Below are 115,343 nucleotides of genomic sequence, written 5' to 3'. Positions count from 1 at the left end.
GGTCAGATCCGGTAGCCGGAGCCCGGCACCGTCACGATGACGGCCGGCTCACCGAGCTTGCGGCGCAGGGTCATGACGGTGACCCGGACGACGTTCGTGAACGGGTCCGTGTTCTCGTCCCAGGCCTTCTCCAGGAGCTGCTCCGCGGAGACGACCGCGCCCTCGCTGCGCAGCAGCACTTCGAGGACGGCGAACTCCTTGGGGGCCAGCTGGATCTCCCGGCCCTCGCGGAACACCTCGCGGCGGTTGGGGTCGAGCTTGATCCCGGCGCGCTCCAGGACGGGCGGCAGCGGCACGCTGGTGCGCCGCCCGAGGGCACGCACGCGTGCCGTGAGCTCACTGAACGCGAACGGCTTGGGGAGATAGTCGTCCGCGCCGATCTCCAGACCCTCGACGCGGTCGCTGACATCGCCCGACGCGGTGAGCATCAGGACGCGGGTCGGCATGCCGAGCTCGACGATCTTGCGGCAGACGTCGTCGCCGTGGACGAGCGGGAGATCCCGGTCGAGCACCACCACGTCGTAGTCGTTGACACCGATGCGCTCCAGGGCGGCCGCTCCGTCGTACACGACGTCGACGGCCATGGCCTCCCGGCGCAGTCCGGTGGCCACCGCATCGGCGAGCAGCTGCTCGTCCTCGACGACGAGTACGCGCACGTGGCTGTCCTTCCTCTGTGCCCCTGCGGGCAGATCCGTCTTGGGGTAGGCCTCCATCCTGCCCCTTTCGGCCATAAACCGGCTGTAAGGCGGCCTGGCTCCGGGATCGGCACCCGGGAATGCGGGATTTTCTCCGCCGGTTGAGGTTTCTGCGGAACGGAGCAAGGGGAGGACGGCCTTACACCCGCGATCACGCTTTGTATGTGGCGCGCCACGAACCGCTTTTCCCGGAGCGGCTTGAGGACGTGATCGCCCCACTCCTTTGAGGGCACACCCCCGTGCCATCGACCCACGACCCAGCCGAGGGGGCGCAACCATGGACGCATTCACCGCAGGTCTCCTGCAGCGCATAGAGGCCACGGAGTCCGACCTCACGAAGGCCCGTGAGACGGGAGACGACTTCCTGGCCGAGGTCGAGCTGGCGGAGCTGGAAGATCTCCACCGCCTGGCCGCCGAGCACGGCGTCGAGGTGGGCGCACTCCACGCCTGACCGACGCCTCAGGACATGAGCGGAGGGGCCCCGGCACCTGTCACAGGTGCCGGGGCCCCTCCGTGTGTGCGGGCGACTCAGTCGTGCCAGGCGCCGAGGTCCTCCAGGAGGCCCTGGAGCGTCTCGAAGAGCGCGGGCGGGGCCGCGATGGCCAGCTCGCCCGAAAGGGCCTCTCCGGGGCGGCCACCGGTCAGGGCGCCCGCTTCCCGCGCCACGAGGTCACCGGCCGCGAAGTCCCACGGGTTGAGCCCTCGCTCGTAGTACGCGTCGAGGCGGCCCGCCGCCACGTCGCAGAGGTCGATGGCGGCCGACCCGGCGCGCCGGATGTCCCGCACCTTCGGGATCAGGTGGCGCGCGACCTCGGCCTGCTGGGCGCGGCGCTCGGCGACGTACCCGAAGCCGGTGCCGATCAGCGCCTGGTCGAGCGGCGGCGCGGGACGCACCCGGACCGGCAGGTCGTTCAGGTGGGCGCCCTCTCCCAGGACCGCGCGGTACGTCTCCCCGCGCATCGGGGCGTGCACGACGCCGACGAGCGTCTCGCCGTCCTTGCGGGCGGCGACGGACACCGACCAGTCGGGGCGTCCGTAGAGGTAGTTGACCGTGCCGTCGATGGGGTCGACGACCCACTGGACACCGCTGCTGCCCTCGGAGCTCGCGCCCTCCTCGCCGAGCACGCCGTCGGCCGGCCTGTGCTCGGCGAGGAAGTCGGTGATCAGCTTCTCGGAGGCGATGTCCATCTCGGTCACGACGTCGACAGCGCTGGACTTGGTGGCGGCCACGCCCAGGTCGTCGGGCCGGCCGTCGCGCAGGAAGGTCCCGGCGCGGTGCGCGGCCTCCAGGGCGACGGCGAGGAGCTCTGCCTTGAGGTCGGTCACGTCACTCACTTCGGGTCCTTACGCGTACGGGCTGTCGGCGCCCGCGGCGGCGGGCTTCGGGGCGCGGGCGGGGCAGCAGCCCACCGGGCACAGGTCGTGGCTCGCGCCGAGGGAGCCCAGGGCGCACGGGGTGCCGGGCACACCGCTCTCCGTGGCGGCCCGCTCCAGGACGAGCTCCCGGATCGCCGCGGCGAACCGCGGGTCGGCGCCGACGGTCGCCGAGCGGCGCACCGGCAGGCCGAGCTCCGCCGCCTTGGCCTCCGCCTCGGTGTCGAGGTCGTACAGGACCTCCATGTGGTCCGATACGAAGCCGATGGGGACCATGACGACGGCGGGGGCCCCCGCCGCGTGCCGCTCCTCCAGGTGGTCGCAGATGTCGGGCTCCAGCCACGGGATGTGCGGGGCGCCGCTGCGCGACTGGTAGACGAGCTGCCAGGGGTGCTCGACGCCGGTCTCCTCGCGGACGGCGTCGGCGATGAGGCGGGCCACGTCCAGGTGCTCCCGCACGTACGCACCGCCGTCGCCGTGCTCCCCGACGGGGCCCGAGGTGTCCGCCGCGGAGTTCGGGATCGAGTGCGTGGTGAAGGCGAGGTGGGCGCCCTCCCGCACGTCGTCGGGGAGGTCGGCGAGGGACTTCAGGACGCCGTCGATCATCGGGCGGACGAAGCCGGGGTGGTTGAAGTAGTGCCGGAGCTTGTCGACCTTCGGCAGCTCCAGGCCCTCGGACTCCAGGACGGCGAGGGAGTCCGCGAGATTCTCGCGGTACTGACGGCAGCCCGAGTACGAGGCGTACGCGCTGGTGGCCAGGACCAGGATGCGGCGGTGGCCGTCGGTGACCATGTCGCGCAGGGTGTCGGTCAGATAGGGCGCCCAATTGCGGTTGCCCCAGTAGACCGGCAGGTCGAGGCCGTGCTCCGCGAAGTCCTTGCGCAGGGCGTCGAGCAGGGCGCGGTTCTGGTCGTTGATGGGGCTGACCCCGCCGAACAGGAAGTAGTGCTGCCCCACCTCCTTGAGCCGCTCCTTGGGGATGCCGCGGCCACGCGTCACGTTCTCCAGGAACGGGACGACGTCGTCCGGGCCTTCGGGGCCGCCGAAGGAGAGCAGCAGCAGGGCGTCGTACGGAGTGGGATCCAGCGCATCGGACATGTCTCCGATCCTGCCACCCGCCACTGACAGGCGGAAAACGGCCTCCGCCGACCGGAAAAACCCGGTGCGGTCGGCCCTTCCGGAGCCGTAAGCTGTATCGGCCATCTTTACGCCTTACCGGAGCCCCCTCCTCCCGGGAGCCGCTCCGGCCCCTCAGCGGAGTCCCACGTGCCCAGCCCCTACCGCGCCCTCTTCGCCGCCCCCGGCACCAAGGCCTTCTCCAGCGCCGGGTTCCTCGGCCGCATGCCGCTGTCGATGATGGGCATCGGCATCGTGACCATGGTGTCCCAGCTGACCGGGCGGTACGGCCTCGCGGGCGCCCTGTCGGCGACCGTCGCGCTGTCCGCCGCGGCGATCGGGCCGCAGATCTCCCGGCTGGTGGACCGGCACGGCCAGCGCCGCGTGCTGCGGCCCGCGACGCTGGTGTCCCTGGCCGCCGTCGCCGGGTTGCTGCTCTGCGCGAAGTTCGAGGCGCCCGACTGGACGCTGTTCGTCTTCGCCGCGCTGGTCGGCTGCGTGCCGAGCGTGGGCTCGATGATCCGGTCGCGCTGGGCCGTCCTGTACCGCGGCACTCCGCAGCTCCACACCGCGTACTCGTTCGAGTCGGTGGTGGACGAGGTCTGCTTCATCTTCGGACCGATCATCTCGATCGGCCTGTCCACGGTGTGGTTCCCCGAGGCGGGACCGCTGCTCGCCGGCGCCTTCCTCGCCGTCGGCGTCTTCTGGCTGACCGCCCAGCGGGCCACCGAACCGGTGCCGCACCCGCGCGAGCACCACACCAAGGAGTCGGCGCTGCGCTCCGTGGGCCTGCAGGTGCTCGTCCTCACCTTCGTCGCGACCGGCGCGATCTTCGGGTCGATCGACGTGGTCACCGTGGCGTACGCGGAGGACCAGGGCCACAAGTCCGCGGCGAGCCTGGTCCTCGCCGTCTACGCGCTCGGCTCCTGTCTGGCCGGCGCGGCCTTCGGGCTGCTGCACTTCAAGGGGGCGCCCGCCCCCCGGTGGCTGCTGGGTGTCTGTGCGATGGCCGTGAGTATGATCCCGCTTCAACTGGTCGGGAACCTTCCGTTGCTGGCCGTGGCGTTGTTCGTAGCGGGCCTCTCCATCGCACCGACAATGATCACGACGATGGCCCTCGTCGAGCAGCACGTACCACGCGCGAAACTGACCGAGGGCATGACGTGGGTGAGCACAGGACTCGCGGTGGGCGTCGCGCTCGGCTCCTCCGCGGCCGGCTGGGTCATCGACGCCGCGGGTCCGGAGGCGGGGTATGCGGTGCCGGGGGTCTCCGGAGCCGTCGCGGTCGCGGTCGGGTTCCTCGGGTACCGCCGGCTGAAGAGGCCGGTGCCGCAACAGGGAGGGACCCATGAGCACGGGCACGGGCAGCGGGAAGAGCACAGCGACGTGGCGTAACTGGGCGGGCAACGTCACCGCACGACCGGCCCGGGAGGTCACCCCCGCGTCGGTCGGCGAACTGTCCGCCGCCCTGCGCCGGGCCAAGGAGGACGGCCTCAAGGTGAAGCCGGTCGGCTCCGGGCACTCCTTCACGGCGGCCGCCGTGACCGACGGCGTCCTCATACGCCCCGACCTGCTCACGGGCATCCGCGGCATCGACCGTGCGGCGGGGACGGTCACCGTCGGGGCGGGCACCCCGCTGAAGCGCCTGAACGCGGCGCTGGCCCGCGAGGGCCTGTCGCTCACGAACATGGGCGACATCATGGAGCAGACCGTGTCCGGAGCCGTCAGCACCGGCACGCACGGCACGGGCCGCGACTCGGCCTCGATCGCCGCCCAGATCACGGCACTTGAACTGGTCACCGCGGACGGCACGGTCCTGACCTGCTCCGCCGAGGAGAACCCCGAGGTCTTCGCCGCGGCCCGGGTCGGACTCGGCGCGCTCGGCGTGATCACCGCGATCACCTTCGCCGTGGAGCCGATCTTCTTCCTCACGGCCCGCGAGGAGCCGATGACCTTCGACAGGGTCACCGATGACTTCGACGCGCTCGTCACCGAGAACGAGCACTTCGAGTTCTACTGGTTCCCGCACACCGGCAACTGCACCACCAAGCGCAACAACCGCAGCCCAGGGCCGGCGGAGCCGCCCGGCAGGATCAGCGCCTTCGTAGAGGACGAACTGCTCTCCAACGGCCTCTTCCAGGTGGTCAATTCCCTCGGCCGCGCCGTCCCCGCGGCCATCCCCGGCATCGCCAGGATCTCCAGCAAGGCGCTCTCCGCGCGTACGTACACGGACATCCCCTACAAGGTCTTCACCAGCCCGCGCCGCGTGCGCTTCATGGAGATGGAGTACGCCGTCCCGCGCGAAGCCCTCGTCCCCGCCCTGCGCGAGCTGCGGGCGATGATCGAGCGCTCGCGGCTGCGGATCAGCTTCCCCGTGGAGGTCCGCACGGCACCCGCGGACGACATGGCGCTCTCCACGGCCTCGGGCCGGGAGAGCGCCTACATCGCCGTCCACATGTACCGGGGCACGCCGTACCAGGCGTACTTCACGGCCGCCGAGCGGATCTTCACCGCGCACGAGGGGCGGCCGCACTGGGGCAAGGTGCACACGCGCGACGCGGGGTACTTCGCCGAGGCGTACCCCCGCTTCGGCGAGTTCACGGCCCTGCGCGACCGCCTCGACCCGGACCGCCTGTTCGGCAACGCCTACCTGCGGCGGGTCCTCGGCGACTGAACCCTCGCTCTACGGAGTGGGTGTCCCGCCCTGCGGGGCGCCGTCGTCCGTGCCGGTGCCCGTGCCACTCGACGGAGTGGGCGCCGGGGGCGGCGTGGGCGTCGGGTCCGTCTTGGAACCGTCGTCTCCGGAGTCGTTGCCCTGGTCCTTGTCGGGGTCCGTGCCGGTGCCGGTGTCCGGGTCGTCCTTGGAGCCGGAGTCATTGCCGTTCCCGGTGCCGTTACCCGTGCCGTTGCCCGGGGTGGGGGTACCGGTCCCGTTCGGGTCCTGGGTGGCGCCGCCGTCCTTCCCCGAACCGTCGCCCGTCTCCGGAGTGCCGTTGTCCGAGGGCTGCCCGGAGGGTTCGACGGAGGGCGTGGACGGCTTCTCCGGAGAGGAGTTGCGGCCCGAGATGCCGTTGCCGATCGTGGTGCCCTTGCCGCCGCTGAGGTCCTTCCCGGAGACCACTTCGTACGTGGTGATCCCCGCCATGGCGACTCCGAAGACGACGGCCGCGGCGATCACCGGCCGCTTCCAGCTGCGGATCTGCGAGCGGTGCGTGGTGCCCTCGGTGAACTCCTCCGACGGGAGCGGCGGTTCGAAGGAGGGCGCCGGGTCCTGGCCCGTGGCGCGCAGTACGCGCGTGGCGTCGTCCCGGGGCACCAGCTGCGTGGCGTCCAACTCCGCGGGGTTCACCGAGTCGAGGAGCTGGGTCCTGTCCGCGTCGGGCTCGAGCCCGGCCGCCACGGAGGGCAGCACCGTCGTGGGATCCGCGTCTCCCGCCGTGGGCAGCACCGTGGTCGCGTCGGCGTCGACGTTGGCGTCGGTGCCCGCGTCGGTCGGCTGTGGTCTCCCCCATGTCGTGGTCACGGGGCCCGTCGCGCCGACGGCTCCCTTATAGGCGGCTGTTCCGCCCGTGTAGGGGGCGGTTCTGAACGTCTCGGGCACCTGCTTCGCCGCCGGCACCGGCACCTGCCGCGCCCTCGGCTTGGCCTGCACGGTGACGTCACGTATCTGCTCGCCCGTACGCTTGAAGAAGTGCTGGAAGACGGTGCCGCCACAGGTCGCGATCGCGCTGACGACACCGGCGCCGAGGATCGTCCCGTAGACCCCGAGGTTCGAGGCGAGCTTCGCCGCCACGACCGCGGCGATGGCGCTGCCCGCCACCTGCGGCACGCTCAGATCGAGGCGCCGCTTCTCCTCCGGCTCCTCCTGGTCCTTCGACTCCTTGCCGGAATCCGGCTTTTCACGCATCTCCGACCCTTGCCTGCTTTCTCGCTGTTCTCAACCTTTTCTCGGCCGACTACACGAGACAGGGACGTATGGGCGAAGCGATTAGTTCCGTTTCTGCCTTTTCCGTGAAGTGCGCCACGCGCACGCGGGCGCGGCAGGGCGGGGCGACCGCCAACTCCCTTCCGCCACGAGAACTTCGGCGGCGCGGCGGTCCACCCGCGTGGCCCGAATGGAGTACTGTTGCGAGCCCTGGGTCCGGTCTCCCGCCAGGGTGCCCGGGGCCTTCCAGAACCGCCGGGTGGGGGGCTGGCCGCACAGGGTGGCGAAGGTCGTCACTTAGCGTTGCAAAATGGTAACCGTGCCATAACGGCGATCCAGGGCCCCTGCCCGACACGCCGGGCAACTCGGCAAGGTTGTGGCAGGCTGCACCCGGGCAGGCCACACTCGACTAGCGGAAGCAGCGACGCACGTGACGTCGGCAGGCACCACCCGGGAGGTCCCCATGCCCGAACTGCGTGTCGTGGCCGTCAGCAACGACGGCACACGGCTGGTGCTGAAGGCTGCGGACAGCACGGAGTACACGCTTCCGATCGACGAGCGGCTGCGTGCGGCCGTCCGCGGCGACAGGCCCCGACTCGGCCAGATCGAGATCGAGGTGGAGAGCCACCTCCGACCGCGCGACATCCAGGCGCGGATACGGGCGGGTGCCAGCGCCGAAGAAGTGGCCCAGCTCGCGGGCATCCCCGTCGATCGCGTCCGCCGCTTCGAAGGACCCGTGCTCGCCGAGCGCGCCTTCATGGCGGAGCGCGCCAGGAAGACGCCCGTGCGCCGCCCCGGTGAGAACACCGGCCCCCAGCTCGGCGAGGCCGTGCAGGAGCGGCTGATGCTGCGCGGCGTCGACAAGGACACCGTCCAGTGGGACTCCTGGCGCCGGGACGACGGCACCTGGGAAGTCCTCCTCGTCTACCGCGTCGCGGCCGAGCCGCACTCCGCGTGCTGGACGTACGACCCGCCCCGGCGGCTCGTCCAGGCCGTGGACGACGAGGCGCGCTCGCTGATCGGCGAGACGGACGACATCTCCGCGCCCGAGCCCAGCTTCCCGTTCGTGCCGCGTATCGCGCGCCTCCCCAGGGACCGGCCCGCGGACCGGCCGCTCGACCGCGCCCTGGACCGTCAGCTGGACCGCCCGAGCATCCCCGCCCCGCCCGCCGACCCCGCCGAGGAAGGCACCGGGGCCGGTGGCGCGGTCGCCGAGCAGGAGCGCGACTCCCTGACCAGCCTCCTGGAGGCGGTGCCCAGCTTCCGCGGCGACATGGTCGTGCCCGAGCGCCCCTCGGCCGCGACCCCCACGGAGCTGCCGCCGCCCGCCCAGGACGAGCCCGAGCTGGAGCCGGACGCCGAGGAGCCCCCGGCGGCGTCCGCCGGTGCCGGCGCGGCCTATGCGGACGTCCTCATGCCGCGCTCGGTGGCGAGCCACCGCGACCGGCTCGTCGGCTCCACGGACCGCCAGGCCGAGGCCGACGGGGTGCGGCCGGGCCGCCGCGCGGCGGTCCCCAGCTGGGACGAGATCGTCTTCGGCACCCGCCGCAAGAAGCAGGAGTAACCGTCGGACGGCCATGGTCCCCGCGCCCTCCGGGTGCGGGGACCGGCCGCTTCCTACTGCGGGTCGGGGCCCGTCGCCACGGGCCGCGAGGGGTCGGCCGACCACTCCGACCACGAGCCGACGTACAGCGCGGCCGGAATGCCCGCCACCGCGAGGGCGAGCACCTCGTGGGCGCCCGAGACGCCCGAGCCGCAGTAGACGCCGACCTCCGAAGTGCCGGACGTGCCGAGCGCCTTGAAGCGGTCCGCCAGCTCGTCGGCCGACTTGAAGCGGCCGTCCGCCGCGACGTTCTCCGTGGTCGGCGCCGAGACCGCGCCCGGGATGTGGCCGGCCACTCGGTCGATCGGCTCGACCTCACCGCGGTAGCGCTCGGCCGCCCGGGCGTCCAGGAGGAGACCCGAGCGCGCCAGGGCCGCGGCGGACTCCGCGTCCAGCAGGTCCTTGCTGTTGGGGGCCGGCTCGAAGGACCCTTCGACCGGAGCCGTGCCGGCACCCTGCTCCAACGGGCCCGTCCAGAAGCCGATGCCGCCGTCGAGGACACGGACGGACGCGTGCCCCGTCCAGCGCAGCATCCACCACAGCCGGGCCGCCGCCCAGTTCTGGCCACCGTCGTAGACGACGACATCACGGTCCTGGGAGACCCCGGCCGCCCGCATCACGGCACCGAACCGGTCCACGTCGGGCAGCGGGTGCCGACCACCGGCGCCCGCGGGACCGGCCAGGTCGGCGTCCAGATCGACGAAGACAGCCGACGGAATGTGCCCCTCCTCGTATGCGGAGCGCAGGGAGCCCTCGTGCTGCCAGCGGACGTCGAGCACGACAGGCGGATTCTCGCCCGCCAGCTCGCTCGCGAGTTCGGATGCGGAGATGATGGCGTTCATGGCCCCATCCTTGCGCACGGGGTGGCCGTCCCGCCAAGGTCCGGCTACCCTGCCCGCCGGATGCCGCCTGACCACGGGGCGTACGGAACCATGCACACCCTGTTCGGTTGATGGTCACCGGCGCACGGTTACGTGTTCACGGATGAGAAGCGGGAAATCGGGCATCTACCGCGGGAAGCCGGACAGCGCGGCGCCGTCGGGGCGCGTGAGGCGGCAGGCGGTGCGAGCATCTGCACGGGCACGGGTCCGCGCGGCATCGTACGCGCATTCGAAAATGAAGCTGAGCGGTCGCACGAAGACCGAGGAGAGGTTGACGATGACCGAGGCGCGGGCGAATGGGGTCTCCCCTGAACAGAGCTCGTCGGAACAGAGCTCGTCGGAGCCCTTCGGGAAGGTCCGGCGGGACGGTGCGTGGACCGGCCTGCGGGACAAGCCCGGAACGCCCTGCTGGGTGAGTCTGATGACACATGACCTGCGCGCGACCCAGGAGTTCTACGGGTCACTCTTCGCCTGGGAGTTCCGGCCGGGCCCGCAGCAGCTCGGCCCGTATGTGCGGGCCCTGCTCGACGACCAGGAGGTGGCGGGCATCGGCCAGCTGCCCGCGGGACGGCAGCTGCCCATCGCCTGGACGCCCTATCTGGCCACGGACGACGCGGACGCGACGGCGGAGGCGGTGCGGCACTGCGGCGGCACGGTCGGCGTCGGTCCGCTCGACGCGGGCGAGGCAGGGCGGCTGGTCATCGCGTCGGACCCGATGGGCGCCGTGTTCGGCGTCTGGCAGGCGGCGGCCCACCTGGGCACCGCGGTGATCGGCAGGCCCGGCACGCCGACCTGGAACGAACTGGTGACGCTGGAGACGGCGAGCGTCGTCAAGTTCTACCAGCGCGTCTTCGGCTGCACCGTGGAGGCCGTCGTCTCGGCCGACTTCGACTATGTGACGCTGTGCGTGGACGACCGGCCGGTGGCGGGCGTGCACGGCGTGGGCCAGGCACTCCCCCGCGACCGGGGCCCGCACTGGATGACGCACTTCGCAGTGGCCGACGTGGACGAGGCGGTGGAGCGGGTCGTCGACCTCGGCGGCCAGGTCATCAGACCCGCCTGGGCCGGCAACTACGGCCGGATGGCGACGGTCGCCGACCCGGACGGCGCGACCTTCACTCTCGTACGCTCACACACGGACGGCTGAGTCGGGCGCGGCGGCCGCCGTGTCGACCGGCAGCACGTCCGGCGACAGGGCTCCCGCACGCGCGGTCGCCGCCGTCGTCCTGCGCCGGTGATGGCGGCGGCACAGCACCTCGTACCCCACCTCGTCCGCCGACTGGTTGACGTCGCCGACGACGACCTGGGCGCCCTCGACGACCATCTCGCCGCCTATGGTGCGGGCGTTGTGCGTGGCGCGGGCGCCGCACCAGCAGAGCGCCTCGACCTGGAGGACCTCGACGCGGTCGGCGAGTTCGACCAGGCGCTGCGAGCCGGGGAAGAGCTTGGAGCGGAAGTCCGTCGTGATGCCGAACGCGAAGACGTCCAGGCCGAGGTCGTCGACGACCCTCGCGAGCTGGTCGATCTGGTCCGGCGCCAGGAACTGCGCCTCGTCCGCGATCACGTAGTCCGCGCGGCCGCCCTGCGAGAGGTGGTCGACGAGGTGGGCGTAGAAGTCGAAGTCGTCCGCGGCCTCGACCGCGTCGGTGACGAGCCCCAGGCGGGAGGAGAGCTTGCCCTCGCCCGCGCGGTCGTCCCGCGTGAAGATCATCCCCTGGAGTCCGCGTGCTGAGCGGTTGTGCTCGATCTGCAGAGCCAGCGTGCTCTTTCCGCAGTCCATCGTTCCGGAGAAGAACACCAGCTCGGGCATGGGGGGTCGAAGACCTTTCGAGGCTTGGGGAGGGAGGGTGGACAGGGGGCGGTCAGGAGCGTACTTCGAGGAGCGGGACGAGCTGCTCGACAGGGGTCATGGAGCCGTGCATACCGACAAGGGCGGACTCCTTGGGCTCACGCTCGGAGGCAATGATCGCCACGTCCGCGTGGGCCGCCGCGACCACATCGCCGATGCGTCCGTACACACGTTGATCAATGTGTGGACCGAACCAGCCCGCGGCGATCGCCTCGTCACGTCCGGCCACCCAGAACTGCTCGCCGAGGACCTCGCGCCAGACCGTCAGGACGTCGTTCTCCGCACCCGGCACCGCGTAGACATGCCGGGCGCGCCCTTCGCCGCCGAGGAGGGCGACGCCGGCGCGCAGCTCCCAGTCCGCGTCGAAGTCGATGCGGGACTCGTCGTCGAAGGGGATGTCGAGCATGCCGTGGTCCGCGGTGACGTACAAGGCGCTGCGCGGGGGCAGCTGCTCGGCGAGGCGCTGGACCAACCGGTCGACGTACATGAGCTGGCCGCGCCAGGCGTCGGAGTCGACACCGAAGCGGTGGCCCTTGCCGTCCACTTCCGCGTAGTACGTGTAGACCAATGAGCGGTCCCCGGCGGCCAGTTGCTCCGCGGCGAGGTCCATGCGGTCCTCTCCGGAGACCCTGCCCCGGAAGGAGCCGCCGCTCAGGGCGACCTTGGTGAGCGGGGTGTGCTCGAAGGTCGGCGAGGAGACCTGCGCGGTGTGCACACCGGCGTCGTGGGCCCGCTGGAAGACGGTGGGGTACGGCTGCCACGCGTGCGGGTCGGTCCATGGATTCCAGCGGAGCTGGTTCATCAGCTCGCCGGTCGCGGGATCGCGGACGGTGTAGCCGGGCAGGCCGTGCGCGCCGGGCGGCAGGCCGGTGCCGACCGAGGCGAGCGAGGTCGCGGTGGTGGCGGGGAAGCCCGCGGTGACGGGCCGCCCGGTGCCGCCGCGCGAGCTCTGCAGCAGCGAGGTCAGGAAGGGTGCCTCGTCCGGGTGCGCCCTGAGCTGCTCCCAGCCGAGGCCGTCGATCAGGAAGACGCAGTTCCGGTCGGCCGGGGCGAGTTCGGGGATGACGGGCGTGAAGCCGTCGACGCCTTGATGGGCGACGAGCGTCGGCAGCAGGTCGGCCAGCGAGCCGGCGCCGTACGCGGGCACGGGGGCGGTGTCGAGGGCGAGCGGTTGCACGTCGTCCCAGGCGGGCAGCGACATCAGCGGGCGGTGTCCGCGGTCGCCTCGGACAGGGCCTGGGCGAAGGCGAGGGTCTGCCGCACGGCGTCGGGGCCGTCGCCCGCCTCGCTGACGCGCAGGCTGAGGTCGTCGGCCGTCGAGCTGCCCGTGTACCCGTGGTCCGCCTCGCAGTTCGGGTCGCCGCAGGCCGCGGGCTCCAGGTCGAGGCGCGCCACGGCGCCCCAGCCGATGGTCAGGACGACCTCGCGGGGCGGGGTTCCCGGAACGTACTTCTCGGGGTTGGCGACGACGCGGCTGACCACGACCGAGGAGATGCGGCCGATCTTGACCGACTCGGTGGAGGTCGTCGCGTACGGCGCGGGGGACGTGCTGTCCGCCGCCTGCTCGTCGGTGTGGCTGACGATGAAGCGCGTGCCGGTCAGGACGAGGACGGTGACGTGCCTGCGCACTTCGTTGGCGTCGAACGTGGTCTCCTGGTGGACCAGGTACGACCCGATGGCCTCGCCGCCGATCGCGGCCTCCACCGCCTCGGCCACGAGGGCCGGGTAGTAGCCGCTGCGCTCGATCGCCGCGCGCAGCCCCTGGGTCGTCGTACCGGTCTTTGCCATGCCGTCCATCCTACGGCCCGGCGCGGGGCGCACGGTGCCCCGCGGCCTCAGTACCCGGGAAGGGTGCGCGGGCCGAGGTCGTCGCGGGCGGGCGGAGGCGCGAGCCGCACCGAGGCGTCGAGCACGGACAGGCCCCGCTGGGCGACGACCACGGGCTCCAGGGAGACGGTGACCACTTCGGGGTGGTCGTCGACGAGCCGGGAGACCCGCTGGAGCAGTTCTTCGAGTGCCGGGGTGTCCACGGGCGCGGAGCCCCGCCAGCCGAACAGGAGCGGCGCGGTCCGGATGGACCTGACCATGGAGCCCGCCTCGCGGTCGGTGACCGGGACGAGGCGGTGGGCGGTGTCGCCGAGCAGTTCGGAGGCGGCGCCCGCGAGGCCGAACGAGAGCACCGCTCCGGCGGCCGGGTCGATGACCGCGCGCACGACGGTGTCCACGCCGCGCGGCACCATGCCCTGCACGACGGGACGCAGCTCGGCGGGGCTGCCGAAGGCGTCCGTCAACTCCTGGTACGCCCGGCGCAGTTGCTCCTCGTCGGCAAGGTCGAGGCGCACCCCGCCGAGGTCGGCGCGGTGCCGCAGGTGCGGGGCCGTGGTCTTCAGGGCGACGGGATAGCCGAGGGTGCGCGCGGCCTCCGTCGCCGCGTCGGGACCTGGGGCGGGCAGGGACTGTCGTACGCGGATGCCGTAGCGCCCGAGCAGTTCGTGGGCGTCGGCCGGGGCGAGGGTGAGTCCGCGCGGGTCGCCGTCCTCGGCGAGCAGCTCCGCGATGCGGTCGGCGGCCCCGCTCTCGTCGATGTCGTCGTACTCCGGCACCCGCCCCGGCTCGGCGGCCTCGCGCCGCCACTGCGCGTACTTGACGGCTTCGGAGAGGGCACGGACGGCCCGCTCGGCGGCAGGGTAGGCGGGGATGCGGTACTGCTCGGAAGCGGGTGGCGGCTCCTCCGGGGTGTCCGGGGCGTCCGCGGTGTCCGGTGCGTCGGATGCGTCCGGTGCTTCGGATGTGTCCGGTGCGGCTTTCTCGGTGGGCGGCCGGCTGGTGGGCGGCGCTGGGGCGTCGGGACGGGTGCTTGCGGCGGCGGCCAGCGCCTCGGCGAGCCCGCCGAGCTCGACGTGGACCACGGCGACGGGCTTCGCGGGGCAGCCCGCGGCGGCGGCCCGCAACTCCGTGGCCAGCGTCTCGGGATCGGTGGCTGCCCCGTCCTCGCCCACCCAGGGGATCGCGTTGACGATCACCGCGTCGCAGCCGTCGTCCGACAGTGCGTCGGCGAGCGCGGCACGGAAGTCGGCCGGGGTCGCCGCCGTCGTGAGGTCGCAGGGCGGCAGCGGCCGCAGTCCGTCGGCGACGCAGGCGTCGTACGTGAGGAGGCCGAGGGACTCGGAGTTCCCGAGGATGCCCACGCGGGGTCCGGAGGGCAGTGGCTGCCCGGCGAGCAGCAGCCCCGCGTCGACCATCTCCGTGACGGTGTCGACGCGGATGACGCCCGCCTGGCGCAGCAGTGCCGAGACGGTGGCGTGCGGCAGGCGGGTGGCCTGCACGGCGTGGCCGGTCGGCGTGATGCCGCTGTGCCGGGCGCCCTGGACGACGACGAGGGGCTTGGCGGTGGCCGAACGCCGCGCGAGGCGCGTGAACTTGCGCGGGTTGCCGATGGTCTCCAGGTACATCAGCGTGACATCGGTGTCCGGGTCCTCGAACCAGTACTGGAGCAGGTCGTTGCCCGACACGTCCGCGCGGTTGCCGGATCCGACGAACGTGGAGAGGCCCGCGCCCCGCCGGTGCAGTCCGGACAGCAGGGCGATCCCGATCGCGCCGGACTGGGTGAACAGGCCGATCCGCCCGCGCGCGGGTGACTGCGGGGCGAGTGAGGCGTTGAGCCGTGTCTCCGGAGAGGTGTTGATGACGCCGAAGGCGTTCGGGCCGATGATGCGCATGCCGTAGGACCGGGCCTGGCGCACCAGTTCGCGCTGCCGCTCGCGGCCGAGTGGGCCGCTCTCTCCGTAGCCCGCGGAGAGCACCACGAGGCCGCGCACGCCGCGCTCACCGCACTCGGCTACGGCCTGGGGGACGCGCTCGGCGGGCACGGCGATCACCGCGAGGTCCACGGGCTCCTCGATGGCCGCTACGGAGCGGTGCGCGGGCACCCCGTCGACGCGGGCCCCCTCGGGCTCCTCTTCGAAGGCGCTGTTCACCGCGTACAGGCGTCCGGTGAAGCCGGACTCCCGGAGGTTGGCCAGCACGCTGCGGCCGACGCCGCCGGGGGCCCGGCCCACGCCGATCACCGCGACCGAGCCGGGGGTGAGGAGGCGCTGCACGGACCGTCCCTCGGCGCGCTGTTCGCGGGCGCGCTGCACGGCGAGCGAGCGGGCGGTCGGCTCCAGGTCGAACTCCAGGCGTACGACGCCGTCCTCGAAGCTGCGCTTCTGCTGGTAGCCCGCGTCCGTGAACACCTTGATCATCTTGGTGTTGGCGGGCAGCACCTCGGCGGCGAAGCGCCGGATGCCGCGCTCCCTGGCGACGGCCGCGATGTGCTCCAGGAGCGTGGAGGCGACGCCGCGGCCCTGGTGGGCGTCCTGCACGAGGAAGGCGACCTCGGCCTCGTCCGCGGGCGCGCTGGCGGCCATGCCGCGCTCGTCGATGCGGTCGTAGCGCACGGTGGCGATGAACTCGCCGCCCACCGTGGCCGCGAGGCCCACCCGGTCCACCTGGTCGTGGTGGGTGAAGCGGTGCACGTCCTTGGCGGACAGCCGTGGGTAGGGCGCGAAGAAGCGGTAGTACTTCGACTCGTCCGAGACCTGTTCGTAGAAGCTGACCAGGCGGTCCGCGTCCTCGGCCGTGATGGGCCTGATCCGGGCGGTGCCTCCGTCGCGCAGCACCACATCGGCTTCCCAGTGGGAGGGGTAGTCGTGCCGAGTCTGCTGATCCGACGGGGTCTGCATGGGGCCAGGGTACGGGTCGCGCGGCCGTCGGGGCCGGGGCAAGCTGGGACGGGTCGAGGGCGGCCGGGGCCCCGGACGCGGGTCCGGCGGAGCACCCGTGACGGCATGAGACACTGGTCTAGACAAGTGTGAGACACCTGGAAGGGCAGCAACACATGGCTGAGCGCCGCGTCAACGTCGGCTGGGCCGAGGGCCTTCACGCCCGACCCGCCTCCATCTTCGTCCGTGCGGCCACGGCCGCCGGCGTCCCCGTGACGATCGCCAAGGCCGGCGGCAACCCCGTCAACGCCGGCTCGATGCTCGCGGTGCTCGGTCTGGGCGCCCAGGGCGGCGAGGAGATCGTGCTCGCCTCCGACGCCGAGGGTGCCGACGCCGCTCTCGACCGCCTGGCGAAGCTGGTCTCGGAGGGGCTCGAGGAGCTTCCGGAGACGGTCTAGGACACGTTTCCCGCATTACGTGGATGGGGTCGCCCGGAATTCCCGGGCGACCCCATCGACGTATGCGGGCGTATCCATTCGAAGAAATAGCTTTCTTCTTGTATACGGAATATACGGAGCCTCCGTTAATTCCGGAGGCTCACTGTGTTTACGGCATGTTGCGAATCGCTCACACGGGCGGCCCTGCGTGCGGGGCGCAATCGGTGGGCGGCCGCGGCCCGTTCGGCGTGCGCGGCGGTGAGCGCCTTGGCCCGCTCCGGGTCCTTGCGGGCGACCGCGTCGAGGATCGCGGCGTGCTCCGACCAGGATTCGCCGGGCGCCGCCGGGGTCTCCACGACGTACATCCAGGCGATCTTGTGCCGGAGCTGGGTGAGCAGCGCGCTGAGGCCGGGGCTTCCGGAGGCCTGGGCGAGCGTCTCGTGGAACCAGCCGCCCAGGGAGCGCAGATCCTCTCCCAGGCCGCCCCTGGAGCGCTCCTGGCCCAGCCTGACGAGCCCGCGCAACACCTTCAGGTGCGCGTCCGTGCGGCGCTGCGCGGCGCGCGCCGCGGCGAGCGGCTCGAGCAGCGTCCTGACCTCAAGGAGGTCGGCGGCCTCCTGCTCGGTGGGCTCGGCGACGCAGGCGCCCGCGTGCCTGCGGGTGACGACGAAGCCCTCGGCCTCCAGCGTGCGCAGGGCCTCGCGCACGGGCACCCGGGAGACGCCGTAGCGGCGCGCGAGGAGTTCCTCGGTGAGCCGGCCGCCCCTTTCGTGGACACCGGCGACAATATCGTCCCGAATGGCCGTGCATACCGAGTGCGCGGGCACGCGCATGATCGGACCTCCGCCTTAATCCCCGCGAAACGCGGTCGACCGACGCTCATTCAGTGACTCTATTGCAGAGCACCGGAATTTCCGACGGCGGGCCGGAATCCATGGATATCTTTTGGCCAAGAGCGGAACGGGCCAGGGCCATGGGCGGCGCGAGGGCAACGCGAAAGCCCCGGCTCTGGGCGAGCCGGGGCTTTCGGAGCTGTGCGGGGGGGCGTCCGTCAGACGTTGACACCGTGCGAGCGGAGGTACGCGACCGGGTCGATGTCCGAGCCGTACTCCGCGCCGGTGCGGGCCTCGAAGTGGAGGTGCGGGCCGCTGGAGTTGCCGGTGGAACCGGAGAGGCCGATCTGCTGGCCCGGGGTGACCGTCTGACCCACGGTGACGCCGAGGGACGACATGTGGCCGTACTGGGTGTACGTGCCGTCGTTCATCTTGATGACCACGTTGTTGCCGTAGGCACCGCCCCAGCCGGCCTCGACGACGGTGCCGGAGCCGACCGCGTGGACCGGGGTGCCGGACGCTGCGTGGAAGTCGACGCCGGTGTGGCTGCCGGAGGACCACATGGCGCCACCGGTCTGGTAGCCCGTGGAGACGTACGAGCCGCTGATCGGGGAGACGTAGGTGTTCAGGCGCTTGCGCTCGGCCTCGCGGGCGGCGCGCTCCTTGGCCTCGCGCTCCTTCTTGGCCTTCGCCTTCGCCTCGGCGTCGGCCTTGCGCTTCTCCTCGGCGGCCTTCTTCATGGCGGCCTCTTCGGCCTGCTTGGCGGCGGCCGCGTCGTCGGCGGCCTGCTGCTGCGCCGCGGCCTGCGCGTCGATGCTCGCGGCGAGCGAGTCGCCGACGGATATCGCCTGGGTGAGGCCGGTGTGCTCCATGGCGGCTTCGTCGGGGGCGGCGAGCGCCGGGGCGGCGAGGCCGCCGATGACACCGGTGGTGGTGAGCGCCGCGACACCGGCGACGTTCGCGGTGGTACGCGTGAGGCGGCTCGGACGACGGTGCTTCCCGGTGGCACGGGTGAACGCCATGTGGCGGGTGATCCTTTCCTTCCTTCTCGCCTACCGGGTTAGCTGACGGGTTCGGAGCAGGAAGGTCTCCTACGGATCCCTCACCTCGCGGCAAGGTGCCCGATTCACCCCAGGGGACATGTGGGTCCCCGGCTCCCCTGGCTCGCGCCGTACGGGGACTCGGCGATGACTGTCCGGTGCCGCGGATGCGGCGTACTGCGCGACGAACAGCCGGGTCGACGCTAAACGCGCCGACTTCAATCGACAAACAGAAGTCGTCTTTTGTAGCGCACGCCACACGGCAGACAGGCAACCACCATATGAATTCGGACATATGGGGACCCCGGCGCCTGAAGCGGTCACCGGGGTCCCGATATGTCCTGACTGTGACTCAGCCGTCACTCAGCCCGTGACGACACTCACTTCACCGATGCCGAGCGCCCTGACGGGCTCCTCGATCTGCGCGGCGTCCCCGACCAGGATCGTCACCAGCCGGTCCGCCGGGAAGGCGTTCACGACGGCGGCGGTGGCCTCCACGGTGCCGGTGGCGGCCAGCTGCCGGTACAGCTGCGCCTGGAAGTCGTCCGGCAGGTTCTGCTCGACCTGGTCGGCGAGGGTGGCCGCCACGGAGGCCGCCATCTCGTACTTCAGCGGGGCGACGCCCACGAGGTTCTGCACGGCCACGTCGCGCTCGGCGTCCGTGAGGCCCTCGGCGGCGAGGACGCGCAGGACCTGCCACAGGTCCTCCAGCGCCGGTCCCGTGTTCGGGGTGTCCACGGAGCCGCTGATGGCGAGCATCGCGGCGCCCGAGCCGTCCGGCGCCGAGCGCAGGACCTGGCTGAACGCCCGTACGCCGTAGGTGTATCCCTTCTCCTCGCGCAGGACACGGTCGAGACGCGAGGTGAGGGTGCCGCCCAGGCAGTACGTGCCGAGGACCTGGGCCGGCCAGACGCGGTCGTGCCGGTCGGCCCCGATGCGGCCGATCAGCAGCTGCGTCTGGACCGCTCCGGGGCGGTCCACGATGACGACGCGGCCGCGGTCGTCGGCGGTCACCGGCGGCACCGGGCGCGGCTCGCCCGGGGAGCCCGTCCAGGCGCCGACCGTGTCCGCGAGGACGGCGTCCAGGTCGGTCCCCGTCAGGTCGCCGACCACGACGAGGGTGGCCGTGGCGGGGCGGACGTGCTTCTCGTAGAAGGCGCGCACCGCCGCCGAGTCGATGGCCGCGACCGTCTCCTCGGTGCCCTGGCGGGGGCGCGACATGCGCGAGGTCACGGGGAAGAGCTCCTTGGAGAGCTCCTTGGCGGCGCGCCGCGCCGGGTTGGCGGCCTCGTGCGGGATCTCGTCCAGGCGGTTGCGGACGAGCCGCTCGATCTCGCTGTCCGCGAAGGCGGGGGCCCGCAGGGCGTCGGCGAGCAGGCCGAGCGCCTTCGGGAGCCGGGAGACCGGGACCTCGAGGGAGACCCGCACGCCCGGGTGGTCGGCGTGCGCGTCGAGCGTGGCGCCGCAGCGGTCGAGCTCGGCGGCGAACTCCTCGGCGGAGTGCTTGTCGGTGCCTTCGTTGAAGGCCCTCGCCATGATCGTGGCGACGCCGTCGAGGCCCTCGGGCTCGGCGTCCAGGGGCGCTTCGAGGTTGATCTCGACGGCGACGACCTGCTGACCGGGGCGGTCGCAGCGCAGCACGGTGAGGCCGTTGGGCAGGGTGCCGCGCGCGGGCGCCGGGAAGGCCCAGGGCCTGGCCGGTCCTGCCTGGGGCTGGGGGTGGAACTGCATCGTCGCGGCCTCGGTCACTTCGCCGCCTCCTCTTCTTCCTCGGCGGCCTCTGCGCCCTCGTCGGCGGCGGTCACGGGTTCGTACACGAGCACGGCGCGGTTGTCCGGGCGCAGGCGGGCCTTGGCGACCTCCTGAACCTCTTCCGCCGTGACGTCGAGGACGCGCTGGACGGCGGTGAGGGCGAGCTGCGGGTCGCCGAACAGGACGGCGTACCGGCAGAGTTCGTCGGCGCGTCCGGCGACCGTGCCGAGCCGGTCGAGCCACTCGCGCTCCAACTGCGCCTGGGCGCGCTCCATCTCCTCCGGAGTGGGGCCCTCGGCGGCGAAGCGGGCCAGTTCCTCGTCGACGGCCGTTTCGATCACGGGCACTTCGACGTCACCCGACGTCTTCACGTCCAGCCAGCCGAGCGAGGGCGCTCCGGCGAGGCGCAGCAGGCCGAAGCCCGCGGCGACCGCGGTGCGGTCCCGGCGCACGAGGCGGTTGTAGAGCCGGGAGGACTCGCCGCTGCCGAGGACGGTGAGGGCGATGTCGGCCGCGTCGCACGCGCGCGTGCCGTCCTCCGGGAGGCGGTAGGCGGCCATCAGGGCGCGGGCCGGGACGTCCTCCTCGACGACCTCGCGCAGCTCCTCGCCGATGCGCTCGGGCAGGGATCCGTCGCGCGGCGGCTGCTTGCCGTCGTGCCCGGGGATCGACCCGAAGTACTTCTCGACCCAGGCGAGCGTCTGCTCCGGGTCGATGTCGCCGACGACCGAGAGGACGGCGTTGTTGGGCGCGTAGTACGTGCGGAAGAACGCGCGCGCGTCCTCCAGGGTGGCCGCGTCCAGGTCGGCCATGGAGCCGATCGGCGTGTGGTGGTACGGATGGCCCTCCGGGTACGAGAGCGCGGTCAGCTTTTCGAAGGCCGTGCCGTACGGGACGTTGTCGTAGCGCTGGCGGCGCTCGTTCTTGACGACGTCGCGCTGGTTCTCCATGGACTCCTCGTCGAGGGCGGAGAGCAGCGAGCCCATCCGGTCGGCCTCGAGCCAGAGGGCGAGCTCCAACTGGTGGGTGGGCATCGTCTCGAAATAGTTGGTGCGCTCGAAGCTCGTCGTGCCGTTGAGCGAGCCGCCCGCGCCCTGGACCAGCTCGAAGTGGCCATTGCCGTGCACCTGCTTCGAGCCCTGGAACATGAGGTGCTCGAAGAGGTGCGCGAGGCCGGTTCGCCCCTTGACCTCGTGGCGCGAGCCGACGTCGTACCAGAGGCAGACCGCGGCGACGGGGGTCAGGTGGTCCTCGGAGAGCACCACGCGCAGGCCGTTGGCCAGCCGGTGCTCGGTCGCTGTCAGGCCGCCGGAGCCGGCCTCGGCTGTGGCCGTGTGACCCATGGGCATGTACGTCCCTTCGATCGCTAAAACATTGCTGGTTCTGCCAGTCCTGCCACTGTATGCAAGCGTGTGGACACCTGACGAAGTTCCCGGTCCGCCCTCGGCGTAGTCGCGCGTGACACCGCCGGTGCACGGGTCGTGGTCGGCGTTGTCAGTGGGACAGTCCACAATGGTCGGCGTCAGAACCCGCACTTGCTTGGTGAAGGAGCCGCAGCAGCGATGGCCCGCCGCAGCACGAAGACCCCGCCGCCCGACGACACGTACGAGGAGAAGATCCTCGACATCGACGTAGTCGACGAGATGCAGGGCTCCTTCCTCGAGTACGCGTATTCGGTCATCTACTCCCGCGCCCTGCCGGACGCCCGCGACGGCATGAAGCCGGTGCACCGCAGAATCGTCTACCAGATGAACGAGATGGGCCTGCGCCCCGACCGCGGCTACGTGAAGTGCGCCCGCGTCGTCGGCGAGGTCATGGGTAAGTTGCACCCGCACGGAGACGCGTCGATCTACGACGCGCTGGTCCGCATGGCCCAGCCCTTCTCGATGCGCCTCCCCCTGGTGGACGGCCACGGCAACTTCGGCTCGCTCGGCAACGACGACCCGCCGGCCGCCATGCGGTACACCGAGTGCAAGATGGCCGACGCCACCTCCCTGATGACGGAGTCGATCGACGAGAACACCGTCGACTTCGAGCCGAACTACGACGGCCAGGAGATGGAGCCCTCCGCCCTCCCGGCGGCGTATCCGAACCTCCTGGTCAACGGCGCGTCGGGCATCGCGGTCGGCATGGCGACGAACATGCCGCCGCACAACCTCGGCGAGGTCATCGCCGCCGCCCGCCACCTGATCAAGCACCCGGGCGCCGACCTCGAGACGCTGATGAAGTACGTGCCGGGCCCCGACCTGCCCACAGGCGGCCGGATCGTCGGGCTCAACGGCATCAAGGACGCGTACGACACGGGCCGCGGCACCTTCAAGACCCGCGCGACGGTCTCCGTGGAGAACGTGACGGCGCGCCGCAAGGGCCTCGTCGTCACCGAACTGCCCTTCACGGTCGGCCCCGAGAAGGTCATCTCCAAGATCAAGGACCTGGTCGGCTCGAAGAAGCTCCAGGGCATCGCCGACGTCAAGGACCTCACCGACCGCGCGCACGGCCTGCGCCTGGTCATCGAGATCAAGAACGGCTTCGTCCCCGAGGCCGTCCTGGAACAGCTCTACAAACTGACGCCGATGGAGGAGTCCTTCGGCATCAACAATGTGGCGCTGGTGGACGGCCAGCCGCTCACCCTCGGCCTCAAGGAGCTCCTCGAGGTCTATCTCGACCACCGGTTCACCGTGGTGCGCCGCCGCAGCGAGTTCCGCCGCGGCAAGAAGCGCGACCGCCTGCACCTGGTCGAGGGCCTCCTGGTCGCTCTCCTGGACATCGACGAGGTCATCCGCCTCATCCGCTCCAGTGACAACTCCGCGCAGGCCAAGGAGCGCCTGATCGAGCGCTTCTCGCTCAGCGACATCCAGACGCAGTACATCCTGGACACGCCGCTGCGCCGCCTGACCAAATACGACCGCATCGAGCTGGAGTCCGAGCGCGACAAGCTCAACGGCGAGATCGACGAGCTGACCGGCATCCTCGACTCGGACGCGGAGCTCCGCAAGCTGGTCTCCTCCGAACTGGCCGCCGTCGCCAAGAAGTTCGGCACCGACCGGCGCACCGTGCTCCTGGAGTCGGCCGGCTCCCCGGCCGCCACGGTCTCCCTCCAGGTGGCGGACGACCCGTGCCGGGTGCTCCTGTCGTCGACGGGCCTCCTGGCCCGCACGGCCAACGGCGACCCCTTCGCCGACGGCGACACCAAGCGCGTCAAGCACGACGTGATCGTCTCGGCGGTGCCGGCGACGGCGCGCGGCGAGGTGGGTGCGGTCACCTCCCAGGGGCGGTTGTTGCGCCTCTCCGTAGTGGACCTTCCCCAGCTGCCGGAGACGGCGAGCGCGCCCAACCTCTCCGGAGGAGCACCCGTCGCGGAGCTGCTCACCCTGGAGAAGGACGAGAAGCTGATCTGCCTGATGACGCTCGACGAGTCCTCGCCGGGCCTCGCGCTCGGCACCGAGCAGGGCGTCGTCAAGCGCGTGGTCCCCGACTATCCGTCCAACAAGGAAGAGCTGGAGGTCATCACCCTCAAGGACGGTGACCGGATCGTCGGCGCGGCCGAGCTGCGCACCGGCGAGGAGGACCTGGTCTTCGTCACGGACGACGCCCAGCTCCTCCGTTACCAGGCCTCCCAGGTCCGCCCGCAGGGCCGCCCCGCGGGCGGTATGACGGGCATCAAGCTCGCCGACGGCGCGAAGGTCATCTCCTTCGCGGCGGTGGACCCGGCGGTGGACGCCGTGGTCTTCACGGTGGCGGGCTCGCGCGGCACGCTCGACGACTCGGTGCAGACGACGGCCAAGCTCACGCCGTTCGACCAGTACCCGCGCAAGGGGCGCGCCACGGGCGGCGTGCGCGTCCAGCGGTTCCTGAAGGGCGAGGACTGCCTGAGCTTCGCCTGGGCGGGCCCCACGCCGCCGCGCGCGGCCCAGCGCAACGGCTCACCGGCGGAACTGCCGGAGATCGACCCGCGCCGCGACGGCTCGGGCGTCTCGCTCGGCAAGCCGGTGACGGCGGTGGCGGGACCGGTGTAGCTACGGGCCGGTGTAGCCGCGGCGGCTACGCCGGCTCGCCCGGCTCGTCCGGTTCCTGCACGTACCGCAGTACGCCCCACATGCCCCGCTCGTCAGCCTGTGGGGCGTATTCGCGACACCCCTCCAGCTCCTTCTCCAGGGCCGGTACGTCGATGTGTGACCCGATGAGCACGAGCTGGGTCAGCCGCGGCTCGTCCGGAGCCCACGGCTCCGGGTAGAAGCGGAGGAACCGCCCCACGGCGTGCACCTCGTACCGGTTGCGCGGGTCGGCCGGGCCGAAATCGACGTACCCCTTGATGCGGTAGAGCCCTTCGGGACGGCTGTCGAGCAGGGCCATCAAGGGGCGCGGCCCCATGGGCACGTCCGAGGTGAAGGCGAGGCTTTCGTAGGCGGAGTGCAGGTGTTCGTGATGCCCGCCTTCATGGTCCTCACCGTCTGCTTCATGGTCATGCAGATCGTCGAAGGAGAGCTGCCCGACCCGCTCCCCCACCGGCGCGCGGTCGAAGAACAGCTCGACGTCGACGCGACCGTAGGAGGCGGCGACGACGGCCGCGCGCCCCGCGAGCCCGCGGACGAGATCGAGGACGCGCTCACGCTCCTCCGCGGGCACCCGGTCGGTTTTGTTGACCACGACGAGGTCGGCGATGCCCAGGTGCCGGTCCACCTCGGGGTGCCGCTCCCTGGTGGCGTCGAACTCGGCCGCGTCGACGACCTCGACGAGCCCTCCGTAGACGATGTGCGGGTTCTCGCTGGCGAGCAGCATCTTCACGAGCTCCTGCGGCTCGGCGAGCCCGCTCGCCTCGATGACGATGACGTCGATGCCGGCGGCGGGCCGGGCGAGCCGCTCCAGGTACTCGTCGAGCTCACTGGCGTCCACGGCACAGCACAGACATCCGTTGCCGAGGGAGACGGTCGAGTCGCCGAGCTGGCCCGCGACCGACATGGCGTCGATCTCGATCGAACCGAAGTCGTTGACGATCGCCCCGATCCGGCTGCCGCCGCTGCGGTGCAGCAGATGGTTGAGCAGGGTGGTCTTGCCCGAGCCCAGGAAGCCGGCGAGGACGACGACCGGAATCTGCTGCTTGTTCAACGCGGACCTCTCGTGTCGACGCTGGTACGGACCGCGACGGATCCCGCGTCGGCTCCCGTACGACGAATGAAGACCGGCCAAGGATAGGCGCGCGTGGCCGGGCCGCGAAGTGAACGATTGTTAGCGGCGCTCGCGGGGCACACGTCAGACACGGCGCCGGGATGCGCGACCGCTTCTGCTCCCCGTGCGCCGCCGTGCCACCTCCCCGCCGATCAGAGCCGCTCGGCACTCTGGGAGACGGCAAGCGCACCGCCCACCGCTCGCCGGTCCGCTCCCCGTCGACCCGCACCCGACGACCGGCGGACGGTCGCCCGAATCGGGGGTTGACATGTTCACAAAGATGCACGCGGCAGAAATGCTGCGCTGCGTTGTCACAGCAGGGCTTGGCATCGCCGCGGGCGCCGCCGCCACCTCGGCCGCGCAGCGACGCGCCTTCGACGCGCTCGACGAGCGTCTCAAGTGCTTGGAACGGTCGGCGCGGACTCAGCGCCACACGAATCTGACCTGCCAGCAGCGGCTCCACTGGGAGTTGCTGAGCAAGGCCATGGACGACGCCGACCTCGCCGAGGTCCTCGACGCCTATGGAGAGGGCGTCTCCGCCAAGCGGCAACGGCAGTACCTCTACGCCAACGCCATGTACACCAACATGGTGCTCAACTACCGCCTCGGGAACTTCACCCGGGAGCAGTTCTACGGTTACGCCCGCGGCATGCTCCAGAACCCGATCGTCCGGGAGTACTGGCACGCGACGCAGCCCCACCGGGCGACGCTGGACAGCGCCACGGAAGAAGCCCAACTGGGCCTGTTGGTCGACGACCTCCTACGGCAGCTGGAGGAGGCGGACATCGACGATTGGTGGGTCGTGGGCGAGCCACCGCCGACCGATCCCGCCTGAGTCCACCTCCTGAACCCACCTTCCTGAGCCCACCTGGGGGAACGCGGACGTCCCGCTCGTGTCGCGAACACTGCGCGTAACCAAATTTGGCACTGTGCGTTTTGCAGTGCCAGACGGTGAACGCAGCTTCACGCGCGTTCATCCGCGCGGGACTTCACCACCACAAGAGCGCCGGTGTTCCACCCGTTTGTCTGCGAGCCCTTCCGACCCGGGTCTCACGGCGCGGCAAGACGCGTCGGCCGCGAGATCAAAGGGAAACAACATTGAGCCAGATCATCCGTCGGATCGGGGCGTCTCCTCGTGCGCGAGGCTGCGCGACAGGCCAGAACTGCCCCGACATCTTCGAGCTGTCCGACGGAAGTTTCGCTGTGATCGGCACCGACGTCACAGCCACACTGGATGCCGGTCTCCCTGCCGACGCCTCGCGAGCCGACTACGAACGCATCGTCACGATCTCCCGCGAGACGCTCATCCGGGCCAAGGCCGAGATCCCCGACGTCTGACAGTCGGTCCTGCGCCTTACTCCTCCGGTGCCGGCGCCGGCACCGGAGGAGCCACCCCCACATACCGTGCCGCAGGCCGGATGATTTTTGAGTCGCGGGCCTGTTCCAGGATGTTGGCGCTCCAGCCGACCACGCGTGCCGAGGCGAACGTGGGCGTGAACATCTCGCGGGGCAGCCCGCACAGCTCCATGACCACGCCCGCGTAGAACTCCACGTTCGTGTGCAGTTCGCGCCCCGGTTTCAGTTCCGCCAGGATCGCCTCGACGTGCCGTTCGACCTCGACCGCGAACTCGACCATCTCGCCGCCGAACTGCTGGGCGATGCCCCGCAGCATGCGCGAGCGCGGGTCCTCCGTGCGGTAGACGGGGTGACCGAAGCCCATGATGCGATCTCCGGCCAGCACGCGCTCACGGATCCAGCCGTCGATGCGGTCGCGTGTGCCGATCGCGTCGAGGGTGTCGAGGGCGCGGCTCGGCGCACCGCCGTGCAGCGGGCCCGACAGCGCACCGACCGCACCCACCAGGCAGGCCGCCACATCGGCGCCGGTCGAGGTGATGACCCGGGCGGTGAACGTGGACGCGTTGAAGCCGTGGTCAATCGTTGAGATCAAGTACTGCTCGATGGCTCGGGCGCGGGTGGCGTCCGGTTCCGAACCGGTGAGCATGTAGAGGTAGTTGGCGGCGTACGACAGGTCGTCGCGGGGCTCGACGGGGTCGAGGCCCTGGCCGAGCCGGTACAACGCGGTGAGCAGTGTCGGTACGACGGCGGACGCGGCCAGGGTGTCCGCGCGGCGCCGGTCGTCGTCGATGTCGTACACCGGGCGGAAGCCCTTCGACGCCCCGAAGAGCGACAGGGCGGTGCGGAGTCCGGAGAGCGGACCCGACAGCACGCTCGCACGTGCCACGGCGGGCAGCGCGGCGCTCACCTCCGCGGGCAGGTGGCGCAGCGACGCCGTGTGTGCGGCGAAGGCGACGCTCTGGCCGGCGTCCGGCAGCTCGCCGTGGACCATCAGGTGCCATACGTCCTCGAAGCTGCGGCTCTGCGCGAGCTCGACGGCCGAGTACTGGCGGTAGTGGTAGAAGCCCTCGTACCCCCTGACGTCTCCGACTTCGGTCTCGGTGACGACGACACCCGCGAGTCCTCGTGGGACCTCCACAGGATCGGTGGGGGTGGCGGCGGAGCCATTGATCGGCATGTTGTTCCTCGACTTCCTCCCTGGACTTGATTCGACTGTCCATGCTTGACTGAAACTCTGTCAATATTGATTGGATCAATGTACGCATACAGATGTCGGGATGCGGATACGGTGACGCCTATGACGGATCAAGGAGCCACGCACGAAGGTCGGCGGCTCAGCACCAAGGAAGCCGCCGAGCTGCTCGGCGTGAAGCCCGAGACCGTGTACGCGTACGTGAGCCGCGGCCTGCTCAGCAGCCGCCGCGGCCCGGGATCCCGGGGCAGCACGTTCGACGCCGGGGAGGTCGAGGCGCTGGCGCGCAGGAACAGACGGGACCCCGCGACGCCGACCACGGGCAACGAACTCTCCGTGCGCACCCGCATCACGCTCATCGACAAGGACCGCTACTACTTCCGCGGTGTCGACGCCGCGGAGCTCGCTCTGAACCACTCCTACGAAGAGGTCGCCGAGTGGCTGTGGACCGGTGTCCTGCGGCCCGGCGTCAGCTTCACCGCCCCGAAGGAGACCGTCACCGCGGCCCGTCGCGCCGTCAACGCGCTGCCCGAGCACAGCGGACCCACCGACCGGCTCCGCGTCGCCGCCATCTCCGCCGCGGCCGCCGACCCGCTCCGCTTCGACCTCTCCGAAGAGGCCGTCATCGGGACCGCGCGCACGCTGATCCCCACCCTCGTGGCCGCGCTGCCCCCGGTCCTGTCCGGCCACCGCGACGAGGGCCCCCTGGCCCGCCGCCTGTGGGCACGGCTGACCGGCGGCAAGCCCCACGAGGCCGCACTGCACGCACTGGACACGGCACTCGCGCTGCTCGTCGACCACGACCTGGCCGCTTCGACGCTCGCCGTCAGGGTCGCCGCCTCGGCGCGCGCCCACCCCTACGCCGCGGTGTCGGCGGGGCTCGGCGTCCTGGAAGGCCCCCTGCACGGCGCGGCGAGCGGCCTCGCCCACCGCATGCTGCTCGACGTGCTCGACCGGGGCAGCGCCGGCCCCGTCGTCGCCGACGAACTCCGTGCGGGCCGCCGCGTCCCCGGCCTAGGCCACCGCCTCTACCCCGGTGAGGACCCGCGCGCGCAGGCGCTGTTCGCCCTCCTGGAGGTGATGCCGAAGGCAGGGCCCGCCCTCGCCGCGGCCCGCGACGTGGTGGCCACCACCGCCCGCCACACCGATCTGCGGGCCAATGTCGACCTGGCGCTCGCCGTCTTCACGGTCTCCTCGGGCATGCCGGCAGCAGCGGGCGAGACGATCTTCGCGGTGGCGCGCACGGCGGGCTGGATCGCGCACGCCCTGGAGGAGTACGAGGAACGACCGCTGCGCATGCGCCCCAGCGGCCAGTACGTGGGCCTGCGTCCGCCCCGGCCGATGCCCTCCCCGGAGGGGTGAATCGGCCTACGTGAAGCGCAGGTTAGGCTCACCTGCGTGAGTACGTGCGCGACCGCCTCGCGGGACCTGGCCGAACCTCTCGCGGGGACCGCCGCCACCGCCAGGACATGGCTGCTGCTGGAACAGCCGGGACCCTGGGGCGCCAAGGCGCTGAAGTCCAGCCATCTCGACCCGGAGGTCGGCCGCGCCCTGGAGAAGGCCGCTGAGGGAACCGGCGTGCGCGTCGCCCTCATCCGCCGCCCCGGACGCCACGCGGACTGTCACGCGCCGCGCCGGCACCAGGTGTACGTGGGACACACCGTCCCCGGGCGCACCTGGCTGCGCGGCGCCGTGCTCGACGATCCGCGGCGACTCCTGGACCTCGACTTCGCGGCCCTCGGCACGGGCGACCACGGCGGCTTCGGGGCCCCGCACACCGGCGCCCCACTCGCACTCGTCTGCACGAACGGCAAGCGCGACCGCTGTTGCGCCCTGCTCGGCAGGCCGCTCGCCGCCGCACTCACCGACTCGGGTGAGGAGGGCGTCTGGGAAATCACTCATCTGGGCGGTCATCGGTTCTCCCCGACTCTGCTCGTGCTGCCCCACGGATACGCGTACGGCCGGATGGACGTGCCGGCCGTCAAGGAAGTCCTCGAGGCGGCACGCGCGGACCGCGTCGTCACCGAGGGCTGCCGGGGCAGCTCCGCCTGGGAGCGGCCCGGACAAGCCGCCGAGCTGGCGGTGCGCACGTCGACCGGGGAAGACGCGGCCGGGACGCTGAATGTCATCGCCACGGAAAGCTCGCGGCCGGGCGGGACAGGTCCGGACGGCGCGGATGCGGAAGGCACGGATACGGAAGGCACGGGCCCGCGGCTGGAGGTGACCGTCGCGCACACCGACGGCCGCCGGTGGCGGGTCACCGTCGAGCAGGGCGCATCCCTGCCGCCCCGCCCGGAGAGCTGCGGCGCGGCCCTCGCGTCGCCCGCGCGGATGGACGTGGTGGCGATCCGGGCGCTCCCGGGCGGCCCCGGCGGACCGGGGGACGAGATCCCCGCCACAGTGACTTCGGAGTAGCCCGCTCACGGCCGTACCGTTCGTACACATGAGCCCCACCTCCCCTGCGCGACGCCTCCGCCTCGGTCTGCCGCGGCGCGTGTTCTCGCAGGTGCTGCTGATGCAGCTGGCCATCGCCGCCGGGGTCGCGGTGCTCGCCACCGGCCTCTTCCTCGCACCGCTGAGCGACCAGCTCGACGACCAGGCGATGCGCCGCGCGCTCGCCATCGCCCAGACGACGGCCGCCCAGCCGGAGATCGCCGAGGACCTGTCCGCCTCACGGCCCACGGCCGACGGGCCGGTCCAGGCGGCGGCCGAGCGGATCCGTCGGGCCAGCGGCGCCGAGTACGTGGTGATCATGAACAAGGAGGGTGTGCGCTGGTCCCACACGGACCGCGCCCAGATCGGCAAGGTCGTCTCGACGGACCCGAGCGACGCCCTCGCGGGCCGCGACGTCATGGAGATCGACAACGGCACCCTGGGCCGCTCGGCCCGCGGCAAGGTGGCACTGCGGGACGCGCAGGGGGACATCGTGGGCGCCGTCTCCGTAGGCATCGAGTACGACAGTGTGCGGGCCCGCCTGGTCCACTCGATCCCGGGACTGCTCGCCTACGCGGGCGGTGCTCTCGCCGTCGGCGCGCTGGCGGCGTACCTGATCTCCCGCAGGGTGCAGCGGCAGACCCGCGACCTGGCCTTCTCGGACATCTCGGCCCTGCTCGCGGAGCGCGAGGCGATGCTGCACGGCATCCGTGAGGGCGTCGTCGCCATCGACCGCACCGGACGGATCCGGTTGCTCAACGACGAGGCCCAGCGCCTCCTCGGTCTCGGCACCGAAGTGATCGGGCAGCCGCTCGACGGGGCGCTCGGCCCCGGCCGGACGACCGACGTGCTCGCGGGACGGGTCACCGGCACCGACCTGCTGACGGTGCGCGGGCAGCGCGTCCTGGTCGCCAACCGCATGCCCACCGACGACGGGGGCGCCGTCGCCACCCTGCGCGACCGTACGGAGCTGGAGCAGCTCGGCCGCGAGCTCGACTCCACCCGCGGCCTCATCGACGCCCTGCGCGCCCAGGACCACGAGCACGCCAACCGCATGCACACGCTCCTCGGCCTGCTCGAACTGGAGATGTACGAGGAGGCGGCCGAGTTCGTCGGCGAGGTGGCGGGGGCCCACCGGGTGACCGCCGAGCAGATCACCGAGAAGATCCACGACCCGCTGCTCGCGGCCCTGCTCGTCGGCAAGGCCACGGTCGCCGCGGAGCGGGGCGTCGCGCTCTCCGTACGGCGCGAGACCGCTCTGCCGGACCGGCTCGTCGATCCGGGCGGGCTCGTCACGATCGTCGGCAACCTCGTCGACAACGCGCTCGACGCCGCCGCGGGCACCCGCCACGCGCGCGTGGAGGTCGATGTGCGCGCCGAAGAGCGAACCGTGGTCCTCCAGGTCTGCGATTCCGGCCCGGGAGTCCCCGCCGAGCAGCGCGAGACGATCTTCACCGAGGGCTGGACCACCAAGGAGCCCCCGGCGCACGGCAAGCGCGGCATCGGCCTCGCACTGGTCCGCAGGCTCGCCGAACGCCAGGGCGGCACCGCGCGGGCCGGTGAAGCACCGGACGGGGGCGCGGAGTTCACCGTCGTCCTGCCCGAGGCGCTCACGCGGCCCGAGCTCGCCGCGCCGGAGGAGCACGATGACCGCGCGCACGAAGGAGCGACGATGACCACGGCCCCGAAGGAGCCACGATGATCGAGGTTCTCGTCGTGGACGACGACGTCCGTGTCGCGGACGTCAACGCCGCCTATGTGGCGAAGATCCCCGGTTTCCGGGTGGCGGCGAAGGCGCACAACGCCGCCGAGGCCCTGCGGCTCGTCGAGGACGTCCCCGTCGATCTGGTGCTGCTGGATCACTATCTGCCGGACGAGACGGGCCTCTCGGTCGTACGCAGCCTGCGTGAGCGCGGCCATCAGACCGACGTGATCATGGTGACCGCGGCGCGCGACGTCGCCACGGTGCAGGCGGCGATGCGGCACGGCGCGCTCCAGTACCTGGTCAAACCGTTCTCCTACGCGGGACTCCGCGCCAAGCTCGACGCGTACGCGACGCTGCGCCGCACCCTGGACGGCGGTGGCGAGGCGGAGCAGGCCGAGGTGGACCGCATCTTCGGTGCCCTCTCGGCCACTCCGGCGCCCGATCTTCCCAAGGGCCACTCCCCCACCACGGCGGAGCTGGTGCGGCGGGCCCTGATGGCCGCTGAGGGGCCGCTCTCGGCCCAGGAGCTGGCGGACCGCACGCGGCTCAGCCGGCAGACGGCACAGCGCTATCTGAAGCTCCTGGAGCGCACGGGCCGGGTCAGGCTCAGCCTCAAGTACGGCGACATGGGCCGTCCTGAGCACCGCTACGAGTGGGCGGCCAGCGTCTGAGCGCACCGGGAGCCGTCCGGTGGCCTCCCGGTCGTCGGCGGAACCGTTACGCCGCGCCCGCGCCCGTGAGCGACCGCACCTCCGTCTCCGCGTGCTTGGCCTCGTCCGCCTCCTCGCGCGAGGTCACCGTGCCGAGCCACCCCGCGAGGAAGCCCAGCGGGATGGAGACGAGGCCGGGGTTCTCCAGGGGGAAGTACTGGAAGTCCACCCCGGGGAACAGGGAACCGGGCCCTCCGGAGACGACGGGCGACAGGATCACCAGCGCGAGAGCGGGCAGCAGTCCCCCGTACACCGACCAGACCGCGCCCCGCGTGGTGAAGTTCCGCCAGAACAGGGAGTAGAGCAGCACGGGCAGGTTGGCGGACGCGGCGACCGCGAAGGCGAGGCCCACCAGGAACGCGACGTTGAGGTCGCGGGCCAGCAGGCCGAGGCCGATCGCGACCACGCCGACCCCGGCCGCGGCGAGCCGGGCGACCGCCACCTCGCTGCGCGGCTTCGCGTCCCGCCGCCGCAGGGAGGCGTACAGGTCGTGGGCGACGGATGCCGATGAGGCGAGGGTGATGCCGGCGACCACGGCGAGGATCGTGGCGAAGGCGATGGCGGCGACGACCGCGAACAGAACCGTTCCGCCTGTGGTGTGGGCGCCGCCTCCCAGGTCGAGCGCGAGGAGCGGAACCGCCGTGTTGCCCGCGGTGTTCGACCCGCGCAGCGCGTCCGGGCCCACCAGGGCAGCCGCGCCGAAGCCGAGGACGATCGTCATCAGGTAGAAGCTGCCGATGAGGCCGATGGACCAGACGACCGAGCGGCGGGCGGCGCGCGCGGTCGGCACGGTGTAGAAGCGGGACAGGATGTGCGGCAGACCGGCGGTGCCGAGCACGAGCGCGAGCCCGAGGCTGATGAAGTCGAGGCGCGCGGTCCAGTCGCCGCCGTACTTCAACCCGGGTGCGAGGAACCGGTCGCCGTGGCCGCTCCGGTCCGCGGCGGTCCGCAGCAGTTGGTCGAAGTCCCCGTGGAAGCGCACCAGGACGAGCACGGTCAGCGCGATCGCCCCGCCCATCAGCAGGACCGCCTTGACGATCTGGATCCAGGTGGTGGCCCTCATTCCTCCGAACGACACGTAGAACACCATGAGCGCGCCGACGCCGACCACTGTCCAGGTCTGCGCCGCGCCGCTCGTCCCGCCGAGCAGCAGCGCCACCAGTGAGCCCGCCCCCACCATCTGCGCCACCAGATAGAGAACGGACACGGTCACCGAGGAAGTTCCCGACGCGATCCGCACCGGCCGCTCCCTCATCCGTGCGGCGACGACGTCCCCGAGCGTGAACCGGCCGCAGTTGCGCACCAGTTCGGCCACGAGGAACAGCACGACCAGCCAGGCGACGAGGAAGCCCACCGAGTAGAGCAGCCCGTCGTATCCGAAGAGGGCGATCAGGCCGGAGATGCCGAGGAAGGAGGCGGCCGACATGTAGTCACCGGCGATGGCGAAACCGTTCTCCATGGGGGAGAAGAGCCGGCCGCCCGCGTAGAACTCCTCCGCGGTGCCGTGCCGGTTGCGGCTCGCCCAGGTGGTGATCGCGAGGGTGACGGCCACGAAGGCCGCGAACAGCAGCAGGGCCAGGCCCTGGTGATTCCCCGTCATCGGCCGGCCCCCTGCTCCCGCCGCTGCTCCTGTTGCCTCTTCTGCTCCTGCTGCCTCTTCTGCTCGAAGACGGCCCAGCGCAGATCGAGTGCCGCCCGGTCCCGGCGCAGCCTCGCGTGTCGCGCGTACGCCCAGGTCAGCAGGAAGGTGGTGAGGAACTGTCCGAGCCCCGCCAGCATCGCCACGTTCACGGCTCCGGCGACGGGGCGTGCCATCAGGGCCGGTGCCGAGGTCGCGGTCACGACGTACGCGACGTACCAGGTGAAGAAGACGGCGCAGGCCGGGACGACGAACCGCCGGTACCTGCCGCGCACCTCCTGGAAGGCGTCACTGCGCTGCACTTCCAGGTAGATGTCGGCCGGGCTCATGCTCCGCTGCGGCGCGTCGTGCCAGGGGTCCCTCAGGTCTCCGGACCTGCCCCGGCCGGCGTCGGCCCGGACCGGCACCACATCGTGCCCGTCGTGCTTCTCCACCGAACTCTCCTTAGCCCGCGGCCCTGTTCGGCCACGTGCCCAAGGATGGGCAGAACGGGAAGATCCGTGACTCTCCTCCCAGCCCTCTTCACCCCATCAGGTGAAGCCGCCCAGCCGCCCCGCGGGAGCGGCCGGGGAGCCGTGCCGTCCACCCGTGGGTGGAGAGCGCGGCCCCCCAGGACGGCGCTACGCGTCGATGCGGGAGCGGTCGAGTGTCGCGGCGGAGCTGGTGATGAATTCCTTGCGGGGCGCGACGTCGTTGCCCATCAGGAGGTCGAAGACCTGCTCGGCCGAGTCCAGGTCCGAGATGTTGATCCGGCGCAGGGTGCGGAACCGCGGATCCATCGTCGTCTCGGCCAGCTGGTCGGCGTCCATCTCACCCAGGCCCTTGTACCGCTGGATGGAGTCCTTGTACCGCACGTTCTTCCGCTGCAGCTCCAGGAGGGTCTCCCGCAGCTCCCGGTCGGAGTACGTGTAGATGTACTTGTCCTGGCCCTTCTTCGGCTGGCTCAGCTCGATGCGGTGCAGCGGCGGCACCGCCGCGAACACCCGGCCCGCCTCCACCATCGGCCGCATGTACCGCTGGAACAGCGTCAGCAGCAGGATGCGGATGTGCGCGCCGTCGACGTCGGCGTCCACAAGCAGGATGATCTTTCCGTAGCGCGCCGCGTCGATGTCGAAGGTCCGGCCCGACCCGGCTCCTATCACCTGGATGATCGCACCGCACTCGGCGTTCTTCAGCATGTCCGTGACGGACGCCTTCTGCACGTTCAGGATCTTGCCCCGGATCGGCAGCAGCGCCTGGAATTCCGAGTTCCGCGCGAGCTTCGCGGTGCCGAGCGCGGAGTCGCCCTCCACGATGAACAGCTCGCTGCGCTCCACGTCGTCGCTGCGGCAGTCCGCCAGCTTCGCGGGCAGCGACGAGGACTCCAGGGCGGTCTTGCGGCGCTGGGCGTCCTTGTGCTGGCGCGCCGCGATACGGGTCCTCGCGGCCGCGACCGCCTTGTCCATGACCGCGCGGGCCTGCGCCTTCGCGTCCCGCTTGGTCGACGTCAGGAACGCCTTCAGCTCCTTGGCGATGACATTGGCGACGATGCGGTTGGCCGCGGAGGTGCCGAGCACCTCCTTCGTCTGCCCCTCGAACTGCGGCTCCGCCAGACGCACCGTGACGACCGCCGTGAGCCCCTCCAGGGCGTCGTCCTTGACGATGTCGTCCTCGGCGACGCGGAGCACCTTCTGGGCGCGCATCGCCTCGTTCATCGTCTTGGTCAGCGAGCGCTCGAAACCGCTGACATGGGTGCCGCCCTTCGGGGTGGCGATGATGTTGACGAACGACTTGATCGTCGTGTCGTAACCGGTGCCCCAGCGCATCGCCACGTCCACGCCGAGCTCGCGGGTGACCTCGGTGGGCGTCATCTGGCCGTGGTCGTCCAGAACGGGGACGGTCTCCTTGAAGCTGCCCTGTCCGGAGAACCGCAGGACGTCGCAGACCGCCTTGTCCTGCGCCAGGTACTCGCAGAACTCGCTGATGCCGCCGTCGAAGCGGAAGGATTCCTCACCCTTCGTGCCGCCCTCGCCGAGACCGAACTCGTCGCGGACGATGATCGTCAGGCCCGGCACCAGGAACGCGGTCTGCCGCGCCCGCTGGTGGAGGTTCTCCAGGGAGAGCTTGGCATCCTTGAGGAAGATCTGCCGGTCCGCCCAGTAACGCACACGGGTGCCGCTGCGGGCCTTGGGGATCTTCTTGACCTTGGTCAGCTTGGCGGAGGGGTCGAAGGGCGCGTCGGGCCCGGTCTTGGCGAAAGCGCCGGGGACGCCGCGCCGGAAGCTGATCGCGTGGGTGTGCCCGGCGCGGTCGACCTCGACGTCCAGCCGCGCGGAGAGCGCGTTCACCACGGAGGCGCCCACGCCGTGCAGACCGCCCGAAGCGGCGTACGAACCGCCGCCGAACTTTCCGCCCGCGTGCAGCTTGGTCATGACGACCTCGACTCCGGAGAGACCGGTCTTGGGCTCGACGTCGACGGGGATGCCCCGGCCGTTGTCCCGGACCTCTACGGAGGCGTCGTCGTGGAGGATGACCTCGATGTGGTCGCAGTACCCGCCCAGGGCCTCGTCGACGGAGTTGTCGATGATCTCCCAGAGGCAGTGCATCAGGCCGCGGCTGTCCGTGGACCCGATGTACATGCCCGGACGCTTGCGGACCGCCTCGAGCCCCTCCAGGACGAGCAGGTGCCGCGCGGTGTAGTTGGAACCGTCCCGGTCTGCTCCTGTCAGCAATGCTGTGGACGGCACGGACGTCTCGGCGGTCACGCGGTTCGCTCCTCGCTGAATTTCAAGGGGAGTCCTTTGGGGTAAGGACGCGGCTTCGGTTGCCGGTCCGAGGGTACCGAGGCCTGGTAGAGCCGTTGTAACGCCACCCTCGTCTCAACTCAGACTAGTCCAGGCTCGCATACATGTTCGATCCCTCGATGGAGTGAAGCGCACGTCACGTTCCCTTCGAGGCATGAACCATTTAGGCTCCGGGCACGTCCTCATGAACAACCGGCAAGCCAGCCGGGGAGGATCCGACCCTGACAGACAGCGCGAAACCGTAAGACACGTAAGAGACGCAATACGGCACATTCGCCGCCAACCGGCAACGGACAACCTCCTCGGAAAGAAAATTCGAGGAAAAGCCACGAGCGGGAACGTTTTCGGCCTGGTTGGATGTTGACCCTGGTACGACAGCTCGTCGAGCTAGAGAAGAGGCGACGTGACTACTGTTCTGACCCCCGCGAGCCCCCTGACGGCCGCTGATCGCTGCGACCGCTGCGGCGCCCAGGCATACCTGCGCGTCGTCCTGTTGAGCGGCGGTGAACTGCTCTTCTGCGCCCACCACGGACGCAAGTTCGAGCCGGAACTCAAGAAGATCGCCGCTGAGATACAGGATGAGACGGAGCGACTGACCGCCGTTCCCGACAGCAGCACCGAAGAGGAACGCTGACACTTCGCATCCACGACGAGCCAGCTCCGGCACACCAGGCCGGTGAACGGGCGGCCGCTCCTGCCGACAAGCAGGAGCGGCCGCCCGCTCTCGTCACAGGGCCTCTCAGGCCCCTTCATGGGCCTCCTGGGACCCTCTGGACGTCGATCTCGGCCCCCGGGACCTGGGGCCGCCTGAGCCTCAGCCGCGGGCGTTCAGCGCGTCGACGAACTCGGAGATCCGCGTATAGACGCCCGGCCTCCCGGGGCGCCCACAGCCGCTCCCCCAGGACACGAGCCCGATGAGCCGCCCCCGTGCGACCAGCGGCCCGCCGCTGTCCCCCTGGCAGGCGTCCCGCCCGCCACCCGTCACACCGGCACAGAGCATGCTGCGGGCCACGTACCGCCCGTCGGCACTGCCCGGATACGCCTTCTCACACTCCGCGTCGGCCAGGACCTCCACGCGCGCCGCATGGAGCGTACGGGCGTAGTCACCGCTGCCCGTGGTGTCCCCCCAGCCGTACACGGCGGCGCCCGTCCCCGCCTCGTACGCAGGATCGCCCCGGCCCGCCATGCGGATCGTGTGCGTCTCGGGAAGCGGCTCGGCCAGGGTCAGCGCCGCCACGTCGCCGGAGTTCGTGTAGCCGTCGTACTCCGGGTTGATCCAGACGTCGCTCACCCGGACCTCCTCGCCCTCCGACGACCCGAGGTCGCCGCGGCCGACGATGACCCTCAGGTCCGGCACCTGGCCCAGCGGCACCCCCAGGACCTCCTTGCTCATGCAGTGGGCCGCCGTCAGGACGGTCGAGCGCCCGGTGACCACACCACCGCAGAACTGTCCGGAGCGGTCACCGCCGAACCGGTCACGACTGGCGATCGCCACCACCCACGGACTCTGGGACACCTCGACCGGGCTGCCCCCGACGATCACGCTGTCGGCCGTCGCGGGCGTCGGTGCAGCCAGCGGCAGGGCGGCGGCGGTGGCCGCCGCGACCAGCGCCCCGGTCCACGCTCGGGCGAAGGGACGACGCATGCGATCTCCTCACTCTGGGTTGCCAGTTAGTACCCCAGAGTCATGCAGTATCACCCACCCCGCACCCGCACCCCGCGCACGCGCGCGAAAGGCCCGGAGCCGCGCGCTGCGGGCTCCGGGCCTTTCGTGGAGTGCTGCTACGGCCGCCGGGGCGACCGGGTGTGGCTAGTCGAGGTAGTCGCGCAGGACCTGCGAACGCGACGGGTGACGCAGCTTCGACATCGTCTTCGACTCGATCTGACGGATGCGCTCACGCGTCACTCCGTAGACCTTGCCGATCTCGTCGAGGGTCTTGGGCTGGCCGTCCGTGAGACCGAAGCGCATGGAGACCACGCCCGCCTCACGCTCGGAGAGGGTGTCCAGGACCGAGTGCAGCTGCTCCTGGAGGAGCGTGAAGCTGACCGCGTCGGCCGGCACGACCGCTTCGGAGTCCTCGATGAGGTCACCGAACTCGCTGTCGCCGTCCTCACCCAGAGGGGTGTGGAGGGAGATCGGCTCACGGCCGTACTTCTGGACCTCGATGACCTTCTCCGGGGTCATGTCGAGTTCCTTGGCCAGCTCCTCCGGAGTGGGCTCGCGGCCCAGGTCCTGGAGCATCTGGCGCTGGACACGGGCCAGCTTGTTGATGACCTCGACCATGTGCACCGGGATACGGATGGTGCGGGCCTGGTCGGCCATGGCGCGGGTGATCGCCTGACGGATCCACCAGGTGGCGTACGTGGAGAACTTGTAGCCCTTGGTGTAGTCGAACTTCTCGACCGCGCGGATCAGACCGAGGTTGCCCTCCTGGATGAGGTCCAGGAAGAGCATGCCGCGGCCGGTGTAGCGCTTGGCCAGGGAGACCACCAGGCGGAGGTTGGCCTCCAGGAGGTGGTTCTTGGCGCGGCGGCCGTCCTCGGCGATGATCTCCAGCTCGCGCTTGAGCTTCGGGGCAAGCTTGTCGGCGTTGGCCAGCTTGTCCTCGGCGAACAGGCCGGCCTCGATGCGCTTGGCGAGCTCGACCTCCTGCTCGGCGTTGAGCAGCGGGACCTTGCCGATCTGCTTCAGGTAGTCCTTGACGGGGTCGGCGGTGGCGCCGGCCGCGGCGACCTGCTGGGCCGGCGCGTCGTCCTCGTCCTCGTCGGACAGCACGAAGCCCTGGGCGCCCTCCTCGGCGGGCTCGCCCTCGCCGGGCTTGCCGGCGGCGGGTGCCTCCTCGGTGACCTCTTCGTCCAGGAGCTCGTCGGCGTCCTTCTTGGAGGTGGTCTTCTTGGCCGCCGTCTTCTTGGCGGTGGTCTTCTTGGCGACGGCCTTCTTCGCCGTCGTCTTCTTGGCTGCGACCTTCTTCGCGGGCGCGTCCTCGGAGGCACCGTCCGCGGTCGGTGCCTCAGTGGCGGCGGTGGCGGTGGGCTTCGCCGTGGCGGCCTTGGCGGCGACCGTCCTGGTCGCGGTGCGCTTGGCCGGGCTCTTCGCTGCGACGCTCTTGCGGGGGCGCTTGGGCTCCGCGGCACTGACCATCAGCGTCACACCCTCTTCCTCGAGGATCTGGTTGAGGCTGCGCAGAACGTTCTTCCACTGGGTGGCCGGGATCTGGTCAGCTTCGAAGGCACGACGCACGTCATCGCCGGCGATCTGCCCATCAGCCTTTCCCCGCTCGATGAGCGCCATGACAGAGACGGATTCGGCGATCTCCGGCGGGAGCGTACGGGATGTGCTGGCCGACACGAACAACCTCTCGGAACGTTGGAAAACGGCTTCCGGCCCCGTCCATTGTGGACCGGAGCCGACGACCGGCGGCTGGGGATTGTGCCGACGGCGCGGGCGGGGGCCGGGGAGCTGCACAGCGTCGCGGACGACGTCTGTATTCCCTCCTCGACTATCACCTCTTAGGTCATCGCGCTGTTCCTTGGAGCGTTACGCCCAATCTACGTGGCCCGAGTCACACCACGTAAGCGCACAAAAGCATCCAGACACGGTCAGAAGCCACCTATACGCATGCACGAATGATCCCCGGATGCCCGGCGAAGAAACCCCCACATTCGAGTCGCCGGACTCCGTCGGGCTCCTGGGGAGCCCGTGGAGGTCCGGCGACACGGGGCAGCGGCGGCGGGAGTCGTCGACGGTCGCGGAGTGGCGTACGCGACGGCTCAGCGCCGCCGCGGGGCACGCGCACGACAGCGGCGCCGGGGTGGCCGCGCGGTCAGTGCTCGCGCGGGGCGGGCACGACGCGCTCCACGTCGGGGTGGACGACGAGCAGCTGCCGCATGGCGGCCTCGGCGCCGGCTCCGTCGCCCGCCGCGAGGCCCTCGACGACGCGGGAGTGGTGCACGAGGGAGGCCTCGCTGGGACGGTCGCAGCCGGTGATCGGGCCGCCCGACACCTGGAGGGCGGCCGAGACGATGCCGGACAGGTGCTCCAGCATGCGGTTGCCCGCGACCTGGATGAGCAGCGAGTGAAACTCCGCGTCGGCGCGGGAGAAGGTGATCACGTCGCCCTGACCCATCGCGTGCCCCATGATCTCGACCATGTCGGAGAGGCGCTGCTGCACCTCCTCGCGGCCGTGGCCCGCGGCGAGGCGGGCGGCGAGGGGCTCGATCATCCAGCGCAGCTCGCCGAGCTCGCGCCGCTGGTCGTCGCGCTGCGGGCCGAAGGCCCGCCACTCGATGATGTCGGGGTCGAGCAGGTTCCAGTCGCTGACGGGGCGCACGCGCGTGCCGACGTTGGGCCGGGCGCTGACGAGGCCCTTGGCCTCGAGCACGCGGAGGGACTCACGGACGACGGTGCGGGAGACCTCGAAGCGCTGGCCGATCTCCTCGGGAACGAGGGGGCGGTCGGCTCCGAGGTCGCCGGAGACGATCATCTGGCCCAGCTGCTGGACGAGTTGGCCGTGCAGCCCGCGGCCGCGACTTCCGGCGGCGCGCCGGCCCATGCGCCCCAGATCCTGGTCGGGGCCGTCCCACACGGGGGCGACGACGCGGTCGCCACCGGCGGGCTCCGCGTACGGGTATCGGTCGAGGTCGCCCGGTCCTGCGAGGCCGGAGTCGGCGGAGCGGGCGGTGGTCATCATGGTGTGCGCAAGGGTACTCACGGATCAGTTGTCGGCGCTGCCTCCAACTCCCTTGAGGTCTTTGGTGAAAAGCACACGAAAGGGTGATCGCTTACCCCGCCGCAATTGACGCCTTATCGGAAAGAAACGGACGCCCTCCGGGGAGTTGCCCACAACGCCTCGGCAGAGGGCCCCGGACGCCCCTCAGCGGACCCTGGCACGCGTCGCCGTGAACAGATACGTGCAGAGCAGAGCGGTCAGCGACAACATCAGCGCGCCGCCCACGGGTTGAGCGATCATGCGCACTCCCGCCGCCAGATACCGCTCCGCACCGAACGGCCACTGCACCAGAGCGAGGTCCCTGAGCCGCGCCGGAAGTCCGGCCGCGGATCGCACAGACGGTCCTTCGACGGCTCTCTGTACGAGGGGTACGACGACGATCGGCACCGCGAGTACGGCGGCGAGGCCGGCCGCCGTGGACCGGAAGACACCCGCGGCCAGCACCCCGGCCCAGGCGCACCCCGTCACCAGGGCAACCCAACTCGCGCCCAGCGAAAGCCAGTCGGCGGGAACCTTTGTGAGCTCGTCTCCGTATACAAGGTGGAGCAGCGCGGCGTCGGAGGCCACCGCGACGATGCTCAGCAGCAGTGCGGTGGCGGCCGCGACGAGCAGTTTGGCGCCGAGCAGCCCGAGGCGGCGCGGGACCGTGCCCCGGTCCGCGGCGAGCGCGGGATGGCGGAACTCGTCGCCGAAGGCGAGGGCTCCCAGCAGCCCTGCGCCAAGGGCGGCGGGCGGCAAGGGAAGTTCGTGCGGCCAGGCCGCGAGGAGGCGCGGCTGCGGCGTGTGCCCGGTCCGCGCGAGGAGCACGCAGAGCAGGGCGGAGCCGGCGAGGACGGCGGCCAGGGTGAAGTAGCCCGCACCGACGCCCAGCAGACGACGCACTTCGTAGCGCAGGGGGTTGAGGGGGCTTCTGCTGGGACGGACGGTGATGGGGGGTGGCAGGGGGGACAATGCGCCGCGGGGGGCGTGGGGGGCCTCGGAGAGGGGGCCAGGGCGCGCCGCTTCTGGGTCTCCTGTGGCGAGCGGGACGGTGTCGTCGCCTGCGAGCGGGAGCGGAAGCGGAAGGGTTTCTTGCGGGTCTCTGGCGGGGGGCTCGGGGTGGGGTTCGGCGCCGTGTGCGGTGTCGCCCTCGATGGCGAGTTCGGTGGAGGCAGCGATCGTGATCGCGGTGCGGGGTGGCTCCACGGGCTCCGGCTGCTCCCGCTGCGGCGGCTGCGACTGCTGCGAGGGACCCGTGTCGCCGATCTCGTCGGCGAGTTGGTGGACGAGGATGCCGTGCCGGTACGCGGTCTCGCCCACCTCGGCGCAGTTGCTTCCGTACACGGAGAGCCTGTTGCCGTCCTCCGTGACCACCTCGATCGAGCGCCGGCCCGCGCGTGCCTCTTTGGCGAGCAGGGTGCCGAGGCGGGCGGCGTGCGGGCTCCGGACGGCGACGCGGGGGCGGAGCCTGGTCCGGGCGAAGTCCGCGGCCTCTTGGTCGGCGATCAGCCGTCCCGACTCCAGAGTGACGACGCGGTCGGCGTTCCGGGCGGCCTCCTTGGAATCGTTCGTGGTGAACAGGACCGTGCCGCCCCGGTCGGCGTGGGCCCGCAGGATTCCGTGCAGCCACGCGCTCTCGCGGGCCGAGAGGCCGTCGCCCGGCCCGTCCAGGACGAGCGCGTGCGGGTCGGCGAGCAGCGCACACGCGAGCCCCAGACGGCGGTCCATGCCGCGCGAGAGGGTGCCGAGGCGCTCCTCCCTGAGGCTGACGAGTCCGACGACCTCCAGGACGTCGTCGGCGCGCCCGGCGGGCACGCCCACGGCCGCGCAGAGCATGCGCAGATGGCCGCGGACCGAACGCGCGGGGTGCCCGGGGACCTCGCCCAGGAGGACGCCCACCTCGCGCGCTGGGCGGGCGATGCGGTGCAGTGGGCGGCCTCTGAAGTAGGTGATTCCACGGCCCTGTTGGAGTTCGAGCATCAGCCGCAGCACCGTGGTCGCGTCGGCGGTGTCGGCGTCGAGCAGCGCCGTCACGCGGCCGGTGCGTGCCTCGAAGGACACGTCGTCCACGGCGGGCGGGAGCTCCTGGCGGGGATTGCTGGTCAGTCCGATGGCCTGGATCATCGCTTCTCTCGCAGGATGTGCGACCGCTCGGCGGCCGGGGCCCGTCCGCCGGATCGGGGACGGACGAACCCCGTGGGTACTGCAGCAAGATAACGCGACATTTACGGCTTTTCGGTCAGGGCTTGGGCCAGTTGTGTCCTGCCGGACCGCCGTCGGACTGCACCGTCAGACTTCGGGGCGCAACATCGGCGGGTTGAGGAGCGTCGCGCCGCCCGCGCGGAAGAGCTGGGCGGGGCGGCCGCCCTGCCGGGTGGTGGTCCCGCCGGTGGGCACGAGGAAGCCCGGCGTGCCGGTGACCTTGCGGTGGAAGTTGCGCGGGTCGAGGACGACGCCCCAGACCGCCTCGTACACCCGCCGCAACTCGCCGACGGTGAACTCCGGCGGGCAGAACGCGGTGGCCAGCGAGGAGTACTCGATCTTGGAGCGGGCCCGCTCCACGCCGTCCGCGAGGATCTGGGCGTGGTCGAAGGCGAGCGGCGCCGCCTGCTCGTCCTCCCGGCCGTAACCGCCCTGCTGGAGCAGGGCCTCGACCGGGGCCCAGCGGGCGCTGTGCGCGTCGCCGCCGGCCCGGGGCGCGGGCAGGTCGGGCGCGAGGGCGAGGTGGGCCACGCTGACCACGCGCATGCGCGGGTCGCGCTTGGGGTCGCCGTAGGTGGCGAGCTGCTCGAGATGCGCTCCGTTGGCCTGGGCGGGGGCGTCGGGGTCGTGGGCGCACAGGCCCGTTTCCTCGATCAGCTCGCGCGCGGCCGCCGCCGACAGGTCCTCATCGGCTCGTACGAAACCTCCGGGGAGCGCCCAACGCCCCTGGAACGGCTGTTCACCGCGCCGCACGGCCAGTGCGCAGAGCGCGTGCCGGCGCACGGTCAGCACGACCAGGTCGACGGTGACTGCGAAGGGCGGGAAGGCCGACGGGTCGTAGGGCGACATGCCGCGATCATAGTCGTCTGCCTGACGATAAACACCTCCTTCGCCCATAGCTGCACGGTTCGGGGCGCCGGGCCCACCCGGCCGTTCCGCCGCCGCGCGCGGTTCGCGGGGTCACACCCCCAACTGCAGTCCGTCGGCCGCCTCCTCGACCATGGCGAGGCCGAGTCTGGTGACCCGCACGGAGAACGGGGCGCCCGCGACGCTCAGCCCGCTCAGCCCCAGCTCGCCCAGCGGGGCGCTGCGGACCGGGCTCAGTTTCACCGCGCGGGCGGGCGCGTCGGGCCGGATACCGGCGAGTGTCACGAGGACGTGCACCCCCGCGGCCGCGGCGGTGGCGGCCGGGCGGCAGGCGGCCGGGTGCGGCAGCGGAGCCCCGCCTTCGGTGCGCTGCTCCCCCGCGTACATCTCGGGCAGCCGGTGGCCGAAGGACTCGGCCGCGGAGAGCAGGCCGCGCAGCAGCGAGTCGGCCTCCTTCTCGTATCCCGCCGCGGCCAGCCCCGCGACGGCGATCGCCGTCTCGTGCACGCGGACCGCTCCTCCCCGGTGTCCGAACGGGTTGTACGCGGCCTCCTTCGCGCCGAGGCTGCGCAGCCCCCACCCGGAGTCCATGGCGGGGCCGCCGAGCAGCCGGGCGAGCTGTTCGGTCCGAACCTTGTCGAGCAGACCGGGGGCGTGGGTGCCGGATCCGAGCAAACCGGTGTCCAGGAGGTGGGCCGCTCCGCCGGTGAGGTGCGGCACGGGCCGGCCGTCGGCGAGGCGGGCGGCGGCGGGTCTGCCACCGGCCCGGTCCTCCACCCAGAACTCGTCCTGGAACGCGGACCGCAGCTGTGCGGCCCACTGCCGCAGGCCGGTGGGGTCCGCCCGGCTGTGCGCGTCGAGCAGGTCGGCGCCGAGGAGCGCGGCGCGATGGGCGTGGGCCTGGATCTCGGCGCGCGCGAGCCCACCCGGGCGGGCGTCGGACAGGAACGTGCCGTCGCCGACCGAGGTGCGCAGCCACCGCAGGCACCGCTCCGCGACGGGCAGCAGTTCCTCGACCTCCGGCTCGGGCAGCCCCCACCGCCACGCCTCCGCGAGGAGCACCGGGAAGAGGAGGGTCGCCTCGGTGCCCGTGCAGCCGGGCGGCAGGTGCGGTCCCGCGTCCCGCAACGGTCCGGGGAGCATGCCGGAGCGGGGGCCCGATTCCGTGAGTTGGCTGCGGGCGAGGGTGCGCAGTGTCCCGACGGCGATGCGTGTGCCCAGCGGGAGCGCCATGCGGGCGGCGGCCAGCGCCTCGGCCGGCGCGAGTCCGCAGCGCCACGGCGCCCCCGCGGCCGGATACAGGTCGGTCGGATGCCGGGGGTCGCGGAGCAGCAACGCCTGCAGATCCTCGACGGACCGGGCGAGGAGCGGCTGCACCCGAGGGTCGTCCCCGACGGCCCGTGCCCCGGAGCCCGAGCCCGCGCGCGACGCGCCGTGGCCCGCGGCCCGGACCGGCCCGGCGCCGTCGGGCCGCACTCTCAGCTCCACACTGCGGGAGGCGCCCGGCGGCAGGTTCATCTCCCAACGCAGCAGGCCGGCGGAGGCCAGGGCGTCCGCGGGCGCCGGGTCGGCCGTGACGAGACAGTGGGCCGTGGCGGAGGACCAGCGCATGCCGGAGTCGTGCACGGTGGCGGGCAGTTCAGGTCCGGCTCTGCCCGAGGCAACCGCGCCGACCTCGGCGAGGTCCGTGCCGAGTGAGACTTCGAGGGGCAGCCGCAGGGGGCGTCCGGACGCGCTGTGCAGCGTGATGCGCTCCGTGCCGTCGGCGTGGCGGATCCGCTCGACGACGATCTCGGGGTCCGGTCCGGCGTCCGTCGGCAGGCGCAGCGTCGCGACGAAGCGGGCGCTGTCCGCGGACAGCATGCGGGCCTGCACGGCGACCGGCTCGCGGCCCGCCACCCGCACCTGGCAGCGGGACAGGGTCCGGCGCCCCGCGCGGTAGAAGCCCTCCAGTCCTCGGCCGGTCAGTTGTCCCTGGTCCGTCGAGATCGCGAGGGCGGGCAGGGCGACGCAGGTCAGCACGGCGTGCGCGGGCGGGAGCTCGCCGGTGCCGCGCGGCACCGGGGCCGGGGGCAGAGCCGGTGCCGGTGCCGGTCCGCCGGAGAAGTGGGTGGGGGCCGACGCGGCTCGCCGGCGCCCCTCTCTGTCGAAGACGGAAGACGGAGCGGGAAGAGACATGGGCAGCTTCTTCTGCGTTGTCTGCGCTACGGGAGGTCGGGGGAGGTACGGCGGCGCGACCATCCTGCGGGTACCGCCACTCAGGTGAACGGGCCGACCCGGGTCCAAGTAACGCCTCCTGGCGGGAAGCCGACCATCTGGCCCAGCACCGGCACCGTGCGCTCACTGGTCGTCCCCCGCGCCGCGCCTGCTGGCGTGGCGACGATTTCGTGGGCCAGTGCCCGGGCCAGGGCCGCCGGGGGTGCGTGGGCCGCCGACCGTCCGAGGGGCGCCGGAAGTCCGGGGGCCCTCGCCCGCCGCCGAGCGGTGCTGCCGTCGGCGGCGCCGCCGCCGAGAAGCGCCTTCCGGTGTCTCGGGGGACGCCGCGCCCGGCACCACCTCGCCGCCGCGTTCGTCGCGCCTCCTGCGCAGGCAGCGGCGGATGGACTCCGGGTCCAAGTCTTCGTTGCAGGCGCGGTTGAGGAGCTGGGCGAAGGTGTAGTCGGCGTCGGCGCGCAGTGCCATGTCGAGGGCCTCCTGGCCTTCCGCGAGGTCTCCGAGGGACCAGGCGACCCAGCCCGCGAGAGCCAGCGGTGCGGCCGCGTGCTCCGCGTACGCACCGACGCAGCGCCTGGCCAGGGCCCTCCAGAGGCGCAGCGCGGGCGGCCCGTCGGCGCCCTCCATCCATTCCGCCGCGCGATCGCGGGTCACCCTGTCCTGGAGGCCGAGGATCAGGGCGGCCGCCTCGTCGTGCGCGATCAGCTCGTCGTCCCTGTTGTCCGCGTCGAGGGGATGGGGCAGGGCGGGAGCGGCCATCAGCCGTGCCATGATCCGGCGGGCCAGGTCGAGTGTCTCGGCGGCGACTCCATGGACAGCCTGAGCGTCTCCGTCGTCTTCGAGGTCCTCCTCGCTCAGCATTCTCGGAACGAGTTCGAGAGCTGCCGCGTCGAGCGCTCGCTCCTGGTCCGTCGCCGCGGCGGTGTGCCAAGGGGTCAGCCGTCCCCTGATCTCGCTCTGCGTGACGCTCGCCCGGACGCCCATGTAGGTCGCGGCGGCGGCCAGGACCGAGGTGCCCGGCCTGAGCAGCGGGGTGCCCTCCGGCGGGCAGCAGCGGGTGTCCGGGCAGCAGTACGTCCAGAAGCGGCCTGCCGAGATGCACACGACTTCGAGCACCGGCACGTCGAGGCGGCCGCACGCCGTGCGCAGCACCTGGGCCAGCGGCCGCAGGCGCGCCACGACCTGCTGTCCGGTCTCCGCGCCGACGGGCTCCTGGCAGAGGAAGGCGACGATCCCGTCGGGGCGCTCTCCCCTCCTCTCGCATCCGCTCACCAGGCACTGGGCCAGCTGCTCCGCTACGCAGGGCCAGTCCCCCGGGCGCTCGGGGACGCCGAGGCGCACGCGGCCGCCGAACCGCCCCCGCTCGCCGTGCAGGGCGATGAGCACGACGCTCTCCTCGGGCTTGAACCCGAGCAAGTACGGCAACGCGTCCGCCAATTCGGCGGGGGTGCGCAGGGTGACCACCGGGTCGTCGAGCGGGCCGGCTGCTTCGCTGTGATTCGTCATGCGCCGACTCTCCCGCGGATCGCAGGATTCCTGTTGGCCCTGTGGATAACCCCGGTCAGGGGCACGCCAATGGTTGTCCACAGGCTCAGCGAACTCGCCCGCTCCGGCGTCAAGATGTGTCTCACACCAGCGCTCAGCTGACCGGCCGACCCAATCAGCCGTAGGGCTATTTAGGTTAGGCTAAGCTAAGGTCAACTTGCAGTTCGGACCCAGCGGTGCGCGCGTCTTCAGGGGAGGGAAATCACCCATGGGCCTACCCGCCATCGGCTCCTACCCGATGCCGGACCGCACCGCCCTCCCCCGGTCGCATGTCTCCTGGAGGCTCGATCCGGTGCGTGCCGCGCTGCTGGTCCACGACATGCAGAACCACTTCGTGGGCGCGTTCCCCACGGGGCGTTCCCCGGTGGTGGAGCTCGTCGACAACATCGCGACGCTCCGAGAACTCGCGGCGACCCTGGGCATACCCGTGGTCTTCAGTGCGGAGCCGGCCGAGCAGGGCCCCGGGCAGCGAGGACTCGTCGCCGACATGTGGGGGCCGGGCATCGGCGACGAGCCGGGCGCCGCCGCCATCGTCGCGCCCCTCACCCCCCGCCCCGGCGAGCACCTGTTGTCGAACGTGCGCCACAACGCCTTCCTGCGCAGCCACCTCGGCAGGCTGCTGCGGTCGAAAGGCCGCGACCAGCTGATCATCTGCGGGGTGTACGCACACCTGGGTGTCCTGCTGACCGCGGCGGACGCCTTCATGAACGACATACAGCCGTTCGTCGTCGCCGACGCGGTGGCCGACCTCTCCGCCGAGGAACACACGTTGGCGCTTCGCTGGGCGGCACGCACCGGAATGGTCTGCACGACGGGCGGTCTGCTGCGCGGCCTGCTCCTGCACAGGGAGCCGAACCACGCCTGAGACACGCCGATGACACGCAGGGCGCACGGACAGACGGACAGACGGACACCACGAGAGACGGAGATCATGACAGTACGGGCCGCGGTGGCCGGAGCCAGTGGCTATGCCGGCGGGGAGATCCTCCGCCTGCTGTTGTCGCATCCGGAGGTCGAGATCGGCGCGGTGACCGCGCACAGCAGCGCGGGGCGGCGACTCGTGGACGTACAACCGCACCTGGCCGCCCTCGCGGACCGGGCCCTGGAGGAGACGTCGGCCGCGTCCCTGCGCGGCCACGACGTGGTGTTCCTCGCGCTGCCGCACGGCCAGTCCGCCGCACTGGCACGCCAGTTGGAGGCGAGCACCCTCGTCGTGGACTGCGGGGCGGATTTCCGGCTGCGCGACCCGGCCGACTGGGAGCGGTTCTACGGCTCGCCGCACGCCGGGACCTGGCCCTATGGACTGCCCGAACTGCCGGGGGCGCGGGACGCGTTGAAGGGCGCCGACCGCATCGCCGTGCCGGGTTGCTATCCGACGGCGGTGACCCTGGCGCTCTTCCCTGCCTTCCTCGCACGGCTGGTGGAGCCGGAAGCCGTCGTCGTCGCCGCCAGCGGCACGTCGGGGGCGGGCCGGGTGGCCAAGCCCCATCTGGTCGGCTCCGAGGTGATGGGCTCGATGACGCCCTACGGAGTCGGCGGCGGCCACCGGCACACCCCGGAGCTGACGCAGAACCTGTCCCACGTCGCCGGTGAGCGCGTGACCGTGTCCTTCACCCCGACCCTGGCACCGATGCCCCGGGGCATCCTGGCGACCTGCTCGGCCCGCCTGCGCCCCGGCATACCGGCCGACACCGCCGAGGACGAGGTGCGTGCCGCCTACGAGAGCGCCTACGCCGACGAGCCCTTCGTACGCTTGCTGCCGCCCGGCGCCTGGCCGTCCACGGGTGCCGTCCTCGGCTCCAACACCGCCCAGCTGCAGGTCGCGGTGGACACGGCCGCCCGTCGGGTCGTCTGCGTCAGCGCCATCGACAACCTGACCAAGGGCACCGCGGGCGGCGCGGTCCAGAGCATGAACATCGCCCTCGGCCTTCCCGAAGGGACGGGCCTGCCCATGAACGGAGTGGCTCCGTGAGCGTGACCGCTGCCCGGGGATTCCTCGCGAGCGGAGTCTCCGCCGGGATCAAGGAGTCCGGCGCCCCGGACCTGGCGCTGGTGGTGAACCGCGGGCCTTCGAGCGCCGCGGCCGCCGTCTTCACCTCGAACCGCGTCCAGGCCGCACCCGTGCACTGGTCCCGGCGCGTGATCGCGGACGGCGCACTGTCCGCGGTCGTCCTCAACTCCGGTGGCGCCAACGCCTGTACGGGCCCCGCGGGCGAGGACGACACCAGGGCGATGGCCGAGCGCACGGCGCGTGCTGTGGGCACCGAGCCCGGGCAGGTCGCGGTGTGTTCCACCGGACTCATCGGCGTTCGGCTGCCCATGGAGCGGGTGACGCCGGGCATCGAGTCTGCCGCGGCACAACTGTCGGAGGACGGCGGCGAGGCCGCCGCGGTGGCGATCAAGACGACCGACTCGGTGCACAAGACGTCGGTGGCGTCCGGTCCCGGCTGGACCGTGGGCGGCATGGCGAAGGGCGCGGGCATGCTGGCCCCCGGACTCGCGACCATGCTGGTGGTCCTCACCACCGATGCCGACGTGAGCGCCGCGGTGCTCGACTCCACGCTCAGGGAGGCGGTGCGCACCACCTTCGACCGGGTGGACTCCGACGGCTGCATGTCCACCAACGACACCGTGCTGCTGCTCGCTTCGGGGGCCTCGGGGGTGCGGCCGGACCCGGACCGGTTCGCCGAGGCCGTGCACGGCGTCTGTCTCGACCTGGCACTCCGGCTCGTCGCGGACGCGGAGGGCGCCTCCAAGGACATCGAGATACGAGTGGTCGGCGCCGCGTCCGAGCAGGATGCCGTGACGGTCGGCCGGTCGGTGGCCCGCAACAACCTCCTCAAGTGCGCCCTGCACGGCGAGGACCCGAACTGGGGCCGGGTGCTCTCGGCCATCGGTACGACCTCCGCCGTCTTCGACCCGGACCGCCTCGACGTGGCGATCAACGGCGCATGGGTGTGCCGGGACGGTGCGGCGGGTGAGCCACGGGACCAGGTGGACCTGTCGGGGCGTCAGGTGACGGTCACCGTCGACCTGCGCTCGGGCGAGGCGGCGGCGACGATCTGGACGAACGACCTCACCGCGGCGTACGTCCACGAGAACAGCGCGTACAGCTCGTGAACGGAGTAGGGGCAGACATGCGAACGGTCGTCAGGGAGCACGCGGATCTCAGCTCCGAGGAACCGCGGGGCTCCGGGGACCCGCAGGCCTCCGAGGAACTGCGGGGCAGCGTGGTCGTCGTGAAGTTCGGCGGGCACGCCATGGTGGACGCCGATCTGCAGCAGACCTTCGCGCGTGACGTCGTGGACCTCTGGCACGCGGGCCTGCGCCCCGTCGTCGTACACGGCGGCGGCCCGCAGATCAACGCGATGCTCGACCGTCTCGGCCTGGAGACCCGGTTCGCGGCGGGCATGCGGGTGACGACGCCGGAGACCATGGAGGTGGTCCGCATGGTGCTGACCGGCCGGGTCCAGCGGGATCTGGTCGGCCACATCAACGCCCATGGACCCTTCGCCGTGGGCATGACGGGCGAGGACGCGCACACGATGACGGCCGTGCGGCGGTCCGTCCGGGTGGACGGCCGGTCCGTGGACATCGGTCTCGTCGGCGACATCGTGGACGTGAACACCGGCGCAGTGCGCACGCTTCTGGAGCAGGGCCACATACCGGTCGTCTCCCCCGTGGCACGCGGCGAGGACGGTCAGGTCTACAACGTCAACGCCGATCTCGCGGCGTCCGCCCTGGCCGTGGCTCTCGACGCCGAGCGCCTGGTGATGCTCACCGACGTGGAGGGCCTGTACGCGAACTGGCCGCACAGCACCGAGGTGATCGAGCGGCTGACGGCCGATGCGCTGGACGAGCTGCTGCCGGAGCTGGCGAGCGGGATGCTGCCGAAGATGGAGGGGTGCCTGCGGGCCGTCCGCGGCGGCGTGCGCAAGGCGCACGTCCTCGACGGGCGGGTGCCGCACGCGGTGCTGCGGGGCGTCCTGGACAGGACCAGCCCCGGCACGACCGTGGTTCCCGACAACAGTCCTGACCTCGCCGAGTGCGCTGTCTGAGCGCGTCACGGACGCAGGAAACGGGCGAAGGCGCGGACGAAAGAAGCAGACGAAGGCTCCCGGCCCGGGGGTGTGATCCGGGACGGGAGCCGTACGTGTCGCGACGTGTCAGAGACTCCGCGCGAGTATCCGCGCGTTGCGCCGGGGGTCGAGGGAGCGTGCCCAGGACGGGGGCGCCAGGCGCGCGTCCGCGGGGGCGAAGCCGTACCGGAGGAAGAGGTCGCCGCCGCCCGTCGTCGCCGTGAACAGGGCGTCGAGCGATTTGGCGTGCGCCACGGTCAGGACGGCGCGCAGCAGCCCCGCGCCCACTCCGCGGCCCTGCCGGTGCCCGGCCACGCAGAAGTTGTACAGGACGCCGGCGGCCCCGCGGCCCTCCGCCGGATCGGCCGGGTGCACGCGGAGGCCCACGCAGCCCTCGAGGGGGCTGCCCGGTACGTCCATCACGAGGAAGTCGGCGGCGTGGGCCGCGTAGAGCGAGGGCGGGCGCTCCCGCAGCGCACCGGAGCGCACGAAGGGCCGGGACAGGGCGACGAGCGCGGCGGCGTCCTCCTCACGGGCGGCGCGCACGGTGGGCATCCCCTCGGGGAGCTCGTGCCGCAGCGGGGCCGAGTGCTCGTGCAGCGGCGGGGCAGGGCGCGGCGTAGCCGTGATCAAGGCTGTACCTTCCTCGGTGTTCCACGGTAGGAGAACGGCTCGTCGCCGTGATTCACTGCCGTGTCACGTCAACGGGACAAGCGAGATAAGGCTAGCCTTACCTAACTAGCGAGTCCAGTTGGGGTGATCTTCCGCACCGGCGGGCACGGGCCGACCGGGAAGCGCGGGGGCAATCCGGCAATCTGGCAATCCCCGACGGGGAGCGCGGGGGCATCGAGGAGCACAGGTCCGAAAACAACAAAGGGCAAGAGGGGATACTCACCTCTTGCCACTCTCAACTTATAGCGCACTGGGGGGCTTGCGGCAAGGCCCCGGTCGTCCCTCACAATCACTGGCCTAAGCCTGTTCCTGGGCCTAGGTCTGATCCTGCGGATATCGGAGACCCCCCTGACCACCAGTGCTTTCAACCTGCCCGCCAACCTTTCGGCCAAGGTCGACCCGGCGCTGATCGGCCGCGACGAACAACACTTCGCCGCCATCGCGGAGAGCCTCGACCAAGCCATCGGCGAACTCTCCGGCCGTCTCGACGTCCTGCGCAAGGCGCCCGGCGGCATCGGCCGGGAGGCGATGGACCGGGACTCGGAGATCCACCGGCTGAGCAGTCGGCTGCGCACCCTGCGCCGCTTCGGTCTCGACCTGTGTCTGGGGCACGTCGTCACCACGGACGACGCCGACGCGGAGCCGCTCTACATCGGACGTCTCGGTCTCACCGACAGCGAGGGCAACCGGCTCCTCGTCGACTGGCGTTCGCCCGCGGCCGAGCCGTTCTTCGCGGCGACCCACGCCAACCCGATGGGTCTGGCGAGCCGCCGCAGGTACCGCTGGACCAGCGGCCGGATCAGCGACTACTGGGACGAGGTGTTCACCGCCGACGGCCTCGAACACCACGCCGCGCTCGACGACCAGTCCGCCTTCATCGCCAGCCTGGGCGGCAACCGGTCGGCCCGGATGCGCGACGTGCTCGGCACCATCCAGGCCGACCAGGACGCCATCATCCGCGCGAGCTCCCGCGGCGCCCTCGTCGTCGACGGCGGCCCTGGCACCGGCAAGACCGTCGTCGCCCTGCACCGCTCCGCGTACCTCCTCTACTCCGACCCCCGCCTCGGCAAGAACCGCCGCGGCAGCGTGCTCTTCGTCGGCCCGCACGAGCCCTACCTGGGTTACGTCGCCGACATCCTGCCCAGCCTGGGCGAGGAGGGCGTGCAGACCTGCACGCTGCGGGACCTCGTCGCCGAGGGCGCCGCGGCGGGCCCGGAGGCCGACCCCGCGGTGGCCCGCCTGAAGTCGTCGGCGGACATGGTGAAGGCGGTCGAGAAGGCCGTCGCGTTCTACGAGGAGCCGCCGACCGACGCCGTCACGGTCAGGACACCCTGGTCCGAGGTAAGGGTGAGCAAAGCCGACTGGGCCGAGGCGTTCCGGGCACCGGGTCCTGCCACCGCGCACAACGAGGCGCGTGAGCTGATCTGGGAGGAGCTGGCCACGATCCTCATGGACAAGCAGGGCATGGACGAGGAGGAGGACGGCGTATCCCCCGAGATGTTCCTGCGGACGCTGCGGCAGGACAGGGAGCTCGTCACGACCCTCAACCGCGCGTGGCCGCTGCTCGAAGCCGCCGATGTCGTCTCCGACCTGTGGACGGTCCCCGCGTATCTGCGGATGTGCGCGCCCTGGCTCGACCGCGACGACGTCATGAGGCTGCAGCGCAAGGACGCCCCGCAGGCCTGGACCGTGTCCGACCTGCCGATCCTGGACGCGGCGCGGCAGCGGCTCGGTGACCCCGCGGCCGCGCGGCGCAGGCGGCGGCACGACATCGCGGTCGCCGCCGAACGCGAGCGCATGTCCGGTGTCATCGACCAGATCCTGGCGGCCGCCGACTTCGCCTCGGCGGGTGACGACAGCGAAGGCGCCGTGCGGATGCTGCACGGCAAGGACCTCCAGGACAGCCTGATCGACGAGAGGGCCCTGCCCACCGAGGACCCGGATCGGCTCGCGGGCCCGTTTGTGCACGTCGTCGTGGACGAGGCGCAGGAACTGACCGACGCGGAGTGGCAGATGCTGCTGCTGCGCTGCCCGTCGCGCAGCTTCACCATCGTCGGCGACCGCGCCCAGGCGAGGCACGGCTTCACCGAGTCGTGGGAGGAGCGCCTGGCGCGGGCCGGGATCGACCGGATCACGATGGCTTCCCTGAGCATCAACTACCGCACGCCGGAAGAGGTCATGGCGGAGGCCGAGCCGGTCATCCGCGCCGAGCTGCCCGACGCGAACGTGCCGACGTCCATCCGCAGCAGCGGCGTCCCCGTCGTGCACGGGGCGGTCATGGACCTGGAGTCGGTCCTCGACGACTGGCTCGCCGCACACGAGGGCGGGGTCGCGTGCGTCATCGGCAACCCCGCGTTCCACGAGAAGTACCAGGCTCCGCCGCGGGTGAGCTGCCTGACCCCGGAGCTGTCGAAGGGCCTTGAGTTCGACCTGGTCGTCCTCGTCGAGCCGGACACGTTCGGTGCGGGAATCGAGGGGGCGGTCGACCGCTATGTCGCGATGACGAGGGCGACCCGGCAACTCGTGATCCTGACGGGCTCCTGAGCCCCCCGGGGGGGGCGGTGCGCCTACTGCCCCGTCGCCGTGCGCCTACTGCCCCGTCGCGCGTCCGTCGACGTAGGTCGCCGCCACCTCGATGGCGCCGATGCGCGACGTGTCGACGCGGCGGGGGTCGTCGCCGAGCACGACGAGGTCGGCGCGCTTGCCCGGGGTGAGGCTGCCCAAAGTGTCCTCCCAGTGGCAGGCGTGGGCGCCGGCGACCGTGTAGGCGTGCAGGGCCTCGTCGACGGTGATGGCCTCGTCCGGGCCGATCACCTGGCCCGAGGCGGAGGCGCGCTCGACCATGAACTGGACGGCGCGCAACGGGGAGCCGTCGGTGACGGGGCGGTCGGAGCTGCCGACGAGAGGGATGCCTTGGTCGAGGAAGCCTCGGCCTCGGTAGAGCCAGGGTGCCCTTTCCTCACCCATGATCGCCGCGTAGTCGTCACCGAAGTGACGCAGGAAGTTGGGCTGGACGACCGCGGTGACGCCGAGCCGTGCGAAGCGCGGGAGCTGGTCGGGGCGGATCAGTCCGGCGTGCTCGACACGGTGCCGGGCCTTCGGGCGCGGCCGCAGGCGCTGGGCGCGCTCCAGGGCGTCCAGGGCGAGGTCGGCCGCGCGGTCGCCGATCGCGTGGACGGCGAGCTGCCAGCCCGCGAGGTGGCCGTCCACGATCGTGTCGGCGAGCACCTGGGGGTCGTCCTGCAACTGGCCCGCGTGGTCCAGGCCTTCGTACGGTCGGGTGAGCGCGGCGGTACGGGCCATCATGCCGCCGTCGGTGTAGATCTTGAGCGCGCCCACGGAGAGCCGGTCGTCGCCGAACCCGGTGCGCAGGCCGAGGTCGAGCGCCCTGGGGATGCCGTCGGCCGGGTGCGCGGCGACCCGGTTCAGCCGGTCCGCGGACACCATGAGCTGGACGCGCAGCGGCAAAAGCCCTTCGTCGCGGGCGAGTTGGTACGCGCCCAGCTCGACCGGGCTGTGACCGAAGAGGGTGCCGCCGATGCCTGCCTCGGCGCAGGCGGTGACGCCCTCGGCCAGACAGGTACGGGCGGCGCGCCCGATCGCTTCGGCCAGCTCGCTCTGGGAGTACGGCAGCCGCAGCGCGCGGGCGGCGCCCATCGCGCCCTCGGCCAGGAAGCCGTTCTCGTGCGGGACGCCGGCGGGGAGCAGGTCGAGTACGGCGGAGTTGACGACGCAGCCGTGCCCGGAGTCGTGCAGCAGGAACACCTTGCGGCCGTGGCTGACCCGGTCCAGTTCGGCGGCGGTCAGATGGCGGCCGAGGGCTCGCTGGTCGTAGCCGGCGATGCTCAGCCAGGAGCCGGGGGCGCCCTCGCGGGTGGCCGCCGCGTCCACCGCGGCGAGCACGTCGTCGATCCGCGTGCGGCCCGCGATGCTCGGGGTCGTCTCCTTGAGCCCGGTCCAGGCCAGGTGCACATGGGCGTCGACGAAGCCGGGCAGCACGGTGGCGCCCTGCAGGTCGATCACCTCGCGCGCGGGAAGCGAGGCCACAGCCTCGTCCTGGCCCGCAATCCGGCCCCGCCAGATGCCCAGCTCGTGGGCGACGGGGTGGTCCGGATCCATCGTGAGGAAGCGCGCGTTGGTCAGTCTGGTGCAGAGCATCGACGGGGTCCCTCCGCGGTGCGGAACGCGTGCGGGGCCTGCGGGGCGCGCAGGGCTTGCGGGGGCGTGCGGGGCGCCGGGGGGTCAGCCGTCCACGGAGGTTACGAGGGAACGCGGGCGCAGGTCGGTCCAGTTGGTCTCGATGTACGCCAGGCAGGCGTCCCGCGTGTTCTCCTCGAAGGCGATGGTCCACCCGCCGGGGACCTCGACGAAGGACGGCCAGAGCGAGTGCTGCCCCTCGTCGTTCACCAGGACCAGGAAGCGGCCATCGGGGTCGTCGAAGGGGTTGGTGCTCATGTGTCGGTGCCTCCTTGGGCGTGACAGAGGAATTAGGTTAGGCTCCCCTAAATTAATGCGAGCTTAGCCTTTCTTCCTTCCCTCTCACAAGGAGACGTTCATGCGCCTGGCGGCCGACACGGACAGCGCCTTCGCCGAGTTCGGACTGCCCGGCGAACCGGGCACCGAGGCGTTCTGGGCGGCGGCTCGCACCCCGGTGTGCGTCCGCGCCGACGAGGACGGGGATGGGGGCGGGGGCGGCGAGCGTGGCTGGCGGACGCTCTTTCTGTGGCGTGGTTCGGACGCGAGTGTCGTCTTCGAGAGCTGGTCGGAGCCGGTGCCCCTGCGTCGGTGGGCCAATACGGACTGCTGGTACGCGGAGGTGCGGATGCCCTCGCGGTTGCGGGTGACGTATCAGATCCTCGTGGACGGGGAGGCGCACGCCGACCCGTTCAACCCGGACGGCGCGGGCGGGGACCGGTCCATCGCCGCGACCCCGGACGCCCCGGCCCAGCCCCACTGGCCCTCCGTGGGCGCCGACGACATCCTGCCGCTGCCGAGCACCCGGATCCGGTGGGCCAGTCAGCGGCTCGGTGGGCGGCGGACCGTGCGGGTCCACGCGGTGGGCGGTGGCGGGCCGTTGGTCCTGCTGCTCGACGGGGACGACTGGCTGTACCTGCACCCGGCCATGACCGCGTTCGACTCGGCCGTCGCGGCCGGTGACATGCCTCCCGTCACCCTCGTCTTTCTGCCGGCCAAGGACCGGGAGGCCGAATTCGCGTGCGAACCCGCGCTGTGGGAGGCCGTCCGGGACGAACTGCTGCCGCTGGTCGCGGAGTGCGGTGTGCACGCCGACATGGAGCGGTTGGTGGTGGCCGGGCAGAGCCTTGGCGGGCTGAGTGCGGTGTACGCGGCGCTCGAGTTCCCGGAGTTGGTGTCTCGGGTCGCCTGTCAGTCGGGGTCGTTCTGGTGGACGCCTGACGCGGTGGGGTCGGCGGATCCGTTGGGGGGGCCGGTGGGGGGTGCGGTTGCCGCGCGGCTCGCGGAGGGTCGGTTCGACCTGTCCGGTCTGCGGGTTGCCTTCGAGGTCGGGGAGCACGAGGCGCGGATGTTGCCTCACTGTGAGCTGACCGAGTCGCTGGTTCGGGGGGCCGGGGCGGGGGTCAGGGTCTCTCGGGGGGCGTATGGGCATGATCGGGTGGGGTGGCGGGGGGCGTTGGTGAGGGATGTGGCGTGGGTACTGGGCGCTTCGCTGGAGGGTGGGGGGACACTCGCTGGCCGGTGAGGTTTTTGCGTGGTTCCCCGCGGTTCTCTGGGTGCGGTGCGTTGCCCGGCTGCGGGTCGGTGGGGGGTTTGCGCAGTTCCCCGCGCCCCTGGGACATACGCACCGCCGTCGCTCGACTGCGGGCCGTGGGGGGTTTTGCGCAGTTCCCCGCGCCCCTGGAGATACGCGCACCGCCGTCGCCCAGCTGCCGGTCCGTGGGGGGTTTTCGCGCAGTTCCCCGCGCCCCTGGGACACACCCACCGCCGTCGCCCAGCTGCGGGCCCGTGGAGGGTTCTCGCGCAGTTCCCCGCGCCCCTGGGGCACACACCCACCGCCGTCGCCCAGCCGCGGGCCCGTGGGGGTTTTCGCGCAGTTCCCCGCGCCCCTAAATACACGCACCGCGCCGTCGGCCGGCTGCCGGCGCCTGCTGCGTGAGGGTGCGGTCACCCGCGCCCTCACCCCCCACGAGCCCCTACCGAGCCACCGCCGCGCAATAGGTCTTGTCCGTGGCCAATAGGTTTCTGTGGGTGTCTTCCGCTGTGATCGTGCCGTCCTCGAGGATCAGGACGCGGTCGGCGGCGTCCAGGAGGGGTGGGCTGCTGGTGATGACCACCGTGGTGCGGCCCTTGCGCAGCTTGGCGATGTTGCGGGCGATGAGTTGTTCGGTGACCGCGTCGACGGCCGTCGTCGGGTTGTGCAGGACGAGTACGTCCGTGTCGGCGGCCAGGGCGCGGGCCAGGGAGAGGCGTTGGCGCTGGCCTCCGGAGAGGTTCGCGCCGCGGTCGCGGACGGCGTAGTCGAGGCCTTCGCGGTGCAGCGCGACGACGTCGGTGAGCATGGACGCCTCGACCGCCTCGGGGACGGAGACACTCGTCCCCGACGGGTCGATGTTCGTGCGCAGGGTGCCGGCGAAGATCTCCGCGTCGTACGGGTTGACCAGCATGTGCTCGCGGACCGCCTCGATGGAGAGGGAGGCGAACTCCTGGCCGCTGACCCGCACCACTCCCTCGTACGCGTCCGGCGGCACGTTCACCGCCAGGATCGACGCCAGGTCGGCCACCGCGCGCGGCTGGTAGCCGGCGATCGCCACGAACTCTCCGGCCGCCACCGTGAACTTCAGGTCGCGCAGGGAGCCGTAGCTGACGCGGTCGATCTCCAGGTCGCCGCCCGTGGCCGGGCGTTCGGGGCCGGGGGCGGTGACCGGGGGCGCCGAGAGCACCAGCGCCATCCGTTCCGCCGACGCCCGCGCGATCATCACGTACTTGGGCATCTCCGAGAACATCTTGAGGGGTTCCATGATGAACTGGGCGAGGCCGACGGCCATGACCAGTTCGCCGATGGTGATCCGGCCCTCGAAGGCCAGCCAGCCCGCCGTCAGGGTCACCGCGGCCGCGAGGACCGCGTTGAGGGCCTGTGCGGTGCCCGCGTACACGCCGTTCACCTTGGCGACGGTGATCGCCTGGCGCTTCGCCTCCGTGCTGACCGTCCGGTAGGAGCGGAACGCCGCGTGGTTGCCGCCGAAGCCGTGCAGCGGGCGCAGGCCGCTGATCAGGTCGGCGACCTTCGCCCCGGCCCTGGCCACCCGGGCCTGCTGCTCACGCGTGCTGGACCCGATCCGCTTGGACATCACGCTGAGGATGGAGAGGATCGCGACCGTTCCCACGATCACGAGCAGACCCAGCCGGTAGTCGGCCATGCCCAGCGCGACCGCCGCGACGAGCACCGCGACCATCGAGCTGATGAGCAGCGGCACCACCTCGATGATGTCGGCGGTCTGGTCGGCGTCCTCGGTGGCGATGGTGAGGACCTCGCCGGACTTGAGGTCGACGTCCCTGGCCACGGGCTGGAGGCCGCAGCCCGCGACCTTCACCCGCCAGCGGTGCGCCTCCGTCGTGTTGGCCTTCTGCAGGATGCGCATGCCGAACCGCCACGACAGCGACACCGTCGTGATGATCACGGCCAGCGCGCCGATGGACAGGGCGAGCGCGGTGAGCGTGCGGTCGTCCCGCATCGTGTGCTCGACGATCATGCCGAGCGCGATGGGGAAGGCCGTCTCGCCCGCCTGGTACAGGCCCATGAGGACGGTGCCCCAGACCATCGCGCCGACGTTGCGGCGCAGGGCGGTCCTGAGGATGTCGGACCCCGGGTGGGGCCGGCGGGGCCGCTTCGCGTCAGGGCTTTTCGGAGGTGTCGCAGTCTCAGTTGTCATCGAGGTGGCGGGCAATCGCTTCCGGGGTTCGCAGGGTGAACAGGTCTCGGATCGTGATCACGGGACCGTACTCGCGGCGGAGCAGGCCGATCAGCCGTACCGCCAGCATGGAGTGTCCGCCGAGGGACACGAAATCGCTCACCGCGCTCACCTCGTCGTCGTCGAGGTCCAGGGCTTCGGCGAAGAACTCGCAGACCACCGTCTCCGTCTCGGTCTCGGGGCCGCGCTCCCCCGCCGTGGTCAGCGCGCCGAGGGGCTTGGCCTCCGGCAGCGCCTTGGTGTCAGCCTTCCCGTTCACGGTGAGCGGGATGCTGTCCACCTCGGCGTAGTGGGTGGGGCGCAGGAAGTCGGGCAGTCCGGTGCCGACCTCGGCGGCGACGGCGGCCAGGTCGGCGCCGTCGAGCACGAGGTAGGCGGCGAGGCGGTACGCCCCGTCGACCTGCGGGTCGGGCTGGGCGACCGCGGCGGCGAACGTCACCGCGGGGTGCGCCGCGAACGCGGCCTCGACCTCGCCCAGTTCGACCCGGTGACCGCGGATCTTGACCTGCTGGTCGGTGCGGCCCAGGTAGGTGAGGTTCCCGTCGGGGCGGCGGAAGACCAGGTCACCGGTGCGGTACATGCGCTCGCCCGGCGCGCCGAACGGGCACGCCACGAAGCGGTGCGCGGTCTGCGCGGCCTGGCCGAGGTAGCCGCGGGCGATGCCGATGCCCGCCACGTACAGCTCACCGGGGACACCGTCCGGCAGCGGCCGCAGCCACGGGTCGAGGACGTACACATCGGTGTTGTCGATGGCGACGCCCACCACCGGGTCCTGGCACTCGAAGGTGCCGACGCCGAGGGTGTTGATCGTGTACTCGGTGGGGCCGTACAGGTTGTAGCCGACGGTCCCCTCCGTCTCGGCGAGCCGCTGCCACAGCGTCGGGGTGACCGCCTCGCCGCCGAGGAGGACCAGCGCCGGGCGCCGCGCCGGGTCGGCGAGCAGGCCCTCGGCCACCAGCTGCTGGGCGTAGGTCGGCGTCACGTTGATGACGTCGATCGCGTGCTCCAGGCAGTACTCGACGAGGCCGGGCGCGTCGCGGCGCAGCTCCTCGTCGCAGATGTGCACCTCATGGCCGTCGGCGAGCCACAGCAGCTCCTCCCACGACATGTCGAAGGCGAACGACACGGTGTGCGCGATCCGGAAGGTCCGGTGCCCGTGCTCGGCGAGGACCGGCTCGAAGATCCGGCGCTGGTGGTTGATCAGCATGTTGGTGAGTCCGGCGTACTCGGTCACCACGCCCTTGGGCTTGCCGGTCGAACCGGAGGTGTAGATCGTGTACGCGGGGTGCCGCAGCCGGTCCGGGTCGTCCGGCGCGAACGTCACGAACGGCTCGGCCTCGGGCAGCGGACGGTCCAGCTCGATCAGGTCACCGGCTCCGAGGAGGCCGCCGGTGAGCCGGGGCGACACCGCGCTCACGGTGAGGATCACGTCCGGGCGGGCGTCCGCGACGATCGCCGCGATCCGCTCGTCGGGGTGGTCCAGTTCGAGGGGTACGTACGCGGCGCCGACGCGCAGCACCGCGAACAGCGCCACGATCGAGTCGAGGGAGCGCGGGATCGCGAGCCCCACGGTCGTCTCGGGGCCGAGCCCGCGCCCGGCGAGCACACCCGCCACCGCGCGGCTGCGGTCCCGGAGCTGGGCGAAGGTCATCGTCGCGCCGTGGGCGACCAGGGCGACCCGCTCCGGGTCGCGGTCGGCCGCCCGGTCGAAGCGGTCGACGACGGTGTCCGTGCCGACGTCCGTGCGTGCGGCGGGCTCGGGGAGCCGGCCGAGGCCGGGCAGCGCGCCGACCGGGCCGGTGGAGCGGGCCAGGTCCGCCAGGACGCGCACGTAGTCGTCGAGGAGTCTGCGGGCGCTGTCGGTGTCGCCGTAGCGGTGCTCCAGCTTGACCGTGAGCCGGTCGCCGGGGGTGACGACCCAGGTGTACGGGTAGTGGGTGGAGTCGTCGGCCTTCACCGAGGTGATGCCGTGCCGGGAGTTCATCTCGGCGAAGGCGTCCATGTCCAGGAAGTTCTGGAGCACGAACAGGTTGTCGAACAGCGTGTCGTGGCCGCTGGCGCGCTGGATCTCGCCGAGCCCGAGGTGCTCGTGCTCCATCGCCTCGACACGGGCCGCCTGGACGGCCGTCAGGTAGTCGCGGACGGTCTCGTCCGGCCTGGCCTTCGTCCACTGCGGCACGGTGTTGAGCAGCACGCCGACGATGTCGGACAGGCCTTCGCCGTCGCGGCCGGAGACGGTCACGCCGAACACGGCGTCGCCGCGGCCGGTGTGCGCGCCGAGCAGGAGGCCGAACGCGCCGGTCAGCACCGAGTTCAGCGTGACGCCGTGCGCCTTGGCGGCGTCCCGCAGCAGCTCCGACTGTTCGGCGGAGAGGGTGTGGACGAGCGCGGGCGGCAGGTCCTGCGAGAGGGCCGGTGCCGGGCCTGCGAGCAGGGTCGGGCCGGGGAGTGCGGCCAGGTGCTCCGCCCAGAAGCGCTCCGACGCGGCTGCGTCCTTGGCGTCGAGCGCCCGGGCGTACTCCTCGAAGCTCGGCGTGGCCGGGGCGTCGTCGAGCGGCTCGCCCGCGACGACGGACTCGTAGGCGTCGAAGAGGTCGCGCAGCACGATCTCGCGGGACCAGCCGTCCCACAGCAGCAGGTGGTAGCTGAGCAGCAGGCCGTCGTGGCCGCCGGGCAGGCGGACCACGGTGAGGCGGATCAGCGGCGGCTCGGCCGGGTCGAATCCGGCGTCGCGGTCGCGGGTGCGGAACTCCTCGACCTCCGCGTCGTCCGTCAGCTCGACCGTGCGGACGTCGACGCGCCGTCCGGCCTTGAGGACCTGGACGGGGTTGCCGTCGTCGTCGGTGGTGAAGCCGGCGCCGACGACGGGGTGCCGGGCGATGACGTGCGCCATCGCCTCGGCCAGCGCGTCGGTGTCCAGCCGCCGGTCGAAGGTGAACCAGCTCTGCGCGACGTAGTGGCCGGCCTCGCCCGCCATCTGGGCCTGGAAGAACAGGCCCCGCTGGAGGGGCGTGACCGGTGCGGTGCGCTCGGCGGTCGTGGCGGCGTCCGCGATGCGCTCCAGGGCGCGTCGCCAGTGCTCGGTGATCGTGTCGGGGATGCCGTCGGCGAGGGTGAAGGCCGCGTGCAGGCTGCCGGTGGCGTCGTCGATCCAGGCGTTGACCTCGACGGCGTACGGGCTGCCCTGGTCGCCGCCGGTGAGGTGCACCGCCTGGGACTCGCTGCCCCGGCCGAGGTAGTTGAACAGGACCTGCGGGCGGGCGGTCAGGAGCGGCGCCGTCTGCGGGTTCAGATACTTCAACTGGCCGTACGCGACGTGCCCGCGCTCGTCCGGCTGGCGCTCGGCGACCTCGCGCGCGGCGGCGACGGGGTCGGTGTGCGCGGTGAGCCGTACGGGCGCGATGGAGGTGAACCAGCCGACGGTACGGCTGTAGTCGTGCTGTTCGAGTACCGGGACCCGGCCGTGCCGCTCCAGCTCGACCGCGAGGTCGGTGGGCGACTCCTGTACGTGGGTCAGCGCGGTGCGCAGCGCGCCGCACAGCAGCTCGGTGAGGGCGACGCCGAGCGCGGCGGGCGCGGTGCGGGTGACGCGGTCGCTGGTCGCGGGCGCGAGGACGACGGTGGTCTCGCGTGGGTTCCGGACCGCGGGCAGCAGGTCGGGCGCCTGGAGCGTGGTGATCCAGTGTCCGAGGTCGTCGATCGCGTCGGCGGCCCCGAGCGTCAGCGCCTCGGCGTACTCGGCGTACGACGTGGTCGGCGGGGCGAGGTCCGCGCCGCCCATGGCGGTGGCGAGGTCGTCGAGGAGGATCAGCCAGGACACCGCGTCGACGGCGAGGTGGTGCACGACGACGACCAGGGTGCGGCTCGCCGCCAGCCAGGAGAACGCGATGACGTCCCCGGCCTCGGGGTCGAGCCGTCCGGCGGCCTCGTTCGCGGCGACGGTCGCATCGGTCGTGTCGGCGCGTACGACGCTGACCTCGCGGGCGGGCTCGGTGCGCAGCGCCCACACGCCGTGCTCCACGCGCAGCCGCAGCCGGAGCGCCGGGTGCGCGGCCACGACGGCGTTCGCGGCGCGCTCGACGTCGGCGAATCCGGCGCCTTCGGGCGCCACCAGCGTCCTGGCCTGGGCGAACCGGTCGAGCGAGCCGCCCAGTTCGCGCTGGCGCAGGACGATCGGCGTCGGTGCCAGCGGACCGTCCTCGCGGCGAGCGGGGACGGGAGCGGAGGCGGCTGCGGATACCCCGGCCTGCGGTGCGTTCGACCCCAGGTGCTCGGCGAGCGCGCGCGGCGTCCTGAACAGGAACACGTCCCGCGGCGCGATCCGCAGGCCGAGCGCCCTGGCCCGGTTGATCACGGTGATGGCGACGATGCTGTCGCCGCCGGCGGCGAAGAAGTCGGTGTCGGCGTCCGCGGCCGTGTCGCCGGGCAGCGTCTCCGAGAAGATGCCGACCAGTTGGGCCAGCACCGAATCGCCCGCGACGGCCGGGGCGGCGTCGTCGCGCGCGGCACGCTCGGCGAGCGCCTTGCGGTCGAGCTTGCCGTTGACCGTCAGCGGCAGGGCGTCGACCGGGAGGACCCGGCCCGGCACCATGTGCACGGGCAGCTTGGCGCCGAGGAGGCCCGCGAGGTCGGCGGGCGCGCTGCCCACGACGTGCGCGACCAGGTGGTCGCCGCTGTCCGCGACGGTGACGGCCACGTCCACCACGCCGTCGAGTTCCCGGACCGCGGCCTCGACCTCGCCGAGCTCGATGCGGAAGCCCTTGAGCTGCACCTGGTCGTCGGCGCGCCCGGCGAACTCCAGCTCGCCGTCGAGCGTACGGCGAGCGAGGTCGCCCGTGTGGTACATGCGGGAGCCGTCGTCCGCGAACGGATTCGCCACGAACCGGCCCGCGGTCAGGCCCGGCCTGCCCAGGTAGCCGAGCGACACCTGGTCGCCTGCGACGTAGATGGCGCCGACCCGGCCCGGCGGCACCAGCCGCAGCCGGTCGTCGAGCAGGTAGGTGACCAGTCCCGGGATCGGTCCGCCGATGGGGCTGACGTCTTCCCCACGAGTGAAGTCGTCGTCGGTCAGGACGCGGTGGGTGACGTGCACGGTGGTCTCGGTGATGCCGTACATGTTGACCAGCTCGGGCGACGCGGTGCCGTGCCGCTCGACCCAGCCGCGCAGCCGCCCGAGGTCGAGGGCCTCGCCGCCGAAGACGATCCGGCGCAGCGCGGGCAGCGGCTCGCCCGCGTGCCGGTCGGCCTCGATGAACTGGTAGAACGCCGACGGCGTCTGGTTGAGCACGGTCACGCCGCGCTCACGGACAAGCCGGTGGAAGTCGACCGGGGAGCGGGTCAGCCCGTACTCGGGCACCAGCAGCTCACCGCCGTGCGCCAGCGCGCCCCACAGCTCCCAGACCGCGAAGTCGAAGGAGAAGGAGTGGAACTGGACCCACACGTCGTGCGGTCCGAACTCCATGTCGGGCCGGGTGTTGGCGAGCAGCGTCACCACGCTGGAGTGCGGGACGACGACGCCCTTGGGGCGGCCGGTCGATCCTGAGGTGTAGATGACGTACGCGGGGTCGTGCCAGCCTGCCTCCGAGGTCTGCGCCTGCGCCTCGGTGGGCGACGTCGGCGGCTCCTCCCCCTGGACGAGGACGCGGGCCGGGATGCCCGTGCGGTCGAGGAGTGCGGTGAAGCGGTCCCGCTGCTCGCGGTCGACGAGCACGACCTGCGGTGCGGCGTCGGTGAGGATGTACTCCAGGCGCTCGTCCGGGTACGCCAGGTCCAGCGGTACGTAGGCACCGCCCGCGGCGACGATCGCGACCAGGGCGACGACCTGCTCGACGGAGCGCGGCACGGCGACGGCGACCCGCTTGCCGGGGCCGACGCCGGCCGCGCGCAGCGCCGAGGCCAACTCGTCCTTGGTGGCAGCCAGTTCGCCGTACGTCAGGGAGCGGGTGGAGCCGTCGAGTGCACACTGGGTGACGGCGGTGGCCGCCGGGTCGCGCCGGGCCGCGGCGCCGAACAGGCCGCCCAGGGTGGTCCGTTCGACGGGCGCGGGGCGGCGGGCGGCCTCGGGTGCCAGGTCGGCGACCGGGGCGTCCGGCCGCGTGAGCAGACCGGTGAGGGCCGAGGTGAAGGTGCGCAGGATCTCCCGGGCGGTGTTCTCGCCGAGGAGTTCACCGTCGTAGATCAGGTTGAAGCGCGGGCGGCCGTCGAGCGCGCGCTCGACGACGAGCGTCAACGGATAGTGCGGGGCGCCTTCGTTGACGACGTCGGCGATGACGAGTTCGGCGTCGGCGGTGCGCAGGCTGTCGAGGTCGGTGGCGACGTCGAAGACGACGAGGGTGTCGAAGAGCGAGCCGACGCCCGCCTGCCGGCCGATGCGCGCGAGCGACACGTGCTGGTGGGGCAGGACGGCGCTCTGGTGCTCCCGCACCGACGCGAGGAGTTCGCGGGCCGTGGTCGAGGCGGACCAACGGGCGCGTACCGGAACCGTGTTGATGAACAGGCCGACCATGTCGCCGATGCCGGGCACGTCGGCGTCGCGGCCGGACACGGTGGAGCCGAAGACGACGTCGTCGCCGTGCAGGATGCCGCCGAGCGTCACCGCCCAGGCGCTGTGCACGGCCACGCTCAGGGGAACGCCGGCCGCCCGGACGGACGCGTCGATGTCGTCGTCCACCTCGACGGCGGTGTCGGCGAACCGGTCGGAGGGGGTGTGCCCCTCGGCGACCAGCGAGGGCCCGGGCAGCTCGGCGAGCTCCTCGCGCCACACCCGGTCGCTCTCGTCGTCGTCGCGTCCGGCGAGCCAGTGCACGTAGTCGGGGAAGCCGCCGATCGGGTACACGGTCCCCGGCGCGTGGTACTCGGCGAGGAGCGCGCGCAGCATCGGCGGGACCGACCAGCCGTCGGCGATGATGTGGTGCACGGTCTGCACCAGGACGTTCCTGCCGTAGCCGGCGCGGACGAGCGTGTACCGCATCAGCGGCCCGGTGGCCAGGTCGAACCCGGCGCGGCGGTCCCGCTCGGCGAGGTCGCGTATCTCCTCGTCGGTGATGCCGGGGCGGTCCACGGTGGTGAAGGGCGCCTGGACGCCGTTCTCCAGGACGGAGACGACGCGGCCGTCGGCGAGGGCGGTGAACCGCGCCGCCAGGTTCGGGTACAGCGTGAGCAGCCGGGTGGCCGCGGCCGCGAGCCGGTCGGCGTCCACCTCGCCGTCCGGCGCGTCCAGCGTGAGGAGTTGCTGCTCGACGTACGCGCCCGCCGAGTCGTCGTCGAAGACCGAGTGGAAGTAGAGGCCTTCCTGGAGCGGCGTCAGCGGCAGTACGTCCCGCAGGGCCGGGCCGTCCAGGGCGTCGACGTCGGCCTGGGTGAGCGGCACCAGGGGGAAGTCACTGGGTGTGTGGCCGCCCTCGTCGAGTGCGGCGAGGCCGGCCAGGGCCACCCGGAAGTAGTCGCCGAGCGTCGCGATGTCCTCGTCGGTGAACATGCCGTCGGGCCAGGAGACGGTGGTGACGAGTTCGTACTCGCCGCCGGTGGAGGCCGGTTCGGCGATGGCGTTGAACTCGAGGGCGCGCGGCAGGCGCATGTTCGGGTCGCGCTTCTCGCCCAACTGGCCCGTGGTGCCCGCGAGTTGCCAGTCGCCGGCGGCGCCCGCGTCGAAGCGGCCCAGGTAGTTGAAGAGCACCTGCGGCGCGGGGGCGTCGAACTCGGTGTCGGCGAGGTAGCGCAGGGCGCCGTACGAGATGCCGTTGCTCGGCACCCGCGAGAGGTCTTCCTTGACCGCCTTGAGGGCGGCGGCGAGGTACTCGGGGGCGGTGAGGTCGGCGGCGGTGCCGGGGTCCACGGTCACCGGGAACAGGGTGGTGAACCAGCCGACGGTGCGGGACAGTTCGGGCTCGAAGCCGGCGGTGTCCGCCACGAAGCGGCCCTCGCGGCCGTGGCCCTCCAGCTCGATGTGCGCGAACGTCTGGTCCTGGCCGAGGTCGCGGCGCCACCGGGCGAGGGCGACGGCGAGCGCGGTGAGGAGGACGTCGTTGACGCCCGCGTGGAACTTCGCGGGGATCTCGCCGAGGAGCGCCGCGGTGACCTCGGGGCCGACCGAGACGGTCTGGAGCCGCTCGCGTGCGACGGTGTCGGCGGCGGTCAGGGCCCGCCTGCCGACCGGCTGGTCCGTGCCGGGCAAGGGCTGCTGGAAGTAGTCGCGGTCCGCCTCGAAGCCCGCGCGCTCCAGGAGCTGCGTCCAGCGGCGGAACGACGTGCCCACCGGGGGCAGTTCGACGGCCGCGCCCGAGGTGAACTGGCGCCACGCCGTGGCCAGGTCCTCCATCAGGACCCGCCAGGACACGCCGTCGACCACGACGTGGTGGGCGACCATGACCAGCTGGCGCGCCTCCCGGCGCCAGACGGCACGCAGCATCACGCCGTTGTCCGGGTCGAGGCCGTCGGTGGCGAGAGCAACGCAGTCGTCGAGCGGCAGGTCGCTCTCCTGCCACGCCGGGGCGGCCGGGGCCGCCGCCGGGATGTCGAAGCTCCAGCGGTCGCCGCGGACCAGCCTGGCGCGCAGCATGTCGTGCCGTGCGAGGACGGCGCCGAGTATGCGGTCGAGTGCTTCGGCGGTCAGCTCCGCCGGGGTGTTCAGGACGACCGACTGCACGAAGCCGTCGATCGCGTCCGTGGTCTCGCCGAGCCACTGCACGATGGGCGAGCCCGCCACGGCGCCGGTGGCGACGTCACCGTGATCGACCGTGGAGACGTCCTCGCGGCTCGCCACCGCGGCGAGCGCGCCCACGACGCTGTTGGTGAAGATCTGCCGCGCCGTGACGTACAGACCGGCGTCGCGCAACGCGCTCAGCAGCGAGATCGTCAGGATGCTGTCGCCGCCGAGCTGGAAGAAGTCCTGGTCGACGCCGACCTCGTCGAGCTGGAGGACCGCCGCGACGGCGGCGCAGACCACGCGCTCGTTCTCGGTGGTGGGCGGGGCGACGGTCCCCTTCGGGGTGGCGGGTTCCGGCAGCGCGTTCCGGTCGAGCTTGCCGTTCGCGGTGAGGGGGAACGCGTCGAGGACGACGATGTGGGTGGGCACCATGTACTCGACCATGTGGTCGACGGCCCACGCCTTGACCTCCTCGGCCCGCAGCTCCTCGTGGCCCGCGGCCGGGATGACGTAGCCCACGAGGTAGGTGCCGCCCGCCGTGTTCTTCTTGGCGACGACGCAGGTGTGGCGTACGCGGGGGTGCTCGGCGAGGCCGACCTCGACGTCCTCGATCTCCAGGCGCATGCCGCGGATCTTGATCTGGTTGTCGGCCCGGCCGAGGAAGTCGAGGGACCCGTCGGGGGCGAACCGGGCGAGGTCACCGGTCCGGTAGAGCCGGGACCCGTCCGAGGCGAAGGGGTTGGCGACGAAGCGGGAGGCCGTCAGGCCCGGCGCGTTGACGTAACCGCGCCCCAGGAGGAAGCCGCCGACGTACAGCTCGCCGCCGACGCCGACCGGGACGGGGCGCAGCTCGTCGTCGAGGACGTACAGCTGGGTGTTGGGGTTGGCCTTGCCGATCGACGTCGACAGGCGCTCGGCCTCGCCGCGGTAGATGACGTGCGAGACGCCGATCGTCGTCTCGGCCGGGCCGTAGCCGTGGTACATGGGGATGTCGAGCCGGTTGCGGAACCGCTCGTACAGCTCGGGGGTGAGCACCTCGCCGCCGCACCAGACGTGGCGCAGGCTGTCGAGCCGGCCGGAGTCGCCCGCCATCTCCAGGAGCACGTCCAGCATGGACGACACCAGGTACGTGAAGGTCACGCGCTGTTCGGCGATCACGCCGAGCAGGTGGTGCGGGTCGCGCTCGCCGCCGGTCCGCAGGACCACCACGCGGCCGCCGCAGACCAGCGGCAGGAAGATCTCGTTGATGGAGATGTCGAAGGACAGCGGCGCCTTGAAGAGCGACGCGTCGTCGGGGCCGAAGTGCAGGATCTCGTCGACCTGCCAGAGCAGGCGCTCGCTGATCGCCTCGTGGCGGATCATCGCGCCCTTGGGCCGCCCGGTCGAGCCGGACGTGAAGATCACGTACGCGAGGGCGTTGCCGGGGACGGTGATCCCGGTCGGCTCGGTGGGGAGGGAGTCGAAACGCCAGGCGCCGAGGTCGACGGCGACGGCTCCCGGCTCCGCCGGGTCGTGTTCGCCCGATGCGTTGAGCTGAAGCACGACGCGGGCGTCCTCGATGACGACGGACCGGCGCGCGGCGGGCCACTGCGGGTCGAGCGGCACGAACGCGCAGCCCGCTTGGAGCACGGCGAGCAGCCCGACGACCATGTCGGCGGAGCGGCTGAGCGAGATGCCGACGACCTGTTCGGCGGTGAGGCCGCGCGCGACGAGGTGGTGGGCCAGCTGGGCGGAGCGCTCGGCCGCCTCACGGTAGGTCAGGGAGCGGTGCTCGTCGACGATGGCGACGGCGTCCGGCCTGAGCCGGGCCTGCTTGAGGAACATCTCGACGATGGTCGGGCGGACCCGGTCGGCGTGGGTGTCGTTCCACTCGGCGAGGGCCTTGAGCCTGGCGGCCTGGCCGGACGGACTGATGGTGCCGAGGGGCCGGTCGGGGAAGTCGGCGAGGTCGTCGAGGGCGAGCTGCGCGTCGGCCTGCTCGATCCCGTCGGGGACGGGTATGTGCCAGCCGTCCGCGCCGGCGTCCCGACTGCCGGGCCCGGTACCGCCGTTGTCGACCCAGCCGAGGACGTCGGCGAAGAGTGTGCCGGGGGTGAGCTCGATGCCTTCGGGGCTCCGGCCGGTCGCCCAGTACGAGAGACCGATGGCGCACGCCTCGGCGACGGTCCGGTCGGAGTAGTCGCCGGCGCGCCGACGTACATCGGCCAGGCGGGCGGGGGAAAGCAGCACGAGGCCGGCGCTCGGTTCCATCATCGAAGACTCAGCGTCCCTTCCAGGTAATCGCAGTAAGGCTAACCTAAATTAGGCTTGCCTAACTACCCTCTCGCCAGGCCCGCCACAGTCGTGCGTACCGGCCACCGAGCGCCACCAACTCGTCGTGCGTGCCCAGCTCCACCACGCGCCCCGCGTCCAGCACGGCGATCCGGTCGGCTGCCATCGCCTGCGTCAGCCGGTGCGCCACGAACAGCGTGGTCCGGCCCGCGCACGCGGCCAGCACGGCGCGCTCCAGTTCGGCGGCGCCCTCGCTGCCCGCCTCCGCGGTCGACTCGTCGAGCACCACCACCGGTGTGCGGCTCAGCACAAGGCGGGCCAGCGCGATATGGGCGATCTTGGTGACGTCCAGGCGCTCGCCGCCCTCGCCGACCATGGTGTCCAGCCCCTCGGGGAGGTGCTCCACCCACCCGTCGGCGCCCACCGTGCGCAAGGCGTCCATCAGTTCGGCGTCGGTCGCCTCAGGTGCGGCGAGCCGCAGGTCGTCGGCGAGCGGGCCGGAGAACACGTGCGTCTCCTGCGTCAGGATGCTCACCAGGGCGCGCGCCCCCGCCTCGTCCAGACCGCCGAGGTCGTGCTCCCCCACACGCACCGAGCCGGCCTGCGGCGTCCCGATGCCCGCGATCAGCGCGGCAAGGGTCGACTTGCCCGCACCCGTCGCCCCGACCAGGGCCAGCGAACCGCCGGCCGGGATCGTCAGGTCGACGTCCCGCAGAACCGGTTCGTCGGTGCCGGGATAGCTGAACGTCAGCCCTTCGACCGTCACTTGGTGCGGCACGGCGTCCGCCACCTTCACGGACGCGTCGCCCACCAGCCGCTCGTCCCCGGACTCCCCGAGGACACCGACGAGACGGGTCAGGCTCGCGCCCGACTTCTGCGCCTCGTCGAAGGTGAACATGATGGCGCCCAGCGGCGTGAAGAGGCGGTGGAACATCAGCGGGGCCGCCGACACCTCGCCCAGGCTGGCGGCGTCGGCCTCCAACAGGGCGTAGCCGACCACGAGGATGAGGACGAGGCCGATGAACTCGGCGCGGTTCTCCCGGCCCACGAACCGGCCGAAGAACCGGAACACGTCGATACCGAGATTGCGCACCCGCCAGGACTCCTGGGTGACCTTCTCCCGGACGGAGTCCTCCAGGCGGTAGGCGCGGACCGTGTCGATCCCGTTGAGACCGCTGATCAGCGCCTGCGCGCGGTCGGCCTGCGCCACCCGCTGCTTGCGGTAGAGCGGGGCGGACCTGGGGAGGTACCAGCGCAGGGCAAGCGCGTACGCCGGCAGCGCGCCGGCACCCGCGAGGCCGAGCCGCCAGTCGAGGCCGAACATGCCGACCGTGGCGATGAAGACCAGCACGCCGGCCGAGAACACGGTGGGGATGGCCGTCCGGATGCCCTTGGACAGCACGGCCACGTCGTCACCGACCCGGGAGAGCACGTCACCCCGGCCGACCTGCTCGATCCGTGCGCTCGGCATGCCGAGCACGGCACGGACGGCGCCCTCCCGCAGCCGTGCGAGGAGGTCGGCGCCGAGCCGGCCGATCAGATAGGTCGACGCCGCGGTGGCCGCCGCGCCGAGCAGCGCGGCGGCCCCCATCAGGACCCCGATCGTGACCAGGACCGAACGCGAATCGCCCTCGACCACCCCGTCGACCACCCGGCCGAGCAGGAGGACCGGGAGGATCTGGAGCGCCGCCCCGGCCACCGTCGACGCGACGGTCGCCGTGGTCAGCCACGGCACTTCGCGGCAGTGCGCCGAGACCCACCTCGTGGCCTCGCGTCCGGTCGCCGTGCGCAGGGTCGCCGGGGCGACGCCGATGTCGGTGGGTGTTTCGGTGGTGCTCACACGTTGGCCAAGTCGGGACGGGGACGGGACGGGTTGAACGGCATCTCTATTCGACCGACTTGACGAGCTCGTCGATCGCGTACGGGAGGGACAGCGCGGTGCCCTGCGACATCGCGGCGCCCACCGCGGGGCCCTCGCTGTCCAGGAGGTAGGACACGTTGCCCTTCTTCACGGCGTCCAGGTTGTTGAAGAGCTTGAACTTCTTCAACGCCTCCGTGTCCGCCTTGTCGTTGATGACGACGATACGGTCCACGTCGATCAGGTCCGTGCGCTCCGGGGAGAGCTCGGTGGAGAACTTGCCGCCCGCGATCTTGTCGATCTTGGTCTGGTACTTGAAGCCCATGCCCGTCAGGAGCCGGCCGCGCACGTCGGTGGAGGTGAACGGGTTGATGGAGTCCTTGTACCAGGACAGCGCCACGGAGGTCTGCTTGGCGAACTTGGGGTGCGCCTTCTTGGCCTCGGTCAGCTTGTCCTCGACGCCCTGGACGATCTTCTTGCCCTCGTCCTCCTTGCCCAGCGCCTTGGAGATGTGCACCACGTTGTCCTGCCAAGGAGCGCTGAACAGCTCCTTCTCGCTCTTGGTGCGTCCCACCGTCGGGGCGAGCTTGGAGAGCTTGTCGTAGGCGGCCTTGTCGATCTCGGAGTAGACCGCGATGATCAGGTCCGGCCGCAGCGAGGCGATCTTCTCGTAGTTGGGGCCGCTGTCGCCGTTCTTCATGACGACCTCGGGCTTGGTGCTGCCCCACTTGTCCTTCACCCAGGGCCACTGGGTGTTGATGTCGGGGGACTTGCCCTCCGGGTTCGGGTACTGGTCGACCATGCCGACCGGCTTGGTGCCGAGCGCCAGGACGGTCTGGTCGTCGGTGTAGCCGACAGTGACGACCCGCTTGGGAGCCTTGGTGATCTTCGTCGAGCCGAACGCGTGGTCCACGGTGACGGGGAACGTGCCGCCGCCCGCGGCCGCCGGAGTCTCCTCGCCCGCCTTGTCTTCCGAGTCGGAACCGCATCCCGAGAGGAGGCCGACGCCGAGGGTCGCGGCGGCCAGTACCGCCGCCAGCCGCCGCCGTGGCGTCGTGAGCTTCGTTCGGTTGAGGAGCATCCGGATTCCCTTGCTTTCGCGCTGACCGCTGCGCCCCGTGTCTAAGGGCAGCCAAACCTTAACCTGCGGAGATGAGGTTAGCCTAGCCTTACCGGAGTATTCGTCGGCGGGGCAGGTCGAGTTGAGGAACCGTCGGAGCCCGGTCAGTCGAGCTGGACGTGCGTACGGCCGATGGGCACGATGAGCGGCCGGTCCCCCACCGGGTCGTCGACGACCCTGGCACGCAGGCCGAACGCCTCGTGCAGCAGCTCCGCCGTGATGACCTCACGCGGGTGCCCCTGCGCCAGGATCGAACCGGCCTTCATCACGACGAGATGGTCGCTGTACCGCGTGGCCAGGTTCAGGTCGTGCAGCACCATGACCACCGTGCGCCCCGACTCGTGCAGGTCGTCCACGAGGTCGAGCACGTCGATGGCGTGCGCCAGGTCCAGGTAGGTGGTCGGCTCGTCGAGGAGCAGCAGGTCGGTGCCCTGGGCGAGGGTCATCGAGATCCAGACGCGCTGCCGCTGCCCGCCGGAGAGCGAGTCGACCGGGCGGTCGGCGAGGTCGGAGACGCCGGTCATGGCCAGCGCGCGCGCCACGACGCCCGCGTCGTCCGACGACCACTGGCGCAGCCAGCTCTGGTGCGGGTGGCGTCCCCTGGCGACCAGGTCGGCCACCGTCAGGCCCTCCGGCGCGACGGGCGTCTGCGGCAGCAGGCCGAGCTTCTTCGCCACGTCGCGGGTCTTGAGCTTGTCGATGTCCTCGCCGTCGAGCACGACGGAGCCCTTGGCCGGCTTGAGCAGCCGCGTCAGGGTGCGCAACAGGGTCGATTTGCCGCAGCCGTTGGGGCCGATGATCGTGGTGATCACCCCGGGCGGGATGGTCACGTCGAGGTCGTCGATGACGGTCCGGCTTCCGTAGCCGACCGAGACGCCCCTGGCGGCCAGCCGTGCGGTGGTGTCGGTGTCCTCGACCCTCGACTCGATCTCGGTGATGTACTGAGCGACCACAAGCCCCCCTATTATTAGGTTTGCCTCACCTTTGTACCAGCTCTTCGAGCCGTACCCACCATCGAGGGGCCCGCGGTTACTTGAGGTTCTTGAGGTTCGCCCGTACCAACAGGTAGACGAGGAAGGGCCCGCCGATCGCGGCGGTGACCACGCCGACGGGCAGGCTGTCCGGCAGCACCACGCGCGTCGTCAGGTCGGCGCCGATCAGCAGCAGCGCTCCGAGCAGGCCGGACGCCACCATCGGCGGCGTCGGACGCCGCGTCAGACGCATCGCCACCTGCGGCGCCACCAGCGCGACGAACGGCACCGGCCCTGCCGCGCTCACCGCCACCGCGGCCAGCAGCACCGCGCACAGCAGCAGGACCGCGCGCACGCGCGTGTAGCGGACGCCGAGTCCCGCGGCGACGTCGTCGCCGAGGTGCATCGGCTTGAACTGGAAGGCGGCGCAGGCCACCACGACGAGGAGGGCGAGTGAGCACCAGAGCGCGATCCACACCTCGTCCCACGACCGGTTGTCCAGCGAACCGACCAGCCACGCCTGGGCGCGGGCCACGTCCCTGATCTCGGCCGAGACGAGCAGCCAGGTCGTGATCGCCTCCATCACGGCGCTCACCGAGATGCCGATGAGGATGAGCCGGAAGCCGTCGACCCCGCGGCGCCAGGCCAGGAAGTACACGAGCAGTCCCGTGCCGAGACCGCCGGCGAGCGCCGCCGCGGACAGGCCCACGGAGTCGACGACCGCCGCGGCGGTGCCGCCCGACACCGTCACCGAGAACACCGCGACCGCGCTGGCGCCGCCGGTGATCCCGAGGATGTCCGGGCTGGCCAGCGGGTTGCGCGCGACCGACTGGGTGATCGCGCCGGACACGCCGAGCGCGATCCCCACGACGAGTCCGGCCAGCGCCCGCGGCATCCGCAGGTCCATGATGACGAACTCGTCGACCTGCTCGCCCCGGCCGACGAGCGTGGCCATCACCCGCGACAGACCGATGTCGAAGTCCCCGACGCTGATGGAGAGGCAGAACAGCAGGAAGGTCGCCGCCATCAGCAGCAGCGTGACGAGGACGAGCCAGGGTCGCCATACGAACGACAGCGGGCCGAGCCGCACGCCCGGCGCCACGGAGGCCTTCGCTTCCGTCGCGTCCACTTCTGTCGCGTTCGCTTCCGTCGCGTCGGCCTCTGTCGCGTCGGCTTCTGTCGCGTCGGCTTCTGTCGCGTCGGTCTCTGTCGCGTCGGCTTCTGTCGCGTTCATGTGCCCTCGCGTCCCGCTCATGCGCTCTTGAACTTTCCTCGCCAGACCAGGACCGCGAAGAACGGCGCCCCGAGCAGCGCCACGACGACCCCCGCCTCCAGCTCGCCGGGCCGCACCACCAGTCGGCCCACGATGTCGCAGACCAGCAGGACGACGGCGCCGAGGAGACCCGCGTACGGCACGAGCCAGCGGTAGTCGGGGCCGGTCCAGTACCTGGCCACGTGCGCCACCATGAGTCCGAGGAACGCGATGGGGCCGCAGGCCGCCGTCGCCGCGCCCGCGAGCAGCGTGATGGCGAGGATGCCGACGGTCCGGCTGACGGCGATGTTCACGCCGAGCCCGCGCGCCACGTCCTCACCCAGGTTGAGCAGGTTGAGGGCGGGCAGCGTCGTCATGGCCAGCACGAGTCCGACCGCGATGAACGCGGCCACCGGCCAGATGACGTCGAATCCGACGCCGGCCACGGAGCCCGCGTTCCAGAACCGCAGCGCGTTCAGGGACTTCTGGTCCGAGAGCGCGACCGCCGTCGTCATCGCCGCGAGGAACACCGTGATGCCCTGCCCGGCCAGCGCGAGCGTCAGCGGGTTGCCGGCCCCGCGGCCGATGCTCGCGAGGCCGAACACGACGACACCCGCCACGGCCGCCCCCAGGAAGGCGAACCATACGTACTGGAAGGGGTTGGACAGCCCGAACACGGCGATCACCGACACCACGGCGAACGACGCGCCCGCGTTCACCCCCAGCAGGCCGGTGTCCGCGATCGGGTTGCGGGTGTACCCCTGGATGAGCGCCCCGCCGACACCGAGGGCGACGCCCGCGACCAGCGCGAGCACGGTCCGCGGCACGCGCACGGTCTGCACGATGAGTCTGATCTCGGTGAGCCGCTGGTCGGATTCCGGCGCCGCGAACAGCCCGTGCCACACCTCGGCGGGGCTCAGTGCGCGCGCGCCCACGGCCAGCGACACCGCCGCCGCGACCACCAGGACCACGGCGAGCAGGCCAAGGCCCAGAACCCGCCGCCGCCTGGCCTCGGTTACGCCCATCGGCACGGGGCGCTCCACTGCAGTCGTGCTCATGTCGACGTACGTTATCCCTTTGATCGGCCCGCGCCGCACGGCCGGGTGGGGCGCTCCCGGTGTGCGGGGAGCCGAGCCGTGGGCGCGGTGGCGGCCGGAGAAGCCCTAGCGGGCGGCGCTGCCGGTTTCGCCGGCGACCGGGCGGGTCTCGGCGGCAGCGGACGTGGATCCGGACGACTCGGTGCCGCGGGCGCGGACCGAGTCCAGGATCTCACCGACGCGGATCGCGATGTTGGACAGCAGCGACGAGGTGATGCCGTGCGTGTGCTCCGTACCGCCCTGGAGGTAGATGCCGCAGCGCAGGTCGGGGTCGGTCGTGATGCGGTAGTCGCGCTCGACGCGGACGCGGCCCTGATCGTCGCGGAGGCAGCGGTCGGCGACCTCGCCGAGGAGGCCGACGGGGTCGGCGGGGCTGTAACCGGTGGCGAACACCACGACGTCGGCGTCCACGAGGCTCTCCTCGCCCGTGACGAGCGACTTCACCTCGGCCTGGACGCCGTCGGCGGTCTCCTTGACACCGGTGAGGCGGGAGACGTTGAGGAAGCGCAGCCGCTGGGTGCCGAGGACCTTCTCCTGGTACATCTGCCGGTACAGGTCGTCGATCAGGTCGATGTCCACCACGGAGTAGTTGGTGTTGCCGTGGTAGTCCATCAGCCGTCGCTTGACGTCCTCGGGCGCCTCGAAGTACTCGTCGACGGCGTCCGGGTCGAAGATCCGGTTGGCGAAGCTGCTGTCGTCGGCGGGGCTGTAGCCGTAACGGGAGAAGACCGCGCAGACCTCGGCCTCGGGGAAGCGGCGGTGCAGATAGGCGACGTTCTCGGCGGCGCTCTGGCCGGCGCCCACGACGACGAAGCGGGAGGGCGAGGTGCCCTCCAACTGCTCGACCTTCGTCAGCAGTTCGGAGTTGTGCCAGACGCGGTCGCCGCGCTCCACGCCCTCCGGCATGAGGGGGCGGAGGCCGGTGCCTATGACGAGGTTGCGGGCGCGGTGGACGGCGAGTCCCTCCGCCGACCGGACCGTCACGTCCAGGTACTCCACGACTCCGTCACGGACGAACGGCGTGACGCCGACGACCTCGTGACCGTAGGAGACCATGTCGTCGACCTTGGCCGCGGACCACTCCAGGTAGTCGTGGAACTCCACCCGCAGCGGGAAGAGGTTCTTGTGGTTGATGAAGTCGGTCAGCCTTCCCTTGCTCTTCAGGTAGCAGAGGAAGCTGAACTCGCTGGTGGGGTTCCGCTGTGTCACCAGGTCCTTCAGGAAGGACACCTGCATGGTCGCGTCGTCGATCAGCATGCCGCGGTGCCAGCCGAAGCTCGGCTGCTGCTCGAAGAAGTGAGCGGTGACCGTCTCCTCCCTGCCGACGCTTGCGTTGTGCTCGCTGAGCGCGATCGCCATCGCCACATTGGACGGGCCGAAGCCGATGCCAATGAGGTCGTGGACCAGTGGTGCGTCGCCAGGAAGAACCTGTGACATGTCACTCCCATCGTGCGGGGAAGCCGCCTGTCAGGCGTGGGGAAGGTACAGATGGTGGGCACATCGACAGAGCGACCCACTCGAACTTAGGTGAGCCTAAGCTAATCAGACGAGACTGTCGACCGGGCAAATCGGGCAACCAGCCCTTTGGTGCGGGTATCCGGTCCCGTCAACTGAGGCGCAAAGTAGACTCGTTGCATACTAAGGTAAGGCTTGCTTTACTTATCGTCAGCTTTGCCCTGCCTTTCCTTGCTTTCCCTGCCTTTCCCTGCTCTGAGGAGGAACCCCATGCGGGTCGTCATGTTCGGTTACCAGACCTGGGGGCACCGCACCCTGCAAGCCCTCCTGGACTCCGAACACGACGTGGCACTGGTCGTGACGCACCCCAAGAGCGAGCACGCGTACGAGAAGATCTGGAGCGATTCCGTCGCCGACCTCGCCGAGGAGCACGGCGTACCGGTACTGATCCGCAACCGCCCCGACGACGAGGAGCTGTTCGAGCGCCTCAAGGAGGCGGACGCGGACATCATTGTCGCCAACAACTGGCGTACGTGGATCCCCCCGCGCATCTTCGGCCTCCCCCGCCACGGCACGCTGAACGTCCACGACTCGCTGCTGCCGAAGTACGCGGGCTTCTCCCCGATCATCTGGGCGATGATCAACGGCGAGTCCGAAGTCGGCGTGACCGCGCACATGATGGACGACGAGCTCGACGCCGGTGACATCGTCCGCCAGGAGGCCGTCCCGGTCGGACCGAAGGACACGGCGACCGACCTCTTCCACAAGACGGTCGACCTGATCGCCCCGGTCACCATCGGCGCGCTCGACCTCATCGCGAGCGGCCAGACGGAGTTCACCAAGCAGGACCGCTCGCAGGCGAGCTTCTTCCACAAGCGGTCCGCCGAGGACATCCGCGTCGACTGGACCTGGCCGGCCGAGGACCTGGAGCGCCTGATCCGCGCCCAGTCCGCGCCGTACCCCAGCGCCTTCGCGTTCCACAAGGGCAAGCGACTGGAGATCGTCTCCGCGGTGGTCTCCGAGGGCCGCTACGGCGGTACGCCCGGACGCATCTTCTACCGCGAGGGCGAAGGCGTGGTCATCGTCGCCGGAGCCGACGCCCGGCACGGCCGCAACCACGGCCTGGCCATCACGCGCGTCCGGACCGAGGACGGCCGTGAGCTGCCCGCGACGGAGTACTTCACGTCCATGGGCGGCTACTTGACCAGCCGCCCCTGAGCGGTCGTTCCTTGAGCGGTGGCCGCCCCTGAGCGGTCGTCCCCTGAGCGGTGGCCGCCCCGGACCCGGGGCTCAGCCCGCTGCCGCGAGGACCAGGGGCAGCACCTGCTCGCCGCCCGCCCGGCGCAGAAGGCGGGCGGCGACCGCGAGGGTCCAGCCGGAGTCGGTGTAGTCGTCCACCAGCAGGACCGGTCCCGGTGCGCCGGCCAGGGCGGCGGCCAGCTCCCCCTCGACGCTGAAGGCACCGGACAACGCCCGGAGCCGCTGGGCGGAATTGCTGCGGCGCGCCGCGTGCGCGCCGTCCGGGCTCGTGTACGTCAGCGTGCCGAGGAAGGGCAGCCGGCCGACGGACGCGATGCCCTGCGCGAGGGTGCCGACGAGTTGCGGACGGGTGAGGGACGGCACGGCCACGACGCCCACCGGCCGGGCGGCGGCATCCGCGGCGTCCGACGCCCAGCCCCCCGGAGAGCGCGCCCAGTCGGCGAGAACGGCCACCGCGGCGCGCAGGACGTCGTCGGGAACCGGGCCGTCCGGCGCGCTGTCGGCGAGGAGCGGGCGCAGTCGGTTGCCCCAGCCGATGTCCGAGAGCCGGCCGAGGGCGCGCCCGGTGGAGCACTGCTCCTTCGCCGGGATGCGGCCCTTGAGGTCGATGCCGAGCGCGGGCATGCCCGTCGGCCACATTCTGCGCGGCTCGATCTCGACCCCCGGCCGGTCCAGCTCCTTCGTCGCGCCCGACAGCGCCTCCGTAGACACGGACGACTCGGTCCAGGGGCCCGCGCAGTTGTCGCAGCGGCCGCACGGGATCGCCCCCTCGTCGTCCAGCTGCCGACGCAGGAACTCCATGCGGCACTGGGCCGTGCTCACATAGTCCCGCATCGCCTGCTGCTCGGACTGGCGCTGCCTGGCTACCCAGGCGTACCGCTCGGAGTCGTAGACCCAGGGCTCGCCGGTGGAGATCCAGCCGCCCTTCACGCGCTTGACCGCGCCGTCCACGTCGAGCACCTTCAGCATGGTCTCGAGGCGGGTGCGGCGCAGCTCGACCAGGGCCTCCAGGGCGGGCACGGACAGCGGCCGCCCGGCGTCGGCGAGGGCCGAGAGGGTCTGGCGGACCTGCGCCTCGGGCGGGAACGCCGTATCGGCGAAGTAGCGCCAGATCGCCTCGTCCTCCTTGCCGGGCAGCAGCAGCACATCGGCGTGCTCCACACCGCGGCCCGCACGGCCGACCTGTTGGTAGTACGCGATCGGGGAGGACGGCGAGCCGAGGTGGACCACGAATCCGAGGTCCGGCTTGTCGAAGCCCATCCCGAGCGCCGAGGTGGCGACGAGCGCCTTGACCCGGTTCTCCTGGAGGTCGGTCTCGGCCTGCAGCCGGTCGGCGTTCTCCGTGCGGCCCGTGTACGACGCGACCTTGAAGCCGCGCTGGCGCAGGAAGGCGGTGGCCTCCTCGGCGGCGGCGACCGTCAGTGCGTAGATGATGCCGGAGCCCTGCAGCTCGTCCAGGTGCTCGGCGAGCCAGGCCAGCCGGTGTGCGGCATCCGGGAGTTGGACCACGCCGAGGCGCAGGCTCTCCCTGTCCAGCGGGCCGCGCAGCACCAGGGCCTCGCCGGCGCCGGTGCCCAGCTGCTCGGCGACGTCCGCGGTGACGCGGGCGTTCGCGGTCGCGGTGGTGGCGAGGACGGGCACGCCGGCCGGGAGCTCGGTCAGCATCGACCGCAGCCTGCGGTAGTCCGGCCGGAAGTCGTGCCCCCAGTCGGAGATGCAGTGCGCCTCGTCCACCACCAGGAGTCCGGTGGTGGCGGCGAGCTTGGGCAGCACCTGGTCGCGGAAGTCGACCGAATTCAGCCGCTCCGGGCTGACGAGGAGAACGTCGGTCTCGCCGCGCTCGACCTCCCCGTAGATCGTGTCCCATTCCTCCGGGTTCGCCGAGTTGATGGTGCGGGCCTGGATGCCGGCCCGCGCCGCCGACTCGACCTGGTTGCGCATCAGCGCGAGGAGGGGCGAGATGATCACCGTCGGCCCCGCGCCGCGCCGTCGCAGCAGAGCGGTGGCCACGAAGTACACCGCCGACTTGCCCCAGCCGGTCCGCTGCACCACCAGGGCGCGCCGCCGCTCCCGCACCAGCGCCGCCACCGCCTGCCACTGGTCCTCGCGCAGCCGCGCCGTGCCCCCGGGGTCGCCGACGAGCTCGGCGAGGATGGCGTCGGCTTCGGTGCGGAGCTCCAGGTTGTCCATGACCCCATGCAACCCGATGCCACTGACAATCGCCCAATCTGCCGCGGCACGCTCCGCTCGATGGGCGCGTTGCCGCTGGTCCCGAACGTACGCTGCCGCTGCTTCCGGCCGCGCACGACCACTGTTCTTCGTCGTGCGTTACTGCTGTTTCTTGCCGTACGAGGAGGGCGCAAGCGTCGGACGACCATGAAATGGGCAGGGATATAAGCAGCGCATCATCCGATACCGGCATGCGGGGCCGATTGCTCGTTGCCGCCGACGACTGCGACGGGAAGAATCGGAGTCGCTCCCCCGTGCGGCTCTCCGTGGTCCGGTAGGGCTGTGCCGCGCTGCGCTCCCCCAGTCCGACCCCGCCCGCACCACGGGCGCGTAGCCGAAGGGAGGACCGTGACCTTCGGATTCGCTTCGTCCCCTGCCGTACCGGTGCCGGAGCCCCCGGCCTCGGCCGAGCTGTACGCCGATTCCGACCACCGACTGGCCCGGATGCTGGAGCCCTCCGAGTGGTCAGCCGCGGGGATTCCGCTGCTGCGCAACCCCCGGGAGCTCGTCGGCGGTCTGCACGCACGCCATCGGCCGACCCCGGCGACGGCCGTCGTGGCCGTGCTCGATCCGGACGAACGGCTGCGGGCGAGCGCCTCGTTCAGCCGGCGCGCGACGGTGACGGACGGCTGGGTCTTCCGGAACGCGCTGCTCACGCAGTTGCGCCGGATCATCCCGCACGACCTGCGGCGCCGCACCCCGGTGCGCACCGCCGTCCTGCTCTACTGCCGTGACGGGGACGCCCGTTGGACCCAGGAGGACGGGGCCTGGATGTGGGGGCTGCGGGACGCCTGCACCCTGCACGGACTGCGCTGCGGCGCGTACATCACGCTGACGCGCGACGGCTGGCAGGTGCTCGGCGAGGGGCGCGGCGGCCGCCGGCCGAGCGCGGGTTCGCGACCCGAGGAGCTCGGCGAGGCCGATCCGCCGACGACGCGTACCGGAGGCGCCGCCTCCGAAGTACTGCGGCGCGCGGCGGCACGCTAACGGCGGGCACCTGTCCCGCACCACAGCGCGACGCCTTCCGTACCTGTACCGACAGCACGTCGGTACCCGTACAGACAGCCCACACGCCCGGCACGGCTCACAGGCCCCGCACGGCTCACACGGCTCACACGGCTCACACGGCTCACAGGAAACCGAAAGCACGGCACGGAAGCCCACGGCATACGTCGGCCACCGCACTGTGCTTTCGGCTGCTCCAGCGCAGCCGTGACTTCACCGCGTCAGCGCGCGGACGTCGGTGTCAGACGCCCGCGCCCAGCATCGCGTTGATCCGCTGCGGGTCACCGCAGACGATCAACAGCGCCTTCGCGCGCGTGAGCGCCGTCGGCAGCGCCGCGACCGCGGTCTCTTCGCTGCCGCCGTTGACGGCGACGACGACCACGGGCCGGGGCGCGGCACGATGCAGTGCGGCGGCGTCGGCGTAGAAGACGTCGTCACCCGCGTCGTGCTGAGCCCAGTAGGCGGCTTCGCCGAAGGACAGCTCGTGCGCGGCCCACGGGTGCGGGTCACCGGTGCTGATCACCAGGACGTCGCCGGGGGCACGCCCGGAGTCGAGCAGGAGGTCGACGGCTTCCTCGGCCGCGTCCAGCGCACCCTCGGCCGAGGCCGGGATCAGCTGGACCTGCGGAACCGAGGCCGAAGCGTCGGGGGCAGCCGGGGCGGGCGCCCCGGGCTTGGCGGCCGTGTCGCGCGGCGCGCGCTGCGCGGGCGGCATCGGCCGGGCAGGACCCGGACGGCCGGGACGCGGCGGAGCCGCGGGACGCGGGCCGGGTACGGGGCGGGGGGTCGGCGCGGTGCGGCCGGTGGCCTGCGCGGCGCGGGGACCCTGGGCACTCTCGTGAATCTGAGGCTCCTCGGGAATGAGAGGCATGAAGTGTTGTCTATCAAACGCCGACACGACTCGCGTCGGCGGGTGGCACATGAGTGCGATCGGAAGCGCCGGAAAAGCGTCAGAACTCAAAGCCGAGCTGACCCTCGATTTCCGGAACCTTTCCGTCCGCCCAGCTGCGGGCCTTCTTGAGATGCCGCCACTGGGGCAACGCATCAAGATACGCCCACGAAAGCCGGTGGTACGGGGTGGGCCCCCGCTCCGCCAGCGCGGCCTTGTGCACCGGCGACGGATAGCCGGCGTTGGCCGCAAAACCGAAGTCTGCATGTTCGATGCCCAGTTCGGCCATCATTTTGTCGCGCTGAACCTTGGCGATCACCGAAGCCGCGGCGACAGCCACACAGGACTGGTCACCTTTGATCACCGTACGAACCTGCCAGGGAGTCCCGAGGTAGTCGTGCTTCCCGTCGAGGATGACCGCGTCCGGGCGGAGCGGCAGCCCCTCCAGAGCGCGCACCGCGGCGAGCCGCAGCGCGGCCGTCATCCCCAGTGCGTCGATCTCCTCGTGCGAGGCATGACCGAGGGCGTGCGCCGTGACCCAGCTCTCCAGCTCCGCGGCGAGCGCGGTGCGCCGCTTCGGAGTGATCAGCTTGGAGTCGGTAAGCCCTTCGGGCGGCCGGCGCAGTCCCGTGACCGCCGCACAGACGGTGACCGGTCCCGCCCACGCGCCGCGCCCGACCTCGTCGACACCGGCGACGATCTTCGCTCCGGTGGTGGCGCGCAAGGAGCGCTCGACGGTGTGGGTGGGTGCTTCGTACGGCATGGCGTCAATAGCCTACGCCGCCGGGAACCGCCCGCGACACCCAGGCTTGCCCAAACGCTCCGGACCCGGTCAGGGCCGCAGCAGCGGAACCATCACGCGGTCGATCAGGGCCTCGAACTCATCGTCCCGCCATTCACTTCCGCACACCTTCGAGCGGTACATGAACATGGCCGGAATGACGTCACAGACGTACGCGTCGAGCCCTCCGGAACGCACCTCTCCGCGCTCGATTCCCCGCCGGATGACCTCCTTGATCAACTTCACGCTCGGCTCGACGACGCCTTCGAAGATCACGTCATGGAAGCGCTCGGCCGTTGCCGTGTCGCACTCGTGAAGCACGGCACGCAGGGCGTGCCCGGGGCGCGAGAACATCGTGACCCGCACCCGCCTGCACAGCTCCAGCAGGTCCTCCCGGACGCTGCCGAGATCCGGGACGCTGTCGAGCCGCGGCAGCCCTGCGCGCAACGCGTGCACGACCAGATCCTCCTTGGACGGCCAGCGGCGGTAGACGGCGGCCTTGCCGGTCTGTGCGCCCGCGGCCACCCCTTCCATCGTGAGCCCGCCCCAGCCGACGGTGCCGAGCTGCTCGAGGGCGGCATCGAGGATCGCCTGCTCCAGGACAGCACCCCGGCGACGCGGGGAGACCGTTCGAGCGGGCACGGCCGCCCAGCGGGAAGTAGCCATCATTCTCTCTCCATTGAGCACGCAAGGAAGGGTGAGCACAGGGTGAGCACACGAGAAGGGTGAGTGAACGCTTGCGTTCACTCAAGGGGAGTCACTACCGTCGTATGAACAGTGAACGGGGCCGTTCACTAAGGAACTTGTGGGGGATCATGACGACCACCTCTCAGCTGACGAAAAATCAAAACCCGGGGGCAGCCCGCCGAGAGGGTCACCCGGGCCTGGCTCTCACCGTCATCGCGGCCTGCCAACTCATGGTGGTCCTGGATGCCACGATTGTGAACATCGCGCTTCCGCACATCCAGGGAGCGCTGAACTTCTCCACGACCGACCTCACTTGGGTCGTCAGCGCGTACACCCTCACCTTCGGCGGCCTGCTGCTGCTCGGTGGCCGCGCCGGTGACATTCTGGGACGCCGCCGCGTCTTCATGGCCGGCATCCTCCTCTTCACGGCTGCCTCGCTCCTCGGCGGATTCGCCCAGGAGCCCTGGCAGTTGCTGGCCGCGCGCGCCCTGCAGGGCGTCGGCGGTGCCATCGCGTCGCCCACCTCGCTGGCCCTCATCACGACGACTTTCCCCGAAGGCCCCGAGCGGAACCGCGCCTTCGGCGTCTTCGCCGCCGTCTCCGCAGGTGGTGGCGCCATCGGCCTGCTGGCGGGCGGCATGCTCACCGAGTGGCTCGACTGGCGCTGGGTCCTGTTCGTGAACGTGCCCATCGGCGTCCTGATAGCCATCCTCACCCCGCTCTACATCAACGAGTCCGAGCGTCACCCCGGCCGCTTCGACATCCTGGGCGCGACGACGTCGACACTCGGCATGGCCTCCCTGGTCTACGGATTCATCCGCGCGTCCGAGGAAGGCTGGCGCGACAGCCTCACCGTCGGCTCGTTCGCCGCGGCGGTGGTCCTTCTGCTGGCCTTCGTCTTCGTCGAGCGGCGCGCGAAGGAGCCGATCACACCTCTCCGGATGTTCGCCGACCGCAACCGCTCCGGCACATACGTGATCATGCTCAGCCTGGCCGCCGCGATGTTCGGCATGTTCTTCTTCATCGTCCTCTTCGTGCAGAACATCCTGAACTACACGCCGATCGAGGCGGGCCTGGCCTTCCTGCCGGTCACCGTCGTCATCGCGATCGGGGCGGCCCTGTCGCAGAAGTTCCTCCCCGTGCTCGGCCCCAAGCCGTTCATGGTGACGGGTTCCGTCATCGTCGCGCTCGGGCTCGGCTGGCAGACCCTGATCGGCCCCGACAGTTCGTACGTCGGTGGAGTGCTCGGCCCGATGCTGCTGTTCGGCTTCGGCATGGGTCTGAACTTCGTCACACTGACGCTCACCGCCGTCTCCGGAGTGGCCCTCCACGAAGCGGGCGCGGCATCCGGACTGCTCAACGCCACCCAGCAGGTGGGCGGCTCGCTCGGCCTCTCCATCCTCACCACGGTCTTCGGCACGGCCAGCCGCGACGAGGCCAAGGACCAGATGGCGGACTTCATGGCCCACGCCACACCGGAGCAGAAGGCCGAGTTCGCCAAAACGCATGAGCTCCCCGCCCCCTGGGGCCACGAGGTGCTGTCCGAGGGCATCTCGACCGCCTTCATACCGGCCGCCGCCATGGCCGTAATCGCCCTGATCACCGCCGCACTGGTGATCCGCGTCCGCAAGAGCGACCTCGACGCCCTCGCCGGCACAGCAAGCGCCGCGGGGCCCGCGGGCGGCTGACGGGACGGCCCCGCGGGCGGCTGACGCGGCAGGGCCGCAGGTGACTGACGCGGCAGGGCCGCGGGCGCCGGCGCACGGAGGACGTGCCGCCGACGCCCGCACCTTGTCGCGTGACGCCCGCGTGCTGTCGCAGGTTTCGGACACGGCGGGCCCCCTTCCGGCCGGTGCACGCCGCCCAGCGCGCCACCCACACAAGTGACCGCGGAGCAACTGCCGGCACCGGCATCCAGTCAACGCACGCAAGCCAAGATCAACTAGCCACCAGCCTCAGAATAGCCACAGGCCACATGAGCGGCCCCCGCCCGCAACAGGGCCGGTCAGGCTGATCAGGCGGCGGTGCCACCCTGACGGTGAGGCTCCTGCCGCTCAGACAGGGGCCAGCTGGGCCAGCCCAGCCCCGTCCGGCCCCGCCGCGCTACCCGAATCGACCCAGCCCCTCCGCCCGCCCGGCGGTCAGACCACGTCGCCGGTGAGCCAGCCGGGCAGCGCCTCGGTGCGGGCAAGCCACTCCTCGGGCGGCGCTCCGCCCTCACCGCACGCGACCACGCCACCCACGATGGCGCAGGTCGTATCCATGTCGCCGCCCACCTGCGCCGTGTCCCATATGGCCCGCTCGTACGCCCCGAGCCCACGAGCGGCCGACCACAACGCGAACGGCACCGTGTCATGCGCCGTGGTACGCCGACCGCACCCCAGCACCGCCGCGACCGTCCCGGCATCGCCGTAGTCGAGCATGTCCCGCGCCCGGCGCAGCCCCGCCCCCACAGCACTGCGGGGCACCAGGTCGATGACCCCGTCGAGGAGTTCCTTCGGTGTGGGCGGCCCAGCGGGGTCGGCCGTCAGCGCCGCGGCCGCGGCCACCGCCATCGACCCGACGACCGCCTCACGGTGCTGATGCGTGGGGTACGCCGAGATCTCCGCCTGGTGCGTCGCCTGCTCGGGGTCGTCGGCGTACCAGGCGCCGAGCGGGGCGATCCGCATCGCCGCGCCGTTCCCCCAGGAGCCCTGCCCCTTGAAGAGCGCGGAGGCCAGCTCCCGCCAGTCCCCGCCCTCCCGCACCTGCTCAAGCAGCCGGTTCACGGCAGGGCCGTATCCGCGGTCGACGTCATGGTGCTCGGCGAAGGACTGGGCGAGTGCGTCCTGGTCGATCCGACGGTGCCTACTGAGGACGGCCAGGACGGAGCAGGCCATCTCCGTGTCGTCGGTCCATTGCCAGGGGGCGTCGGGCAGCTCTCGGCGCTTCAGCAGCGGGTAGTGCGCGGGCACGAAGAACTGTGAGCCCAGCGCGTCCCCCACCGCCAGTCCGCGCAGGCTGGCCATGGCGCGCTCGAGGCGCTGGTCGGGAGAGGAGTCAGCGGTCATCGCCCTGCCCACTCTATCCGGCTATCCGGTGACCCCGTACGGCTCCGGCTCGCGCCAGCGCTCGAACGGTCGGTCCAGCGTGTACTTGCCGTCGTCACCGAGCACCAACATCCTCATCTCTCCGTTGCCCGGGTTGGACAGTGACTCGAACTCCGCCACCGTCCAGTGGAACCAGCGCATGCAGAACAGTCGCATGGTCAATCCGTGCGTGACCAGCAGGACGTTGGGCGGGTGGTCCGGGGCCTCGAAGCTCCGGTAGAGGCTCTCCAGGAAAGCTCCCACCCTGTCGTAGACATCGGCCCCCGATTCCCCCTGCGCGAAGCGGTAGAAGAAGTGCCCGTACGCGTCGCGGTACGCCTTCTGCAGCCTCACGTCGTCCCGGTCCTGCCAGTTGCCCCAGTCCTGTTCCCGCAGCCTCGGCTCCTCCCGCACGCGCACCAGCTCGGGGTCGAGCCGGAACGCCTGGAGGGTCTCGTGGGTGCGGCGGTACGGCGAGACGTACACGCTCACCCGCTCACGACCGAGCAGTTCCCGCAGGTGTTTCCCCGTGTCCGCCGCTTGGGACCACCCCGATTCGGTGAGCGCGAGCGCATGGTCGGGCTCGCGCTCGTACACGGTGTCGTCGGCGTTTCCGGCCGACTCGCCGTGCCGGACCAGGATGATGCGCCGCGGGCGTGCCATAGGGAAACCCTAGATCGGGTCCCTGTCGGGCTGCTCAGTCGGGTAGCCGTCCGGCCTCCATCCGGCGTATTCGGCCCCTGAAGCGTCGACGGAGGAGCCGGTCGTGCGAGACGACGACCAGCGCTCCCGTCCACTGGTCGAGTGCCGCCTCCAGCTCCTCGACCAGTCCGAGTGCCAGGTGATTGGCCGGCTCGTCGAGCAGCAGCAGGTCGGCGGGCCTGGCGAGCAGCCGCGCGAGGGCCAGCCTCCGGCGCTGCCCGGCGGACAGGGAACCTACCGGTATGTGCAGGTCCCGGGGCCGGAACAGGCCGTACGAGAGGATCAGTGCCCGCTGTTCCTCCTCGGTCAGCCCCAGGCCCTTGCCGAACACTTCGAGGACGGGCTCGGCGGGACGTCGTATCGGTATCTCCTGGGCGAGATAGCCGATCCGGCCTCTGCGGACGGCAGAGCCTTCGTCGGGTTCGAGCACCCCCGCCATGGTTCGCAGCAGAGTGGACTTTCCCGCGCCGTTGTCTCCGTGGATCAGCAGTCGGTCGCCGGCCGAGACAGTGAGCGACTCCACGGCCAGCCGCTCCCCCACCCGCACGTCCCGCAGGGTCACCAGGGCCCCTTCGGCGGCGCCCGTCACGGGGCGTGCCGTGAAGTGCAGCGGTTCCGGAGGCTTCGGCACCGGGTGCTCCTGCAGTCTCCGGAGTCGCTCTTGCGCGTTCCTCACGCGTCCGGCGACCGAGGCCTGGACCCGGCCCCCGGCGCGGTCGTACGCCATCTTGTTGTTGTCCTTCATGCCCCGGCCACCGGCTACCGCGTGAGCTGTGGTCGCCATGAACTCCTGGAGCCCGCGCGTCTCCTCGCACCATTGCGCGTACTGCTGCTCCCAGCGCAGTCGGGCCGCTGCCCGTTCCGCCACGAGTCCTTGATAGCCGCCGCCGTGTCGCACCACCGACCGGCGGTCGGCGTCCACTTCGAGGATCGCGGTGGTCACGCGCTCCAGGAACGTGCGGTCATGGGAGACCGCGACCACGGTTCCACGATGTGCGGAAAGAGCGCCCTCCAGCCAGTCCAGTGCGCTCTCGTCCAGGTGATTGGTCGGTTCGTCCAAGAACATGACCTCGGGTGCTGCCGCGATGAGGCAGGCGAGGCCCAGCCGAGCCTGCTCACCGCCGGACAGGCTGCCCAGAACCCTGTCCCGGCCGATGTGACCGAGCCCCAGTCCGTGCATCGCCTTGTCCACACGGGCGTCCGCCTCATAGCCGCCGCGCAGTTCGAAAGCCGTGAGCAGGTCGCCGTACTCCGTCAGCTCCTTCTCCGTCGCGGAACCGAGGTCCGCTTCCATGCCGCGCAACCGGCGCTCCATGGCCCGCAGTTCGACCAGCGCCACGTCGATCGCGTCACCGACACAACGGTCGGCCGGGAGTTGGGGAGTCTGAGCGAGAAGCCCGGCACCTCGCTCGGCGACGGTCACGACCTCGCCGTCGTCGGGCCGCTCATCTCCGGACATCAGGTGCAGCAGGGTGGACTTTCCCGCGCCGTTCTCCCCGACGACGCCTATGCGCTCGCCCGGCCGGACCGCGAGGGACACCCCGTCGAGCAGCAACCGGTCCCCACGACTCTTGGTCACGCCGTGCAGAGAGATCTGAGTAGGCAAGAGCACCCCCGATTTCGCATCCACCTCGGACAAACGCAACGCCTGTCGCGTTACGATGAGTGTGGCACACTGACCGATCTAACGCAACACGAGTTGTGATTAGTTGGCGGACGAGACGACGGAGAAGGGCCGAACCCATGGCGGACAAGCCTGTCGCAGCTGGTCAGAGTGGTGACGCATCGAGCGCTGAGCAGCCAGGGCGCGATGGAACAACGCGGCGGAGCGGGGCCGGCGCGGCCGGTTCCCGTCGCGGCGAGGCACGGCAGCGCAGCTCGGAAGGGCCCGGGAAAGCTGAAGCGAGCCGACCCGCCAAGGCAGAAGGGCCCGCAAAAGCGGCAGCGACGCCGTCCCGGAAAACGGAAGCGGCTCCTCCGTCGCCCGCTCCCGGCACCCGCCGCCCCGGCGGCCGCACGGCCCGCACCCGCGCCGCCGTCCGGGACGCCGTGCTGAGCGGCCTGACCGATCACGGCTATCCCGGGCTCACCGTCGAATACATCGCCGATCACTCGGGCGTGCACAAGACCACGCTGTACCGGCGCTGGGGCGGCCTCGAAGGCATGGTCGCCGACGCCTTGGACATGGCGGGAGAGGACACCTGGACCCCGCCGGACACCGGAAGCCTTGAGGGCGATCTGCGCGAGCTCGCCCGCGAAGTGGTCGACTCCTTCTCCGACGACGCGGCGGCCGCGGCCCCCACCGCCTTCGTCGCGGCCGCGTTCCAGTCGGCACGGGCCGCCGATGCCCTGCACGCTTTCTACGCCGACCGGTTCGGCCGCTGCGAGGCGGTCGTCGCCCGCGCCGTCGCGCGCGGCGACGCGCCCCCGGACACCGACGCGGCGGCACTCGTCCGCGCCGTCTCGGCCCCGCTGCTGCTCCGCGTGTTCATCACACGCGAGCCGATCGACACGCCGCTCGCGGACCAGGCCGCGGCGGCAGCCGTCGCCGCCACCCGTGAGGGCGCGTTCGCCCGGCGATGACCGCAGGAGTGGCAGGTATCGCAGAAGTGGCAGGTAAGCGGAGACAGGTAAAGAGCCGGGGGCAGGAATCAGGGAAGAGTCGGGGAAGCGGCAGCTAAGGCGTCAGACCGTCCACGACGGTTCCAAATGCACGATGTCGCCCGCGAGCGCGGACACATCGGCGTCCGTCTGCGCCCGCAGCGAGAGCCGCTCCACCCGCTCGGCGCGGTATTTGCCGTGCTCGGCCGCCGACAGCCACATGGAAAGTACCAGGAATTCGTGCCCCGGCGCCTCGCCGAAAAGCCCGCGCACCATTCCCGGCGAGCCTGCCATCGCGGGGTTCCACACCTTCTCCTGCATCAGTGCGAAGTGCTCCACCCGCGCCTCCCTGACCCGGCAGTGCGCCACGCGCAGCACATCCACGTCCGTGAAGCGCGGTTCGAACCCGGTCTTCACGTCGAAGCGGTGGTCGAAGAGCTTGGCCTGGTGGTTCTTGTAGGTGCCCGACTGTGCGGCCGCCAGGCGGTCGTGCGAGCGGGCCATGAAGGAGTCGTAGAAGGCTCGGCTCTCCCAGAAGGCGAAGACGTGAGCGACACCCGGACGGCCCCGGCTCCACCCCCCGCCCTGCCCCCGGAACCCCGGCTCGCCCAAAAGCCCCGCCCACTTTCGCTGCCCTCGTTCGAACCCCCGACGGTCCACCACGGTGCAGCGAATCCACTTGACCAGCACCGCGCCATCGTACGGCGCGGAGCGCGGCCCGGGTCACGCTCCGGCGTAGTGCACCCGGATCAGCTCGGCTACATCATCAGCGCCCAGTTCAATACCGAACTCCCGGTCGAGAACAGCCACCAATTCGCCCACAGGAACGCTTCGTTCGTCCACAGAACCGTCCGGGTGCACCACTGTCAGCTGGTCGCCCACCAGCTTGCGACGCACCTCCGGAGCCGCCTTCTGCACCACCGGGCGCCTGATGAACGACGACCTGGGGTGAGTCGACGTGTAGTGGTTCATCACTACGTAGTCGACGGGAAGTCGCCGCTCCTGAGTGTAGGCGTAGAGGTCGAGCCACCCGTCGGAGCGCCATGTCCGCAGCGCCAGGACGCCCTCGTCCTCCTGCTGGAGCCCGAAACGCCACTCTCCTTGCTGCATTTCCACACCGCCGCGCAGCGGGATCGGTTCGAGCAGCCCGTCGGCGCCGAATCCGACATCGCAGTGCCACGCTTCGCCGTCCACCTCTACCTTCAGGACCATGTGCGTCACCGCGCGCGTGGATGATGCCCCGACCCTGACCCGAGCCGCGAGCCCGGTGACGTCGAAGCCGATGCGTTCCAGAGCAGCCGCGAAGAGCAGGTTCTGCTCGTAGCAGTAGCCGCCCCGCCGACTGTGCAGCAGCTTGTCCTGCAGTGCCGGCAGGTCCAGCGGCACCGCACGGCCGAGCATCATCTCGAGGTTCTCGAAGGGAATCGCCGCCACGTGCTCTCTGTGGAGCACGCGCAGAGTGTCGAGATCCGGCTTTGTCCCACCTGTGTGTCCGAGTCTCGCCAAGTAGGCCTCGATGTCGAGGTCGTCCCCGTTGAATGTCATGGGTTCATGATCTCCTTCGTCGGATCGCACGCCAACGGCGTTCGCCTTCGGCCCTGTTGCCCGCCTCTGACCAGCGACGCTACGTCGTTGTCAGTCGTACGCCGTAGCGTGTGTGTCGGACATGCCTGGTGAATCCGTAACGGCCAGGTCACGTGGAGGGGGAAGTCCAGTGAGCAGTGTCAGCAAGGGAATCAAGAAGGTCGAAGTCGGACTCAAGTGGGATCCGAGCCCGGCGGGGACACCGTCCAACGACCTCGACATCATCGCCGCGACGTACGCCGCGGACGCTCCGTACGGCAGCCCCGTCTACCTCGTGCACTTCGACAGCCGCTCCCCCGACGGCACCATCACCCTGAACCGGGACAGCAGGACGGGTCAGGGCTTCGGTTTCGACGAGGTCATGACCCTGGAGCTGGACCGTCTCGCCTCCTCGTTCGCCCGGGTCGTCGTGGGCGTGGCCATACAGCAGGAGGCGGAACAGAAGGTCTTCGGCGACATCGGGAACACCGCAATCCGGATCCGCGAGGGCTACACGGACCTGGCGCAAAGCGATCTCTCCAGTGTCTCCGGCTGCACGGCCGCGACCCTCGCCGAGTTCACCCGGGACGAGTCCGGAGCATGGTCGTTCCGCGAGGTCATCCGAGGCTTCGATGCCGATCCGACGACGTTCGCCTCGCTCATGGGCGGCGAGCACTGACCGATCGGCAAGCACTGACCGATCCGCGAGCGACTGCCGACCGCTACAGGGACCACGCCAAAGGGCGGTGGCACCGAGAAAATCGGCTCCACCGCCCTTGGCGGTCAGGTCACTCCCGGTACGGGCCCGTCATCACAGGCCCGGCCCGGAAGCACGACCCGCTGGTCTCAGCTGCAGCCGCTCGTCGAGCCGCAGCCCTCGCAGATGTAGCAGGAACCGGCGCGCTGCATCTTCGTACCGCAGGAGAAGCACAGCGGCGCGTCGGCCTGGATGCCCAACTGCATCTCGACGAGCTCCGCGCTGGTGTGCGCCTGCTGCGGCGCGGCCTTGACGCCCTCGGCCTCCGCCTTCGGCGTGGCGACGGCCTTCAGGGTCTCGGTCTGCACCGGAGCGGACTGAGCCAGACCCTCGACGTCGACCTCGTCCTCGGTCGGCTCGTACGACCCCGTCTCCAGGTGGCGCTGACGCTCCTCCGCGGAGTGGATGCCGAGCGCGGAACGCGTCTCGAAGGGCAGGAAGTCGAGCGCCAGGCGGCGGAAGATGTAGTCGACGATCGACTGCGCCATCCGCACGTCCGGGTCGTCCGTCATACCGGCCGGCTCGAAGCGCATGTTCGTGAACTTGGAAACGTACGTCTCCAGGGGCACGCCGTACTGCAGGCCGACCGAGACGGCGATGGAGAAGGCGTCCATCATGCCCGCGAGGGTCGAGCCCTGCTTGGACATCTTCAGGAAGACCTCGCCGAGACCGTCGTCCGGGTAGGAGTTGGCGGTCATGTAGCCCTCGGCGCCACCCACGGTGAAGGAGGTGGTGATGCCGGGACGGCCCTTCGGAAGACGCTTGCGGACCGGGCGGTACTCGACCACCTTCTCGACCGCGGCACGGATCGTGTCCTCGGTCTTCTCGGTGATCTCGGCCTTCTCCTCCTCCTTCTTCTTGGCGGAGAGCGGCTGACCGACCTTGCAGTTGTCGCGGTAGATGGCGAGCGCCTTGACGCCCATCTTCCACGCCTCGAAGTAGACCTCTTCGACGTCCTCGACGGTGGCGGTCTCCGGGAGGTTGACCGTCTTGGAGAGGGCGCCCGAGATCCACGGCTGGATCGCGGCCATCATGCGGACGTGGCCCATCGCGGAGATGGAGCGCTCACCCATGGCGCAGTCGAAGACCTCGTAGTGCTCGGTCTTCAGACCCGGGGCGTCGATCACATTGCCGTTCTCGGCGATGTGGGCGACGATCGCCTCGATCTGCTCCTCCTGGTAGCCCAGGCGACGCAGGGCCTGCGGCACGGTGCCGTTGACGATCTGCATCGAGCCGCCGCCGACGAGCTTCTTGAACTTCACCAGGGCGAGGTCGGGCTCCAGGCCCGTGGTGTCGCAGGACATCGCGAGACCGATGGTGCCGGTCGGGGCGATGACGGACGCCTGGGAGTTACGGAAACCGTTCTTCTCACCGAGGCGGATCACGTCCTGCCAGGCCTCCGTGGCGGCGGCCCAGATCGGCGAGTCCAGGTCGTCCATGCGGACGGCCGCGCCGTTGGCGTCGGCGTGCTGCTTCATGACGCGCTTGTGGGGCGTCGCGTTGCGGGCGTAGCCGTCGTAGGGACCGACGACCGCGGCGAGCTCGGCGGAACGCTTGTACGAGGTGCCCGTCATCAGCGACGTGATGGCGCCGGCGAGGGCGCGGCCGCCGTCGGAGTCGTACGCGTGACCGGTGGCCATCAGGAGGGCGCCGAGGTTGGCGTAGCCGATGCCCAGCTGACGGTAGGCGCGGGTGTTCTCGCCGATCTTCTGGGTCGGGAAGTCCGCGAAGCAGATCGAGATGTCCATCGCGGTGATGACCAGCTCGACGACCTTCGAGAAGCGCTCGACGTCGAAGGACTGGTTGCCCTTGCCGTCGTCCTTCAGGAACTTCATCAGGTTCAGCGAGGCGAGGTTGCAGGACGTGTTGTCCAGGTGCATGTACTCGCTGCACGGGTTCGAGCCGTTGATCCGGCCGGACTCCGGGCAGGTGTGCCAGGCGTTGATCGTGTCGTCGTACTGGATGCCGGGGTCGGCACACGCCCAGGCGGCCTCGGCCATCTTGCGGAAGAGCGACTTGGCGTCGACCTCCTCGATGACGTCACCCGTCATGCGGGACGTCAGGCCGAACTTGCCGCCCTCCTCGACCGCCTTCATGAACGTGTCGTTCACGCGGACCGAGTTGTTGGCGTTCTGGTACTGGACGGACGTGATGTCGTCGCCGCCCAGGTCCATGTCGAAGCCCGCGTCGCGCAGAGCGCGGATCTTCTCCTCTTCCTTCACCTTGGTCTCGATGAAGCCCTCGATGTCGGGGTGGTCGACGTCGAGGATGACCATCTTGGCCGCGCGGCGCGTGGCGCCACCGGACTTGATGGTTCCGGCGGAGGCGTCGGCACCGCGCATGAAGGAGACGGGACCCGAGGCGTTGCCTCCGGAGGACAGCAGTTCCTTGGAGGAACGGATGCGGGAGAGGTTCAGGCCGGCGCCGGAGCCGCCCTTGAAGATCATGCCCTCTTCCTTGTACCAGTCGAGGATCGACTCCATGGAGTCGTCGACGGCCAGGATGAAGCAGGCGGACACCTGCTGCGGCTGGGGCGTGCCGACGTTGAACCAGACCGGCGAGTTGAAGCTGAAGATCTGGTGCAGGAGGGCGTAGGCCAGCTCGTGCTCGAAGATCTCGGCGTCGGCGGGCGAGGCGAAGTAGCTGTAGTCCTCACCGGCCTTGCGGTAGGTCTTCACGATGCGGTCGATCAGCTGCTTGAGGCCGGTCTCGCGCTGCGGGGTACCGACGGCCCCGCGGAAGTACTTGCTGGTGACGATGTTGACCGCGTTCACCGACCAGAAGTCGGGGAACTCGACGCCACGCTGCTCGAAGTTGATCGAGCCGTCGCGCCAATTGGTCATGACGACGTCACGGCGCTCCCAGGCCACCTCGTCGTACGGATGCACGCCGGGCGTCGTGTGGATGCGCTCGATACGCAGACCCTTGGCCTTGGAACCCTTCGCGCGGGAACCTCGTGCCGGGCCGCTCGTCGTCTCGGTCATGCCGCCTCCCTGTATCAGGCTAAAACGCCCTGAAGTGCCACGTTCTTCCCGTGGCACGGATGTGTGTCTGATGTTGCGGACATCGCAGAGGACGCCCTCAACAGGTCTGGTTCGCCGCCGGCCGGTCGGTCAGCCGGTCAGTCGGCGGCGGTGGCGGGCACCGGGACTTCGACAGTCCCTCCGGGCCCGCAGTCATTCACGACGCGCTCTCCGCCCGCGTCGCCCGGCTCCGCTTGGAGCCGCTGTTCCCTCAGCTCCCCGATGGCAGCCTCGAAGTCCTCGAGCGAGTCGAAGGCCCGGTACACGGACGCGAAGCGCAGGTAGGCGACAAGGTCGAGCTCCTGCAACGGGCCGAGTATGGCGAGGCCCACGTCGTGGGTGGTCAGCTCGGCGCTTCCGGTGGCCCGCACCGCCTCTTCGACCCGCTGGCCGAGCAGGGCGAGGGCGTCCTCGGTCACCGGCCGCCCCTGGCACGCCTTGCGGACGCCGTTGATGACCTTGGTGCGACTGAATGGCTCCGTCACGCCGCTGCGCTTGACCACCATCAGTGAGCATGTCTCCACGGTCGTGAAACGACGGGAGCAGTCGGGGCACTGACGGCGCCTGCGGATCGACGTGCCGTCGTCGGTGGTGCGGCTGTCGACGACGCGGCTGTCGGGGTGCCTGCAGAAGGGGCAGTGCATGGAACTTCCAACCCTCCTTCACGGCACGACTCATAAGCCTCAACGGGCCCTCGGGGCCCTCGAAGCAGCCCCAAGCATAGGCGATCCCGGAGCCCCTGAGAGACCAGGGACCACAACTTCTGGGCTGCTGCGGCAATCCAACCACTAGATCTGGGGTTTGGCTGCTTTTGCGGCACCGCGCGTGTCGTACCGCCTCGGAAGACATCAACCACACAGGGCCATCACTCACGCCGCTCGGGACGGGGGGCCGGTGCCGGGTTGACGGGGTGCCGAGTGGCACTATGGGAGCCCCGCCGAGGGGCTCATGGTCCCGGCGGTGAAGCGTACCGTAATGAACCGAAATGCCGTTCGGCCCGAGCGCCAGCCATACACCCAAACACATGATCACGGCGGGTAATCTGCGTTTTTTCACTCGAACGTGTGTTTGGCGCAACCTTTCGAAAGCAACTACCGTTGGCTAGCTAGGGAGAGAACATCTCGAGAGGGGCCGACCGACGTGACCACCACCGCAGACAGCGCCACCATCACTGCCCAGGACCGCTCCCAGAGCCGACTCGAGCCGGTGCATGCCATGAATGACGCAGCCACGAACCAGGAGGGGCCCAAGCCCACTCGCTCCCTGCCGGGCCGACCTCCAGGCATCCGAGCCGACAGCTCGGGACTCACCGACAGGCAACGCCGCGTGATCGAGGTCATCAGGGACTCCGTGCAGCGGCGCGGGTATCCGCCGTCGATGCGGGAGATCGGGCAGGCCGTCGGCCTCTCCAGCACCTCCTCCGTCGCCCATCAGCTGATGGCTCTGGAGCGCAAGGGCTTCCTGCGCCGCGATCCACACCGCCCTCGCGCGTACGAGGTGCGGGGCTCGGACCAGCCCAGCAGCCAGCCCACCGACACCACCGGCAAGCCCGCCGCGTCGTACGTCCCGCTCGTCGGCCGTATCGCGGCCGGTGGGCCCATCCTCGCCGAGGAGTCGGTGGAGGACGTCTTCCCCCTCCCCCGCCAGCTCGTGGGGGACGGCGAGCTCTTCGTACTGAAGGTCGTCGGTGACTCGATGATCGAAGCCGCGATCTGTGACGGCGACTGGGTCACGGTGCGCCGCCAGCCCGTCGCGGAGAACGGCGACATCGTGGCCGCCATGCTGGACGGCGAAGCCACGGTCAAGCGATTCAAGCGCGAGGACGGCCACGTCTGGCTGCTGCCGCACAACTCCGCGTACCAGCCGATCCCCGGCGACGAGGCGACGATCCTCGGCAAGGTCGTGGCGGTGCTGCGGCGGGTGTGAGACCCCGCCCCTGACCGGGCCCCGGAACCAACTGCGCCGGTTCCGGGGCCCTGCTGCGTCTGGGGCCGACCGCCCACAGGGGCAAGCCCCGGTGGGCGCAGCCGCCCTGTGACCACATCCCGGTGGCCACAGCGCCCCGATAACCATGGCCCTGAGCCCTACGCCCCGTCCGCCTTCGCCGCAGCGTCGATCGCGGCCAGTGAGCGACGTGCCTGATTACGGTCCGTGGTGTACCAGAAGTCGGGCAGCGAGGCCCGCAGGTAGCTCCCGTAGCGCGCGGTGGCGAGCCGGGGGTCCAGCACGGCGACGACCCCGCGGTCCCCCGACGCCCGTACGAGACGTCCCGCGCCCTGCGCCATCAGTAGCGCCGCATGGGTCGCCGCGACCGCCATGAAGCCATTGCCACCGGCCTCGTCGACCGCCTTCTGGCGAGCGCTCATCAGCGGATCGTCGGGACGGGGAAACGGAATCTTGTCCATGATCACCAGCTGGCAGCTGGGACCCGGCACGTCGACGCCCTGCCAGAGCGAGAGGGTCCCGAAGAGACACGTCTTCGAGTCCGCCGCGAAGCCCTTGATCAACTCGCCGAGGGTCTCCTCGCCCTGCAGGAGAATCGGCATGTCCAGTCGCTCCCGCAGCTCCTCCGCCGCGCCCTGGGCGGCCCGCATGGAGGAGAACAGGCCGAGCGTGCGGCCACCGGCCGCCTCGATCAGCTCGGCCAGCTCATCGAGCATGTCGCTCCGGGTGCCTTCGCGTCCCGGCCGGGCCAGGTGCTTGGCGACGTACAGGATGCCCTGCTTGCCGTAGTCGAAGGGCGAGCCGACGTCGAGGCCCTTCCAGACGGGGGCGTCCTCGGCTTCGGTGCCCTCCGGTGCCAGGCCGAGCGAGGCCCCTACGCCGTTGAAATCGCCGCCCAGCTTGAGCGTGGCGGAGGTGAGGACCACCGAGCGGTCGGCGAAGAGCTTCTCCCGCAGGAGGCCCGACACGGACATGGGCGCCACACGGAGCGAGGCGCCGAAGCGCTCATGGCGCTCGTACCAGACGACGTCGTACTCGGAGCCGTTCGTAATGCGCTCCGCCACGTCGTGGATCGACTCCACGGAGGCGAGCGCCTGCTTGCGGACCGCGTCCTCGTCCTGGACCGACTTGTCGCGGGTCGAACCGAGCGCCGTGATGACCCCGCGGGCGGCATCCCGCAGGGCCATCAGCGCGTATCCGAGGTCCTCCGGAATCTCTTCCAGGCGACCCGGCAGAGCCAGCTCCATCAGACGCTCGAAGCCCTCCGACGCCGTCTGGAGCTGGTCAGCGACCTTTTCGTTCACGAGCTTCGCCGCACGCCGCACGGCGCGGTTGACCTGCCCCGGACTGAGCTCACCCGTGGCCACGCCGGTGACGCGGGAGACCAGCTCATGGGCCTCGTCCACGATCAGCACCTCGTGCTGGGGCAGCACGGGTGCGCCTTCGATGGCGTCGATGGCGAGTAGCGCGTGGTTCGTGACGACGACGTCGGAGAGCTTGGCACGCTCGCGGGCCGCCTCTGCAAAGCACTCCGCCCCATAGGCGCACTTCGAAGCGCCCAGGCACTCCCTGGAGGAGACGGAGACCTGGGACCACGCACGGTCGGACACGCCGGGCGTCAGATCGTCGCGGTCGCCGGTCTCGGTCTCGTCCGCCCAGTCCCGCATCCGCAGGAGGTCCTGGCCCAGCTTGCTGGTGGGAGCGGCCGCCTCGAACTGATCGAAAAGCCCCTCCTCCTCATCCTGTGGCATGCCCTCATGGAGACGGTGCAGACACAGATAGTTCGAGCGGCCCTTGAGCATCGCGAACTGGGGGCGGCGGCGGAGCAGCGGATGGAGTGCGTCCACCGTGCGCGGCAGGTCTCGCTCCACGAGCTGGCGCTGCAGGGCGAGGGTGGCCGTCGCGATCACCACGCGCTCACCGTGGGCCAGGGCCGGCACCAGATAGCCGAGGGATTTACCCGTGCCGGTGCCGGCCTGGACCAGCAGGTGCGATCCGTCGTCGATCGCCTCGGCGACGGTCTCGGCCATGGATACCTGGCCAGGGCGTTCCGTGCCGCCGACAGCGGTGACGGCGGCGTGCAGGAGCTCGGGGAGGGAGGGCTTCGTCATAGCGCGACCACCCTACGGTGCCCCACTGACAATCCGGCGATCAAGGCTGGTGGAGAGGGTTGGGCACGGTTCCGTGCACGGCGGCGTGCGGGCGCTGCGGCCGGTCGCGGTATCCATCGAGGTGGAGCCGGTTCCGGTTCAGGCAGAGCCGCTCGATACGGGGTGTGAGCAGGTCGAACATCTCGTACCGCTCCTTCAGCTCCGGAGCGCGTGCCTGGTGCCGGATGATCTCCGCACGCACGAAGGACCAGAAGTCGCCCTCCGGCACACCGAGTTGCTCCTCACAGAGGGGCGCGAGATACCGGAAGACGCCTACGAAGAGACCCGAGTGGATGAACTGGGTGAGGAAGCCGGGGGGCTCGGTGAGCAGTACGTCGCGGACGTCGTCCGGCATCGAGGCCTGCTCGGGAAGCGGCACAGCGCTCACATTGACGTCGTCCACGAAGTCCTTCACCGCCAGCCGGACGGGGACGTCCTTGTCGTCGAAGACGACGATGGTGTTCTCCCCGTGAGGGGAGAACACTGTGCCGTAGCGGTACAGGAAGTGCAGCAGTGGAGGCAGCAGAGCGGTGAAGAGCCGCTGCAGCCACACCCGGGGCGTCAGCCCCGAGCGCTCCACGAGCTCCGCGACGAACGCCCGGCCGGCGGGGTCGGTGTGCGTGAGCGAGGCGAGCGTACGGGCGCGTTCACCGGGTGCGAGGTACCGGCTGACCGGCTCGCGCCAGATGGCGCCGAGCAACTCCCGGTACTGGTAGGGAACTTCCGGCAAATCGTCGTACAGAGGGTGTTCGACGGCCACCGACGCGACTTCACCCAGAAGGATCACTCCGCATTCGTCGCGCAGAAAGGGGTCCGCGTCACGCAGGGCGTGCATCCAGGCCGTTACGGCGGGCGCGGCGACCGTGCGGCCTGTGGGGAGGCCCCGCCACACGAGCGTGTTCAGGACCGACAGCGGGAGCTTCACGGTGTGCCGGTCGGGGCGGGACGCGTTGAGGAAGGTACGGATGGACTGCTGAGGAAGGCGCAGGTCGCCGTCACTGCAGAGCGGAACGATGGCATCCGTGGCGATGGACGGAGCGAAGAGCGGTAGCACGATCTCGTCCCACTGCCAGGGGTGTACGGGGAGGTAGAGGTACTCCTGCGGGTCGAGGCCGCGCGCGCGGAGTAAGTCCGCGAAGGACGTGCGGGTGGCGGCGGAGAGCTCGCGTGCATAGAGGCTTTGCGCGGTCTCCAGTCCCGCGACCCCCTTGTACACGGCGAGACTGGTGTGGACGGCGATCCACGGGAGCGTCGTGGAGCGGCGGGCCTCGGGTGCCCATCGGTCGGTGTCGCAGGCGGAGAACCCGATGCGTCCCTTGTTGAGGACGAGCCAGGGATGGCCGGTCTGGTGCCCTTCGAGTTCCGCGTAGCCGAGGTCGGCGAGGCGGGCGGCGCTGAGCGCCGTGTGATCTATGCGGGTGTCGGCGCTCAGCGTGACGGTGAGCTCGCGGATGAGGTGCCCGAGTGTGGCACCGTCCAGGCCCAGGGTCCTGCGGGCCATCACCAGGAACCGCAGGGGGTCGCCGAAGGAGAGGGCCGGCCCGTCGCCCTCGGTGAGGGTCAGGCCGGCCGGGTCCACATGCCAACTGCCGTACGAGCCACGGCGCGCACGGAAAGTGAGGCAGGCGCCCTGCCGCCGGGCTGTCGTGGCGGGCTCCTCCTCCGGCTCTGCCGGTTCGAGGTGGATCCGGTAGGTGCCCGCGTTCCCGTCCGCTGCCGACGCGGGAGCGCATGCAGGAGCGGACAGGGGTGCGCGTACGGGAACGTCTGCGTGTACGGGTACGGGTACAGGCCGGATGATCTCCTCGTACGCGAACTCCCCGATCATCTTGGCCAGCAGGCGGCGCCCGGCCTCGCGCCATCTGTCCTGGGTCAGCTCGGGCGGGTCGTACAACTCGGCGGAGGGGCTGGGAATCGGGCTGGGGGACGGATTCGGCACGGGGACTCCTCGGGGAGGGAACCGGATCGGGGCGAGCGGTGTACTAAAAGTGATCGGGTCAGAGCACGGCGCGCAGGGCCCGATCACGGACCACGAGAGCCGCGCGTTTGTCGGGCAGTTCCACTTCCGCGAAGTAGCGGAAGCCGGCGCTCAGGAATGCGGAGACGGAGGGGGTGTTGCGCAGGTCGGGTTCAGCTACGACGCGTGCGCATGCGGGGCGACGGTCGAGGACCAGATCAGCGACGGCTCTGAGCAGCGAAGTGCCGAGGCCACGGCCGCGGTTGGCGACTCTTCCGATGAGGAGGTGGATCCCTGTGTCATGCGGACGCGAGGGGTAGTGACGGGCCAGGGGGTCGAGGTCCGCTCGGTAGATCTCCCAGTAGCTCATCGGCATGCCGTCGAGCACGCCCAGGCAGGGGACGCTGCGCCCGTCTCCGTCGAGCTGTCGGCGCAGGTGGGCCTCTGTGACGGTTTCGGGCCCTGCCAGTTCCCAGAAGGCCGCCACGGCGGGGTCGTTCATCCATCGGCTGATCAGCGGGAGGTCACGTTCGAGACGTGCGGGTACGAGTTGGAAGACACCGGCGGCGGTGGTGACAGGCCCCCAGCCCCCGACGCCATCCAGGAGATCGTCCTCCACCGCGCCGGCATGCCCGTCGCCCTCGGCCAGCAGGGCGACGAGCTCCTCGGGCAGGCGCAGATCGAGGGTGTCCGTGCAGTCGGCGCCGGCAGCGGCGGATTCGGTCCCGGAATCGGTGCTCGCATCGGTGGGAGGCACGTCGTCGCTCCTGTCAGCAGAGGTGGGGCATGTCCCTCAGGAATGAAGGGGGTTGGGGATGGTGACGTAGACGGACTGGGTGTCGACGGGGCCGACAAGCTCGTCGAGGCCGTGCAGACGGGTCAGCAGGTTGGCCTTGCACCGCAGGGCAGGTGAGTCGAGCAGGGTCGCGGGCAGAGAGGTCCGCAGCCTGTCAGGCCCTGTCACGACATCGCCGAGGAAGCGGCGGAAGGCGGCGAGCAGGAGCCGTTCGTCCGCGAGTCGTTCGGCGCCGAGGGCGCCGATGAGGCCGAACACGTTGTTGATGCCGAGGTAGTAGGCGAACCGCTCGTCCGTCACCTCGTCGGAGACAAAGGTGTCGCTGTCCTGGCCGATGCCGGGAAGGCGCCGTTCGAGTTCGGAGCGGCGGGACTCGCGGAAGTAGTAGCCCTGGTTGTCCCGGTAGCGGCCGCCCACGGGCCATCCGTCGGGGTCGAGCAGGAGGAGGGTGTTCTGCTGGTGCGCCTCCAGGGCGACGCCCGCTTCACTGTCCAGCCACAGCACGGGGCGCACGACGGCTTCGAGGTAGCGCAGGAACCACTCGGCGGCCACGGCGCCCCGGGACCGGCCCGTGCGTCCGGCGAGCCGGGTGACGGTCTCGGCGAGCCGGGAGCACATCGCACGAGGTTCCTGGCAGGCGGGCAGCGCCGTCGGCCTCGGCGAGACGAGGCCGGCGATGCAGGTGGCGTCGTCACTGGGACGGAAGGGGTTGTGTCGGATCATGACGTCGAGCCCGAGGACCGGCGTGCCGTCGGGGCCGGTGACGGCGAGCCATGCCGGGTCGCGGACCACGTCGAAGCAGGGGTGGACCGACTGCCACTCTTCGCCGAGGCCGCTGCGCAGCAGCCGGTGGACCTCGACGCCGCGGTGGAGTTCCTTGCGGAGGTTCTCACGGCGGGAGTTGGTGATGCGCAGGCCGAGCGAGAGCTTCAGCATGGCGGCCGCGCCGGAGCGGTACAGGGTGCGTACGGAGGAGGTGGGGTGCCACGGGGCGCCATGAGGGCCGAGGTCCTGGAGGAGTCCGGCGTCGAGGAGCGCGGCGGTCGCGGGGCGGTGCCGGAGCTCGCGGATCTGCCAGGGATGCACGGGCAGGGCGACGCGATCGTCCCGGAGCGGCAGGTCCGGGCCTGCGAGGCGGGCGGTGAGCCGGTCGGCGGGGACGGCGCGGCCACGCTCGGTCCAGGCCGAGTCGGAAGCGACTACGGAGCGGTCGACGGCCAGCCAGTGCAGCGCGAAGGCGCCGCGCAACTCGGGTGAGTACAGGCGGGATTCGGTGTCGGACAGACCCTCGCGGCTCTTGGGGGTCGGGTGCAGGGGGTGGCCGAGGAGCAGGGACTGTTCGGCGGCGAGGAAAAGGTCGGGCTCGTCGTCGGGACTGTTGCGGCGGTAGGTGATGAACGCGGTCGTGCGCCGGACCGAGTCGGCGACCCGGCCGACCAGGTCGGCACCGTCGCCCGGCTCGGTCGGCTCACCCGGTTCGCCTGGCTCGACCAACTCGACCGGCTCGGCCGCTTCAGTCGAGGCTGAGTCGGTCGATTCCGTTGCGCCGGCCGGCGGCGGTTCCGTGGCGCGGCGGGCCGTCTCGCGGCTGAGGAGGGCAGCGACGGTGACGGCGTCCACGGGTGGGGCGCTCGCCGGGCCGTCCTCGAGGTAGGGGAGGCTGAAGCGGTGCCAGCCGGTGGCCGACCAGTAGTGCACGGGGACGAGCAGGGCCGTTCCGCTGGCCTGGAGAGGGATGTGCAGGACGCCGTGGTCCGGAGCGGGGATGTTGTTCTCCCTGACCCAGCAGCGCAGGAGGTTCTCGACTGCCGCTGTCTGTGCGGCGACGTGCGGGTCGGGGTGCTCCAACAGGTCGGTGGACGTGCCGCGCAGGCGTTCGGCGTCCTGGCCGCCACCCTTCTGCCGGGGGACCGTGTTGGACTCCGCCACCAGTGAGGTGTGCGCGCCGCACGCACCCGGGGCGTGGGGTTGGGGGCGGCCTTCGGATGCGGGGGTGGCGTTCAAGAGGGCTTCCTTGTGAGGTTGTTCGGGGCTCCGTGTGGCAACGGGGCGGGTACGCGATCGGCGGCTCATGTCAGCCGGCACGGCCCGGGTCCGTCTTTGCTATGCGTGGTGGGCACGCGCCGCGGTGGCCAGCGCGTCGGCGAGGCGGTCGAGGACCGCGGTCGCCTGTTCGTCGGTGAGGGTGAGGGGAGGCAGGAGTCGTACGACACTGGAGTGGCGGCCGCCGATTTCGACGATGAGGCCACGACGCAGGCACTCGCGCTGCACGGCCGCGGCCAGGTCCGGGGCCGGTGGGCGGGGCTGCGAGGCGGCGAAGGGGTCGTCCGTCATGCCACCCTGCTCCGGAATCGAGCCTGCACCTGCTGTCGCCCCCGACGTAGAACCAGGCATCGGCCCGGACGTCGCCCCCGACATCGGCACAGGCCTCGGCCCCGGCTTCGGGGCTGGCCCCGGCCCGGGCTTCGGCGTCGACCCCGGTCCCGGCCCCGGGTCCGAAGCCGGGTCCACCAGTTCCACGCCGATCATCAGGCCCCGGCCCCGGACCTCGCCGATGCAGGGGTGGTCGGCCGCCAGGGAGCGCAGTTGGGCGAGCATGCGGGCGCCGAGGGTGGCGGCGCGCTCGGCGAGGCCGTTCTCGCGGACGTACGCGAGGGTCGCCGCGCCCGCTGCCATGGCGAGCTGGTTGCCGCGGAAGGTGCCGGCGTGCGCGCCGGGCGGCCAGACGTCGAGGTCGTCTCGGTAGACCACGACGGCGAGGGGAAGGCTGCCGCCGATCGCCTTGGAGAGCACCATCACATCCGGGACGATGCCGCTGTGCTCGACGGCCCAGAAGGCTCCGGTGCGGCCGACGCCCGTCTGTACCTCGTCTGCGATGAGCGGGATGTTCCGCGCGGCGGTGATCTCGCGCATCCGGCGGAGCCAGGCGTCGGGAGCGGGGAGGACTCCGCCCTCGCCCTGGACCGGTTCGAGGATCATGCCGGCGGGTGTCGTCACGCCTGATTTGGGGTCGTCGAGGAGATTTTCGGTCCACCGGGCGGAGAGCTCGGCGCCGCGCGCGCCGCCCAGGCCGAACGGACAGCGGTACTCCTGCGGATAGGGCAGGCGCGCGACCCGTACGTCCGATGCGCCGCCGGATGCTTCGAGCGCCCCGGCCGTCATCCCGTGGTAGGCGCCGGTGAACGCGAGCAGGTGGCGGCGGCCGGTGGCGGCGCGGACCAGTTTCAGCGCCGCCTCCACCGCGTCCGTCCCCGCAGGGCCGCAGAACTGGATCCGCGCGTGCTCGGCGAGGCCTCGCGGCAGCGTGTGGAACAGCTCGGTGGTGAAAGCGTCCTTGACCGGTGTGGCCAGGTCGAGGACGTGCAGCGGCGCCCCGGAGTCGAGGACCTTGCGGATCGCCTCGAGCACCACGGGGTGGTTGTGGCCGAGGGCCAGGGTCCCGGCGCCCGAGAGACAGTCGAGGTAGCGGCGCCCGTCGGCGCCCTCGATCGTCAGGCCACGTGCCCGCACCGGCACGATCGGCAGGGCGCGCGCGTAAGTGCGCGCCGCGGACTCGCGGGCCGACTGGCGACGCAGGATCCCCTCTTGCGCCGCGGCTTGCGCCATGGACTGCCCCACGGGCTGCGGCGCGGACTGAGCCACGGGCTGTGGCGCGGGCTGCACCGCGGGCGGCGCCACGGATTGCGTTACGGAGTTCCCTGCGGACACTGCCGCGGGCGCAGGCTCGGTCACGGCCACGACTGTTGGTCCTCCCGCTGCGGACGAGCGCGTCCGTCCGATGCGGCTCAGGGAGCTCATGTGGGCGGCTGCACAGGCGAGTTGGCAGGGGGATGAACGCAGGCCGCGACTCCCCCGTACGTACCAACGACGAAAACGCCGGGGGATCACGGGCAACCGGAAGATCCTTGCCGTGACGGAACCGTTGCCCTTCCGTCGGCCGTCCCCAACGGCACCGGCATAGTGTGGGGGCCGTTCATCAGCGACAGGTGCACCGCTCCCCCGAGCAAATCAGAGCAAACCCAACGCAAGCACAACCAAGGGGCGCCGCACCGGTGGCGACGGGTGTTCCACACCCGGATGTCCAGCACTTTGGAACAATTTCGAGGCCCAGGGGGATTCTCACGATGCGACCCATACGTCCGCTCTTCACCGTTCGCAATAGGAGGAGCGCGCGCACCAGGACCGCCCCCGTGGCGGCTGTGGCGCTCGGCGCGGCGCTCGTACTGACCGCCACGGCCTGCGGTCCCACCGAGGACAACGCCGGCGGCGACTCGTCCGCGGCACAGCCCGGCGACAGCAACGGTGACGACAAGATCCAGATCCCGGACTCCTGGAAGGACAAGCTCAAGGACAACGGGATCGATCTGGACGAGTGGAAGAACGGCGCCTGGAAGAACTGGAACAAGGACGACTGGCTGCGCGAGGCCGGCGACTTCGTCAACCCGATCATCGAGGACCTCTGGGACCCGGACCGCATGCGGGACGCGGACAAGAACCCCGACCGCAGCGTCGACGACAACGACATCTCCGGTGACCAGGGCGTCACCGACCCGACGCCCAAGCCGGTGCAGGCGGCCCCCGTCAAGGCGCCGTACCACGGCCAGGCGGCCGAGTCCGGCAAGCTCTTCTTCGACGGCCCCAAGGGTTCGATGGTCTGCTCCGCGACCGTCGTGAAGGACCCGGCCCACCCCGGCAAGTCCAACATGGTGTGGACCGCGGGTCACTGCGTGCACGCGGGCGCCGAGGGCGGCTGGTACCGCAACATGATCTTCGTCCCCTCGTACAACGACAGCGGCAAGTCGGCCGAGGAGCTGCAGAACGCCCCCAAGGAAGAGGTCGCTCCGTACGGCGTGTGGTGGGGCGACTGGGCGCAGACTTCCGACCAGTGGATCGAGCAGGGTGGTCCGACGGGCGGCAAGGGCGCGCCGTACGACTTCGCGGTCATTCACGTGAAGCCGGAGAAGGGCAGCGAGGGCAAGTCGCTCGAGGAGACGGTCGGTTCGGCGCTTCCGGTGGACTTCGACGCCCCGGCGGTGCCCCAGATCGACACCATGACGGCGACCGGATACCCGGCGGCGCCGCCGTACGACGGCCAGAAGCTGTTCCAGTGCGCGGACAAGCCGGGACGGCTCTCGCTGAGCAAGCCCGACCCGACGATGTACCGCGTCGGCTGCACCATGACGGGCGGTTCGTCCGGTGGTGGCTGGGTCGCCGAGGGCCAGGACGGCAAGCCCGCTCTGGTGTCGAACACCTCCATCGGTCCGGTGACGGCGGGCTGGCTGGCAGGGCCGCGCCTCGGCAAGGAGGCCAAGGGCATCTACAGCGCGGTCAGCAAGAAGTTCGCCGACCAGTAGTTACGCCCTAGGGGCCGACCCGGGCGACATGCTCGTGAGACATGCCCGGAAGGCAAGCCCGGAAGACGAGCTCAGCAGAGCAGTCCATGAGCAGCCCACGAGCAGTCCTCTGGAGAAGCACGGCGGCGGGGCACCACAAACCTTCACGGCCCCGCCGCCGTTCGTCCCCAACCGCACAGGCATAGTGAGGTGTCGCGTCACAGCGGGTGCCACGGAGCCCTGCGCCGATGCATGACACGTACATGGCAATCACACGTTTCAACGGGGGTACCAGCACCATGCGTTCCACTCGTGCGCCGTTCGCGCGCAGCCGCGGACGGCGGGTCGCGCTCGCCGCCACCGGGCTCGCGGCGACCTTGACGCTCACCGCCACGGCCTGTGGCCCGAGCGACGACAAGGCGAGCGACAAGCCGGACGCCACCACGTCCCAGGGAGCCGACGGCTCCGGTTCCGACACCAAGCTTCCCGACGGCCTCGCCGACAAGCTCAAGGACAACGGGATCGACCTGGACGACTGGAAGAACGGCGCCTGGAAGAACTGGGACAAGGGCGACTGGGTGCGCGAGGCCAAGGACTTCGCCAACCCGGTCATCGAAGGGCTCTGGAAGCCCGAGCGGATGCAGAAGGCCAAGGACCCGAAGAAGACGATCGCCACGAAGGACGCGACCGCCGGCCAGGGCGCGACCGACCCCGAGCCGACTCCGGTCCGGGCCAAGCCCGAGAAGACGCCGTACCACAAGAACGCCGCCCCGGTCGGCAAGATCTTCTTCGACTCCCCCGAGGGGTCGATGGTCTGCTCCGGCACGGTCGTGAAGGACCCGCGCAACCCCGGCAAGTCCAACCTCGTGTGGACCGCGGGCCACTGCGTGCACGCCGGCCAGAACGGCGGCTGGTACCGCAACATCGCCTTCGTGCCGTCCTACAACGACCTGGGCAAGTCCGAGACCCAGCTGCGCAACGCGGCCCCGCAGGAGATCGCCCCCTACGGCCAGTACTGGGCGGACTGGGTCTCCACCTCGAACGAGTGGATAAACGACGGCGGTCCGACGGGCGGCGCGGGTGCGACGTACGACTACGCCGTCATGCACGTGAAGCCGGAGCAGGGCGGCAAGTCCCTGGAAGAGACCGTCGGCAACGCGCTCGACGTCGACTTCTCGACCCCCGCCGCGCAGAGCGTGAGCTCGATGGGCGCCTGGGGCTACCCGGCCGCCCCGCCGTACAACGGCCTGATCATGCACAAGTGCGCGGACAAGCCGGGCCGGCTCTCGCTGTCGCCGTCCCTGCCGACGATGTACCGCATCGGCTGCACCATGACCGGCGGTTCGTCCGGAGGTGGTTGGTTCCGGATGGTGGGCGGCAAGACGAAGCTCGTCTCGAACACCTCGATCGGCCCGGCCGAGAACACCTGGCTGGCCGGCCCCCAGCTCGGCAGGGGCGCCGAGCAGGTCTACGACATGATGAGCAAGAAGTACGGCGCTCAGTAGCCGCACGGCACCCACATCTGGCATGGCGAAGGCCCGCCCCCTGCGAGAGGGGCGGGCCTTCGCCATGTGCGCTACCGGGTGAGGCGCTCGACTCAGTGCGCGGCGAGCACGTACGGAGCGAGCTCCGCGGCCAGCTCCTCGTGCACCTGCGCCTTGAGCAGCGTGCCCTCGCCGGTGTGCTCCTCGGAGAGCACCTCGCCCTCGGCGTGCGCCCGGGAGACGAGCTGACCGTGCGTGTACGGAACGAGGGCCTCGATGTCGACCTCGGGGCGCGGCAGTTCGCTGTCGATGAGCGCGAGCAGCTCGTCGATTCCGGCACCGGACCGCGCGGAGACCGCGATCGCGTGCTTCTCGTTGCGCAGCAGGCGCTGGAGGACCAGGGGGTCCGCCGCGTCCGCCTTGTTGATCACCACGATCTCGGGCACGTCGGTGGCGCCCACGTCGCGGATCACCTCGCGCACCGCTGCGAGCTGCTCCTCCGGCACCGGATGCGAACCGTCCACCACGTGCAGGATGAGGTCCGAGTCGCCGACCTCCTCCATCGTGGAGCGGAAGGCCTCCACGAGGTGGTGCGGAAGATGCCGGACGAACCCGACGGTGTCCGCCAGGGTGTAGACCCGGCCGCTCGGCGTCTCGGCCCGGCGCACGGTGGGGTCGAGGGTGGCGAACAGCGCGTTCTCCACCAGTACGCCCGCGCCTGTGAGGCGGTTGAGGAGCGAGGACTTGCCTGCGTTCGTATATCCGGCGATCGCTACCGAAGGCACCTTGTTGCGTCGGCGCTCCTGCCGCTTGATGTCGCGGCCCGTCTTCATCTCCGCGATCTCCCGGCGCATCTTCGCCATCTTCTCGCGGATCCGTCGCCGGTCCGTCTCGATCTTGGTCTCACCGGGTCCGCGGGTGGCCATGCCGCCACCGCCGCCGCCACCCATCTGACGGGAGAGCGACTGACCCCAGCCGCGGAGCCTCGGCAGCATGTACTGCATCTGCGCGAGGGCGACCTGCGCCTTGCCTTCTCGGGACTTGGCGTGCTGGGCGAAGATGTCGAGGATCAGGGCGGTCCTGTCGACCACCTTGACCTTGACGACGTCTTCGAGGTGGATCAGCTGGCCGGGGCTCAGCTCACCGTCGCAGACGACGGTGTCGGCTCCGGTCTCGAGCACGATGTCGCGCAGCTCCAGGGCCTTGCCGGAGCCGATGTACGTCGCCGGGTCGGGCTTGTCGCGGCGCTGGACGACACCGTCAAGCACCAGTGCGCCCGCCGTCTCGGCGAGGGCGGCCAGCTCGGCGAGGGAGTTCTCCGCATCCTGGACCGTTCCCGAAGTCCACACCCCGACGAGCACCACTCGCTCCAGGCGGAGCTGTCGGTACTCGACTTCGGTGACGTCCTCGAGCTCGGTGGAGAGGCCCGCGACGCGGCGCAGAGCCGCGCGCTCGGAGCGGTCGAGCTGCTCGCCGTCCCGCTCTCCGTCGATCTCGTGGCTCCAGGCGACGTCCTCTTCCATCAGGGCATCGGCCCGAAGACCTTCGGGGTAGTTCTGCGCGAAGCTCTGTGCGTCCTGGGAAGGGGAAGAAGAGGAGGTCATTTGGTCCTTACGTCGATTCGTCGATGGGAAAGGCGACGGATGCGGGATCCGTCACAGTCGACAACGCCCGGCGTGGTCCGGAGATTCCCGGAACCGGCCGATCGTGCCCTGAGATGTCCCCGAGGGGATGTCCCTGACGGGCGTGCCGTCGACCCGATGATGGTTGCACGGCACGGCCCGTCTCGTCACCCGGGTTATTTCCCGGCTTTCCACTCCGGATGCCCCGGCATCGGCGGTGTCTTCTCCCCGTAGAGCCAGCCCTCGAAGAACCCGCCGAGATCGCGCCCGGCCACCCGGGACGCGAGCCGCACGAAGTCGGCGGTCTCGGCATTGCCGTCGCGGTGGACGCGGACCCACTCCCGCTCCAGGCGTTCGAAGGCCTCGTGCCCGATCTCCTGGCGCAGGGCGTAGAGCACCAGGGCGCTGCCGTCGTAGACGACGGGACGGAAGAGGCTGATCTTCTGTCCGGGCGCGGGCGCCTTCGGCCTGGCCGGGGGCCCGCCGGCCGCGCGCCACCGGTCCGAGTGGCGGTAGGCGTTCCGCATCCTGTCGGCCAGCGGCCGGTCCGCCTTCTCCTCGGCGAAAAGAGCCTCGTACCAGGTGGCGTGGCCTTCATTGAGCCAGAGGTCCGACCACGACTTCGGGCTGACACTGTCGCCGAACCACTGGTGCGCCAGCTCGTGCACCATGATCGCGTCGACGTACCACTCCGGGTACTCGGGACGGGTGAAGATGTCTCTCTCGAAGAGAGAGAGTGTCTGCGTCTCGAGTTCGAAGCCGGTCCTCGCCTGGGCGACCAGGATGCCGTACACCTCGAAGGGGTAGCGGCCGACCTTCCGCTCCATCCAGTCGATCTGGCCGGGTGTCTTCTTCAGCCAGCGCTCCAGGATCTTGCGGTCCTTGGTGGGCACCACGTCCCGCAGCGGGAGGCCGTGCGGCCCCTCCCGGTGCACCACGGTGGAGCGGCCGATCGACACCTGGGCCAGCTCGGTCGCCATGGGGTGGTGGGAGCGGTACGCCCAGGTGGTGGCGGCGCCGCTGCGGGTCGTACCGGCCGGAAGGCCGTTGGCGACAGCGGTGAGCCCCTTGGGGGCGGTGATCCGGAAGGTGAATTCCGCCTTGTCCGCGGGGTGGTCGTTGCAGGGGAAGACCCGGTGGGCGGCGTCCGCCTGGTTGGCCATGGCCAGTCCGTCACCGGTGCGCAACCAGCCGCCCTCGGTGCCCTTCGCGGGCACCGGGTCACTGGTGTGCCGGACGGTGATCAGCATCCGGTCGCCGCGCCCGACCGAAGCGGACGGTGTCACGACCAGGTCCTCGCCGCTGCTTTCGTGGCGTGCGCGCTCGCCGTTCATCTCGACGGAGCGCACTTTGCCGTGCGCGAAGTCGAGGTTCACGCGCTCCAGGTGGTCGGTCGCG

General features: G+C 71.1%; 82 protein-coding genes and 1 riboswitch (1 of these 83 only partly in view). Of the genes, 28 read left to right on the top strand and 54 right to left on the bottom strand.

What is annotated here, in order from left to right:
• Nucleotides 1–2 precede the first annotated feature (2 nt).
• Nucleotides 3–656, bottom strand: a complete 654-nt coding sequence (locus ACZ56E_RS14725; RefSeq protein WP_062780089.1) for a response regulator transcription factor — start codon at nucleotides 654–656, stop codon at nucleotides 3–5.
• Between the two features lie 316 nt (nucleotides 657–972).
• Between ACZ56E_RS14725 and ACZ56E_RS14720 the strand changes: the two genes are divergently transcribed.
• On the top strand, nucleotides 973–1,146 hold the full coding sequence (locus ACZ56E_RS14720; protein ID WP_361731879.1) for a hypothetical protein: 174 nt from the start codon (nucleotides 973–975) through the stop codon (nucleotides 1,144–1,146).
• A 77-nt stretch (nucleotides 1,147–1,223) separates the two neighbouring features.
• Here ACZ56E_RS14720 and ACZ56E_RS14715 read toward each other — a convergent pair whose 3' ends face one another.
• Nucleotides 1,224–2,021 carry an inositol monophosphatase family protein gene (locus ACZ56E_RS14715; RefSeq protein WP_471214808.1) on the bottom strand — a complete coding sequence of 266 codons (798 nt, stop codon included), beginning with the start codon at nucleotides 2,019–2,021 and terminating at the stop codon, nucleotides 1,224–1,226.
• An 18-nt stretch (nucleotides 2,022–2,039) separates the two neighbouring features.
• Nucleotides 2,040–3,167: a ferrochelatase gene (locus tag ACZ56E_RS14710; RefSeq protein WP_471214265.1), complete on the bottom strand. Its 1,128-nt coding sequence runs from the start codon at nucleotides 3,165–3,167 to the stop codon at nucleotides 2,040–2,042.
• A gap of 168 nt (nucleotides 3,168–3,335) precedes the next feature.
• Between ACZ56E_RS14710 and ACZ56E_RS14705 the strand changes: the two genes are divergently transcribed.
• Nucleotides 3,336–4,580 carry an MFS transporter gene (locus ACZ56E_RS14705; RefSeq protein ID WP_471214264.1) on the top strand — a complete coding sequence of 415 codons (1,245 nt, stop codon included), beginning with the start codon at nucleotides 3,336–3,338 and terminating at the stop codon, nucleotides 4,578–4,580.
• Nucleotides 4,534–5,859: a D-arabinono-1,4-lactone oxidase gene (locus ACZ56E_RS14700; RefSeq protein ID WP_471214262.1), complete on the top strand. Its 1,326-nt coding sequence runs from the start codon at nucleotides 4,534–4,536 to the stop codon at nucleotides 5,857–5,859. Before ACZ56E_RS14705 ends, ACZ56E_RS14700 begins: the two co-directional genes overlap by 47 nt.
• Before the next feature lie 9 nt (nucleotides 5,860–5,868).
• Here ACZ56E_RS14700 and ACZ56E_RS14695 read toward each other — a convergent pair whose 3' ends face one another.
• The gene (locus ACZ56E_RS14695) at nucleotides 5,869–7,092 is read right to left on the bottom strand and encodes a hypothetical protein (protein ID WP_471214260.1); all 1,224 of its coding nucleotides are present in this window, start codon (nucleotides 7,090–7,092) and stop codon (nucleotides 5,869–5,871) included.
• A 481-nt stretch (nucleotides 7,093–7,573) separates the two neighbouring features.
• Here ACZ56E_RS14695 and sepH point away from each other — a divergent pair, with 481 nt between their 5' ends.
• Nucleotides 7,574–8,674 carry a septation protein SepH gene (sepH, locus tag ACZ56E_RS14690; protein WP_471214259.1) on the top strand — a complete coding sequence of 367 codons (1,101 nt, stop codon included), beginning with the start codon at nucleotides 7,574–7,576 and terminating at the stop codon, nucleotides 8,672–8,674.
• Nucleotides 8,675–8,727: 53 nt separating this feature from the next.
• Here sepH and ACZ56E_RS14685 read toward each other — a convergent pair whose 3' ends face one another.
• Nucleotides 8,728–9,555: a sulfurtransferase gene (locus tag ACZ56E_RS14685; RefSeq protein WP_471214258.1), complete on the bottom strand. Its 828-nt coding sequence runs from the start codon at nucleotides 9,553–9,555 to the stop codon at nucleotides 8,728–8,730.
• Between the two features lie 460 nt (nucleotides 9,556–10,015).
• On the opposite strand from ACZ56E_RS14685, the gene ACZ56E_RS14680 reads away from it, so the two are divergent.
• Entirely contained in the window at nucleotides 10,016–10,741 is a 726-nt protein-coding gene (locus ACZ56E_RS14680; protein WP_471214256.1) for a VOC family protein, read from the top strand.
• Here ACZ56E_RS14680 and ACZ56E_RS14675 read toward each other — a convergent pair.
• The 4 genes from ACZ56E_RS14675 to ACZ56E_RS14660 are packed head-to-tail and all read right to left on the bottom strand — an operon-like array spanning nucleotide 10,724 to nucleotide 16,167.
• Nucleotides 10,724–11,404: a thymidine kinase gene (locus tag ACZ56E_RS14675; protein ID WP_468602783.1), complete on the bottom strand. Its 681-nt coding sequence runs from the start codon at nucleotides 11,402–11,404 to the stop codon at nucleotides 10,724–10,726. The genes ACZ56E_RS14680 and ACZ56E_RS14675 overlap by 18 nt on opposite strands.
• 52 nt (nucleotides 11,405–11,456) lie before the next feature.
• Nucleotides 11,457–12,644 (bottom strand): alkaline phosphatase family protein, encoded by a 1,188-nt coding sequence (locus tag ACZ56E_RS14670; RefSeq protein ID WP_468602785.1) that lies wholly within the window; start codon nucleotides 12,642–12,644, stop codon nucleotides 11,457–11,459.
• On the bottom strand, nucleotides 12,644–13,231 hold the full coding sequence (locus ACZ56E_RS14665) for a DUF5998 family protein (RefSeq protein WP_468602787.1): 588 nt from the start codon (nucleotides 13,229–13,231) through the stop codon (nucleotides 12,644–12,646). The genes ACZ56E_RS14670 and ACZ56E_RS14665 overlap by 1 nt, the downstream gene beginning before the upstream one ends.
• Before the next feature lie 47 nt (nucleotides 13,232–13,278).
• A complete protein-coding gene (locus tag ACZ56E_RS14660) occupies nucleotides 13,279–16,167 on the bottom strand; it encodes a bifunctional acetate--CoA ligase family protein/GNAT family N-acetyltransferase (protein ID WP_471214254.1) in 2,889 nt (962 codons plus the stop codon).
• 155 nt (nucleotides 16,168–16,322) lie between these two features.
• On the opposite strand from ACZ56E_RS14660, the gene ACZ56E_RS14655 reads away from it, so the two are divergent.
• A complete protein-coding gene (locus ACZ56E_RS14655) occupies nucleotides 16,323–16,604 on the top strand; it encodes an HPr family phosphocarrier protein (protein ID WP_362992734.1) in 282 nt (93 codons plus the stop codon).
• A 125-nt stretch (nucleotides 16,605–16,729) separates the two neighbouring features.
• Here ACZ56E_RS14655 and ACZ56E_RS14650 read toward each other — a convergent pair whose 3' ends face one another.
• From ACZ56E_RS14650 to ACZ56E_RS14635, 4 genes are all read right to left on the bottom strand, one after another.
• Nucleotides 16,730–17,416 carry a GntR family transcriptional regulator gene (locus tag ACZ56E_RS14650; RefSeq protein ID WP_471214253.1) on the bottom strand — a complete coding sequence of 229 codons (687 nt, stop codon included), beginning with the start codon at nucleotides 17,414–17,416 and terminating at the stop codon, nucleotides 16,730–16,732.
• Nucleotides 17,417–17,634: 218 nt separating this feature from the next.
• Nucleotides 17,635–18,438, bottom strand: a complete 804-nt coding sequence (locus ACZ56E_RS14645) for a M23 family metallopeptidase (RefSeq protein ID WP_471214252.1) — start codon at nucleotides 18,436–18,438, stop codon at nucleotides 17,635–17,637.
• A gap of 12 nt (nucleotides 18,439–18,450) precedes the next feature.
• Nucleotides 18,451–18,613: riboswitch (cyclic di-AMP (ydaO/yuaA leader) on the bottom strand.
• 206 nt (nucleotides 18,614–18,819) lie between these two features.
• Nucleotides 18,820–20,205 (bottom strand): M16 family metallopeptidase, encoded by a 1,386-nt coding sequence (locus ACZ56E_RS14640; RefSeq protein ID WP_471214251.1) that lies wholly within the window; start codon nucleotides 20,203–20,205, stop codon nucleotides 18,820–18,822.
• Nucleotides 20,202–21,557 (bottom strand): M16 family metallopeptidase, encoded by a 1,356-nt coding sequence (locus ACZ56E_RS14635; protein ID WP_471214249.1) that lies wholly within the window; start codon nucleotides 21,555–21,557, stop codon nucleotides 20,202–20,204. The genes ACZ56E_RS14640 and ACZ56E_RS14635 overlap by 4 nt, the downstream gene beginning before the upstream one ends.
• A gap of 213 nt (nucleotides 21,558–21,770) precedes the next feature.
• On the opposite strand from ACZ56E_RS14635, the gene ACZ56E_RS14630 reads away from it, so the two are divergent.
• Nucleotides 21,771–24,224 (top strand): DNA gyrase/topoisomerase IV subunit A, encoded by a 2,454-nt coding sequence (locus tag ACZ56E_RS14630; RefSeq protein ID WP_471214247.1) that lies wholly within the window; start codon nucleotides 21,771–21,773, stop codon nucleotides 24,222–24,224.
• Nucleotides 24,225–24,249: 25 nt separating this feature from the next.
• On the opposite strand, the gene ACZ56E_RS14625 is transcribed toward ACZ56E_RS14630, so the two are convergent.
• A complete protein-coding gene (locus tag ACZ56E_RS14625) occupies nucleotides 24,250–25,314 on the bottom strand; it encodes a CobW family GTP-binding protein (RefSeq protein ID WP_471214245.1) in 1,065 nt (354 codons plus the stop codon).
• A 340-nt stretch (nucleotides 25,315–25,654) separates the two neighbouring features.
• On the opposite strand from ACZ56E_RS14625, the gene ACZ56E_RS14620 reads away from it, so the two are divergent.
• Nucleotides 25,655–26,209, top strand: a complete 555-nt coding sequence (locus ACZ56E_RS14620) for a DUF6082 family protein (RefSeq protein WP_468602803.1) — start codon at nucleotides 25,655–25,657, stop codon at nucleotides 26,207–26,209.
• A 263-nt stretch (nucleotides 26,210–26,472) separates the two neighbouring features.
• Nucleotides 26,473–26,712, top strand: a complete 240-nt coding sequence (locus tag ACZ56E_RS14615; protein ID WP_468602805.1) for a hypothetical protein — start codon at nucleotides 26,473–26,475, stop codon at nucleotides 26,710–26,712.
• 16 nt (nucleotides 26,713–26,728) lie between these two features.
• Here the strand turns inward: ACZ56E_RS14615 and ACZ56E_RS14610 are convergent, their stop codons facing one another.
• Nucleotides 26,729–27,907, bottom strand: coding sequence for a citrate synthase/methylcitrate synthase (locus tag ACZ56E_RS14610; RefSeq protein WP_471214242.1), 1,179 nt, complete (start codon nucleotides 27,905–27,907; stop codon nucleotides 26,729–26,731).
• A gap of 120 nt (nucleotides 27,908–28,027) precedes the next feature.
• On the opposite strand from ACZ56E_RS14610, the gene ACZ56E_RS14605 reads away from it, so the two are divergent.
• From ACZ56E_RS14605 to ACZ56E_RS14590, 4 genes are read left to right on the top strand one after another with little or no spacing between them, the layout of a single operon-like run.
• Nucleotides 28,028–29,284, top strand: coding sequence for a citrate synthase family protein (locus ACZ56E_RS14605; protein WP_471214240.1), 1,257 nt, complete (start codon nucleotides 28,028–28,030; stop codon nucleotides 29,282–29,284).
• 36 nt (nucleotides 29,285–29,320) lie between these two features.
• A complete protein-coding gene (locus ACZ56E_RS14600; RefSeq protein ID WP_471214239.1) occupies nucleotides 29,321–30,337 on the top strand; it encodes a sucrase ferredoxin in 1,017 nt (338 codons plus the stop codon).
• A gap of 28 nt (nucleotides 30,338–30,365) precedes the next feature.
• Nucleotides 30,366–32,057: a sensor histidine kinase gene (locus ACZ56E_RS14595; protein ID WP_471214237.1), complete on the top strand. Its 1,692-nt coding sequence runs from the start codon at nucleotides 30,366–30,368 to the stop codon at nucleotides 32,055–32,057.
• Nucleotides 32,054–32,731, top strand: a complete 678-nt coding sequence (locus ACZ56E_RS14590; RefSeq protein WP_468602815.1) for a response regulator — start codon at nucleotides 32,054–32,056, stop codon at nucleotides 32,729–32,731. Before ACZ56E_RS14595 ends, ACZ56E_RS14590 begins: the two co-directional genes overlap by 4 nt.
• A gap of 46 nt (nucleotides 32,732–32,777) precedes the next feature.
• On the opposite strand, the gene ACZ56E_RS14585 is transcribed toward ACZ56E_RS14590, so the two are convergent.
• The 3 genes from ACZ56E_RS14585 to ACZ56E_RS14575 form a co-directional block, all read right to left on the bottom strand.
• On the bottom strand, nucleotides 32,778–34,370 hold the full coding sequence (locus ACZ56E_RS14585; RefSeq protein ID WP_471214236.1) for a solute symporter family protein: 1,593 nt from the start codon (nucleotides 34,368–34,370) through the stop codon (nucleotides 32,778–32,780).
• Nucleotides 34,367–34,843, bottom strand: coding sequence for a DUF485 domain-containing protein (locus ACZ56E_RS14580; protein ID WP_471214234.1), 477 nt, complete (start codon nucleotides 34,841–34,843; stop codon nucleotides 34,367–34,369). The genes ACZ56E_RS14585 and ACZ56E_RS14580 overlap by 4 nt, the downstream gene beginning before the upstream one ends.
• Before the next feature lie 186 nt (nucleotides 34,844–35,029).
• Entirely contained in the window at nucleotides 35,030–37,153 is a 2,124-nt protein-coding gene (locus ACZ56E_RS14575; RefSeq protein ID WP_398305143.1) for a type IIA DNA topoisomerase subunit B, read from the bottom strand.
• A gap of 442 nt (nucleotides 37,154–37,595) precedes the next feature.
• Here ACZ56E_RS14575 and ACZ56E_RS14570 point away from each other — a divergent pair, with 442 nt between their 5' ends.
• Nucleotides 37,596–37,826, top strand: coding sequence for a DUF7455 domain-containing protein (locus ACZ56E_RS14570; protein ID WP_362992703.1), 231 nt, complete (start codon nucleotides 37,596–37,598; stop codon nucleotides 37,824–37,826).
• A 180-nt stretch (nucleotides 37,827–38,006) separates the two neighbouring features.
• Here ACZ56E_RS14570 and ACZ56E_RS14565 read toward each other — a convergent pair whose 3' ends face one another.
• The 7 genes from ACZ56E_RS14565 to ACZ56E_RS14535 all read right to left on the bottom strand — a co-directional run bounded on the left by ACZ56E_RS14565 (nucleotide 38,007) and on the right by ACZ56E_RS14535 (nucleotide 48,690).
• Nucleotides 38,007–38,837, bottom strand: coding sequence for a S1 family serine peptidase (locus ACZ56E_RS14565; RefSeq protein ID WP_471214233.1), 831 nt, complete (start codon nucleotides 38,835–38,837; stop codon nucleotides 38,007–38,009).
• A gap of 165 nt (nucleotides 38,838–39,002) precedes the next feature.
• The gene (locus ACZ56E_RS14560; RefSeq protein WP_398305137.1) at nucleotides 39,003–40,547 is read right to left on the bottom strand and encodes an RNA polymerase sigma factor; all 1,545 of its coding nucleotides are present in this window, start codon (nucleotides 40,545–40,547) and stop codon (nucleotides 39,003–39,005) included.
• 469 nt (nucleotides 40,548–41,016) lie between these two features.
• Complete coding sequence (locus tag ACZ56E_RS14555) at nucleotides 41,017–41,904, bottom strand: FadR/GntR family transcriptional regulator (protein ID WP_471214230.1); 888 nt, start codon at nucleotides 41,902–41,904, stop codon at nucleotides 41,017–41,019.
• A gap of 162 nt (nucleotides 41,905–42,066) precedes the next feature.
• Nucleotides 42,067–44,025: an ATP-binding cassette domain-containing protein gene (locus ACZ56E_RS14550; protein ID WP_471214229.1), complete on the bottom strand. Its 1,959-nt coding sequence runs from the start codon at nucleotides 44,023–44,025 to the stop codon at nucleotides 42,067–42,069.
• Nucleotides 44,026–44,190: 165 nt separating this feature from the next.
• A complete protein-coding gene (locus tag ACZ56E_RS14545; protein WP_362992694.1) occupies nucleotides 44,191–44,952 on the bottom strand; it encodes an NUDIX hydrolase in 762 nt (253 codons plus the stop codon).
• 111 nt (nucleotides 44,953–45,063) lie between these two features.
• Complete coding sequence (locus ACZ56E_RS14540; protein WP_471214227.1) at nucleotides 45,064–47,148, bottom strand: glycogen debranching N-terminal domain-containing protein; 2,085 nt, start codon at nucleotides 47,146–47,148, stop codon at nucleotides 45,064–45,066.
• A gap of 162 nt (nucleotides 47,149–47,310) precedes the next feature.
• Nucleotides 47,311–48,690 carry a DUF4192 domain-containing protein gene (locus tag ACZ56E_RS14535; protein ID WP_471214224.1) on the bottom strand — a complete coding sequence of 460 codons (1,380 nt, stop codon included), beginning with the start codon at nucleotides 48,688–48,690 and terminating at the stop codon, nucleotides 47,311–47,313.
• 247 nt (nucleotides 48,691–48,937) lie between these two features.
• Between ACZ56E_RS14535 and ACZ56E_RS14530 the strand changes: the two genes are divergently transcribed.
• The 4 genes from ACZ56E_RS14530 (at nucleotide 48,938) to argB (ending at nucleotide 52,787) form a co-directional block, all read left to right on the top strand.
• Complete coding sequence (locus tag ACZ56E_RS14530; protein WP_471214221.1) at nucleotides 48,938–49,594, top strand: isochorismatase family protein; 657 nt, start codon at nucleotides 48,938–48,940, stop codon at nucleotides 49,592–49,594.
• Nucleotides 49,595–49,660: 66 nt separating this feature from the next.
• Nucleotides 49,661–50,701, top strand: coding sequence for an N-acetyl-gamma-glutamyl-phosphate reductase (gene argC / locus ACZ56E_RS14525; RefSeq protein ID WP_471214220.1), 1,041 nt, complete (start codon nucleotides 49,661–49,663; stop codon nucleotides 50,699–50,701).
• Nucleotides 50,698–51,849: a bifunctional glutamate N-acetyltransferase/amino-acid acetyltransferase ArgJ gene (argJ, locus tag ACZ56E_RS14520; protein WP_471214219.1), complete on the top strand. Its 1,152-nt coding sequence runs from the start codon at nucleotides 50,698–50,700 to the stop codon at nucleotides 51,847–51,849. The genes argC and argJ overlap by 4 nt, the downstream gene beginning before the upstream one ends.
• A gap of 17 nt (nucleotides 51,850–51,866) precedes the next feature.
• Nucleotides 51,867–52,787, top strand: coding sequence for an acetylglutamate kinase (gene argB / locus ACZ56E_RS14515; protein ID WP_471214218.1), 921 nt, complete (start codon nucleotides 51,867–51,869; stop codon nucleotides 52,785–52,787).
• Between the two features lie 108 nt (nucleotides 52,788–52,895).
• Here argB and ACZ56E_RS14510 read toward each other — a convergent pair whose 3' ends face one another.
• The gene (locus ACZ56E_RS14510) at nucleotides 52,896–53,441 is read right to left on the bottom strand and encodes a GNAT family N-acetyltransferase (protein ID WP_471214216.1); all 546 of its coding nucleotides are present in this window, start codon (nucleotides 53,439–53,441) and stop codon (nucleotides 52,896–52,898) included.
• A 372-nt stretch (nucleotides 53,442–53,813) separates the two neighbouring features.
• Between ACZ56E_RS14510 and helR the strand changes: the two genes are divergently transcribed.
• Nucleotides 53,814–56,024, top strand: coding sequence for an RNA polymerase recycling motor ATPase HelR (helR, locus tag ACZ56E_RS14505; protein WP_471214806.1), 2,211 nt, complete (start codon nucleotides 53,814–53,816; stop codon nucleotides 56,022–56,024).
• Nucleotides 56,025–56,069: 45 nt separating this feature from the next.
• Here helR and ACZ56E_RS14500 read toward each other — a convergent pair whose 3' ends face one another.
• Nucleotides 56,070–57,638, bottom strand: coding sequence for an amidohydrolase (locus ACZ56E_RS14500; protein ID WP_471214215.1), 1,569 nt, complete (start codon nucleotides 57,636–57,638; stop codon nucleotides 56,070–56,072).
• 84 nt (nucleotides 57,639–57,722) lie between these two features.
• Nucleotides 57,723–57,935 carry an MbtH family protein gene (locus ACZ56E_RS14495; protein WP_468602845.1) on the bottom strand — a complete coding sequence of 71 codons (213 nt, stop codon included), beginning with the start codon at nucleotides 57,933–57,935 and terminating at the stop codon, nucleotides 57,723–57,725.
• Between the two features lie 100 nt (nucleotides 57,936–58,035).
• On the opposite strand from ACZ56E_RS14495, the gene ACZ56E_RS14490 reads away from it, so the two are divergent.
• Complete coding sequence (locus ACZ56E_RS14490; protein WP_471214213.1) at nucleotides 58,036–59,199, top strand: alpha/beta hydrolase-fold protein; 1,164 nt, start codon at nucleotides 58,036–58,038, stop codon at nucleotides 59,197–59,199.
• A gap of 451 nt (nucleotides 59,200–59,650) precedes the next feature.
• Here ACZ56E_RS14490 and ACZ56E_RS14485 read toward each other — a convergent pair whose 3' ends face one another.
• The 8 genes from ACZ56E_RS14485 to ACZ56E_RS14450 all read right to left on the bottom strand — a co-directional run bounded on the left by ACZ56E_RS14485 (nucleotide 59,651) and on the right by ACZ56E_RS14450 (nucleotide 80,076).
• Nucleotides 59,651–61,387: an ABC transporter ATP-binding protein gene (locus ACZ56E_RS14485; protein WP_471214212.1), complete on the bottom strand. Its 1,737-nt coding sequence runs from the start codon at nucleotides 61,385–61,387 to the stop codon at nucleotides 59,651–59,653.
• The gene (locus ACZ56E_RS14480) at nucleotides 61,377–72,323 is read right to left on the bottom strand and encodes a non-ribosomal peptide synthetase (RefSeq protein WP_471214209.1); all 10,947 of its coding nucleotides are present in this window, start codon (nucleotides 72,321–72,323) and stop codon (nucleotides 61,377–61,379) included. Before ACZ56E_RS14480 ends, ACZ56E_RS14485 begins: the two co-directional genes overlap by 11 nt.
• A gap of 58 nt (nucleotides 72,324–72,381) precedes the next feature.
• Nucleotides 72,382–74,181 carry an ABC transporter ATP-binding protein gene (locus tag ACZ56E_RS14475; protein ID WP_471214208.1) on the bottom strand — a complete coding sequence of 600 codons (1,800 nt, stop codon included), beginning with the start codon at nucleotides 74,179–74,181 and terminating at the stop codon, nucleotides 72,382–72,384.
• A gap of 46 nt (nucleotides 74,182–74,227) precedes the next feature.
• Nucleotides 74,228–75,280, bottom strand: coding sequence for an iron-siderophore ABC transporter substrate-binding protein (locus tag ACZ56E_RS14470; protein WP_471214206.1), 1,053 nt, complete (start codon nucleotides 75,278–75,280; stop codon nucleotides 74,228–74,230).
• 143 nt (nucleotides 75,281–75,423) lie between these two features.
• Nucleotides 75,424–76,272, bottom strand: a complete 849-nt coding sequence (locus ACZ56E_RS14465) for an ABC transporter ATP-binding protein (protein ID WP_471214205.1) — start codon at nucleotides 76,270–76,272, stop codon at nucleotides 75,424–75,426.
• A 76-nt stretch (nucleotides 76,273–76,348) separates the two neighbouring features.
• On the bottom strand, nucleotides 76,349–77,419 hold the full coding sequence (locus tag ACZ56E_RS14460) for a FecCD family ABC transporter permease (protein WP_471214803.1): 1,071 nt from the start codon (nucleotides 77,417–77,419) through the stop codon (nucleotides 76,349–76,351).
• 122 nt (nucleotides 77,420–77,541) lie between these two features.
• Nucleotides 77,542–78,600 (bottom strand): FecCD family ABC transporter permease, encoded by a 1,059-nt coding sequence (locus ACZ56E_RS14455; RefSeq protein WP_468602859.1) that lies wholly within the window; start codon nucleotides 78,598–78,600, stop codon nucleotides 77,542–77,544.
• Between the two features lie 105 nt (nucleotides 78,601–78,705).
• The gene (locus ACZ56E_RS14450) at nucleotides 78,706–80,076 is read right to left on the bottom strand and encodes a lysine N(6)-hydroxylase/L-ornithine N(5)-oxygenase family protein (RefSeq protein ID WP_471214203.1); all 1,371 of its coding nucleotides are present in this window, start codon (nucleotides 80,074–80,076) and stop codon (nucleotides 78,706–78,708) included.
• A gap of 288 nt (nucleotides 80,077–80,364) precedes the next feature.
• Here ACZ56E_RS14450 and ACZ56E_RS14445 point away from each other — a divergent pair, with 288 nt between their 5' ends.
• Nucleotides 80,365–81,312: a methionyl-tRNA formyltransferase gene (locus tag ACZ56E_RS14445; protein WP_468602863.1), complete on the top strand. Its 948-nt coding sequence runs from the start codon at nucleotides 80,365–80,367 to the stop codon at nucleotides 81,310–81,312.
• Nucleotides 81,313–81,384: 72 nt separating this feature from the next.
• Here ACZ56E_RS14445 and ACZ56E_RS14440 read toward each other — a convergent pair whose 3' ends face one another.
• On the bottom strand, nucleotides 81,385–83,544 hold the full coding sequence (locus ACZ56E_RS14440) for a RecQ family ATP-dependent DNA helicase (protein WP_471214201.1): 2,160 nt from the start codon (nucleotides 83,542–83,544) through the stop codon (nucleotides 81,385–81,387).
• A gap of 387 nt (nucleotides 83,545–83,931) precedes the next feature.
• Between ACZ56E_RS14440 and ACZ56E_RS14435 the strand changes: the two genes are divergently transcribed.
• Nucleotides 83,932–84,570: a hypothetical protein gene (locus ACZ56E_RS14435; protein WP_471214200.1), complete on the top strand. Its 639-nt coding sequence runs from the start codon at nucleotides 83,932–83,934 to the stop codon at nucleotides 84,568–84,570.
• Nucleotides 84,571–84,829: 259 nt separating this feature from the next.
• Here the strand turns inward: ACZ56E_RS14435 and ACZ56E_RS14430 are convergent, their stop codons facing one another.
• The 3 genes from ACZ56E_RS14430 to ACZ56E_RS14420 form a co-directional block, all read right to left on the bottom strand.
• Nucleotides 84,830–85,459 (bottom strand): hypothetical protein, encoded by a 630-nt coding sequence (locus tag ACZ56E_RS14430; RefSeq protein ID WP_471214199.1) that lies wholly within the window; start codon nucleotides 85,457–85,459, stop codon nucleotides 84,830–84,832.
• 79 nt (nucleotides 85,460–85,538) lie between these two features.
• Nucleotides 85,539–86,240, bottom strand: a complete 702-nt coding sequence (locus ACZ56E_RS14425) for a ribonuclease HII (RefSeq protein WP_468602871.1) — start codon at nucleotides 86,238–86,240, stop codon at nucleotides 85,539–85,541.
• 69 nt (nucleotides 86,241–86,309) lie between these two features.
• The gene (locus tag ACZ56E_RS14420; protein ID WP_471214802.1) at nucleotides 86,310–86,924 is read right to left on the bottom strand and encodes a TetR/AcrR family transcriptional regulator; all 615 of its coding nucleotides are present in this window, start codon (nucleotides 86,922–86,924) and stop codon (nucleotides 86,310–86,312) included.
• 149 nt (nucleotides 86,925–87,073) lie between these two features.
• On the opposite strand from ACZ56E_RS14420, the gene ACZ56E_RS14415 reads away from it, so the two are divergent.
• Complete coding sequence (locus ACZ56E_RS14415; RefSeq protein ID WP_471214197.1) at nucleotides 87,074–88,633, top strand: MFS transporter; 1,560 nt, start codon at nucleotides 87,074–87,076, stop codon at nucleotides 88,631–88,633.
• Nucleotides 88,634–89,086: 453 nt separating this feature from the next.
• On the opposite strand, the gene ACZ56E_RS14410 is transcribed toward ACZ56E_RS14415, so the two are convergent.
• From ACZ56E_RS14410 to ACZ56E_RS14400, 3 genes are read right to left on the bottom strand one after another with little or no spacing between them, the layout of a single operon-like run.
• Nucleotides 89,087–89,995, bottom strand: coding sequence for an ADP-ribosylglycohydrolase family protein (locus ACZ56E_RS14410; protein ID WP_471214196.1), 909 nt, complete (start codon nucleotides 89,993–89,995; stop codon nucleotides 89,087–89,089).
• A gap of 21 nt (nucleotides 89,996–90,016) precedes the next feature.
• On the bottom strand, nucleotides 90,017–90,676 hold the full coding sequence (locus ACZ56E_RS14405) for a histidine phosphatase family protein (RefSeq protein ID WP_471214194.1): 660 nt from the start codon (nucleotides 90,674–90,676) through the stop codon (nucleotides 90,017–90,019).
• Between the two features lie 34 nt (nucleotides 90,677–90,710).
• Nucleotides 90,711–92,321, bottom strand: a complete 1,611-nt coding sequence (locus ACZ56E_RS14400; protein ID WP_471214193.1) for an ABC-F family ATP-binding cassette domain-containing protein — start codon at nucleotides 92,319–92,321, stop codon at nucleotides 90,711–90,713.
• 443 nt (nucleotides 92,322–92,764) lie between these two features.
• Here ACZ56E_RS14400 and ACZ56E_RS14395 point away from each other — a divergent pair, with 443 nt between their 5' ends.
• Nucleotides 92,765–93,298 carry a TetR/AcrR family transcriptional regulator gene (locus tag ACZ56E_RS14395; protein WP_471214192.1) on the top strand — a complete coding sequence of 178 codons (534 nt, stop codon included), beginning with the start codon at nucleotides 92,765–92,767 and terminating at the stop codon, nucleotides 93,296–93,298.
• Between the two features lie 102 nt (nucleotides 93,299–93,400).
• On the opposite strand, the gene ACZ56E_RS14390 is transcribed toward ACZ56E_RS14395, so the two are convergent.
• Together ACZ56E_RS14390 and ACZ56E_RS14385 are read right to left on the bottom strand one after the other, a co-directional pair.
• On the bottom strand, nucleotides 93,401–94,006 hold the full coding sequence (locus tag ACZ56E_RS14390) for a YdbC family protein (protein WP_471214191.1): 606 nt from the start codon (nucleotides 94,004–94,006) through the stop codon (nucleotides 93,401–93,403).
• 33 nt (nucleotides 94,007–94,039) lie between these two features.
• Nucleotides 94,040–94,861: an arylamine N-acetyltransferase family protein gene (locus ACZ56E_RS14385; RefSeq protein ID WP_471214189.1), complete on the bottom strand. Its 822-nt coding sequence runs from the start codon at nucleotides 94,859–94,861 to the stop codon at nucleotides 94,040–94,042.
• A gap of 121 nt (nucleotides 94,862–94,982) precedes the next feature.
• Between ACZ56E_RS14385 and ACZ56E_RS14380 the strand changes: the two genes are divergently transcribed.
• The gene (locus tag ACZ56E_RS14380) at nucleotides 94,983–95,558 is read left to right on the top strand and encodes a TerD family protein (RefSeq protein WP_471214187.1); all 576 of its coding nucleotides are present in this window, start codon (nucleotides 94,983–94,985) and stop codon (nucleotides 95,556–95,558) included.
• A gap of 167 nt (nucleotides 95,559–95,725) precedes the next feature.
• Here the strand turns inward: ACZ56E_RS14380 and ACZ56E_RS14375 are convergent, their stop codons facing one another.
• Nucleotides 95,726–98,620, bottom strand: a complete 2,895-nt coding sequence (locus tag ACZ56E_RS14375; protein WP_468602889.1) for a vitamin B12-dependent ribonucleotide reductase — start codon at nucleotides 98,618–98,620, stop codon at nucleotides 95,726–95,728.
• 137 nt (nucleotides 98,621–98,757) lie between these two features.
• Nucleotides 98,758–99,303 carry a transcriptional regulator NrdR gene (gene nrdR / locus ACZ56E_RS14370; protein ID WP_471214185.1) on the bottom strand — a complete coding sequence of 182 codons (546 nt, stop codon included), beginning with the start codon at nucleotides 99,301–99,303 and terminating at the stop codon, nucleotides 98,758–98,760.
• A gap of 496 nt (nucleotides 99,304–99,799) precedes the next feature.
• On the opposite strand from nrdR, the gene lexA reads away from it, so the two are divergent.
• Complete coding sequence (gene lexA / locus ACZ56E_RS14365) at nucleotides 99,800–100,585, top strand: transcriptional repressor LexA (RefSeq protein WP_030778599.1); 786 nt, start codon at nucleotides 99,800–99,802, stop codon at nucleotides 100,583–100,585.
• A 158-nt stretch (nucleotides 100,586–100,743) separates the two neighbouring features.
• On the opposite strand, the gene ACZ56E_RS14360 is transcribed toward lexA, so the two are convergent.
• The 5 genes from ACZ56E_RS14360 to ACZ56E_RS14340 all read right to left on the bottom strand — a co-directional run bounded on the left by ACZ56E_RS14360 (nucleotide 100,744) and on the right by ACZ56E_RS14340 (nucleotide 109,112).
• Nucleotides 100,744–102,714 (bottom strand): ATP-dependent DNA helicase, encoded by a 1,971-nt coding sequence (locus ACZ56E_RS14360; RefSeq protein WP_471214183.1) that lies wholly within the window; start codon nucleotides 102,712–102,714, stop codon nucleotides 100,744–100,746.
• 40 nt (nucleotides 102,715–102,754) lie between these two features.
• On the bottom strand, nucleotides 102,755–104,692 hold the full coding sequence (locus ACZ56E_RS14355; RefSeq protein ID WP_471214181.1) for an IucA/IucC family protein: 1,938 nt from the start codon (nucleotides 104,690–104,692) through the stop codon (nucleotides 102,755–102,757).
• 58 nt (nucleotides 104,693–104,750) lie between these two features.
• Entirely contained in the window at nucleotides 104,751–105,467 is a 717-nt protein-coding gene (locus tag ACZ56E_RS14350) for a GNAT family N-acetyltransferase (protein ID WP_471214179.1), read from the bottom strand.
• Nucleotides 105,468–105,503: 36 nt separating this feature from the next.
• A complete protein-coding gene (locus tag ACZ56E_RS14345) occupies nucleotides 105,504–107,510 on the bottom strand; it encodes an IucA/IucC family protein (RefSeq protein ID WP_471214178.1) in 2,007 nt (668 codons plus the stop codon).
• Nucleotides 107,511–107,609: 99 nt separating this feature from the next.
• A complete protein-coding gene (locus ACZ56E_RS14340; protein ID WP_471214176.1) occupies nucleotides 107,610–109,112 on the bottom strand; it encodes a diaminobutyrate--2-oxoglutarate transaminase family protein in 1,503 nt (500 codons plus the stop codon).
• A gap of 518 nt (nucleotides 109,113–109,630) precedes the next feature.
• Here ACZ56E_RS14340 and ACZ56E_RS14335 point away from each other — a divergent pair.
• Together ACZ56E_RS14335 and ACZ56E_RS14330 are read left to right on the top strand one after the other, a co-directional pair.
• Entirely contained in the window at nucleotides 109,631–110,860 is a 1,230-nt protein-coding gene (locus tag ACZ56E_RS14335; protein WP_471214174.1) for a trypsin-like serine peptidase, read from the top strand.
• Between the two features lie 278 nt (nucleotides 110,861–111,138).
• Complete coding sequence (locus tag ACZ56E_RS14330) at nucleotides 111,139–112,344, top strand: trypsin-like serine peptidase (RefSeq protein WP_471214172.1); 1,206 nt, start codon at nucleotides 111,139–111,141, stop codon at nucleotides 112,342–112,344.
• Between the two features lie 92 nt (nucleotides 112,345–112,436).
• On the opposite strand, the gene hflX is transcribed toward ACZ56E_RS14330, so the two are convergent.
• Nucleotides 112,437–113,927, bottom strand: coding sequence for a GTPase HflX (gene hflX / locus ACZ56E_RS14325; RefSeq protein WP_468602907.1), 1,491 nt, complete (start codon nucleotides 113,925–113,927; stop codon nucleotides 112,437–112,439).
• Between the two features lie 194 nt (nucleotides 113,928–114,121).
• Nucleotides 114,122–115,343 carry the 3' portion of a M1 family metallopeptidase gene (locus tag ACZ56E_RS14320; RefSeq protein WP_471214170.1) on the bottom strand. The gene runs 263 nt beyond the window's last position, so only the last 1,222 of its 1,485 coding nucleotides appear in the window; its start codon lies beyond the right edge, outside the window; its stop codon occupies nucleotides 114,122–114,124.

It is taken from the genome of Streptomyces sp. NPDC039480 (assembly GCF_055597165.1).
Note: the sequence above shows the minus strand (reverse complement) of the source record. Positions and strands in the feature narration are given on the sequence as shown.

Excerpts from the sequence above, each read along its gene's own strand:
- ACZ56E_RS14720 (WP_361731879.1), top strand. The coding sequence starts at position 973 with ATGGACGCATTCACCGCAGGTCTCCTGCAGCGCATAGAGGCCACGGAG.
- ACZ56E_RS14710 (WP_471214265.1), bottom strand. The coding sequence starts at position 3,167 with ATGTCCGATGCGCTGGATCCCACTCCGTACGACGCCCTGCTGCTGCTC.
- ACZ56E_RS14700 (WP_471214262.1), top strand. The coding sequence starts at position 4,534 with ATGAGCACGGGCACGGGCAGCGGGAAGAGCACAGCGACGTGGCGTAAC.
- ACZ56E_RS14695 (WP_471214260.1), bottom strand. The coding sequence starts at position 7,092 with ATGCGTGAAAAGCCGGATTCCGGCAAGGAGTCGAAGGACCAGGAGGAG.
- sepH (WP_471214259.1), top strand. The coding sequence starts at position 7,574 with ATGCCCGAACTGCGTGTCGTGGCCGTCAGCAACGACGGCACACGGCTG.
- ACZ56E_RS14685 (WP_471214258.1), bottom strand. The coding sequence starts at position 9,555 with ATGAACGCCATCATCTCCGCATCCGAACTCGCGAGCGAGCTGGCGGGC.
- ACZ56E_RS14680 (WP_471214256.1), top strand. The coding sequence starts at position 10,016 with ATGACACATGACCTGCGCGCGACCCAGGAGTTCTACGGGTCACTCTTC.
- ACZ56E_RS14675 (WP_468602783.1), bottom strand. The coding sequence starts at position 11,404 with ATGCCCGAGCTGGTGTTCTTCTCCGGAACGATGGACTGCGGAAAGAGC.
- ACZ56E_RS14670 (WP_468602785.1), bottom strand. The coding sequence starts at position 12,644 with ATGTCGCTGCCCGCCTGGGACGACGTGCAACCGCTCGCCCTCGACACC.
- ACZ56E_RS14665 (WP_468602787.1), bottom strand. The coding sequence starts at position 13,231 with ATGGCAAAGACCGGTACGACGACCCAGGGGCTGCGCGCGGCGATCGAG.
- ACZ56E_RS14660 (WP_471214254.1), bottom strand. The coding sequence starts at position 16,167 with ATGCAGACCCCGTCGGATCAGCAGACTCGGCACGACTACCCCTCCCAC.
- ACZ56E_RS14655 (WP_362992734.1), top strand. The coding sequence starts at position 16,323 with ATGGCTGAGCGCCGCGTCAACGTCGGCTGGGCCGAGGGCCTTCACGCC.
- ACZ56E_RS14650 (WP_471214253.1), bottom strand. The coding sequence starts at position 17,416 with ATGCGCGTGCCCGCGCACTCGGTATGCACGGCCATTCGGGACGATATT.
- ACZ56E_RS14645 (WP_471214252.1), bottom strand. The coding sequence starts at position 18,438 with ATGGCGTTCACCCGTGCCACCGGGAAGCACCGTCGTCCGAGCCGCCTC.
- ACZ56E_RS14635 (WP_471214249.1), bottom strand. The coding sequence starts at position 21,557 with ATGCCCATGGGTCACACGGCCACAGCCGAGGCCGGCTCCGGCGGCCTG.
- ACZ56E_RS14630 (WP_471214247.1), top strand. The coding sequence starts at position 21,771 with ATGGCCCGCCGCAGCACGAAGACCCCGCCGCCCGACGACACGTACGAG.
- ACZ56E_RS14620 (WP_468602803.1), top strand. The coding sequence starts at position 25,655 with ATGCACGCGGCAGAAATGCTGCGCTGCGTTGTCACAGCAGGGCTTGGC.
- ACZ56E_RS14610 (WP_471214242.1), bottom strand. The coding sequence starts at position 27,907 with ATGCCGATCAATGGCTCCGCCGCCACCCCCACCGATCCTGTGGAGGTC.
- ACZ56E_RS14605 (WP_471214240.1), top strand. The coding sequence starts at position 28,028 with ATGACGGATCAAGGAGCCACGCACGAAGGTCGGCGGCTCAGCACCAAG.
- ACZ56E_RS14595 (WP_471214237.1), top strand. The coding sequence starts at position 30,366 with ATGAGCCCCACCTCCCCTGCGCGACGCCTCCGCCTCGGTCTGCCGCGG.
- ACZ56E_RS14590 (WP_468602815.1), top strand. The coding sequence starts at position 32,054 with ATGATCGAGGTTCTCGTCGTGGACGACGACGTCCGTGTCGCGGACGTC.
- ACZ56E_RS14585 (WP_471214236.1), bottom strand. The coding sequence starts at position 34,370 with ATGACGGGGAATCACCAGGGCCTGGCCCTGCTGCTGTTCGCGGCCTTC.
- ACZ56E_RS14565 (WP_471214233.1), bottom strand. The coding sequence starts at position 38,837 with ATGCGTCGTCCCTTCGCCCGAGCGTGGACCGGGGCGCTGGTCGCGGCG.
- ACZ56E_RS14550 (WP_471214229.1), bottom strand. The coding sequence starts at position 44,025 with ATGATCCAGGCCATCGGACTGACCAGCAATCCCCGCCAGGAGCTCCCG.
- ACZ56E_RS14545 (WP_362992694.1), bottom strand. The coding sequence starts at position 44,952 with ATGTCGCCCTACGACCCGTCGGCCTTCCCGCCCTTCGCAGTCACCGTC.
- ACZ56E_RS14540 (WP_471214227.1), bottom strand. The coding sequence starts at position 47,148 with ATGTCTCTTCCCGCTCCGTCTTCCGTCTTCGACAGAGAGGGGCGCCGG.
- ACZ56E_RS14535 (WP_471214224.1), bottom strand. The coding sequence starts at position 48,690 with ATGACGAATCACAGCGAAGCAGCCGGCCCGCTCGACGACCCGGTGGTC.
- ACZ56E_RS14530 (WP_471214221.1), top strand. The coding sequence starts at position 48,938 with ATGGGCCTACCCGCCATCGGCTCCTACCCGATGCCGGACCGCACCGCC.
- argC (WP_471214220.1), top strand. The coding sequence starts at position 49,661 with ATGACAGTACGGGCCGCGGTGGCCGGAGCCAGTGGCTATGCCGGCGGG.
- argB (WP_471214218.1), top strand. The coding sequence starts at position 51,867 with ATGCGAACGGTCGTCAGGGAGCACGCGGATCTCAGCTCCGAGGAACCG.
- ACZ56E_RS14500 (WP_471214215.1), bottom strand. The coding sequence starts at position 57,638 with ATGCTCTGCACCAGACTGACCAACGCGCGCTTCCTCACGATGGATCCG.
- ACZ56E_RS14495 (WP_468602845.1), bottom strand. The coding sequence starts at position 57,935 with ATGAGCACCAACCCCTTCGACGACCCCGATGGCCGCTTCCTGGTCCTG.
- ACZ56E_RS14490 (WP_471214213.1), top strand. The coding sequence starts at position 58,036 with ATGCGCCTGGCGGCCGACACGGACAGCGCCTTCGCCGAGTTCGGACTG.
- ACZ56E_RS14485 (WP_471214212.1), bottom strand. The coding sequence starts at position 61,387 with ATGACAACTGAGACTGCGACACCTCCGAAAAGCCCTGACGCGAAGCGG.
- ACZ56E_RS14480 (WP_471214209.1), bottom strand. The coding sequence starts at position 72,323 with ATGATGGAACCGAGCGCCGGCCTCGTGCTGCTTTCCCCCGCCCGCCTG.
- ACZ56E_RS14470 (WP_471214206.1), bottom strand. The coding sequence starts at position 75,280 with ATGCTCCTCAACCGAACGAAGCTCACGACGCCACGGCGGCGGCTGGCG.
- ACZ56E_RS14455 (WP_468602859.1), bottom strand. The coding sequence starts at position 78,600 with ATGAGCACGACTGCAGTGGAGCGCCCCGTGCCGATGGGCGTAACCGAG.
- ACZ56E_RS14450 (WP_471214203.1), bottom strand. The coding sequence starts at position 80,076 with ATGTCACAGGTTCTTCCTGGCGACGCACCACTGGTCCACGACCTCATT.
- ACZ56E_RS14445 (WP_468602863.1), top strand. The coding sequence starts at position 80,365 with ATGCGGGTCGTCATGTTCGGTTACCAGACCTGGGGGCACCGCACCCTG.
- ACZ56E_RS14440 (WP_471214201.1), bottom strand. The coding sequence starts at position 83,544 with ATGGACAACCTGGAGCTCCGCACCGAAGCCGACGCCATCCTCGCCGAG.
- ACZ56E_RS14430 (WP_471214199.1), bottom strand. The coding sequence starts at position 85,459 with ATGCCTCTCATTCCCGAGGAGCCTCAGATTCACGAGAGTGCCCAGGGT.
- ACZ56E_RS14425 (WP_468602871.1), bottom strand. The coding sequence starts at position 86,240 with ATGCCGTACGAAGCACCCACCCACACCGTCGAGCGCTCCTTGCGCGCC.
- ACZ56E_RS14420 (WP_471214802.1), bottom strand. The coding sequence starts at position 86,924 with ATGGCTACTTCCCGCTGGGCGGCCGTGCCCGCTCGAACGGTCTCCCCG.
- ACZ56E_RS14415 (WP_471214197.1), top strand. The coding sequence starts at position 87,074 with ATGACGACCACCTCTCAGCTGACGAAAAATCAAAACCCGGGGGCAGCC.
- ACZ56E_RS14410 (WP_471214196.1), bottom strand. The coding sequence starts at position 89,995 with ATGACCGCTGACTCCTCTCCCGACCAGCGCCTCGAGCGCGCCATGGCC.
- ACZ56E_RS14405 (WP_471214194.1), bottom strand. The coding sequence starts at position 90,676 with ATGGCACGCCCGCGGCGCATCATCCTGGTCCGGCACGGCGAGTCGGCC.
- ACZ56E_RS14385 (WP_471214189.1), bottom strand. The coding sequence starts at position 94,861 with ATGACATTCAACGGGGACGACCTCGACATCGAGGCCTACTTGGCGAGA.
- ACZ56E_RS14380 (WP_471214187.1), top strand. The coding sequence starts at position 94,983 with ATGCCTGGTGAATCCGTAACGGCCAGGTCACGTGGAGGGGGAAGTCCA.
- ACZ56E_RS14375 (WP_468602889.1), bottom strand. The coding sequence starts at position 98,620 with ATGACCGAGACGACGAGCGGCCCGGCACGAGGTTCCCGCGCGAAGGGT.
- nrdR (WP_471214185.1), bottom strand. The coding sequence starts at position 99,303 with ATGCACTGCCCCTTCTGCAGGCACCCCGACAGCCGCGTCGTCGACAGC.
- ACZ56E_RS14360 (WP_471214183.1), bottom strand. The coding sequence starts at position 102,714 with ATGACGAAGCCCTCCCTCCCCGAGCTCCTGCACGCCGCCGTCACCGCT.
- ACZ56E_RS14340 (WP_471214176.1), bottom strand. The coding sequence starts at position 109,112 with ATGGCGCAAGCCGCGGCGCAAGAGGGGATCCTGCGTCGCCAGTCGGCC.
- ACZ56E_RS14335 (WP_471214174.1), top strand. The coding sequence starts at position 109,631 with ATGCGACCCATACGTCCGCTCTTCACCGTTCGCAATAGGAGGAGCGCG.
- ACZ56E_RS14330 (WP_471214172.1), top strand. The coding sequence starts at position 111,139 with ATGCGTTCCACTCGTGCGCCGTTCGCGCGCAGCCGCGGACGGCGGGTC.
- hflX (WP_468602907.1), bottom strand. The coding sequence starts at position 113,927 with ATGACCTCCTCTTCTTCCCCTTCCCAGGACGCACAGAGCTTCGCGCAG.